The following is a 111,832-nucleotide window of genomic DNA, read 5'->3' on the forward strand; positions in this document are numbered from 1 at the left end:
TCGTTGATTACCAGCGGTTTGGCGAACGCAGAATAGCCGAACAGCCGTACTAGCAGACGGCGGCCGTCTTGTAGTGTGTTGCGCCCGTGCAGTGCGCGGCTGTTATTGACCAACAGGGCAGTATCGGCATGCAGCACGAAGGGAATTGGCAAGGCTTCGCTGACCAGCGTTTGAAGCGCCTCGAAAGCCTGCGCCGCCGCCTTGCTGGCGTACTTACTGAGGCTAAAGCGGCTAGCGTTGTAGCGCATGGCGAAGCCACCATCTGGGTCGAACTGCAGCAATGAGGTGGCAGCCCTGGCTTCAACGTCCTGCTGGGTCTGTCCGTGGTGGCGGGTTGTTAGCTCGAAAGATGCCGATGTCAGCGCCAGGGTGTGCACGCTGCTTAGCTGTTCGATGATGCCGCGTAGCGGAATGATGTGGGTGGGTTCATCGGCGGGGTTCCAGCGCGCGGTAATAATCAGCGCAGAGGGCGCCGGGGAGCTGCCCTGGCAGGCTACTACCGAACACTGATAGGGCGCGTCGGTATGCGGGTCGAGGGATACGCCTGTGTGGGCAGCCGCGCGGGGTGCTGGGCCGGTGTCCTGATGGCGCGAAGGGACGTTGGCCTGGCCAGTGAAGTTGCCGATCAGTCTGACCTGCTTGCCGTCATTGTCGCTGTCGAAGGCAAACGCTCGATAGCGCACCATCTCCAGCAACAGTTGGTTGCGCGAAGCCAGGTACAGGCAGCGGGTGCTGCGTTCCAGGGTGGATAACTCAGGGAGCCTGGACGGCAGCGGATCGCTAAAAGGGCAGGGCATCTGCGAGTACATCAACGCTGCCAACCTGCCTTGGGCAAAGCGCTTGAGTACGTTGCGCTGGTTGGGATGAAGCTGGCGTTCCAGGCGCTGTGCCCATGTGCGGGCGAGCTGGGCCACGCCAGGGGTTTGCGGTCCGCCCAGATTAGCGAGGGCTTGGCAGGCTGCGACCAAGGCCTGGGCTTGCTTGGGCTCAAAGCTTAGGTAGGCGAATTCCGAGTCCTGCATGTTGAAACATTCCTTGTTACTACTGTTGTTCGGTAATCCCACCTGTCGAGCATCAGGCAGGCTGCCTAAATACCGTCAAGGGAGAGAACTAACTATTGGGCGCTGGAAATGCTTGGCGCGGTAGTCAGCTCATTCCGCTGGGGCTATAGGGCGTTTCCTACGGTGCAAAGTGGCAAGTCCAGGGGCTTGAGTCGGCAGGGGCGATTGCGCAGTTACCGCGCTCAAGTTGGACTTCCCCTGCTGGAAACCGCAAAATGCTTTCTTTCCTTTTATCGACCTGAGCGGACCTTTAGACCCTATGCGTATGCGCCTGATGCTGTTGGGTGGTGGCAATGCCCTCGGGCAAGCGCTGATTCGTCTCGGGGCCGAGGAGGACATCGGATTCCTGGCGCCGCGCCCGCCCGAAAAAGGCTGGGATCCGGCCAGCCTGACCCTGCTGCTGGATGAACATCGCCCCGATGTGGTGATCAACCTCGCCTATTACTTCGACTGGTTCCAGGCCGAGTCGGTCAGCGAACAGCGGCTTGCCCAGCAAGAGCGCGCGGTGGAGCGCCTGGCCGAGCTGTGCCAGCACCACGAGATGATCCTCGTCCAACCCTCCAGCTATCGCGTGTTCGATGGCTCGCGGGCCACCGCCTACAGCGAAAAAGACGAGCCGGTGCCGCTGGGCACCCGTGGTCAGGCGCTGTGGCGCATCGAGCAGAGCGTGCGGGCGACCTGCCCGCAGCATGTGCTGTTGCGCTTCGGTTGGGTGCTGGACGAGAGCATCGACGGTGCCTTGGGCCGCTTCCTGACCCGCGCCGAGCAACCGCAGGAATTGCTCCTGGCGGACGATCGGCGCGGTAATCCGACCCCGGTGGACGACGCTGCACGGGTCATCCTCTCGGTGATCAAGCAGCTCGACTGCGATGCGCCGCTGTGGGGCACCTACCACTACGCTGGCAACGAAGCGACCACGCCGCTGGCGCTGGGGCAGGCTATCCTCAGTGAGGCGCAGCAGTGGCACAAGCTGGCCGTGCAGGCGCCGACCGCGCAGGCCCACGCCGCCCGCCCGGATGCCAGCGAAGAGCCGCAGAATGCGGTGCTGGCGTGCAAGAAAATCCTCCATACCTTTGGTATCAAGCCACGCGCCTGGCGCGCCGGTTTGCCGCCCCTACTGGACCGTTTCTATCGACATGGCTGATGCTCCCATCCTGATCACCGGCGGTGCCGGCTTCATCGGCTCGCACTTGTGCGATGCGTTGCTGGATAAAGGCTACGCCGTGCGCATTGTCGATGATCTTTCCACAGGCAAACGCGCCAACCTGCGCCTGGATCATCCCAAGCTTGAACTGCTTGAAGGCGATGTGGCCGACGCTGCACTGGTTGCCCGCGCGGCCAGCGGTTGCCGTGCAGTGGTGCACTTGGCGGCAGTGGCTTCGGTGCAGGCCTCGGTCGACGACCCGGTGAAAACCCATCAAAGCAACTTCATCGGCACGCTGAACGTTTGCGAAGCGATGCGTCTGAATGGCGTGCGCCGGGTGCTGTTCGCCTCCAGCGCGGCGGTGTATGGCAACAATGGCGAAGGGCAGTCGATTGTCGAGGATACGCCCAAGGCGCCGCTGACGCCCTACGCTGTGGATAAGTTGGCCAGCGAGCAGTACCTGGACTTCTACCGTCGCCAGCATGGCCTGGAGCCGGTGGTGTTTCGCTTCTTCAATATCTTCGGGCCACGCCAGGATCCATCCTCGCCTTACTCGGGGGTGATCAGCATCTTCAGTGAGCGTGCCACTCAAGGTAAGCCGATTACCGTGTTCGGCGATGGCGAGCAGACTCGCGATTTTCTCTATGTCGGCGATCTGGTCCAGGTGATGGTCCAGGCGCTGGAGCAGGAGCAGGTCGAGGAGGGCGCGGTGAACATCGGCCTGAACCAGGCGACTTCGCTGAACCAGTTGTTGGCGGCGCTCAAGCAGGTGGTGGGCAGCTTGCCTGAAGTCAGTTACGGCGCGGCGCGTTCGGGTGATATCCGCCATTCGCGGGCGGATAACCAGCGGTTGTTGGCGCGGTTCGCGTTTCCTGAGCCGACGCCAATCGTTGTCGGGTTGGCGCGGTTGTTGGGTAAAGGCTGAGATTTCAGGGCCGCCGAGCGGCCCCAAAACCTAATGCCGCACCGTACGCCTCAGACAATCCTCAGGCGCAAGTGCCCGCCCATCCTTAGCCCGCACCTGTAACACCTCTACCGGCTGCCCCTGAGCGCTGTCCAACAATTGCGATCGCACTTCCCCCGCCTCGAACAGAAACCGCTCCCCCCACTGGCGCATTCCAACCACGATCGGAAACACAGAGCGGCCTTTCTCGGTCAGTACGTATTCCTTGTAGGCACTGCCATCCGAGGCCGGTTGCAACTGCAGCAATCCACTCTCCAGCAACAGTTTCAACCGTGAGGCGAGGATGTTCTTCGCCAGACCCAGGTTTTTCTGAAACTCACTGAAGCGCCGCAGGCCGTCGAAAGCATCGCGCAGAATCATCAGCGCCCACCGATCACCAATCACCTCCAGGGCACGGGCTACCGGGCATTGCTTATTTTGTGGGTCGAGCATGAGCCAAGCCTTCTCATCAGTTCTGGTTGCAGATTAAAACCAGGTTTGCTAGAAAGCTAGCATGTGGTTTCATTTTGAAACCAGATTGGCAAGGTATTGCACATGTCTTCGATCCAGTCTGCGGCCGTCGGCCCAATCCCGCTGAGCCGCTCCCTGACGCTATTGCTCGCCGCGACCTGCGCCTTGGCTGTGGCCTCGGTGTATTTCTCCCAACCATTGCTGGAGTCGATGGCTGCCAGCCTAGGCGTAGCGACAGCCCGGATCGGACTGGTGGTGGGGGCCACCCAGGCCGGTTATGCGCTGGGGCTGCTGCTGGTGGTTCCGCTGGGCGATCTGTTCGGTCGCAAGCGCTTGATTCTTTCGCAGTTGCTGCTCTCGGCGTTGGCCCTGCTGGCTGTTGGCATGGCGATGGACTGGGCGCTGCTGCTGGTGGCCATGAGCATGCTCGGCCTGATGGCGGTGCTGGTGCAGGTGGTCGTGGCCCATGCCGCGACCTTGGCCACCTCCGCCGAGCAGGGACGGGCCGTGGGTACGGTCACCAGTGGCGTGGTGCTGGGGATTTTGCTAGCGCGGCTGGTTGCAGGCGTGACGGCCGATCTGGCCGGTTGGCGCAGCGTATATTTCACCGCTGCCGGGTTGACTGTGCTGATGGCCTGCCTGCTCTGGCAAACGCTGCCCAGCGCCAAGCCGGTGACAACGCCAGTGAGTTACGTGCAGTTGTTGGGTTCGGTGCTGCGCATGTATCGACACGACCGCCTGTTACGTCAGCGCGGTACGTTCGCGCTGTTGATATTTTCCGCATTCAGCGTGTTGTGGAGTGCCATGGTATTGCCGCTCAGTGCGGCACCACTGGCGTTGACCCATACCCAGATCGGTCTGTTCGGCCTGGCCGGAATTGCCGGGGCACTGGCCGCATCGGGCGCTGGACGTTTGGCCGACCAAGGCCACGGTCAGCACACCACGGGGCTGGCCCTGGCGCTGTTGACGCTGTCGTGGATCCCCATTGGATTGCTCGAACACTCGTTGCTGGCGCTGGTGTTGGGCGTGCTGCTGCTGGATTTCGCCGTGCAGGCGGTGCATGTCACTAACCAGACGCTGCTGTTGGCCGGGCGGGGAGAGATGGCCAGCCGTTTGATCGGCGCATACATGTGCTGCTACTCGGTAGGCAGTGGCCTGGGCGCTGTGGCGGCAAGTTGGGTGTATGCCCGCTGGGGTTGGCTTGCGGTGTGTGGGCTGGGGGCGGGGTTCAGTGCACTGGCTTGGGGTTATTGGCTGTATCTGCGCCTACGTGGGGAGTAGAACGACACATGGCGGCCGCAGCCGCCATGTGAGGGCGATGGATCAGAACTTGTAGCCCAGACCCACCATGTAGACCCATGGGTCTACATCCACGTCGACCTTGGTCTTGCTGTAGCCCAGTGCGGTTGGGCCATCGACGGTGGCCTTGGTGTCGATATCGACGTACCAGACCGAGGCGTTGACCAGCAGGTTGTCGGTGATCATGTAGTCCATGCCCAACTGGCCGGCCAGGCCCACCGAGTCTTGCAGCTTGAGGTTGCTGAAGCCCTGCTGTTTACGTTCGCTGCTCAGGTCTTCATCGAAGAACATGGTGTAGTTGATGCCCACGCCCACGTACGGCTGGAACTTCGAGCTTGGCTCCATCGGGAAGTACTGCAGCGACAGGGTCGGTGGCAGTTGCTTGATGTCCGCCAGCTTGCCGTCCAGGCCCCCGCCCAGGCCCTTGACGCCAACAGTGTGCTGGAACGGGGTGGCCGCCAGCAGCTCCAGGCCGATGTGATCGGTGAGCATGTAGGCGAAGGTCAGGCCCAATTGGGTATCGCTGTCCAGAGTAGCCTTGGTGCCCGAGACCTTGTTGCCGTCGAACTTCAGGTCGCCGCTGTTTTCGTTGGGGGCGGTGGTGATGGCGCCGGCACGCAGGATGAAATCGCCCGCCTGGTGGGCGTGGGCAACAGGGGCTACGAGCGCCAGGGCAACGAGCGAGGCGCCGAGCAAGGACTTGTTCATGGAAGCTCCCAAAGGACGTTATTAAATGAGTAGTCCAATGGTACGGAGGCGTCTAAACCTAATGTTTGACCCAGCTCAAAGAACTGGCTTCACGAATCGCTAGCAGTTCTCATTTCAGCTCATAAGCGTAGATTTTCTCGGCTTCCATCTGATAACCCGCGTCGGCCAGCTCGCTGCTGCTGGCTTTGACCTGCAGGCGCCCTTCGATCCAATAGGGCTGATAGAGGTCTTCGACGCGTACGCCCATCTCGCTGAAAATGTGCACGATCTGGTTCGACGGGGGGGGCGGTACGTGGATGCAGGCGCCGTAGTAGGGCACTAGCAGAAACTCGGTGGTGCGGCCCTCTTCGCTGACCTCCAGTGGCACGATGTAGCCGGGCAGTTTGACTTGCTGCTTGTCGAGTGCCTTGACCACTGGCGCGGCGGGGGCTTGTTGGCGCGCAGCGGGGGAGGCTTCGGCAGCCAGCGCGTCGCCGATCTGCGACAGGTCGTGCAGTGGCGTGAGCTGGGGCGGGATGACCGGGGCGCCTTCCGGGATCAGCGCCGGCCAGTCCAGCTCGCGCGGCTCCGCGGCCCAGGCTAGCGGCGTCAGCGCGATCACCACCAGCAGCAACAGGATTTGCTGTGTGGCTGCCCGCCTGTGCGCGGGTTTGTCGAGCTGTCGAACCGCAGCGAACAGGTGTGTAAGGTTCTGGATCATTCCCACTACTCACAGATGAATCGACAAACCATCGGCCAGCGACTGCCGATAGGCACGCCAGGCCGGCACACTGCCCATCAGCAATGCCGCCCCAAGGATGATAGCCAGCAGCGTCCACTCATGTGCACTGGGCCAGGCCAGTGGCAGGTACAAACCATAGTTGGCCTGCACATAGCCCTGGGCCAGGGCGATCCCGGCATACAGTAGCCCCAGCCCGGCCACGATCCCGGCCACCGCCAGGGCCAAGGCTTCGAGCACCAGCAGGCCAGCGATATGCCAAGGCCGGGCGCCGACCGAACGCAAGATGGCCATCTCCCGCCGCCGTTCGTTGAGGCTGGTGAGAATGGCAGTGAGCATGCCGATCAACCCAGTCAGCACGACAAACAGCGACACCACGAACAAGGCCTGCTCGGCCGTGCCCATCAGACTCCACAACTCCTGCAAGGCCACGCCTGGCAGGATCGCCAGCAACGGCTCATTGCGGAACTCGTTGATCTCGCGCTGCAAACTGAAGGTGGCGATCTTGTTGTTCAGGCCCAGCATGAACGCGGTAATGGCAGCAGGCTGCAGGTCCATGGTCCGCGCTTGTTCGGCGCTGATCCTGCCGGCACCACGTGCGGGCACGCCGTTGTGCCAGTCGATATGAATGGCCTCCATCCCGCCGAGGCTGATGTGCAAGGTGCGGTCCACTGGCGTGCCAGTGCGCTTGAGCACGCCGACCACCGTGAACGGCTTGTCATCGTGCTTGACCAGGCTGATCGCCGCCACGCCGTGGGCCAGCACCAGTTTGTCGCCAAGCCCGTAGTGCAGCGCCTGCGCCACTTCGGCGCCGAGCACCACCTCGAAGGGATCATTTCCGAACGCCCGGCCCTGGCTCAGTTCCAGGTGCTGGCGCCGAGCGTATTGGTAATGGCTGAAGTAGTCGCCCGTGGTGCCCATTACCCGGTAGCCGCGATGGGAGTCGCCCAGGGAGATCGGGATGGCCCACTTCACCCGTGGATCCTTGGCGTAATGCTGGTAGCTGTCCCACCGGATGTTGTTGGTGGCATTACCGATGCGAAACACCGAGTACAGCAGCAAGTTGACCGACCCAGAGCGGGCGCCGACGATCAGGTCGGTGCCGCTGATGGTGCTGGCGAAACTGGCGCGGGCCTCGGTGCGCACGCGCTCGACGGCCAGCAGCAGGCACACCGACAGGGCAATCGCGAAAGCGGTCAGAAAGGCGGTGAAACGCCGGTTGGCCAGGCTGGCCAGGGCAAGGCGAAGCAGGTACATCAGGCCTCCCGGGGCTTGGCGGCGCGATTGAGTTCGGCCAGGGACAGGTGACGGTCGAACAGCGGTGCCAGGCTTTGGTCATGGCTGACGAACAGCAGGCTGGAGCCGGCCGCCCGGCATTCGTCGAACAGCAACCGGATGAACGCCTCGCGGGTATCGGCGTCCAGCGCCGAGGTCGGCTCGTCGGCGATCACCAGTTCAGGCTGGCCGATCAGCGCGCGCGCCGCCGCCACCCGTTGTTGCTGCCCGATCGAGAGGGTGTCGGCACGTCGGGCGAGCAAGGCCGGATCGTCCAGCCCCAGGTGCGCGAGCAACACTGCGGCGGCCTGGTCGACGCTGCCGTGGCGCTGGCTGGCGCGTTCGGCGCGACTGCGTGAGAAGCGACAAGGCAACTCGACGTTCTCGCGCACCGAGAGGAAAGGCAGCAGGTTGAACTGCTGGAAAATGTAGCCGGTGTGATCGACCCGGAAGCGGTCGCGGGCGCCTTGGCTCAGTTCACCGAGGGCCTGGCCAAGCAGGCGAATGCTGCCTTGGCCGGGCAGGTTCACCCCGCCCAGCAAACCGAGCAGGGTGGTCTTGCCGCTGCCGCTGGGGCCTTTGAGGAACAGCGCCTCACCGCGCTCCAGGCGAAACTGGGCAATCTCCAGCAGTGGCGGCTGGCCCGGCCAGGCGAACAGCAGATCTTGCAGGTCGATCAGCGGCTGACTCATTTAGAAGGCGACCACCGCCTTGCTCGGCGTGGCCTCCACACCTTTCTGACCATTGGGGCCGATCAGTTGCAGATTGATCTTCTGCGTCGCCGGGAAGGCTTTGAACAGCGGGGTCAGGTCGAGACTGCTGAGCTTGTCTGGGGTGGCGCAGGTCAATTGGTAGTGGGCATGGATATCGCTGTGCGGGTGCTCGTGGGCGTCGTCATCGGCTGCAGGCTGGTCGCCGAACAGCGGACTTTCCAGCTCCTGCGCCTCTTCGCTGCAACCGGCGGCCTTGGCCAGGCCGAACAGCTTCAATGGCTGTTCGAGCTGCTGGCGCACGGCGGCGACTTTGGCCTTGTCAGCGTCGCTGCTGGCCGCGTGCTCAAAGCCCACCAGGTTCATCGCCGGGCTGTCCAGTTCCAGTTCCAGGGTGCTGCCGTCGAGTACCGCATTGAGCTTGGCCACACCATGTTCATGAGTGCCGAGGCTGCCGTGGGCATGGTCGTGATCATGGTCATGGTCGTCGTGGGCATGGGCCAGGGCCAGGGGCAGCAAGGCAAAGGGCAGGGCGAGGAGCAGGCGGCGCATGGACGACTCCGGGAGCGTGCAGGAAGGATTTGGTAATGTTATAACAACTTTTCTTGGCCGCGCCAGCCGCTTGGCGAAGGTTTCATGTCATGGGAGCATGGACGCCATTGATCCTGTTGGAAGGAAGGCGTCGTGAGAATACGCGGAACGATTGGTGACTGGCCGGTGGATCTGAGCATCGAGCTGGAACCGGCGGAGTGGGCGCAGTTGGGGCGTCAGCTGGAGGTGCCGGCGGTAGAGCCGGTGGTGTCTACGACGAGTGCAGCACCACGCCAGGACGATGGCCAGTGGGCGGCGGCGCGTGAGGTGCTGCGCGCGGCTGGACAGATGACTGGGCCAGAGCTGCTGGAACGCTTGGAAGGGTTGGCGGGCAGCACCGCGGCGGGGAAGCGCCTGCTGGTGCGTTTGCGCCATAGCAGTGAAGTGAAGGTGGAAAGCGGGGCGGATGCGCCGGTTTATCACTGGCTCGGATGAAAAGCATCGCGGGGCAAGCCCGCTCCCACGTGAGCTTAGGCTCTGTACGAAAAGCCTGAGACTTCTCATACAGGCCCTAGTGGCGAGCCACGTGGGAGCGGGCTTGCCCCGCGATGAGCGTTGGCGCTGTTAGAAGAGCGCCGCCGCCAACTTGCGACGGTAGACGCTGACCAGCGGGTGATCGCTGCCGAGCAACTCGAACACCTGCAACATCGCCTTTTTCGGCAAGCCGTTCTCATAGCCGCGATTACGCTGGAACAACTTCAGCAAGCCATCGAGCGCCGCTTCGTACTGCTGACGCGCCAGTTGCTGAATACACAGTTGATACGCCGCTTCATCGTCCTGCGGATTCTGCGCCAGGCGGCTCTTGAGCTCGGCCGCCTCCGGCAGGCTGGCAGCCTGGCGGAGGAAGGTCAGCTGCGCCTTGGCGCCGGCCAGTGCCGCCTTGTGCTCATCGGTCTTGACCGCATCGAGCACCACTTGCGCCTCACCCAACTCACCCCTCTCGGCCAGGCAGCGCGCATACAGAATCAGCGCTTCGGCATTGCTGTTGTCTTCACCCAGCAGGGTCTTGAGGGCGGTTTCGGCATCGGCGAAGCGGCTCTCGGCGAACAGCGCCTTGGCTTCTTCGAGCGGCGAAGCAGTGGGCGCCGCCGGCATCTGAACATGCGGTTCGAGCAGGGCGCGGATGGCCGACTCGGGTTGGGCACCGGCAAAACCGTCGACCGGCTGGCCGTCCTTGAACAGCACCACGGTCGGCAGGCTGCGGATGCCGAACTGGGCAACCACCTGCTGTTCCACATCGCAGTTGATCTTGGCCAGCAGCAGTTCGCCCTGGTAACCCTCGGCGATCTTCGCCAGCAGTGGCATCAGCGCCTTGCACGGCGCGCACCACTCGGCCCAGAAGTCCACCAGCACGGGCTTGTGGAAGGAGTTTTCGATGACCAGTTGCTGGAAGTTGGCGTCGGTGGCGTCGAAAATATACGGCAGGGCGTTGCTATCGGGGGCTTGGCTCATCGCGACTCTCGCAAATCTCTGGATGGCACCACTATAAAGGCTCGCGGCTGGCGTGGTACAGGCTGACCCGGCGGAATTCGTGTGGTTCGGCCAGGTCCGGCAGGGTCAGTGCTTCAAGCACCCCCAATGGCTGGTACAGCGGGTGGCTGAAGTCGCGCACCCGCGAGTCAGCGACCAGCGCCTGGCGGCCCCGACTAAGAAACGCATCGAGCAGTGGCAGGTTGGCGCGATCGTAGAGCACGTCGGCCACCAGGATCAGGTCAAAGCGATCGGCTTCGGCAAAAAAGTCGCTGCTGTAACCCAGTTCGACCTCATTGAGCGCCGCGTTCGCCTGGCAGGCTTGTAGCGCCAGTGGATCGAGGTCGCACGCCACTACTTCCAACGCCCCCGCCCGCGCCGCGGCGATCCCGGCGATGCCGGAGCCGGCGCCGAAATCCAGCACGCGCTTGCCACGCACCCACTCCGGGCGCTCGGCCAGGTAGCGCGCCATGGCCAGGCCGCTGGCCCAGCAGAAGCTCCAGTACGGCGGGTCTTCGAGGATGCGCTGGGTTTCTTCGCTGCTGAAGGCGCGGTCCATGTTCTGCGCATCGATCAGCCACAGCTTCAAGGCGCACTGCGGCAGCTCGCTGGCGACCAGCCGCGCTTCACCGATCAGGCCGCTCAGGGCCTGTTGCAGGTGCAACGGCGCCATCTATGGCGCCTTCTCGAAGCGCAGTGGGCCAGTGGCTTGGCTCGCGGCTTGAACAATGCGCTGCGGTGGCAGGTGCATGATCAGCTGGCCGGAGCGGCTGGCGCGGCCACGCAACTCGACCCTGGCCCCGGCTGGGAATGCCTCGGGATTGAAGCGCAGCTGATAGGGCAGGGCCTGGCCGGTACCGATCAGGTTGCTGCTGGCCAGCAGGCGCTGCGGCCGGTCGCGTTCATCGATCACCAGCAGCGCCAGTTCGACTTCGGCGCCTGCCGGCACCTCCAGCAAGGTGCCGCTGATTTCGCGCTGGTAGGCCGGTAGCGGCCCCAGTGCCGGCGCCTTTTTCGCGACCTTGGGAGCGGGCGCTGCAGCGGGCTGCTCGCCTTTGGGTTTATCGCTGCTGCAGGCCGTCATCAGGCCAGCGAGACAGAGCACGACGAGCGCTCGATAGTGCATGGGGGAGTCCTTCACGGGCAGAATTGATTGGATGGTAACCCCTTTGGCTTGTCTTGCCAGTCGGATGCGCTACCATGGCCCTCCCTTTTTTTGTTGCCTGCCACCATGCACTGTCCCTTTTGCGGTGCCAACGACACCAAGGTCATCGACTCGCGCCTGGTCGCCGAGGGCGAACAGGTGCGTCGCCGGCGCGAGTGCGTCGCCTGCGGCGAGCGCTTCACAACCTTCGAAACCGCCGAGCTGGTGCTGCCGCGGCTGATCAAGCAAGACGGCACACGCCAACCGTTCGATGAAGACAAACTGCGGGCCGGCATGCAGCGCGCGCTGGAAAAGCGCCCGGTCAGCGTCGAGCGGCTGGAAGCGGCGCTGGCCCACATCAAGCACAAATTGCGCGCCACTGGCGAGCGCGAGGTCAAGTCGCTGGTGGTGGGTGAACTGGTCATGGCCGCGCTGCGCGAGCTCGACGAAGTCGCCTACATCCGCTTCGCCTCGGTCTACCGGCGCTTCCAGGACCTCGACGAATTCCGCGAAGAAATCGACCGCCTGGCCCGCGAGCCGGCTAAAGAGTAAGCATGCCCAGCCAGACCGCGATTCTCGACGCCCACTACATGGCCCAAGCCCTGCAACTGGCCCGCAAGGGCCAGTACAGCACCCATCCCAATCCGCGGGTGGGTTGCGTGATCGTTCGCGACGGCGAAGTAGTAGGCCAGGGCTGGCACGTGCGCGCCGGTGAGCCACACGCCGAAGTGCACGCACTGCGCCAGGCTGGCGAGCGCGCCAAAGGCGCCTGCGCCTACGTGACCCTGGAGCCGTGCAGTCACCATGGGCGTACGCCGCCGTGCGCCGAGGCACTGGTCAAGGCCGGCGTTGCCCGGGTAGTCGCAGCCATGCAAGACCCCAATCCGCAAGTGGCCGGCCAAGGCCTGCGGCGCTTGGCCGAGGCGGGTATCGAAGTCGCCAGTGGCGTGCTGGAAAGCGAAGCGCGCGCGCTCAACCCCGGTTTCCTCAAGCGTATGGAACACGGTCTGCCGTTCGTCCGGGCCAAGCTGGCGATGAGCCTGGACGGGCGCACCGCGATGGCCAGTGGCGAAAGCCAGTGGATTACCGGCCCTGCCGCGCGCGCCGCCGTGCAACGCCTGCGCGCCCGCTCCAGCGTGGTGTTGACCAGCGCCGAAAGTGTGTTGGCCGACAACGCGCGGATGACCGTGCGTGGCGAACAGTTGGGCCTGGATGCAGAAACCACGGCGCTGGCCCTGTCCCGCCCACCGCTGCGCGTGTTGATCGACGGCCGCCTGCGTTTGCCGCTGACGGCGCCGTTTTTCCAGGCAGGCCCGGCGCTGGTAGTGACTGCTGCGGCGGCTGATGCGCGTTACGCCCAAGCCGGTCACGAGCTGCTGTGCCTGCCCGGCGCCGAAGGCCGGGTCGATCTACCTGGCCTGCTCAGGGTCTTGGCAGCGCGTGGCGTCAATGAAATTCTCCTGGAGGCTGGCGCCGGCTTGGTGGGCGCCTTCGCCCAGCTAGGTCTGATCGACGAGTTCCAGTTGTTCGTCGCCGGCACCTTCCTCGGCTCCCAGGCCCGGCCGCTGCTGGACTGGCCGCTGGCGCAGATGAACCAGGCGCCGCGGCTGAAAATCACTGAAATGCGCGCCGTCGGTGATGACTGGCGGGTCACGGCCATCCCCTTGCCGGCCACCGGCGTATAATGCCTGGCTAGCCCAGCGCAGCCCTATTTGCGAGGACAACCGCATGTTCACCGGCATCATCGAATCCATCGGCACCATCCGTAGCCTGACCCCCAAGGGCGGTGACGTGCGCGTCTACGTCCAGACCGGCAAGCTTGACCTGGGCGACGTCAAGCTCGGCGACAGCATTGCCGTCAACGGCGTCTGCCTGACGGCCGTCGACCTGCCAGGCGACGGTTTCTGGGCCGACGTCAGCCGCGAAACCCTCGAGTGCACCGCCTTCGACGACTTGAAGAGCGGCAGCCCGGTCAACCTGGAAAAAGCCCTGACCCCGACCACCCGCCTGGGCGGTCACTTGGTCAGCGGCCACGTCGACGGCGTTGGCGAAATCATCTCGCGCAGCGATAACGCCCGCGCCATCCAGTTCCGCGTGCGTGCGCCCAAAGAACTGGCCAAGTACATCGCCCACAAGGGCTCGATCACCGTCGACGGCACCAGCCTGACGGTCAACGTGGTCGATGGCGCCGAGTTCGAGCTGACCATCGTTCCGCACACCCTGTCCGAAACCATCATGGCCGACTACCGCCCAGGTCGTCGGGTGAACCTTGAGGTCGACCTGCTGGCCCGTTACCTGGAGCGTCTGCTGCTGGGCGACAAGGCTGCCGAACCGAGCAAGGGCAGTAGCATCACCGAAAGCTTCCTGGCCGCCAACGGCTACCTGAAATCCTGATTGAGAAGGGGGTGCCGAGTGGCGCTCAACAGCATTGAAGAGCTGGTGGAAGACATCCGCCAAGGCAAGATGGTCATCCTCATGGATGACGAAGACCGCGAGAACGAAGGCGACATCATCATGGCCGCCGAGTGCTGCCAGCCTGAGCACATCAACTTCATGGCCAAGCACGCCCGTGGCCTGATCTGCATGCCGATGAGCCGCGAGCGCTGCGAAACCCTCAAGCTGCCGCTGATGGCGCCGCGCAATGGTTCGGGCTTTGGCACCAAGTTCACCGTGTCGATCGAAGCCGCCGAAGGCGTCACCACCGGCATCTCCGCGGCCGACCGCGCGCGTACCGTGCAGGCGGCCGCCGCCAAGGACGCCAAGGCCGAAGACATCGTCAGCCCCGGCCACATCTTCCCGCTGATGGCCCAGCCTGGCGGTACCCTGGCCCGCGCAGGCCACACCGAGGCCGCTTGCGACCTGGCGCGCATGGCTGGCTTCGAGCCGAGCGGGGTGATCTGCGAGGTGATGAACGACGACGGCACCATGTCGCGTCGCGCCGAGTTGGAAGTGTTCGCCGCCGAACATGGCCTGAAGATCGGCACCATCGCCGACCTGATCCACTACCGGATGATCCACGAACGTACCGTTCAGCGGGTTTCCGAGCAGCCGCTGGATAGCGAACTAGGCCAGTTCAACCTGGTCACCTACCGCGACTCGGTCGAAGGCGACGTGCACATGGCACTGACCCTGGGCAAGATCTGCGCCGAAGAGCCGACCCTGGTGCGGGTGCACAACATGGACCCGCTGCGCGACCTGCTGATGGTCAAGCAGCCAGGCCGCTGGAGCCTGCGTGCGGCGATGAGCGCGGTGGCCGAGGCCGGCAGCGGCGTAGTCCTGTTGCTGGGCCACCCACTCGATGGCGACGTGCTGCTGGCGCATATCCGCGAAAGCGCCGGCGAAACCCAGGTCAAGACGCCGAGCACCTACAGCACGGTCGGTGCTGGGTCGCAGATCCTGCGTGACCTGGGCGTGCGCAAGATGCGCCTGATGAGCTCGCCGATGAAGTTCAACGCGATATCCGGATTTGATCTGGAAGTTGTAGAATACGTGCCCTCTGAGTGACACAGGCGCGCTAGTTGCCCTGGCGCTCGTGTCCAAACCCTCCTGCAGGCCGTCTACGGCGGCCTCGCTCTTTAAAATGAGAACACCGGAATGACCCTGAAGACCATCGAAGGTACCTTCATCGCCCCCAAAGGTCGCTATGCTTTGGTGGTTGGCCGCTTCAACAGCTTCGTCGTCGAAAGCCTGGTAAGCGGTGCCGTCGATGCCTTGGTACGCCATGGCGTCAGCGAAAGCGACATCACCATCATCCGTGCTCCTGGCGCCTTCGAAATCCCGCTGGTTGCACAGAAAGTCGCCCAACAAGGCGCTTACGACGCGATCATCGCCCTGGGCGCTGTGATTCGCGGCGGTACCCCGCACTTCGAATACGTGGCGGGCGAATGCACCAAGGGCCTGGCCCAGGTGTCCATGGAGTTCGGTGTTCCGGTGGCCTTCGGCGTGCTGACTGTCGACTCCATCGAGCAAGCCATCGAGCGTTCCGGCACCAAGGCTGGCAACAAAGGTGCTGAAGCTGCCCTGTCCGCCCTGGAAATGGTCAGCCTGCTGGCGCAGTTGGAGGCCAAGTGATTAGCGACGAAAGCGATCGTTTCAACCCGCGCGATCCAAAACCTGCGGATGCCGGCAAGCCCTCGAAGAGCGCCAAGCGCCGCGAAGCCCGCAAGCTCGCGACCCAGGCCCTCTATCAGTGGCACATGGCCCGGCACTCGCTGAACGAGGTCGAGGCGCAGTTTCGGGTCGACAACGATTTCTCCGATGTAGACGGCGCTTACTTCCGCGAGATCCTGCACGGGGTTCCGGCCAAGGTGAAGGAAATCGACGAGGCCCTGGCGCCGTGCCTGGACCTTGCCCTGGAAGAGCTCGACCCGGTTGAACTGGCGGTTCTGCGCCTGTCCACCTGGGAGTTCATCATGCGCGCCGATGTGCCGTATCGCGTGGTGATCAACGAAGGTGTGGAGCTGGCCAAAGTGTTCGGCGCCACCGACGGTCACAAGTTCGTCAACGGTGTACTGGACAAGCTCGCTCCGCGTCTGCGTGAAGCGGAAGTCAAGGCGTACAAGCGCTGATTGCGGCGCTGACCAGCCATGGGTGAGTTTGAGCTGATCCGCCATTACTTCGCTGCCGCGCCCTGTGCGCAGGGCGGCGAAGGCGTGGCGTTGGGGATCGGCGACGACTGCGCCCTGCTGGACCTGCCTGCTGCGCAGCAGCTGGCGGTGTCCACCGATACCTTGGTCGCCGGCGTGCATTTTCCTGCCGTCTGCGACCCTTCGCTGCTTGGCCAGCGGTCCTTGGCCGTGGCCGCCAGCGATCTGGCCGCGATGGGCGCCACGCCCATTGGTTTCACCCTGGCGCTGACCTTGCCCGAGGTCAGCGCGCCGTGGCTGCAGGCTTACGCCGAAGGCCTCAATCGCATGGCCCGCCACTGCGGCCTGAGCCTGATCGGCGGCGACACCACCCGTGGTCCCCTGAGCATCACCCTGACGGTGTTTGGCCGCGTTGCGCGCGGACAAGCGTTGCTGCGCAGCGGTGCCCAGGTGGGGGATCTGCTGTGTGTCGGTGGTGAACTGGGCAATGCTGCCGGTGCCTTGCCGTTGGTACTCGGTGAGCGCCAGGTCGAAGCCGACTTGGCTGGGCCCTTGCTGGCCCATTACTGGTCGCCCTCGCCACAGTTCGCCCTTGGCCAGGCCCTGCTCGGCAAGGCCACGGCGGCCCTGGACATCTCCGATGGTCTGTTGGCCGACTGCGGCCATATCGCCAAGGCCTCCCGGCGGGCGCTCGAGGTGAACCTGGCACAGGTGCCAGTGTCACCTGCTCTGCAGGGCTTTCTCGGCCCTGAAGCTGCGCGCCAAGCCGCGCTGATCGGTGGCGACGACTACGTGCTGGCCTTCACCTTGCCGCCGGCCCAGCTTTCATCCCTGCGCGCCGCTGGTGTGCCGGTCCATGTCGTCGGCCGCGTGCTCGATGGCGAGGGCGTGCGCCTGCTGGACGAACAGGGTCAGGACATCACCCCGCAGCAGCGGGGCTATCAACATTTTAGGGAGACACCGTGACCGACCACCCCAACCAGGTGCCTGCGGAGTTCGTTCCGCCTTCGGTCTGGCGCAACCCGTGGCACTTTATCGCCTTCGGCTTCGGCTCTGGCACCTTGCCCAAGGCTCCCGGTACCTGGGGCTCTCTGGTGGCGCTGCCGTTCATCCCGCTGTGGCAGATGCTGCCAGACTGGGGCTACTGGCTGCTGCTGGGCGTGACCATGCTGTTTGGCTTCTGGCTGTGCGGCAAAGTGGCAAACGACTTGCGCGTGCACGACCATGAAGGCATTGTCTGGGACGAAATGGTCGGCATGTGGATCACGCTGTGGCTGGTGCCGGAAGGCTGGCAGTGGCTGCTCGCAGGTTTCCTGATGTTCCGCTTCTTCGACATCCTCAAGCCATGGCCGATTCGCTGGATCGACCGGCACGTGCATGGCGGAGTCGGGATCATGCTCGACGATATCCTTGCCGGGGTCTTTGCCTGGCTGGGCATGCAAGTTCTGGTGTGGGCGGTGGCCTGATACTTAGGAGCGGGTGGATGGGCATAAGGACGGCGTTGCTGGCGATGTTGCTGCTGCTCACCGGCAGCGTGTGTGCCGCTAACGTGCAGGGTCAGCACCCTGCGCAGATCCACCTGGTCAGTGAAGAATGGCTCGACTACACCAATGCCGACGGCACCGGGGTGGCCTGGGACGTACTGCGCAAAGTGTTCGAGCCGGCCGGGGTCAAAGTGCTGATCCAGAGTGCGCCTTACAGTCGCGCAGTGGGCTTGGTCAAACGTGGCGAAGCGGATGCCTGGGTCGGCTCCTACAAGGAAGAGAACGACGACAACCTCTATCCGCGTTGGCATTTCGACATGGACCATATCTATGCCTTGGGCCTTGCCAGCAAGCCGGAACCTACTCCTGAGAACATTGGCCAGTACCGGTTGGCCTGGGTGCGCGGCTATGACTACGGCAGTTACCTGCCCAATGTTCGTGAATTTCGCGAGATCCAGCGGCGTGAAGGGATTCTGCCGATGCTCGAACACGAGCGGGTGGATTTCTACATCGATGCGCTGACTGAAGTCGACTACGTGCTGGGCCAGGCGGCGCAGCCTGAGCGCTTCCGGCGTACCCATATCGCTGAGTTGCCGCTGTATCTGGCATTTGCCAAGAACGGACAGGGTAAATTCTTGAGGGACTTGTTTGACCGGCGCATGGAGCAATTGGTGCGTAGCGGCGAGCTGAAAGCGATCTACGAAAAGTGGCAGCAGCCGTATCCTTTTACTGCGGACAGTCAGCCACATTAAGTTAGCTTGTTCGCGGGCAAGCCCGCTCCCACAGCTACCGCGCAGATCTCAGGCCAGCGGTGAGTCATGACTGACTCAATACAAATTATCTGACCGACTTGGCCCGATGGCTGCAGCCTTATCCTTTTACTGCGGACAGTCAGCCCCATTGAGTTGGCTTCTTCGCGGGCAAGCCCGCTCCCACAGCTACCGCGCAGATCTCAGGCCAGCGGTGAGTCATGACTGACTCAATACAAATTATCTGACCGACTTGGCCCGATGGCAGCAGCCATATGCTTTTACTGCGGACAGTCAGCCCTATTGAGTTGGCTTCTTCGCGGGCAAGCCCGCTCCCACAGCTACCGCGTAGATCTCAGGCCCGCGGTGAGTCATGACTGACTCAATACAAATTATCTGACCGACTTGGCCCGATGGCAGCAGCCATATCCTTTTACTGCGGACAGTCAGCCCCATTGAGTTGGCTTCTTCGCGGGCAAGCCCGCTCCCACAGCTACCGCGTAGATCTCAGGCCAGCGGTGAGTCATGACTGACTCAACACCCAATACTGCGACCGACTCGGCCCCGATGGCAGCAGCCATATGCTTTTACTGCGGACAGTCAGCCCTATTGAGTTGGCTTGTTCGCGGGCAAGCCCGCTCCCACAGCTACCGCGTAGATCTCAGGCCCGCAGTGAGTCATGACTGACTCAATACAAATTCTCTCACCGACTTGGCCCGATGGCTTGTTCGCGGGCAAGCCCGCTCCCAAAGCTACCGTACAGATCTCAGGCCAGCGGTGAGTCATGACTGACTCAATACAAATTCTCTGACCGACTTGGCTCCCTGTGGGAGCGGGCTTGCCCGCGAAGAGGCCAGTGCTGGCACCCTGCAATGTTCAATAAGCATCGAACTTTTCGATCTTAAGCCACGGTATTCAGCCTGAGCATATGCGCCAGCCTGCTGATACAATCGGCTCACGTGAAATTCCAAGTTACTAATCAGGAGCACAACGTGCCCGTCGTCTTTGTTGCCGCCTCGAAACTCCCGACTCCCTTCGCGACCTTCACCATGCATGGCTTTCTCGACGAAGCCACCGGCCGTGAGCACGTGGTGCTCAGCCTGGGTGATATCGCTGACGGCGAGCCGGTGCTCGGGCGCCTGCATTCCGAGTGCCTGACCGGTGATGCCTTGTTCAGCCAGCGTTGCGATTGCGGCTCGCAACTCGAAGCCGCCCTGCAAGCCATCGCCCGCGAAGGCCGTGGCGTGCTGCTGTACCTGCGCCAGGAAGGCCGGGGCATTGGCCTGTTGAACAAGATCCGCGCCTATGAGCTGCAAGATGGCGGCGCCGATACCGTCGAGGCCAACGAGCGCCTGGGCTTCGCCGCTGACCAGCGCGACTATGCCATGTGCCTGCCGATGCTCGAGCACCTGGGCGTCAAGGCGCTGCGCTTGATGACCAACAACCCGCGCAAGGTCAAGGCACTGACCAGCATGGGCATCAACGTCGCCGAGCGTGTACCGCTGCATACCGGGCACAACCCGCACAACCGCCTGTACCTGGCGACCAAGGCTGGCAAGCTCGGCCATATGATGGGCACCGAGCACCAGGGCGAGTCGCCTCAGGCGTGACCCGCAGCGAGGTGAAGCGGCGCCTGGCGCTGGCCTGGTGGCAATACCTGGCAGTCGGGCTGTTGCCGCTGCCAGTGATGGCCTGGGCCTTCGGCGGTGGTGACGGGCTGATCCCGGTGCTGGCCATGCCACTGTTCATCGCGGGAGCCGCGACCATGTTCCTCAGCCTGCCACGCTTCGGCGCCTACAAGCGGGCGTTGATTGCCACCTCCAAGGTGCTCGGCACGCCTGAAGAGCCGGCCGCCTGGATCGAGCTGGCGCGGGTGCGGCGCATGGCCATGCTGTTCGCCTGCATCCCCGCCTGGGTGGCCGCGCTGTCAGTCTTGGTCGGGCTGGAAGCGGTGCCGCAAATCCTCCTGGCGCTGTCCACCTTGGTGCTGCTGTACCTCTATCGCATTCCGCGTCAGCTGGGCTGATGCGCGGCTTACTTTGCCTGCTGTTGTTACTGGTCGGTGGTGCTCACGCAGCGACTGGAGCACGGGTAATCAGCCTAGCGCCGTCGATGACGGAAATCATGCTCGAGCTGCACGCCGATGACCTGCTGGTGGGCGTGCTCGACGGCGGCGAGCGGCCCGCAGGGTTGGCTGCGTTGCCTTCGGTGGGGCGTCACGGCCAGCTGGACATGGAGCGTCTGCTCAGCCTCAAACCCGACTTGCTGCTGCTCTGGCCTGGCAGTGTTGCCCCGGCCCAGCGCGATCAGCTGCGCCGCCTGGGCATCGCTACCTTCAGTGATGAGGCGAAAAACCTCGACCAACTGATCGGGCAGATCGAGGCCATCGGGGTGCGGGTGGGTCGCGCTGAGCAGGCTCGGCGTTATGCCGCGCAACTGCGTGCCCGCCTGCAAGCGCTGCGCGAGCGCTATCAACGTGAGCGGCCGCTGGCGGTGTTCTATCAGGTGTGGGACAAACCGCTGTATACCTTGGGTGGCCAGCAGATCGTCAGCGATGCGCTGACGATCTGTGGCGCGCGCAATGTCTTTGCCGACCTGACGCAGCCAGCGCCGCTGGTGAGCGTAGAATCGGTGCTGGCGCGTGATCCAGAAGTGATCCTGGCCGCTGACAAGGCGCATCTGACGCCGTGGAAGGCCTGGCCGCAACTGCGGGCCACGGCCAACCAGCAGCTGCTGGTGGTGCCAGACAAAGGCCTGGAGCGGCCCAGCGGACAGATGATCGAAGCGACCGCCAAGCTCTGCGCAGTGCTCGACGCTAGCGTGCCGGCGTCCAGGTAAGGCTCAGCAGCCAGGTGCGGCCTTCTTCGCGATAGCCATGGTTGCTGTTGTCATAGCTGTACAGCGCACGGCTGTAGCCTTTATCCAGCAGGTTATCCAGCTTCAGGTCGAGCCTGATCTGCTGGCTGGCCGTCCAACTGCCCCGCAGGCCAAGCAAGCCATAGCCACCGAGCCGATTGAGGTTCTTCTCCTCGTTGTAGCTGCTGCTGACCGCCTGCCAACTGCCACCGACACTGAACCGTTCGAACTGCCGATCGACATCCAGGCTCAGGGTGCGCCGGGCGCGGCGGGCCAGGGTGTGTCCGCTGTCACGATCACGCGGATCGATCAGCGCCAGGCCCAGTTGGGCCTGCCAGGCTTGCCACTGCTGATGCAGGGTCAACTCCACGCCGTCGATGCGCGCGCTGGCCACGTTGTAGGGTTTGGTCTGCATGTCGGGGAAGATGATCGCGTCACGCAGGTCGGTGCGGTACAGCGAGGCTTCCAGGCGGCTGCTGCTGGTCAATTGGCTGCGCCATTGCAGCTCGTAGCTCTTGGAATGCTCGGGCTTGAGCTCAGGATTGCCGTACTGAGGATCGTAGAGATCATTCAGCGTGGGGGCGCGAAAGCCCTCGCTGTAGGACAGCAGCAGGTCGTTGCGCTCGTTTACCGGCAGGGTCAGGCTGGCACTCAATGTGGTTTCGCGGCCGAACTGCTGGTTCCGGTCGTGGCGCAGGCCAAGTTCGCTTGAGAACCCTTCGCCGGCATAACGATGCTGCACAAATACCGCACGGTTCCAGCGACTGTCCTCGGTGAACTCGGTCGTGCCCTGGGCGCGGTCCTGATACCAATCGCCGCCCAGCAACAGGCTGTGGCGCTCACTCAGGCTCAGGTCGTTCTGCCAGGTGACCTGGTCACGGTAGGTGTTGTAGACGAAGCGCTCAGCGCTGAGTTTGTCGCGCTTATCGTCGCGGTTCTCGCTGTGGCCCAGTTCCAGGCGCGAGTGCCAGGCGTCATTGAGCTGCGCGTCGAAGTAGCTGCCGACGCTGCTGACACTGAAGTCAGTGTAAGGCTTCTGGGCGAAGAGCTGGCGGCTGTTGAAGTCATAGCGCCCGTAGGGGCTGTCGTACTCACTGCGGCCACGGCTGTCGAGTAGGTTCAAACCGGCCTCAAAGCGCTCGTTGAAGGTGTGGCTAAGGCTCAGGTTGAACGACTGGTTGCGATAGGCGTCATGGTCAGCGTCGCTGGCAAACGAGGGGCCGGTCGAATCGATGCCAGCGGTTTCGTCCAGGCTGGCGCCTAGACTGAAGCGGGTAGCGCCGTCACCGCCAGACAGGCCCAGACTGCGCTGCCAGGTTTGGTTGCTGCCGGCCGCCAGGCGCAGGCGCGGTTGCAGGCCAGGGCCGCTGCTGCGGCGGGTGAAGATTTGGATAACCCCGCCAATGGCGTCGCTGCCATAGACCGCCGAACGCGAACCGCGCAGCACTTCGATGCGTTCGATCTGGTCGACGTCGAGAAACTGCAGGCCGCTGTCGCCAGAGGTGGCATTGGCGATACGCACGCCGTCGACCAGTACCAGGCTCTGGGCGGCCTTGGTGCCGCGGATGAAGATCCCCGGCAGGCCGCCGCGACCGCCGGTGGGGGCGACCTGGACGCCGGGCACTCGGGTCAGCAGATCGGTGACGCTGCTCGGTTGCAGGCGGTCGATATCGCTGCGGGTGAATACGCTGTTGGCCGCGCTGGTGGTGGTGCGCGATTCAACCTGGCGGCTGGCGCTGATCAGCACGTCGGGGAGTTTCAGGGCGTCGTCGCGGGCCGGTTCGGCGGCCAGCAGGGTGGTCGGCAAGCAGAGCAGGGTGGTGAGGGTTGGGATTTTCACTGGCAGTTCCATCGCTATCGCGGGGCAAGCCCGCTCCCACGCAAGCGAGCAGATAGCGTCTGTCTGCGTGGGAGCGGGCTTGCCCCGCGATTGGGCCGCAAAAAATCAGAGGCCGAGCTTGGCCATCCGCGCGCGCACCGACGCTTCGATCCCTGCCGCATCCAGCCCGCACTCGGCCAGCATCTGCGCAGGCTTGGCGTGCTCGACATAGATGTCCGGCAGCCCCAGGTGCAGCAGCGGCTTGAGCAGCGCCTCGCGGGCGAGGAACTCGCCCACCGCAGCGCCCGCGCCGCCCATGATGGCGTTCTCTTCGATGGTCACCAGCAGTTCGTGACTGGCCGCCAGCTCGCGTACCAAGGCCTCATCCAGTGGTTTGACGAAGCGCATGTCGACCACGGTCGCGTTGATCTGCTCAGCCACTTGCAGGGCCTCGGCCAATTGCACGCCGAACACCAGCAGGGCGACTTTCTCGCCCTGGCGACGGACCACGCCTTTACCAATTTCCAGCGGCTCAAGATCGCCACTGATCGGCGCATTGGGGCCAGTGCCACGCGGATAGCGTACCGCAGCCGGGCCGTTGTACAGGTGGCCGGTGCTGAGCATCTTGCGCAGCTCGTTCTCATCGCTCGGGGTCATCACCAGCATGCCGGGGATGCAACGCAAGTACGACAGGTCGTAGCTGCCAGCATGGGTCGGGCCGTCTTCACCGACCAGGCCGGCGCGGTCGATGGCGAACAGCACATCGAGGTTCTGCACCGCCACATCGTGGATCAGCTGGTCGTAGGCACGCTGCAGAAAGGTCGAGTAGATCGCTACCACCGGCTTGGCGCCTTCACAGGCCATGCCCGCAGCCAGGGTCACAGCGTGTTGCTCGGCAATGGCCACGTCGAAGTAGCGCTCGGGGAAGCGCTCGCTGAACGCCACCAGATCCGAGCCTTCCTTCATTGCCGGGGTAATGCCCACCAGGCGATTGTCGGCGGCGGCCATGTCGCACAGCCATTGGCCGAACACGGCGGAGTATTTAGGGCCGCTGGCTTGTTTCGGCGCGACCGGTTTGTCGGCAGGTTCGAGTTTGGTAATGGCGTGGTAGCCAATTGGGTCGACTTCGGCGGGGGCGAAGCCTTTGCCCTTTTTGGTCACCACATGCAGGAATTGCGGCCCCTTGAGGTCACGCATGTTGCGCAGGGTGGCGATCAGGGTCGGCAGGTCGTGGCCGTCGATCGGGCCAATGTAGTTCCAGCCCAGCTCTTCGAACAGAGTGCCGGGAACCAGCATGCCCTTGGCGTATTCTTCGGTGCGCCGGGCGATTTCCCAGGCGCCAGGCAGGCGCGAGAGGACCTTCTTGCTGCCCTCGCGCATGCTTGCGTAGGTGCGGCTGGAGAGAATCTTGGCCAGGTAGTTGGACAACCCGCCGACGTTGCGCGAGATCGACATGTCGTTGTCGTTGAGGATCACCAGCATGTCCGCGTTGACTTCCTGGGCGTGGTTCAACGCCTCGAAGGCCATGCCCGCAGTCAGCGCGCCGTCACCGATGACCGCGATCGATTTACGCGGGCTGTTTTGCAGGCGGGCGGCAATCGCCATGCCCAGCGCGGCACTGATCGAGGTGCTGGAGTGGCCAACGCCGAAGGTGTCGTACTCACTTTCGACGCGGCGCGGGAAGGCGGCGATGCCATCCTTCTGACGCAGGCTGAGCATGCGCTGGCGGCGGCCGGTGAGGATCTTGTGCGGGTAGGCCTGGTGACCGACGTCCCACACCAGACGGTCGTCCGGGGTGTCGAAGACGTAGTGCAGGGCAACCGTCAATTCGATCACGCCGAGGCCGGCGCCGAAGTGCCCGCCAGTCTGACCAACGGTATAGAGCAACTCCTGGCGCAATTCGTCGGCCAGGTTCTCCAGGTCGGCTTCAGCCAGCCGGCGCAGGCCGGCGGGCGTATCGGCGCGGTCCAGCAACGGGGTGACCGGGCGTTCGCGGGGGATCTCTTGAAACGTCGTGGGCATCAGGCGAGTCGTTATAGGTTTGAAGACGCGGCAGTTTACCCCATTGTGTAGGAAGCTGCCCATTCACAGGGGGGGCGGTCCAAGCTCGCTGAAACAATATCGGCGGCGTGGCGAGATCTGGTCAGTGGCGCCGTTCGACGATATAGCGGGCCAGCGCGCGCAGTGGCTCGGCGTTATCGCCAAAGCCCTGCAATGCAGCCAGCGCCTGGTCGCGCAGCTCGATCGCGTAGGCCTTGGCCGCATCCAGGCCAAGCAAGGCTGGATAGGTCGGTTTGTCACGCGCGATGTCAGCGCCCTGGCGTTTGCCCAAGGTGGCGGTGTCGCTCTCGACGTCGAGGATATCGTCCTGCACCTGGAAGGCCAGGCCGATGGCCCGGGCATACACCTGCAAGGCCTCCAGTTGGGCCTGTTCGGCGCGCGCGCTGGCCAAGGCGCCGAGGCGCACGCTGGCTTCGATCAGGGCGCCGGTCTTGTGCCGGTGCATGTACTCCAGGGCTTGTTGGTCGAGCTTCAAACCCACCGAGCCGAGGTCGATGGCCTGCCCGCCGACCATGCCGGCCGGCCCGGCGGCCTTGGCCAGGGTTTGCACCATGTTCAGGCGGGTGGTAGCGGTTTGGCTGCTCAGGCGCGGGTCGAGCAGGGCGTCGAAGGCCAGGCTCTGCAGGCCGTCGCCAGCGAGGATCGCGCAGGCTTCGTCGAATTTTTTATGAGTGGTCGGCTGACCACGGCGCAGGTCGTCATCGTCCATCGCCGGCAGGTCATCGTGGACCAGCGAGTAAGCGTGGATCAATTCGACCGCACAGGCCGCGCCATTGGCGTCTTCAGCCGGCGCGCCAAAGGCTTCGCAGGCGGCATACACGAGCAGCGGACGCACGCGCTTGCCGCCATTCATCACGCTGTAGCGCATGGCTTCATAGAGCCGTTGCAGCTCTGCCGACGGCGCCTGGAACAGCTGTTCGAGAGCGGCGTCGACGCGTGCCTGGCAGATGGCCTGGTAGCTGCTGATCATTCTTGTGGCTCCGCGTCGAACGGCTGAGCGGCCAGCTCGCCGTCGCGCTCGAGCAGGATTTGCACTTTTTGCTCGGCCTGGGCCAGGGCGCCCTGGCAGTCACGGGTCAGGGCGATGCCTTGCTCGAAGGCGGCCAGCGACTCTTCCAGCGACAATTCACCGTTCTCCAGGCGCTCGACCAGCGCTTGCAGATCGGCGAGGGATTGTTCGAAATCGATGGAGGTTTTTTTGCGGGCCATGGCGACTGTCTCGGTGGCATTCAGAACGGCGCGACACTAGCAGAGCGGGGCAGGGGGAGCAAATTGCCGAGGCCTATCGTTCGTCGCATTTTGTTTCATTTGCCTGTGAATACTCGTATTGCAATTTCAGAGTCTGTCCGATTGTCGCGTTCAGACCCCTCTGCCATAATCCCGCGCGCTCTGCGCCGGGGCTTGCATGGCAGCCGCCGCCCCTCCCTCCACGTCACGTAACGGACTACGTTGTGAGCTTCCTTTCGATCGAATTTGGCTTGTGCTTCACGCTGTTCTTCCTGCTCTATTGGAGCCTGTGCTGGAGCGTGCGTTTGCAGAATGTGCTGCTGCTGAGCGCCAGTTATGCCTTGGTGGCCAGTTTCAGCCTGCACTCGCTGTACATCCTGCTCGGCTACAGCGCACTGGTGTACCTGCTTGGGCAATTGACAGCGCGCTATCCCGGGCGCTGGTTCAACCCGGTCTTGTTACTGGCCCTGGTGTTGGGCTGCTTCTATCTATTCAAGTACCAGGAGTTCTTCGTCGCAGGTGCGCAGAGCGCGCTGGCAGCGCTGGGGTTGACCGTTTCGCTGCCGGTTCTGGAGTTGCTGGTGCCGATCGGGCTGTCGTTCTATGCCTTCCATTCGGTCAGCTACCTGGTATCGATCAATCGCCGTGAGCTTGCGCCTGCACCCGTGCTGGATCTGGCGCTGTACCTGGCGTTCTTCCCCAGTCTGGTGGCGGGCCCGGTCAATCGTGCAGCGCACATGTTGCCGCAGATTCGCCCACAGGCCATGCGCCAGGTACTTGAGCCGCAGCGTGCGCTGGGGCTGATCGCCCTGGCGGTGGTGAAATTATTCTTCTTCAGCGCCTGGTTGGGCAGCGAGTGGGTCGATCCGGTGTTCGACACCCCCGGCAGCGCCAGCCCAGAGCAGGTGCTGCTGAGCGTGTATGGCTACAGCTTCCTGATCTATTTCAACTTCAGCGGCTACACCAACCTGGTCACCGGTATCGCCCTGCTATTGGGGGTGCGCTTGCCGGACAACTTCAACGCCCCCTACGCGGCGCATAACCTCAAGGAATTCTGGGCGCGTTGGCACATCAGCCTGTCGCGCTTCATCCGCGATTACGTGTACATCCCGCTGGGTGGCAACCGTCAGGGGGTGTGGCGGGGCAACCTGAACATGCTGCTGGCCATGCTGGTGTCCGGCCTGTGGCATGGGGCGAGCCTGAACTTCATCATCTGGGGTGCGCTGCATGGCGTCGGGCTGGCGATCTATAAGCTATTCGACCAGTTGCTGCCTGGCTTTGCCCGACTACCTGGGGCAGGGCTGCTGGCTCGCCTATTGACCTTCCATTACGTCGCCTTCGCCTGGATTTTCTTCCGCAGCCCAACCCTGGACAGCGCCCTGGAAATGCTCGGCGATATTGCCCAGGTCAGTGTCGCTGGGCTGAATTCGTCCAGCGGCCTGCTGATCCTGGCCAGCGTGCTGTTGGTGGCCAGTTATCCACAGTGGCTGAGCTTGCTACGCCAGGGTTTTGCCGCGAGCCAGCGGTTGCCCTGGCAGCTCTATCCGATCCCGCTGGCGTTGTTCGTGTCGCTGGTGATCTTCGCTTCGCAGTCGGGTGTGCCGGGGTTCATTTATGCCAGCTTCTAATGCCACGTCGTTGTCCCAGGTGCAGCTGAGCGCGGCCAAGGCGCTGTACGCCATCGTCGTCACCACGCTGCTGTTGTTCTGGCTGAACCAGGACTCGATCAAGCTCTATTGCCAGCAGAAGTATCACCAGAGCTGTGAGCTGCCGGTCATTGGCCAACTGCCGGCCTGGCGCCTGGGCGCGGGCTTGACCACGGCATTGGGCGAGGCGCGAGACAGCTTCCTCGACAGCCTCGAGCGCCAGACCCAGCTCGCCAAGACGCCAGAGCCGCAAGTGCTGCCGCCGCCAATGCCGGTGGTGACGGTTGATCTGCAGCGACCCCTGCTGCCGAGCAAGCCACCAGCGAGGGCCGTGCACACTGCGACGGCATCAGTAGCAACTGATGCTGTGACGCCGCCAGTCGCCGCCGCGCCGGCGCCCACACGTCCGTTGGCTCCGCCACCGCTGTTACAGCCGGACACCGTGGCGGCCTTGGCGGCCGGTGACGAGGTGTTCCTGGTCGGCGATTCCCTGATGCAGGGGGTGGCGCCGCATCTGGCCAACAGCCTGCGCAAGCGTTATCAGATCAAGACCGTCAACCTCAGTCGGCAGAGTACCGGCCTGGCCTACCCGGGCTTCTTCAACTGGCCCAAGACCGTCGCTGAGACCCTTGAGCGTGAGCCTAACATTCGCCTGATGGTGGTGTTCCTTGGCCCCAACGATCCGTGGGACATGCCCCAGGGCAAGGGCAAGCCGTTTTTGCGCTTCAAGTCGCCGGAGTGGGAAGTGGCCTATCGCGCCCGCATCGACGCGATTCTCGAGCAGGCGCGGGCGCATCAGGTCCAGGTGATCTGGGTCGGGCCGCCGAATATGAATCAACCGCGGCTGTCGTCCGCCATGGCCTATCTCAGTGGTCTGTATCAGCAACAGGCAACGCTGTTCGGCCAGCACTTCGTTTCGGCCAACCCGATCCTCGGCTATCCGGACGAGCAGTTCTCCTTTACCGTGCAGTCGCCGCAAGGCAAGCGGATCAAAGTCCGTTATGACGACGGCGTGCATTTCACCATCACCGGGCAGAAGATGATTGCGGCGCAGGTACTGTCGCTGATCACTTTCCCGGCCCTCACCGTTACAGGACATTGACCATGCGCCAATGGCATCACCTGCTGGGCCTGGCCCTGCTGATCAGCAGCGTGCCCGGCTGTAGTGCCGGTGTGAGCGTGCCGGCCCAGCCTGCGCCCGCCAAAGTTGCCACAGCGCCCACCGCTCGCCAGGACGGCAATCTCGGCGTGTTCGCCGACAAGTTGCGCAACGCCAGGCGTGCGCCAGTCTCGATCGTCCAGCTGGGTGATTCACATACCGCCGCCGACCTGTTCAGTGGCGAGTTGCGGCGTCTGCTGCAGGCACGCTATGGCGATGGGGGGATCGGCCTGGTGCCGGCGACCTCGGTGCCGGGTATCCGCAATGACCGGGTGATCATCAACAGTGAGCGACGCCAGTGGGAGTTGATCTCGGCGCGTAACCAGCAGAGCAGCCAGTTTCCTCTGGGCGGCTACCTGTCATTGCCGCTCGCAGCCCGGCCCAAGGTGACGCTACAAGCGCGCGACGCCGATGCGCAGCGTTACAAGGTGTCTGCCCTGTACCAGGCCAGCCGTAACAGCACCTTGCTTGCCAATGGCAATCAGCGGCGCATGCTGCCAGCCACCAACGGTCAGTGGCGTTTGAGCCCAGCGTTTACCAATCTTGGCCTGCCGATGCAGCTAGGCCTGGAGGGGGGCGAGGGTGTGCTGCTGGGTGGCTGGTACATCCAGGGGCAGAAGAATGCCGGGGTGACCTATTCCTCGTTGGGCATCAATGGTGCGCGTCTGGAGGTTGTGGACAAGTGGCAGCCCGGTTGGCAAGACAGCCTCAAGCTGTTGCGACCGGATCTGGTGATCCTCGCCTACGGCACCAACGAGGCGTTCGATGACAAGCTCGATCTGGCGCTGTACCAGTCTCAGCTCGATGCGACCCTGAGCAGCTTGCGCAAGCAGTTGCCGCGGGCGGCGATCTTGTTGGTCGGGCCACCGGACTCGATCAAGCAGCGCAAAGCGCGGTCATGTGCAGCCAAGCAGCCACAGCCGTTGGCTGGGGTGGTGCGGGTGCAGCGGCAGATGGCGCAGAAACACAAGGCGTTGTTCTGGGATTGGCAGGCCTACATGGGCGGGCCATGTTCGATTGCCCGGTGGCAGGCCGGGGGGCTAGCGCGAGGGGATTTGGTGCACCTGACTGGCGAGGGTTATCGCAAGAGTGCGGCGGGGTTGTATGAATTCTTGAAAGGGGCGCTTCGGTTGCGCTGAGGCGGCCAACGCCATCGCGGGGCAAGCCCGCTCCCACGCGGCTGAAACTCTGCGTGGGAGCGGGCTTGCCCCGCGATAGGGTTCTACAGCCAGTGGTGTAGGCGATGGATCAGGCGGGCACAGCCTCGCGCTCCATCATCGCCACGCGGTACTGCGCCAGCTCTTCGATGGTCAGCATTGGCATGTTGTACTGGCGGGCATACACCGCCACCTGCTCACCGCGGGCCATGGTGCCGTCGGGGTTCATCAGCTCGCACAGCACGCCGGCCGGACGCAGCCCAGCCAGGCGCGCCAGGTCCACCGTACCTTCGGTGTGACCACGGCGAGTCAGTACGCCACCATTGCGTGCACGCAGCGGGAACACGTGACCAGGGCTGACGATCTGGCGCTGTTCGGCAGTCGAGCGCAGCGCAGCTTCGATAGTGGTGATGCGGTCCTGGGCAGAAACGCCGGTGGTGATGCCTTCGGCCGCTTCGATGGTAACGGTGAAGCCGGTGCCATGGCGGGCCTGGTTGTTCTGCACCATCGGCGCCAGTTGCAGGGCGTCGACAGTGGCTTCATCCAGGCACAGGCAAACGATGCCGCTGCAATCGCGGATCATCATGGCCATGGTCTGCATCGAGATGTTTTCGGCGGCGGCAATGATATCCGCTTCGTCCTCGCGATCGTTGTCGTCGAGCAACAGCACCGGTCGGCCAGCCTGGAAAGCGGCAATGGCAGCCGCGACATTGGGGAATTGCTTTTGCAGCATGGGGGACATGAAACGCTCCTCGTGAATAATCGATGAACGTCTCGGGGCGAACATAACGCGCGCGCAGCAGCACCTTTTGGCTGCTACCAAACGCCTTCTTTCATCCGGACTATGACCGTCGGCCCTGGAATCTCACCAGATCTGCTGTCCCCCGACAGGGCCGGGGCGCTCGCGGGCTCATCTTTCGATTTACCGCCGGTGGGGACTTTCACCCCGCCCTGAAGACCGGCCAAGCATACAGCACTGTGCCACCTGGTTGGCAAGCCGCCGGCCTACGACCTTCGGCGGTATCATGGGTGAAAGCTTTTTGTGGAAACGACACCATGGACATTCTCCAAGTCGCCGGCGGCAAACCGATCAAACTGTGGACCGACGGCGTACCGGTAGAGGACGAAGCCCGCCAGCAGTTGCTCAACACCGCGCGTATGCCGTTCATCTTCAAGCACCTGGCGGTGATGCCGGACGTGCACCTGGGCAAGGGTTCGACCATCGGCAGTGTGATCCCCACAGTGGGGGCGATCATCCCTGCGGCAGTGGGCGTGGATATCGGTTGCGGCATGATCGCCGCGCGTACTTCGCTGCATGCGCGCGACCTGCCGGACAACCTGCATGGCCTGCGCAGCGCCATCGAACAGGCCGTACCTCACGGCAAGACTTTCGGCCGGCGTGATCAGGGCGCCTGGGACACTGTGCCCAACCAGGCCGAGCGCATGTGGAGTGGCCTGGCCGCGCGTTTCAAGGCCATCACCGACAAGTACCCACGGCTGGAGAAAACCAACAACCGCCATCACCTGGGCACGCTCGGCGGTGGTAATCATTTCATCGAAGTCTGCCTGGATGAAGCCGACCGGGTCTGGTTCATGCTGCACAGCGGCTCTCGCGGGGTCGGCAATGCGATCGGCAACCTGTTCATCGAGCTGGCCCAGGCCGACATGCGTCAGCACCTGGCCAACCTGCCCGACAAGGACCTGGCCTATTTCGAAGAAGGCAGCCGGCACTTTACCGATTATGTCGAGGCGGTGCAGTGGGCTCAGGATTTTGCCCGACACAACCGCGAGCTGATGATGCTGGCGGTGGTTGGCGCCACGCGCAAGATATTGGGCAAGCGCTTCGAGGCCAGCTTGGAGGCGGTCAACTGTCACCACAACTACGTGCAACGCGAACAGCATTTTGGTCGCGAAGTGCTGGTAACGCGCAAGGGCGCGGTGTCGGCGCGCCAGGGCGAGCTGGGCATCATTCCAGGCTCGATGGGTGCCAAGAGCTTTATCGTGCGTGGGCTGGGTAATGAGCAGTCGTTCTGCTCGTGCAGCCACGGTGCCGGACGAGTGATGAGTCGAACCAAGGCCAAGAGCCGCTTCACTGTCGAGGATCAGCGCCGCGCCACGGCCCATGTCGAGTGCCGCAAGGACAAGCAGGTGATCGATGAGATTCCCATGGCCTATAAGGACATCGATGCTGTCATGCTGGCCCAGCGCGAGTTGGTAGAAATCGTCCACACCTTGCGTCAGGTCGTCTGTGTGAAGGGTTAAATCAACGCTCAGTCGAGAACGTGCGGCGTCATAACTATCTACCGTTTTCGTTTTTAACAGTGTTCTAACGTGTAGATCCGCTCAATCCAGGGCGGTGCCTATAAAGAGATTGCTGTTATGACCACCCTCTACCCGTTTACTGACGCCGATGTAGATAACGCATTGGCAATACTGCGCGATGAAAAGAAACTGTTTGAGAATAAATCCAGCTCAATTAATGGCGCGCCGAGCCCGAAAATTCTCATCCTCGCCGGCGCGCAGGGTTCTGGTAAAACCTATCTGCTGGAAAATGAGTTACTGCCTACTCGTCACTACGATGCCTACGTACGCTTGTACTTGCCCGCCTTCCGTACCCTGCACCCCTTATATGAAGAGATGAAGTCGGAGAGTGTGCTTGATATCTATCAGCATACTGAGGAGTTTATCTGGAAGCTGGGTAACAAAATCTTCGAATACGCCCAGCAGCATAAACTAAATATCATCATGGAAACCGCCATGGATAACCCTGGTTTCGCTAGGGTTCCGGATGCTCTAGTGGCGCTAGGGTACCAGTTTGAGGTGCATGTTATTGCCTGCCAAAAAGAGTTCAGTCACTGGGCTTCGCTTGATCGGGTGGTAAAAAGTGTAGCCAAGGGTGAACTTGAACGGGTGGTGACCCTGACGCAAATTGAAGAGGCGCAGGTGAATGCGCGGGCAATTCTAGATGCTTTTGAAAATGCCTGTACTAAAAAGCCGGGGTCGAACATTATGATTTATGTGCGTGGTATTGAATCGGAGATGAAGAGCAGGGTGGTCTGCCACAGCATGTGTAATGATGTCGGCGAGCTCGCACCTCAGGAAGATTACTTTGGTAAAGCGTTTTTCCAACACCCGAATTTCAACTTCAATATTAGTCGAAATGCGCAATCGACCTTTCCCTGCTCCTTCATCCAATATTCCCAAGTGGTACACGCAGGGCTGCTGGGCAAGGAGCATCGGCAAACGATGGCGACAGGCTGTTGTAAAACGCTTGGCAATGCACAGGTCGCTGAAATGCCAACTGAGGTGTTTCGCGAGTTGTGCCTGTACGTCCTCAAGTACGTGAATCCTTAAGCTACGTTGATCGTGTAAGGCTTCAGGCACGGTTTGGGTTACTTGGCCATCCTCTCGATCACTCGTCGCAGGGACGCCGGCAACATTGGCCCATGCCCCAACCCGTCGAAGCGTTCGAAGCGCACCTGTAGCCCCTGCACCTTCGCCAGGTCCGCGGCCAGTTCGCGCGCCGGACGCTCGACATCACCCTTGACCGCTACGCGCGGGTTGGATGGCTCGTCACCGCCGCGCATCAGCAGCAGGTTCGGTCGGGCGTCCCCCAGGCGTTGTTGCAAACCCTGCGCCTCATCGACGATGGCGCCGTCATGCCACCACAGCGAGGGGCTGGCGGCAGCGTAGGTGCTGAATTCGCCAGGGCGGGTGAACAGTGCATGCAGTACCGCCAGGCCGCCGTAAGAGTGTCCCCACAGCGTCTGCCGACTGGCGTCGATGGGGGCCACCTCGGCCACCATCGGCCGCATGCGTTGGCTAAGCAGATCGAAGAACTGTTGCACGCCACCGCTGGGCTGTCCGCTCAGCGGATCGAGCTGCTCGCGCTGGCCTGGCAGGGCAGGGGTGTAGTCGTAGGTGCGGGCGCTGCGCTCGATGCGTTGCGCGGTTTGATAGCCCACCGCAACCAGCAGTGGCGCCTGACCCTCGGCGAGCTGATCGAGCAGGGCCGGATCGAGCGCGCCGAGGGCGGCGTTGCCATCGAGCATCCACAGCACCGGATAGCCTGTTGCAGGGGCCGGTCGCTGGGGCGTGCCGATCCATAGCTGGTAGTGGCGCTTGCCGTCGGCCGAATCCAGTGTGAGGGTGGTGAAGCGGTAGGCCAGGTCCTGACGTTGCAGCAGGCTGGTGTCCATTTTCTGCTCCGGCATGGGCCGCGCCAGAGCGCAGGCGCCGGTTAGCAAGAAGGTCAATGCCAGGGCGAAAGTGGTCAGTTTCATCAGGCGATCTCGTTATGGCTTGCAGGCAAAGCCGCCGTATCATCGGTTGGATGCGGCGGCGGCGCGCGGTCAGAAGGAGGCTGTCAGGCTGGTATACAGCGTGCGCCCCGGTTCGTTGTAGGTGGCCGCTCCGGCACCCTCGATGCCGTTGACGCCCTGGGCGTTGCCGGCGCGATAAAGGCGCTTGTCGAACAGGTTGTCCATGCCGGCGGTCACGCTCAGGTTCTTGCTGATCGCATAGGTGCCGCTGACACCGACCAGGGCATAGGGCGACAACTGATCGTTGCCGCTGCCGGTCACCCGCTCGCCGTGATAGTCGTACTTCTTCGGCGTCTGCTTGCCGTACCAGGCGACGCTCAGCTGCAGCGAAAGGTCGTCGCTGGCCTGCCAGTCGAGCATGGAATTGAGGGTGTAGGCCGGGGTTACCGAGAGGGTTTCGCCGGTGGTCTTGTTCTTCGACTGGAGCATGTAGGTGAAGTTGTTGTTCCAGGTCAGCTGCTCGGCCAGCGGAATGCTCAGGGTGCCTTCCAGGCCCTCGACCAGTGCCTTGGGAATGTTCTCCCATTGGAACAGCGCGGCGTTGGCGTTGGCACCGCTGCCGCCACTGGCGCTGCCGATCGCGCTCAGGCCAGAGTCGATCTTGTTCTTGTAATCGTTACGGAAATAGGTCAGGCCCGCGACCCAGCCATTGCGTTTGTATTCGATGCCCAGCTCCTTGTTGATGCTGGTCTCGGCCTTGAGGTCTTGATTACCCTGCAGGTAGCAGCTGGTGGTCTGGCCGTAGCAGCCCTGGCCGCGGCTGTAGAGCAGGTAGTTAGGGTTGAGCTGGTACAGGTTCGGCGCCTTGTAGGCGCGGGCGATCCCCGCTTTCAAGGTGAGGGTTTCGGTCAGCGCGTGCGATAGGTTCAGCGACGGGCTCCAGTTGTCGCCGACGATGCTGTGGTGGTCGAAGCGCAAAGCGGGAGTGAGCATGGTGCCCGGCATCAGCTCGATGTTGTCTTCGGCGAACAGCGAGAAGATCTGTGCTTGCGAAGTGGTCGAGCGGCCCGCGCTGCTCAGCCCTGCGACCGAGCCGCCCTCGCTGGTGGTTTGGGTGTTGGCACTCGGGTCGTCGAGTTTTTGCTGGCTCCATTCACTGCCCAGGGTCAGGGTCTGGTCGCGCCAGGCGTGCAACGGCAGGTTCACTTCGCCATGGGCGCTGAGGTCGCGCAGGGTTGAGGTGTAGAAGTCGGTGTTGCTGAAGATACCTTCGGTGCCACCGGCCAGGCCCTCGTTGATCCGCGTGTTGCGCGTCTTCTCGTATTGCAAATAGGCCATGGTACTGCCGAAATCCCAGTCGCCACGATGGGTGATCGAGTAGTTCTCGCGGTACAGGCGGTTGGTCTCCTTGCCGAGCATGCTTTTCACATTGGCGTTGGAGTTGGTGTTCTGCGTGTCGCCACTGTAGATGTTGCCCTGGCGGCTGAAGCCGGCCTCCAGGTCAAGGGTCTGCTCAGGGCTGAGGCGCCAGCTCAGCAGGCCGTTGAGGTCCTTGTTGCGGGTGCCTTCGCGGCCAGCGGGCAAGGTCCCGGCTTGATTGCCGGTGCGCACTGACTCATGGCCTGAGTTGATGTCCCAGTCGTCGGCGTCGGTCTTGGCCACGTTGCCGTAGAGGCGGTAGCTGAGGTTATCGGTGAGCGGGCCGTTGAGGCCGAAGGTCATGCGTTTGGTCGCGCCTTCGTCGCCGTGCTGGGGGAAGTTTTGATAGACCGTGGCGTTGCCGTGGGTTTCGGCGCCTGGTTGCTTGGTGATGATGTTGATTACCCCGCCCATTGCCCCGGAGCCATAACGGGCTGCCGCCGGGCCACGAATCACTTCGATGCGCTCGACCTGATCGGCGGGCACCCAGTTGGTGTCGCCGCGCGAGTCACGTTCGCCGCGCCAGCCATAGCGCACCGAGCTGCGGCTGCTGACGGGCTTGCCGTCGACCAGAATCAGGGTGTTTTCCGGGCCCATGCCGCGGATGTCGATCTGCCGATTATTGCCACGCTGGCCGCTGGTGGAGTTGCCGGTCAGGTTGACTCCGGGCATGGTGCGGATGATCTGCGACAGGTCGTTGGCCGGTGGACGCTTCTTGATGTCTTCAGCGGTAATTACCGATACCCCGGGCGCTTGCTTGGTTTCTTCAAGTGCGGTGGCGACCACGCTCTGGCTCTCCAGCTCGATCGGCTCAGGCTGGCTGGCAGCCTGCACGGCGCTGCTAAGCAAGCAGCTGGAGAGCAGCAAAAACGGGGCAATAGGCAGTGAGCGGGGCGACATCAGCGATCTCCAGGACATCAAGCGAAAGGCAAGAGATCAGCGATGATAATTACTCGTAATTGAGAGTAAAGCTCATTAACTTTCTAAACACTTCGCTGCCGCCGGCAGGGTGATATGCAGGCACAGGCCGGGATGGCCATTGCTTGCCCACAGGCGACCGCCTTGTAAAGCAATGGCGCGGCGGGCGATGGCCAGGCCCAGGCCAAAGCCAGCGCCACTGTCGGGCAGGCGCTGATAGGGTGTGAAGATCCGCTCCAGGTCGGCGTCCGGTACGCCGGGGCCTTGGTCGCGCAGGCGCAGGTGCCAGAAGTCGCCTTCCCGAACGCCATCGAGGCTGACGATGCCACCGGGCGGAGAGTGGCGGATGGCATTGCGCAGTAGGTTTTCAATGGCTTGTGCCAGGCTATCGAGGTGCGCTTGGACCCGGCAGTCGGTGTCCAGGGTACAGGGTAGCCGTAGTCGCGCCCATCCACTTTCGAAGCAGCTGTCTTCGCACAGCGCTTCCCACACCGACAGCACCTGCACCGGCTCGGTCGGCAGCTGTGGCTGCTCGGTGTCCATCCAGGCCAGATCGAGGGTGTCTTCGAGCAGCTTCTGCATGTCGTCCACTTCACGCCCCAGACGCTCGCGCAACTGTTCAGGCGCAAGCTCGCTGTCGTGGGCGATGCGCAGCCGCGCCAGCGGTGTGCGCAATTCGTGAGACAGGGTGCGCAGCAGCAGGCGCTGCTGGTCGAGGCTCTGGCGCAGGCGCCCGGCCATGTGTTCGAACGCCTGGGCCAGCTCGCCGAGCTCGTCGCGTCGTTGTTGCAGGGGCAGGCCGGGGCTGTCCAGATCATCGGCGCGCAGGGCGTCGGCGCGGTCGCGCAGACGATTGAGCGGCACCACCAAGTGGCGATACAGCGCCAGCCCCAGCAACAAGGCGAGCAGGGTGGGCGCTACGCCATGGGTAATCAGGTGAGTCCAGGGCGTCAGGCCGGTGGGCAACAGGCGTTCAGGCAACTGCATCACCAGGCGGCCTTCTTCTGGGTGCTCGGGGAACTCGATGCTGACGTACGGCAGCTCATCTTGCAGGCGTCGGCTCATAGGCCAGTCGAGTTTGCGCATGAAGGTCAGGTGGCTGGCCTCTTCGGTGCTCAACGGTGTAGTGCCGAGGCTTTCCAGGCGTGGGCCGATCACGCCGACCCAGGTGTCCTCGGCGGTTGCCAGCTGCTCGCGAAAAGCCTGCGCCGCGGCGGCGCCGCCAGTGCGCCAAGCTTGTTCGGCCTGCTGGGCATAACGGGCCAGATACAGTTGATCGGCTTCATCGAGGAAATAGCTGCGCCGCTCGACCGACAGGCCCCAGGTCCAGATCAGCCAGGTCAGCAGCAGGCAGAAGCCCACCTGCAACAGCGCCAGCTTCCACAGCAGCGGATGCCGACGCATCAGGCGCTGCCGGTGTCGATCAGGATGTACCCCTGACCGCGTACCGCCTGAATTTCCAAGTGTCGCGCACCGATCGCCGCCAACTTGCGGCGCAGGTTGCACACATGCACATCCAGGCCCCGGTCCAGCCGGGTATAGGCTCGGTGCAGCACTGCCTGGTAGAGGAAGGGCTTGCTCAGCGCTTCACCGGGGTGCGCGCGCAGGGTGGCGAACAGGCGATATTCGGAGCCCGTAAGCCCAGCGCTGTTGCCCTGATGGACGACATCGTGAGCGCCTTGATCGAGGGTCAACGCGCTGTCGCTTTGCGCCTCGGTTTGCCTGCGGTCGAGGGCTACGCGGCGCAGCAAGGCATCGACGCGGGCATCGAGCTCGGCCAGGCTGAAGGGCTTGGGCAGGTAGTCGTCGGCGCCGCGGGTAAAACCGCTGATGCGGTCCTGCTCGGCGCCCAGGGCAGACATCAGCATCACCGGCACAGCCTGATGTCGGCGTAATTCATCCAGCAGGCTCAGGCCATCGAGCCCAGGCAGCATGATGTCCAGCAGGACCAGGTCGAAGCCGCCCTGCTGTATTGCGCTCAAGGCCTGGGTGCCGTTCTCACAGGCCATCACGCTGAAGCCGCGGTTAAGGAAATGCCGTTCCAGGTCTTGGCGCAAACGTGGATCGTCTTCAGCGAGAAGGAGCTTGGGGGACACAAGTGGGCCTTTGATGAGAATTCCTTGCAATTACGAATCATCCCATTGCCAGCCTAGGCGCGGCAATGGCTGGTTGATGGCATTTCGTCGCGGCACCTCGGCTGCGGTGCTCAACGGCTGATCAGTAGCGAGTTACCTGCTTGGCGAACATGCAGCCCATGGGTCTGGGCCAACATGGCTACGGCCAGGTGCAGATCGTCGACAGGAAATGTGCCGGAAACCCGCAGCTCGCTGAGGGCCGGGTCGCATTCGAGGCGTTGCTTGCTGTAGCGCATCAGTTCTTGTGCCCACTCGATTAGCGGCATGTCGTCGGCCACCAGCAGGCCGCGACGCCAAGCCAGGGTGGTTTCGCTGCTCGCCTCGACTACCCCGAGGTGTCCGCGGCTGAAGCGTACTTGTTGGCCGGCGCGGATGATGTTCTCGGCCGGCGCCACGCTGGCGCCCTCAGGGCGTACCTGGACGGCGCCTTGATACACTGCGAGCAGGGTTTCATTGGCCAGTTGCCGCACGCTGAAGCGGGTGCCCAGGGCGAGCAGTTGGCCCTGTTCGGTCTGCACCAGCAACGGACGGGGATCGGCAGCGGTCACGATGTACAGCTCGCCTCGGCGCAGTTGCAGCAAGCGTTGTGCCCGATCCAAAAGCACGTCTACGGCGCTATCGCTGTTGAGGGTGATCTGCGTGCCGTCGGCGAGCAGCGCTTGCTGACGCTTGCCCACAGCGGTCTGGTAATCGCTGGCAACGCCGAGGCGCCAGGCCCACCAACTGAGCGGCGCGGCACCGATCAGCATGAGCAAACCGCAGACGACGTTGCGTCTGCCGGTGGGGCGAGTCAGGGTCTGTTTGGCCAGGCTCGGCGGTAGGCTGCCCATACGCATGAGCAGGCGCTGGGCGCGCTTCCAGGCCCGTTCGTGCTCGGCGCTGGTCAGCCGCCAGCCATCCAGTTCGAGCTGTTGGGCCGGTAGCAGTGGCGCTTCCTGCATGAGCATCAGCCAGGAGGCCGCCTGGGCGAGAATGTGCGGGGCGATGGCAGGGTCCGGGCTGCTTGGATGGGGGTTATTCATCGGGCATCTGCGTCAGACAGGTCAGGTAGGCCTCGTGGATGTACTTCTTGACCGTCGGCAGGGCGATGTTCAGGGCCACGGCGATGTCCTTTTGCTTCATCCCATCCAGCGTTGCCATCAAAAACGCCTGCTTGACCCGCGGGCGTAGCGAATCGAGCAGCGCATCGATCTCGTGCAGCGTCTCAAGGATCACGCTTTGCAGCTCGGGCGAGGGCTGCTCGGGTTCGGGCAGTAACATCAACGCCTCAAGCCAGGCGCGTTCCAGCGACTGGCGACGGCGCCAGCTCACCAGTACGCAGGTAGCAATTCGCGTCAGATAAGCGCGCGGCTGGCGAATCGGTTCGGCCCGTACGTCGTGCCGGCTGGCAAGCACGCGTAGAAAAATATCATGGGCCAGATCGTCGGCCACCCCGCGCCCCCACGAGCGCAAGCGGTACGCGAGCCAGCTACGCAACCAGGCGTGATTCTCGATGTACAGCGTCTCGACGCTGCACTGCTCAGTAGTGTGGGGCGGGGAAAAGGGCGCGTTCATCGTCGGTCGAATCGGTACAAGACTGTCGCAAATGAAAACCATTATCACTAGAATTGCCCAGATCACAAGACCGCAGCGGGAAATCCAGTGGTTGGTGGTGCACGCATATCCTTTTTTCGATCTCGTGCGACAGAGGAGGTAACAGCCCGCAGCCAGTGCTGGCGCAAACCCTACCAGCGAGATCAGCATGCTCCCCATCCGTTGTTCGTCACCTGCTTCGCGTCCTCGACTCTGCCTGTCACCGCTCACCTTTGCCCTGCGTTGCACGATGATCAGCTGCTGCGGCGCCGGTCTGCTCAACAGCAGTCTTGCCCTGGCCCAAGAGCCCCCTACAACCAACGTCGCAGCGACCCGCCTGGACGATGCCACGCGGCGGGACTACAACATTGCCCAAGGGCCATTGGGCACAGCCCTGGCTAGCTTCGCCAGCCACTCCGGACTGCTGGTGTCTTACGATCCTGAGCTGACTCGCGGGCGCACGGCACCTGCGTTGAAAGGGCGCTATACGGTCAGCGAAGGCGTGCAGCGGTTGCTCGCCAACAGTGGGCTGCAGTTGGCGCCGAGCTCGACCGGGACTTATGTGTTGATGGCACCGGGCAACGCGCCGAATGCGCCAGCCGAGTTGTCGCCGACGATGGTCGAAGCCGCCGCGCAGGGGCCGCAGGAGGACGCCTATCGCGCGCCACGCTCCTCTGTGCACCTGAACAGCGAGCAGATCGACCGCTTTGGCCGGGAGTCAGTGGGTGACTTGCTCAGCGGCGTGCCTGGCGTGCAGGTCGGCGACACTCGCAACGGCGGCGCACTGGACGTCAACATCCGCGGTATCCAAGGGCAGAGCCGGGTGGCGGTCACTGTCGATGGTTCGCAGCAGGCGCTGGATGTCTATCGTGGCTATGGCGGCACTCAGCAACGCAGCTACATCGACCCGGACTTGATCAGCAGCGTGACCGTCAACAAGGGGCCGTCGACCAAGTCTGGGGCGATCGGCGGTTCGGTGGAAATGAAGACGATCGGCGTGCAGGACATTCTGGTCGACGGCAACAAGGTGGGCGTACGCCTGAAGGGCGACCTATGGAACAACGGCGTAGCACCCGCTCATCGTAGCGCCAGTTCCAAGGATGAAAGCCTGAGCGTGGCACCCCGCGATGAGCGCGCCAGCCTGTTCGGCTCAGAGGCCGAGTCTGGCAGCGCTGCCTTTGCCTTTGGCACCGAGCGCCTGGACGTGGTCGCGGCCTATGCGCATCGCAATCAGGGCAACTATTTTTCCGGCAAGAAAGGCCAGAACCGCTACCGCATCTATGACCAGAGCGGCAGTGAACAGCCCAGCGTGGCGATGACCTACAACGCCGGTGAGGAAGTGCTCAACTCCTCAGCGAAAACCGACTCATACCTGCTCAAGGCCACCTGGCGGATCGCCGACGGTCACACCCTGGACTTGGGCTATCGCCGTTACGACGGGCGCAGCGCCGAAATCATGCCGTCTGACATCTACCGCTTCGGCACCGCCGGTATCTACCAGTATCCGCTGGGTGAGGTGAAGATCGATACCTACACCGCGCGCTATCACTACCTGCCCGCTGGCAATCCACTGGTCGATTTGACCGGCTCCCTGTGGATGACCGACGCGCAAACCAGCTCGTTGAGTTCGGCCTGGACGGCACCGGTTTCCCAGCTGTTTCGCTCCGACCGCAGCTGGACCCGCCAGGACAACCGGCGCATCGGTGGCGACCTGAACAACATCTCCCGCTTCCAGACAGCCCAGGGTGACTTCACCTTGGACCTGGGCGGCGCGTTCCAGCTTGAAGACCTGCAACCGCAAAAGAGCGTGCTGATCACCCAGCACGACATCGACGCCAACCGCACCCTGCGCGATGCTTCACGGCAAGAGTTCAGCTTCAACGGCAAGCTCGAGTATCAGCCAATCGAGCAACTGACCTTATGGGGCGGCGGGCGCTACAGCCACTACCGCACCAAGGACAACACCGTGCTCGCCAGCGCCCGGCGTGAGGAGCGTGAGGTGCGCTACATTTCGGCAAGCGGTCCCAAGGGGTGGGGCAACATGACGTGGTTCCCGGACCAGAACGGCCAATACACCGACGCCACCGATCCCCGGCTGAACAACGGCATTGTCTTTCGCAACAGTAACGAGCCGTTCAACGGCGTGCGCTTCAACGACTTCGGTGCGACCCGCGTCGAGGTCAATCCAGAGGGCATCAGCAGCGTGGTCACCGGCTACGACCATACCCCGCAGGGCAGCAGCAGTGGTGGCGGGTTCTCGCCGGCATTCGGCATCAATGTCGAGCTGCTGCCCGACACCTTCTTCTATGTCACCTACACCCAGGGCCTGCGCTTGCCGTCGCTGTTCGAAACCAGCCAGGGCACCCAGCAGGTCACCCCAGGCAAGAGCCTCAAGCCTGAGCGCTCGCAGAGCTGGGAGATTGGCGTCAGCGCCCTGCGCGACGACCTGTTGACCGAGCACGACTCGGCTGCGATCAAGCTGGCCTACTTCAATAACACCATCAAGAACTACATCACCCGCTACTACGACCCAAGCCCCGGCCTGTGGGGGCAGATGTCGTTCAGCAATACCGACAGCTTCAGCACCAGTGGCCTTGAGCTGCAATCGAACTACGACGCCGGCCGGGTGTTCGCCGATCTATCGGCCACCTACTACCTCAAGACCGAGACCTGCGACTCGGAGTTCGCCGGCAAACTGCGCGCCACCGCCGACTCGTACCAGAAGACCCATGACACGCCCAACTGCACACCAGGCAGCTTCATGGGTTCGTACACCAATACCCAGAACCCACCGAGACTCTCAGCCAGCCTGACCAGCGGCCTGCGCTTTTTCGATGAGGCACTGACCGTTGGTAGCCGGGTGACCTACAGCTCTGGCCCGACCAGTACCCTCGACAAGCCTTGGCAGACTGGCGCAACCACGCCGCAGATCGAGTACCGGTCAGTGGCGTTGTTCGATCTGTTCCTCGCGTACAAGTTGCTGGCGCACACGCAGGTGAATGTGTCGGTGCAGAACCTGACGGACCGCTATTACCTGGATCCGCTGGCACAGAGCTTCATGCCGGCGCCGGGGCGTACGGTGCGGATGGGGGTGGTGACGCGGTTCTGAATATCGGGCATTAAAAAGCCGGCTTGTGGCCGGCTTCTCGGGGACGATCTTGGCTCATTTTTGGTAAGCCGCAACCGCCTTAAACGGTATGGTCTCAAGGACCATGAAAAAGATGGCAGACGGCTGTATGAGGCGTCGCCAGGCCCTCTGGAGCGCGGCCTTGGCCGGTCTGGGGCGAAATGTGCGGGCAAGGATACTAGGGCGCGCTCGTGTTGCCCAGCAAAAAGTGGCACTGGGTGTTTCAGCCTGGTACTGGCTGGCTGAAATATGACCAATGAAACACCCGCCCAAGGATTTCCAGGCCTTGCGCATGGCGTTGGGCGGGGGTGTAGCGCTCGACGGCGTAATTGCGTCGGTCGTGGCTGTGTAAACACAGGGTGTCGTTGTTGCCGAGGCTCAGACTGTGCACTTTCAGTTGGCCGTTGTGCAGTAGGGCATAGGCTTGGCCTTCGACGACTTGAGTCATGCCCCGGTCGATGGCAACGATGGCGTTCAGGGGGATCAGCGGGGCCATGTTGGCGGCGGGCATGTTCACGCAGATAGCCTGTTCCACTGCCACGCCAAGCGCTTCGAGGGCTTGCTGGGGCAGCGGCAGGTAGCTGTGTTGGTCGGGTTGCAGACGCCTGTTGCTCACGCTGTGTAGGGCGATGTTCACCATGCGCGTATCGTCGCCCAGCAGCGGGCTGGCTTTTGCCGGGGTGGGCGTTAAGAGGCTTTGGCGCAGGATCGGGCTTGGGTGTTTAGGGCCTTCGCCGCTTAGCAGCCAGCGACGGTGCACGCAGAACAGGTCGGCGGTTTCATCGAGGCGGGCCAGAGGAATACCGCGCTTGAACCAGTTGTTGACGTGCTGGGGCGTGACGCCGCGCTGGGCAGCGAAGTCGGAAGGGGTCAGTTCGCACTCCTGAAGGAGTGACTTTAGGCGGTCACCAGAGGTAGTCATGGGGCCGAGTCTAGCGGGCAAGCGTCTGCGGGAAAATGAACCTGAGGTTTGCGTAGTGTGTAAGAAATGGCGCGTATTGAGAGACGGGTCCTAGGACTGAGTAGGACTTTTCTTGGATATTGCCCTTACCGCCGTTGAGCAGGCACAAAAAAGCCCCGCCGAAGCGGGGCTCTAGATACCCATCGGGCTTAGCCTTTGTAGGCAGCAACCGATTTGGTGATCGCGGCACGGGCGGCGTCAGCGCCTTCCCAGCCTTCGATCTTGACCCACTTGCCCTTCTCGAGATCTTTGTAGTTCGCGAAGAAGTGCTCGATCTGCTGGATCAGCAGCGCTGGCAGGTCGGTGTACTCTTTGACGTCGACGTACAGCTGCGACAGCTTGTCGTGCGGTACGGCGATGACTTTAGCGTCGCCGCCGCCGTCGTCGGTCATGTTCAGGATGCCGACTGGACGGGCGCGGATGACCGAGCCTGGAGCGACCGGGTAAGGGGTCACGACCAGCACGTCGAGCGGATCACCGTCGTCAGCCAGGGTGTTGGGGATGTAGCCGTAGTTGGCTGGGTAGAACATCGGGGTAGCCATGAAACGGTCGACGAACAGCGCGTCGCTGTCTTTGTCGATCTCGTATTTGATCGGCGCGTGGTTAGCCGGGATCTCGATGGCGACGTAGATGTCGTTCGGCAGGTCTTTGCCAGCCGGAATCTTGCTGTAGCTCATTGGGCAGTGCCCCCGTGTCTGATCGGAAAATTGGCGGCGATTATAGGCACATTCTGCTGGGCCACGCCACGCCCTGCCTGATGTGCGGACGTGCCTGGATGTGTGTCAGGAGTGATGATCGCGGTACTGCGGATGTTCGGCCTGCAGTTGGCTCAGGCGGGACAGCGGATCCTGGCGGTAGAACAGCGCCAATTGCTGGTACACCTGTGGATAAGCCTGATGCAGCAGGTCAGGGGCGCTGAAGAAATATTCGCTGGTGACGGCAAAGAATTCGCCAGGGTTTTCCGCAGCGTAGGGGTCGATGGCGGTCTCGGCGTCGGGGTTGGCGTCCAGCTGCCGGTTGAGATCGTCGTAGGCCTGTTGCATGGCCTGGGACCAGTCGCCGACGTGCATGTCGTTGTGCAGTGGCGGCAGGCCGTTGGCGTCGCCGTTGAGCATGTCGAGTTTGTGCGCCAGCTCGTGGATCACCAGGTTGTAGGCCTCCCAGCCACCCCCGCTGAGCACGCCGTCCCAGGCCAGGATCACCGGGCCTTGTTGCCAGGCTTCGCCGCTGTGTTCGCCGTCATACACGTGCTCGACACCGCTGGCGTCGCGGTGGCGCTGGGGGCTCTTGAAGTCGTCGGGGTAGAGGATGATTTCGTGAAAGCCTTGATACCAGTCCAGGTCGCCCAGGTGCAGCAGTGGCAACTGGGCCTGGGCGGCGAGCAGCAGGCGCTGCTGGTCGTCCAGCTCGACGCCGGGCAGGGTGGTCAGGTGCTTGTCATGCAGAAACAACACGCAGGCTTCGCGCAGCCAGCGGTCTTCTTCCTCGCTGATACCGTCGAGCAGTGGCAGCTGTTCACGAACAGCCTGCCACAACTGGGCATCGATCGGATAACGGGCCAGTGTACGTCGACGCCGCCAGGCGCGTAACGACCACATGGGCCGGTCAGTGCGCCTTGGCGGCGCGGCCGAAGCGGCCCCGCAGCAAACCGAGGATCATCGGCACCAGCGACAGGACGATGATGGCGACGACCATCAGCGACAGGTGCTGCTTGATGAACGGCACATTGCCGAAGAAGAAGCCCAGGGTGACCAGGCCACCGACCCACAACAGCGAGCCGGCGACGCTGAAGGCCAGAAAACGCGGGTAATGCATGTGGGCGATGCCGGCAACGAACGGCGCAAACGTGCGCAGGATGGGTAGGAAGCGCGCCAGGGTCACGGTCTTGCCGCCGTGGCGCTCGTAGAATTCGTGGGTGCGCTGCAGGTAATCGCGGCGGAAGATCTTCGAATCGGGCTTGTTGAACAAGCGTTCGCCCGCCGTTCGGCCGATCACGTAATTGGTACTGTCGCCCATGATTGCCGCCGCCATCAGCAGCCCGCAGAGCAATACTGGGTCCATTCCGCCGCCTGCGGCCACGGCGCCAGCGATGAACAGCAGCGAATCGCCAGGCAGGAAAGGCATCACCACCAGGCCGGTCTCGCAGAAGATCACGGCGAACAGAATGGCGTAGATCCAGGGGCCGTAGTTGGTGACCAGCAGATCGAGGTAGGCATCGAGATGCAGGATAAGGTCCAGCGGGTTGAAATCCATGTACAGCACCTGTGTTCTTGACCCGCGACTACGGGCGCGCAAAGACGGAGATCGGCAAGGGCGTAGGCTTGTTTACCTGCGAGTGGGTAAATTTTCACACATATAGGAGGGGCATTATACGGACAAGGGGAGATTGTGCCCGGGGAGATTGTAGCGGCGGGTTACGATGGTTTTGGCTGGTATGAGGGCTACGTGGGAACGGGGGGCCCCAATCGCGGGGCAAGCCCGCTCCCACGCTTGGCCACAACCCGCATAGCGACCTCGCGTGGGGTAGCTCAATCCTGGTTGATCGGCAAAATGTAGCTGGTGAACTCGGTATCTTGGCGAAAGCCCATGGATTCGTAGGTCTTCTTCGCCACCTCGTTATCACTGCTGGTCGACACCCGCATGCGCACGGCATTCGTTTCTTTGGCCATTTTCTTGGCCTCGCGCATCAGATGGTCGGCCACCAGCATGCGTCGGGCGTCCTCGGCCACGTAGATGTCGTTGAGAATCCATACGCGCTTGAGCGACAGCGACGAAAAGCTCGGATACAGCTGGCAGAAACCCAGCAGTTTACTGTCGTCATCATCCGGCAGCGCCAGATAGATCACCGACTCTTTGAGCCTGAGGCGCTTCTCGAGGAAGCTGCGCGAACTGTCCGGATAGGGCAGCTGCCCATAGAACTCGCGGTACTTCACGAACAACGGGTTGAGCAGGTCGAGGTGTTCCAGGGTTGCCTTGATGATGCGCATGTGCGGCCCTCAGAGTCCATTTGGGGAAACAGCGGATTGCCAGCAGCTTTCACGGGCATGCTGCCCCAATGCAGGCTAGAAGCGCAATCCACCTTCCGTGACATGATTTTTACTCTTCCCCAAGTAGGAAGTTTCCGCTTTTGCTTGAAGAGTTTTCAGTGTCGAGGCTATGGACCTCGGCTTCGTCCTTAAGATTCACCCCCGACAGCTGGCGCCGGCAGGCTTCGCGCATCAGGTACAACAGGCGGTGAGCGGCCATGCCGTAGCTCAAGCCCTCCAGGCGTACGTTGGAAATGCAGTTGCGATAGGCGTCGGTCAGGCCGATTTTGGGGCCGTAGGTGAAGTACAGGCCAAGGCTGTCTGGCGAGCTCAGGCCAGGGCGTTCGCCGATCAACATCACGGTCATGCGCGCGCCAAGCAGTTCGCCGACTTCATCGGCCACGGCAACCCGGCCTTGCTCGACCAGCACCACCGGGGCACTGCTCCAGCCGTCAGCGGCGGCCTGCTCTTCGAAACGCGCGAGCAACGGCAGGGTATGGCGGTGTACGGCCAGGGCCGACAGACCGTCGGCGACGACGATGGCCAGGTCGACGCCACCCGGATTGGCTTGGACGTACTCGCGCAGTTGCTGGACCGACTCCTGGTTCAGCCGACGACCCAGATCCGGGCGTTGCAGGTACTGGTCGCGGTCGCTGGCGGCGCTGTGCAGCAGCAGGCTGTCGCAGCCGTGCTCACTCAGTTGGCTGCGCAGGCTGGCGTGATCGAAGGCCAAGTGCACCGCATCACGGGCCTGGGCGTGAGCGAACTGAAAATCCAGCTGGGCGCCGGTGGGCAGGCTGATGCCGCTGCGGCCCAAGGCAATTCGCGCCGGGGTGAGATTGCGCAGGGCCAGCCAGGGGTTGTCGTGGGTGGGCGTGTGTCGTTCCATGGTCACCTCTAGGCCAGCTGCGCCAAGGCTTGGCGGAAAGCGGGCGGCAGGTTGTCGCCAAAGCGAATGCGGCCATCGGCCTGGGTGAAGATGCCGGTGCGCTCAAGCCACGCCTCGAATTCCGGACCGGGCTTGAGGCCCAGGGTCTGGCGCGCATACAGCGCGTCGTGGAACGAGGTGGTCTGGTAATTGAGCATGATGTCGTCGGAGCCGGGAATGCCCATGATGAAGTTGATCCCGGCCACACCCAGCAGGGTCAGCAGGGTGTCCATGTCGTCCTGGTCGGCTTCGGCGTGGTTGGTGTAGCAGATGTCGCAGCCCATCGGCACGCCCAGCAGCTTGCCGCAGAAGTGATCCTCCAGGCCGGCGCGGATGATCTGCTTGCCGTTGTACAGGTATTCCGGGCCGATGAAGCCGACCACGGTGTTGACCAGAAACGGCTTGAAATGGCGGGCCACGGCATAGGCGCGGGTTTCGCAGGTCTGCTGGTCAACGCCATGGTGAGCGTTGGCCGACAGGGCGCTGCCTTGGCCGGTTTCGAAATACATCAGGTTCTGGCCGAGGGTGCCGCGCTTGAGCGACAGGCCGGCTTCATAGCCTTCCTGCAGGACGTTGAGGTTGATGCCAAAGCCGGCGTTGGCCGCCTCGGTGCCGGCGATGGACTGAAATACCAGGTCCAGCGGCACGCCGCGGTTGATCGCCTCGATCGAGGTGGTGACGTGAGTCAACACGCAGGCTTGAGTGGGGATCTGATAGCGCTGGATGATCGCATCGAGCATTTCCAGCATGGCGCAGATCGAAGAAATACTGTCGGTGGCCGGGTTGATGCCGATCATGGCGTCACCGTTGCCATACAGCAGCCCGTCGAGGATGCTCGCGGCGATCCCGGCCGGTTCATCGGTCGGATGGTTCGGTTGCAGGCGGGTCGACAGCCGTCCGCGCAGGCCCATGGTGCCGCGGAACTGGGTCACCACGCGGATCTTCTGCGCGACCAGCACCAGATCCTGCACGCGCATGATTTTCGACACTGCCGCAGCCATTTCAGGGGTCAGGCCGGGGGCGAGAGCGCGCAGGCTGTCTTCAGTGGCGTCTTCGCCGAGCAGCCAGTCGCGCAGGCCGCCCACCGTCAGGTGGCTGACCGGGGCAAAGGCTTCGGCGTCGTGGCTGTCGATGATCAGGCGAGTGACTTCGTCTTGCTCATAGGGGATCAGCGCCTCACTCAAAAAATGCGTGAGCGGGATGTTGGCCAGGGCCATCTGCGCGGCGACCCGTTCGCCGTCGTTGCTGGCCGCGACCCCCGCCAGAAAGTCGCCCGAGCGCGCCGGGCTGGCCTTGGCCATGACTTCCTTGAGGCTGTCGAAGCGGTAGACCAGGTTGCCTACCGTGTGTACGAAACTTGCCATACAGACTCTCCAGAGCGCCGCAGGAGCGAGCTGCGGCGCGTATCGGCGATCAGTGCAGGGCCTCTTCGGCCTTTTGGATCGCGGCGAATTCCTCTTCCGGCGTCCCCGCTACCAAGTGGTGGCGGCTGTAGAAAGCAAAGTAGGCAATTAATACCCCATAGATCACTGCCGCGCCAATCACCACGCGTGGATCGACCAGGAACCCGGCAACCACGGCCAGGCACGCCAGGACCAAGGCCACGCCCGAGGTGAAGATGCCGCCCGGGGTGCGGTACGGACGCTCCATCTTGGGGCGACGAATACGCAGGGTGATGTGTGCGGCCATCATCAGCACGTACGACAAGGTTGCGCCGAACACCGCGACCAGGATCAGCAGGTCACCCTGGCCAGTCAGCGACAGGGCGAAGCCGATGATCCCCGGGATGACCAGGGCCAGCACGGGTGCTTTGCTCTTGTTGGTCTCGGACAGCTTGCGTGGCAGGTAGCCGGCGCGAGAAAGCGCAAAGATCTGCCGCGAATAGGCGTAGATGATCGAGAAGAAGCTGGCGATCAGGCCAGCAAGGCCGACCAGGTTGACGAAGCTGCCCATCCAGGTTGAGCCACCGTAAGCCTTCGACAGCGCCTCTACCAGCGGGTTGCCCGAGGCCTTGAGCGCTTCGGAACCCGCGCCGCCAGGGCCGATCACCAGAATCAGCAGGGCAAAGGCGAGCAGCACCAGCATCGCCCCGATCAAGCCGCGCGGCAGGTCGCGTTTAGGGTTCTTGGTTTCTTCGGCAGCCAATGGCACACCTTCGACCGCCAGGAAGAACCAGATCGCATAGGGGATCGCCGCCCACACGCCGATGTAGCCGAATGGCAGGAAGCTGCTGGCGCCTGCCGCGCTGGTTGGGGCGATATCGAACAGGTTGGCTGCATCGAAATGGGGCACCATGCCGATCAGGAACACCACCAGGGCAATTGCCGCCACCGCGGTGATGATGAACATCAGTTTCAGCGCTTCGCCGACACCGAAGATATGGATGCCGATGAAGATGATGTAGAACGCGAGATAAATCATCCAGCCGCCGATGCCGAACAGTGACTGGCAATAGGCGCCGATGAACACCGCGATAGCAGCCGGAGCGATGGCGTATTCGATGAGGATCGCGGTTCCGGTCAAGAAGCCGCCCCAGGGGCCGAAGGCGCTGCGGGCGAAGCCATAGCCGCCGCCTGCGGTGGGGATCATCGACGACAGTTCGGCCAGCGAGAAGCACATGCACAGGTACATGGTAGCCATCAGCAGGGTGGCGAGGAACATGCCGCCCCAGCCGCCTTGGGCCAGGCCGAAGTTCCACCCGGCGTAGTCGCCGGAGATCACGTAGGCGACCCCCAGGCCGACCAGCAGGACCCAGCCGGCGGCGCCTTTTTTCAGTTCACGTTGTTGGAAATAGTCTGAGCCGACTTTTTCGAAGTCGACGGAAGAAGTGGCCGGTGTGCTACCGGAGTGATCGCTTGGCATAGGTTCACCTGTTGTTTTTCTTGGTGGCCGGAAGGCTTCCGGCCGATGGTGATGGGTACTGCAGGAAGCGAGCCAGAGAGGTTCGTTCAGGCGATCCGGTCTGGAATGGTAAAAGTCAGTGCCGGCCTCTTCGCGGGCAAGCCCGCTCCCACAGGGACAGCACAGTTTCAAATGCAGTGGCGCCTGTGGGAGCGGGATTGCCCGCGAAGGGCGTAACGCGGTTTAGAAGAAGCCCAGCGGGTTGATGTCGTAGCTCACCAGCAGGTTCTTGGTCTGCTGATAATGATCGAGCATCATCTTGTGGGTTTCACGGCCTACGCCGGATTTCTTGTAGCCGCCAAAAGCGGCGTGCGCCGGGTACAGGTGGTAGCAGTTGGTCCACACCCGGCCCGCCTTGATCCCACGGCCCATGCGGTAGGCGCGGTTGATGTCGCGGGTCCACACGCCGGCGCCCAGGCCGAATTCGGTGTCGTTGGCAATCGCCAGCGCTTCGGCTTCGTCCTTGAAGGTGGTGACGCTGACCACCGGGCCGAAGATCTCTTCCTGGAACACGCGCATCTTGTTGTTGCCCTTGAGCAGGGTCGGCTGGATGTAATAGCCGGTGGCCAGGGCGCCTTCGAGTTTTTCCACCTTGCCGCCGGTGAGCAGCTCGGCACCTTCTTCCTGGGCGATGTCCAGGTACGAGAGGATCTTCTCGAACTGTTGCTGCGAGGCCTGGGCGCCGACCATGGTGTCGGTGTCCAGCGGGTCGCCACGCTTGATCTTCTTGACCTTGTTCAGCACCGCTTCCATGAACTGCGGGTAGATCGATTCCTGCACCAGCGCCCGCGATGGGCAGGTGCACACTTCGCCCTGGTTGAAGAACGCCAGGACCATGCCTTCAGCAGCCTTGTCGATGAAGCTCGGCTCGGCCTGCATGATGTCTTCGAAGTAGATGTTCGGCGACTTGCCGCCCAGCTCGACGGTGGACGGGATGATGTTTTCGGCTGCGCATTTCATGATGTGCGAGCCGACTGGGGTGGAGCCGGTGAAGGCGATCTTGGCGATGCGCTTGCTGGTGGCCAGGGCCTCGCCCGCTTCACGGCCATACCCCTGCACCACGTTGAGCACGCCCGGCGGCAGTAGGTCGCCGATCAACTCGACCAGCACGGTGATGCCCAGTGGGGTCTGCTCGGCCGGCTTGAGCACCACGCAGTTGCCGGCGGCCAGCGCCGGGGCGAGTTTCCAGGCGGCCATCAGGATCGGGAAGTTCCACGGAATGATCTGCCCGACCACGCCCAGCGGTTCGTGGATGTGATAGGCCACGGTGCCTTCGTTGATCTCGGCGGCGCCGCCTTCCTGGGCGCGGATGCAACCAGCGAAGTAGCGGAAATGGTCAACAGCTAGCGGGATGTCGGCGTTGAGGGTTTCACGCACCGGCTTGCCGTTGTCCCAGGTTTCGGTGATGGCCAGCAGTTCGAGGTTCTGCTCGATGCGGTCGGCAATTTTCAGCAGGACGTTGGAGCGGTCCTGCACCGAGGTGCGGCCCCAGGCGTCGGCTGCGGCGTGCGCGGCGTCCAGCGCCTTGTCGATGTCTTCGGCAGTGGAGCGGGGGAATTCGGCGATCAGCTTGCCGTTCACCGGAGATGTGTTTTCGAAGTATTGGCCTTTGACCGGAGCTACGAACTCGCCACCGATGAAGTTCCCGTAACGGCTCTTGAAGCTGACCTTGGAGCCTTGGGTACCGGGATGTGCGTAACGCATGGTGTCTCTCCTGGCTATTGTGTTTGTTGGGGAGTTGGAAAGCGTAGAGCAAAGCTTGGGCCACTGCCGGGCGCTCCTTGTGAATCAAGGAGTTACTGCGCTCCTTGCACTATCGTTGAGCCCCTGTGTACCCGCTATGGCACAGTCGCAGTGACAGTTTGTACCGCTAATGACACGCCGCATGACCTGTGGGTCAGTGCGCCATTGCAAAGCCTTGCTGGGTGGAGGATGCTGGCCCTGAGTCTCTATCTGCGGAGCACAACAACAAATGCAGAGCAATGCGTTCAGCCGCCATGCCCATCAAGTCCTGACAGTTGCCCGTGGCGAGGGCAGCGGACCTGCCAGCGACCCTTCGATCGCCCGTTCCTGGCTGCGTTGCCTGGAGGACTATCACCTCGACCCTGACCGTGGCCAGGCGCCGGTGGTGCTCGAACACGGGCGCCTGCTGGAAACCCGCGAACGCCTGCGCCAGGTGTTGCAGATTGCTGGCACCGAGATGAATAGCCTGCACCAGCAGCTATCGGGCGCGGGGCACGCGGTATTGCTGACCGACGCCCGCGGGGTGATCCTCAATTGCGTCACCGCGCCTACCGAACGGCGTATTTTCGAGCGCGCCGGGCTGTGGTTGGGCGCCGACTGGAGCGAGGCCAGCGAGGGCACCAATGGCATTGGCACCTGCCTGGTCGAGCGGCAGGCGCTGACCATCCATCAAAACGAACATTTTCGTGGCCGCCACACTGGGCTGACCTGCTCGGCGAGCCCGGTGTTCGACCCGCATGGCGAGCTGCTGGCGGTACTCGACGTGTCTTCGGCGCGGCCCGATGTCTCGCGCCAGAGCCAGTTCCATACCATGGCGCTGGTCAACCTCTCGGCGAAGATGATCGAGAGCTGTTACTTCCTGCGCCATTTCGAGCATCAGTGGCTGCTGCGTTTCCATTTGCAGGCCGAATCGGTAGGGCTGTTCAGCGAAGGCTTGCTGGCATTCGATGGCGAAGGGCGGATCAGTGCGGTCAACCAGAGTGCGTTGAATCTGCTCGGCACTATTCGTGGTGGAGTGCTGGGCAAGCCTGTGGATATGTTTTTTGCCTGCAGCCACGACGATTTGCTCAGCCGTGCCACGCCGCAGGGCAGCGCAGTCTGGCCCCTGCATACCCGCGACGGCCGCCAGGTGTTCGCCAGCCTGCGTGGCCAGGCCCGCACAGCAGCTTGGGCGGTGCCAGCGGCGATGCCGCTGCAAACGGCCGAGGCGCAGGCGCAGATCTGTCTGCTCGATCCGGCTCTTAAAGCTGATTTCAGCCGCGCCGTTCGCGTGTTCGAGCGTGACGTGCCGCTGCTGCTGCGCGGCGAGACTGGATGTGGCAAGGAGGCGTTCGCCCAGGCCGTGCACCAGGCCAGCCAGCGTCGGCACAAACCTTTTGTGGCCATCAACTGCGCTTCGCTGCCAGAGAGCCTGATCGAGAGCGAGTTGTTCGGTTATCGCGGTGGCAGTTTCACCGGTGCGCGCAAGGAAGGCATGCGCGGCAAACTGCTGCAGGCCGATGGCGGTACGTTGTTGCTCGATGAAATCGGCGATATGCCGCTGGCGTTGCAGACGCGACTGCTCAGGGTGCTGGAGGATCGCCAGGTGGTGCCGATTGGTGGTGAGGCGCAGGCGGTGGATGTGCGGATCATCAGCGCTACCCACCGCAACCTCTTGCAGCGGGTGGAGCAGGGCAGCTTCCGCGAAGACTTGTACTACCGGCTAAACGGCCTGGAAGTGGCGTTGCCGGCGGTGCGTGAGCGCAGTGACAAAGCGCCGCTGCTGGACTTTTTGTTGCGCCAGGAAGCCGAAGGGCAGCACATCGAGATCGAGCCACAGGCGCGCCAGGCGCTGCTGGCATTCGCCTGGCCGGGTAACGTGCGGCAACTGCGCAATGTGCTGCGCACGCTGGTGGCGCTGTGCGACAACCAGCGCATTACCTATGCCGACTTGCCTGTGCTGGTGCGTTCCAATACGCAGTGCGTGGGAGCGGGCTTGCCCCGCGATAGCGACATGGGTCAGTTCGATGGGGTCTGCGCCGGCGCTATCGCGGGGCACGCCCGCTCCCACGCTGAGCTACCTTCACGCGCTGATCCACCTCTACATGCCGATCTACCTCTAGAGGATGCTGAGCGCAGTGTCTTGTTGGCTGTGCTGGAACAAAACCGCTGGCACCTGACCAACGTCGCCAGCCACCTGGGCATCAGCCGCAATACCTTGTATCGAAAACTTCGCAAACACGGCATCGCCAGGGGCGGCTGAACGAAACAGCGGGTGCGATTTCGCTCGCCCTGGGCTACCCTGCCTCGACGTTTTGCGAGGTCGATCATGCACATTCATATTCTTGGTATTTGCGGCACTTTCATGGGTTCCCTGGCGGTCCTGGCCAAGGAGCTGGGCCATCGGGTCACCGGCTCCGATGCCAACGTCTATCCGCCAATGAGCACGCAGCTCCAGGCCCAGGGCATCGAGCTGACCCAGGGCTACGACCCTGCCCAGCTGGAACCGGCGCCGGATCTGGTGGTGATCGGCAATGCCATGTCGCGCGGCAACCCTGCGGTCGAATATGTCCTGAACAAGGGCCTGCCGTACGTTTCCGGCCCGCAGTGGCTGGCCGACCATGTGCTGCAGGGGCGCTGGGTGCTGGCGGTGGCCGGTACTCATGGCAAGACCACGACCAGCAGCATGCTGGCCTGGGTGCTGGAGCATGCCGGCATGAGTCCGGGCTTCCTGATCGGCGGCGTGCCGCAGAACTTCTCGGTGTCGGCGCGCCTGGGCGACACGCCGTTCTTCGTGGTCGAGGCCGATGAATACGACAGCGCCTTCTTCGACAAGCGTTCGAAGTTCGTGCACTACCACCCGCGTACTGCGATTCTCAATAACCTTGAGTTCGATCATGCGGACATCTTCCCGGATCTGGCATCTATCGAGCGGCAGTTCCATCACTTGGTGCGGACCATTCCAAGCGAAGGCCTGGTCATCCATCCGACCACTGAGCAAGCCCTGGAGCGGGTGATCGGCATGGGTTGCTGGACGCCGGTGCAAACCACGGGTGAAGGCGGCCAGTGGCAAGCGCGCCTGCTCAGTGCCGATGGCTCGCACTTCGAAGTGCTGTTCGACGGGGTTGCCCAAGGCATCGTGAAGTGGGAGATGACCGGCCAGCATAACGTCGCCAACGCCTTGGCTACCTTGGCCGCTGCGCGCCACGTCGGCGTGGTACCGGCGATGGCGATTGACGGCCTGAGCGCCTTCAAGAGCGTCAAGCGGCGGATGGAAAAGGTCGCCGAAGTACAGGGCGTGACTATCTACGATGATTTCGCCCACCACCCGACCGCCATTGCCACCACCCTCGACGGCCTGCGCAAGCGGGTGGGCGAAGCGCCAGTGATTGCAGTGATCGAGCCGCGCTCCAACTCGATGAAGTTGGGCGCTCACCGCGACGGCTTGCCGGAAAGCGTCAACGACGCCGACCAGGTCATCTGGTACGCCCCGGCCAACCTCGGCTGGGACCTGGCAGCCACTGCCGCCCAGTGCAAGGTGCCGTCCGTGGTTGCCGACAGCCTGGAAGCGATCATCGAGCGGGTCAAAGGCCAGGCACGACCGGGCACCCACGTGGTGATCATGAGTAACGGCGGCTTCGGCGGCCTGCACGGCAAACTGGCCGAGGCGTTGCAGTGATGAGCGGGCCGGAACGCATCACCCTGGCCATGACCGGCGCCTCCGGAGCGCAGTACGGCCTGCGCCTGCTCGACTGCCTGGTGCGCGAGGACCGAGAGGTGCACTTCCTCATCTCCAAGGCCGCGCAGCTGGTGATGGCCACCGAGACCGACGTGCTACTGCCAGCCAAGCCCCAGGCGATGCAGGCCTTCCTCACCGAATACACCGGCGCCGCCGATGGGCAGATCCGCGTGTACGGCAAGGAAGACTGGATGTCGCCGGTGGCCTCCGGCTCCGGAGCACCAGCGGCGATGGTGGTGGTGCCGTGCTCGACGGGGACGTTGTCGGCGATCGCTACAGGTGCCTGCAACAACCTGATCGAACGCGCTGCCGACGTCACCCTGAAAGAGCGTCGCCAGTTGATTCTGGTGCCGCGTGAGGCGCCGTTCTCCACCATTCACCTGGAGAACATGCTCAAGCTGTCGCAGATGGGCGCGGTGATCCTACCGGCGGCGCCTGGCTTCTATCACCAGCCGCAGACCATCGATGACCTGGTCGATTTCGTTGTCGCGCGGATTCTCAATCTGCTGAACATCCCGCAAGACATGCTGCCGCGTTGGGGCGAGCATCATTATGGGGTCGATGATTGAGGCGGGCGTTGCTGGGGGTGCTGGTGCTAGCCCAGCTGGGTGGTTGCGCCACGGTGCGTACGCTGGATGCCAGCAAGCCGGGGGCACCCTTGGTGTATGCCGGGACGCGGCTGGATTGGTATGTCATGAACGGCGGCTGTTGCCCGCTGGATAGGTTTGGCGCCGAGGCGCCGGCTTATCCGCGGTTGGATCTACCGGGGAGCCTGTTGCTCGATACCTTGCTGCTGCCTTTGTCAGTGTTGACGGCGCTTGGGGTGAGCTTCAACGCTACTGGTGGTCTGTGAGAGTGTTGGGGCCGCAACGCGGACCTTCGCGGCGGTTCGGCGCCCCGATAAGCCCGCTCCCACCGGGAGGGCGCCGCTCTGAAGATGGGCGCGGTCCCTGTGGGAGCGGGCTTGCCCGCGAAGGCCGCAACGCGGCCCCAGGATCTTAATCACTTCCGACCAAGCCTGCGCAGCTCATCCGATTCCACAACCCGAATGCCGTCTTCCTCCTCCAGCGCCAGCCGCCATAGCGCACGTGCCAGGGTGCATGCCTCGATCCCGCGGTATTTGCCCGGCATGAACTTGGAGAACGGCGCCGCCAAGCGCTCGCCCAGGCGCGGCTCGATCCGCTCGCCAAGCAACAGTGACGGCCGCACGATGGTCAGCTGTGGCCAGTCCTGGGCCTTGAGCGCTTCTTCCATCTCGCCCTTGACCCGGTTATAGAAGATCGACGACTTGGCATCGGCGCCAATCGCGCTGACCACCAGCAGGTGCCGCGCGCCCATCTCCCGGGCACGCTTGCTGAAGGCCACGACCATGTCCAGATCCACCGCGCGGAAGGCCGACTCCGAGCCTGCCTGCTTGAGGGTCGTGCCCAGGCAACAGAACGCGATATCGACGCGTCCGCCCAGTTGCGGGAGAAACACCGCCGGGTCACCCACTGGGTTTTCCAGGTGCGGGTGCTCGGCCAGGGGCCGGCGAGTTGGCGCCAGCACCCGGCTGATGGTCGGTTCGTTGAGCAGGCGGTCGAGCAGGTGTTCACCGGTTAGACCGGTGGCTCCGGCAAGCAGGACATGCTGAGGCGTCAAGTACATGATGTCTCTCCCTTGTTACACACAGCTTAGTGGCTGGCAGGGTTTTTTTCCTGCGCCGGGTTGGCTGTCTGAGCTTCATTGCGCAAGGCTTGCTCGGCCTGTTGCCGGCGTAGGCGCTGCCAGTGCGAGAGCACGGCGGGCGGCGCCCAAAGCTGCGGTTCCGAGGCTTCGAAGCCTTCCCTTGCTTCCCGTTCGGCAACGCTGGCGCGCGCCAGTTCAAACGCCTGTTTCAAGTCGTCGGTCTGGTTAAGCGCTTCAGCGAACAGGGCATCGCCGAAATAGGTGAAGTCGGCTTCTTCCGAGCAACCGAATGACACGCGGTCGGGGCGCGCGGCGGTCATGATCAAGGTCCGGTCGTCCTTGAGCGGGGCGATATAGCCCCCTGAATAGCAGGCGGAGATGACGATGACTTTGTCGCGATCTTTTAACGGCGCCAATGAACTGGCCAGTTCGTCGGCGGACAGGTCGGCCAGTTGCAGGCGCGGCTGGTCGAGCACCAGTTGATGGTCGTGGCTGCCATGGCTGGTCAGATAGACGAACACCAGGTCTTCCGGACCGCTGCGCTCGGCCAGGGTCTTGGCGGCGCGGGTGAGGTTCTCGCGGGTGGCCATGGGGCGGTCGGTCAGGTGATCGCGATGGTTGACCAGGGTGATCTGGCCATGGGCGCCAAAGCGTACCTTGAGCATGTTGCTGACGTAGTCGGCCTCGCGCAGGAATACGCTCTGCTGGCCATCGCCAGCGACCACCAGGCTGTAGAGCTGGATCGGCGGCTTGGAGTGCGGGACCTTGGCCAGGGCGTCTGCGAGCAGTTTGCCTTGATTGAGCAGGGCCAGGTCCAGCGGGTCGGGCAACAGCTTGCCTTTTTCGTCACGCACCCGCACACCCTTGACCCAGTAGCCGCTCTCGACCCGGCCGTTGGCCTGGGTCAGCCGGCCATGGCCCTGGTAAGCGTCATCGACGAAACCGCCAAGGTATTGGCTGCCGTCAGCCAGATGCAGGTGGCCTTGGCCATTGAAGCGCCATTGGCGAAAGCCGCCCTTGTAACGGCTGCCATCGCTGCCAAGCAGTTCGCCTTCGCCATCGAGCGAGCCGTCCTTGAATTCGCCGATCCACACGTCGCCGTCGACGTTCTCGTAGCGGCCGCGGCCTTCCAGGCGGTTGTCCTTGAACTCTCCGATGTACTGCTCGCCCTCGACGCTGTCGTAGGTGCCGCTGCCTTGCAACTGGCCATCGATGAAGCGGCCGCTGAACTGATTGCCACTGGCATCGCTGCGCACCCCGGCGCCATTGGGTTTGCCCTTGGCGAACAGGCCCTGATAGCGGCTGCCATCGGCCAACTCCAGTTCACCAGCACCGTGGTACTGGTCGTCCTTGAATTGGCCGCGATAGACCTGATCGTTCTGCTTGAGGGTGCCTTCGCCATCGCGCCGGCCGTGCTTGAAGGTGCCGGCGTAGTGGCTGCCGGGGGTGGTCAGGTCGCCCAGGCCATCGAACAGGCCGCCAGCGAACTGCCCGCGGTAGACCTCCCCATTGCTGCCGTGCCATTCACCTTGGCCATGCCATTGGCCATTGTTGAAGGTCCCGGCGTACCAGCTGCCGTTGGGGTAGTCGATGCGGCCTTCACCCTGCAGCAGGCCGTTGACCACTTCACCGCGATAGCGGCCACCATCGGGCAGGCGCGCGTCCGGCGGCGACAGCGGTTCGCCTTCGCCACAAGCGGCGAGCAACAAGGTCAGGGCAAGGGGCAGCAGAGGACGCATGGCGGATTCCGGGCGATAGATCTACCGAGTATGCCGCAGAATGTGTTGGCACAGACAGCGCTGGCGCGCCAGGGAATGCGTGGGGCTGACGCAGCCTGCGATGGGCTGCACAGCAGCCTCCAAGGCATCCAGTCGCTAAAGCGAGGGCAATACACCCTCGTTTACAGGCTTCGTCAGCGCCTACAGATCAGTGCAAGGAAGGATCAGACGAAGCACAACGATAACGGCTCAGCGATATACGCTGGTTTCTCCTCGCCTTCGATCTCCAGGGTGGCGGTAGCCTTGAGCAGCCACTGCCCCGGCTTCTTCTCGGTGGCATCGGTTAGCTCGACTTTGAGCCGAACCTGGCTATCGACCTTCACCGGCTGGATGAAGCGCACGCTGTCCAGGCCATAGTTGACCACCATCTTCAGCCCTTCAGGCAGGACCAGGATGTCTTCCATCAACTTGGGGATCAACGACAGGGTGAGGAAACCATGGGCGATGGTGGCGCCGAAGGGGGTCTTGCTGGCTTTTTCAGGGTCGACATGGATGAACTGGAAGTCGCCGGTAGCTTCGGCGAACAGGTTGATGCGCTGCTGATCGATTTTCAGCCATTCGGAACGTCCCAGTTCCTTTCCAACGTACTGCGAAAGCTCTGCAACAGGTACATAGGGCATCGTGACTCTCCGGATTGTCATTGCTGTTCGGGTGGTACGAAAGTCCAAGATCAGCACGTCGCGCGGTTGCGGTCAAGTTGCCATGTTTTCGGCGAATATCGGCTTATTGGTGCAACCAACGCGTGCTTATAATGGCCGCCATGCCCGAAGGAGATGCTTATGCTGTTGCGTGGTTTGACCTGGCTGGTGTTGTTCCAACTGCTGGGTACGGCAATCAACCATCTGTTTGTGCCCATTCTGCCTGGGCCGATCATTGGCCTGCTGCTGTTGCTGGTGTTCCTGATGATTCGCGGCGAGGTCGGCAAGCCGCTGAACGAGGCCGCTTCCAGTCTGCTGCGCTACTTGCCGCTGTTGCTGGTACCGCCGGCGGTAGGGGTGATGGTGTATGCCAGTGACATTGCCGCAGACTTTTGGGCCATCGTCGGTGCGCTGGTGCTGTCGTGCCTGGCCACCCTGGTGTTCGTCGGCGTGTTGATGCAAAAGCTCATCCATCGCCAAGGCAAACGCGAGGAGCAACCATGACCTTCGACTGGCAGGGCGCGCTCAACGCGGTGATCCATCATCCATTGTTTGGCATCGGCATCACCTTGGGGGCCTACCAGATCGTGCTGGCAGGCTATGAGAAAACCCGCTGGATCTTCCTGCAGCCGGTGCTGGTGTCGATGCTGCTGGTGATCGGCGTGTTGGTCTCCTGTGGTATCGACTATGCCGAGTACCGCAAAAGCACCGAGATCATGAATATCCTCCTCGGTCCGGCCACGGTGGCCTTGGCGGTGCCGCTCTACCTGAACCTGCGGCGCATTCGCCAGCTGTTCTGGCCGACATTTACTACGCTGGTAATCGGAGGCCTGTTCGCCACCCTGGCGTGCCTGTTGCTGGGTTGGTGGTTCGGTGCCGAGCACATGATCCTGATGACCATGGCGCCAAAGTCGGTGACCTCGCCGATTGCCATGCTGGTGGCCGAACAAATCGGTGGCGTGGCCGCGCTGGCGGCGGTGTTCGTGTTGATTACCGGGGTGATCGGGGCGATTTTCGGTCCGGCGCTGCTGACCCGCTTTGGCGTACTCAGCCCAGAGGCGCGGGGCATGTCGCTGGGCGTGACCGCGCACGCGGTTGGCACTTCGGTGGCCTTGCAGGAAAGTGACGAATGCGGCGCCTTCGCCGCGTTGGCGATGAGCCTGATGGGTGTGGCCACGGCGGTGTTCCTGCCGTTGGCGGTTAGCCTGGTGGCCTGAGGATTTGTGATGACGCTACCGCTGTTTCCGCTCAATACCGTGCTGTTTCCCGGTTGCATGCTCGACTTGCAGATCTTCGAGGCGCGCTACCTGGACATGATCGGCCGCTGCATGAAACAAGGCAGCGGTTTTGGCGTGGTATGCATCCTGGAGGGCGAGCAGGTTGGCAAGGCGCCGCCGGTGGTGGCTTCGATTGGCTGTGAGGCGCTGATTCGCGACTTCACCCAGCAGGACAACGGCTTGCTGGGGATCCGCGTCGAGGGCGTGCGGCGCTTCGAGGTGATCCAGACCGAGGTGCAGAAGGACCAATTGCTGCTGGGCGAGGTGCACTGGCTAGCGGACGGTACGGACAGCGAATTGACCGAGCATGAGGATGATTTGCTCGCGCTGCTGCTGGCCCTGGGTGAGCACCCGATGGTCGAGGCACTGGATATGCCTCGGCCGGTCGACGGCCAGCTGTCGTTGGCCAATCAGCTGGCGTACCTGCTGCCGTTCATGGAAGAGGACAAGTTGGATTTGCTGACGATCGATTCGCCGCAGGAGCGTTTGGCGGCAATTCAGAACCTGCTCGAGCGGATTCAGGGCGAGTTGTTTGCCTGATAGGTCGTTTACCTGTACGGCTCCTTTCACATCCTTGGCGTGGGAGCGGGCTTGCCCCGCGATGAGGCTGGCCCTGACTCACTCAATACTGATAACGCAGCAAAGCCTGCGGCAGCGCATGCAAGGCAAAGAACGCCAACAACGCCACGCACGCCGGCAACACCAGCCACCAAACCCGCTGGCCCAAGGCGTTCAGCGGCTGGCGATACTGCACCAGGGTCAGGCTCACAGCGCACACACAGCACGCCAGCAGTGCACCGGCGAGAATGTCGGTCGGCCAATGCGCGCCCAGGTACACCCGCGACAGCGCAATCGACAGCGCCGGCAGACAGCCAAGCAGCACCCAGGTCAGCCGCATCCGCGGCGGTTGGCCACGTCCGGCTAAAATGGCCATCACCAAGAAGAACGCAAACGATGCCGAACTATGTCCGCTGGGCATGCTGTAGCTGGTCAGCGGGTCGGTCAGCACTTCAGGTCGTGCCCGCGCAAATAACCACTTCAACGTGCCATTAGCCAGCGCAGTACCCATCAACGCACTACCGGCAAACAGCGCATGACGCCATTGCCGTGCCAACAGCAGTAAACCGGTCAGCAGCGCGCCAAGGAACAGCTGGGTACGGAAGTCGCCCAGACGGGTAACCAGCACCACCACACCATCCACGGCCTGGCTGCGATGCTCCTGTACCAGGGTCATTACGCCCTGGTCGAACTCGTGCAGATAAGGCCAGCCGATGAACAACCCGGCCAGCGCCAGGAAGCTCAGGGCGGCGATCAAGCGGGTGCCATGGCGCTGGTCGCGGATGCTGCTATTGAGGCTTAGGCCGATCAGTACCGCCAGTGTCCCGGCGATCAGCCCGGCATCGAGCCAGAAGCCTTCGGGCAAGGGCAGGCGCATGGCCGCGCCCGTGGCCCAGCCGGGCAGCAGGTAGGCCACCGACCAACCGGCGCCAGCCACCATGCTGACGGCGATAAAGCGCGGCAGGGGCATGTCGAACATGCCCGCGACCATCGGTAGCATTGGCCGTAGTGGGCCAATGAAGCGCCCGACCAGCAAGCTGGCGATTCCGTAGCGCTGGAAGTAGGTCTCGGCGCTGCCGATCCATTCCGGGTGATGGCGGATCAGTGGTAGGCGGCGGATGTTCTGGTGGAAGTACTTGCCGATGCTGTAGGACAGCGCATCGCCGAGCAGCCCGCCGGCAAAGCCCAGCAGCAGGGTTTCACCGAGGGTGAAGGCGCCACTACCGGCGAGCACCGCGACCGCAAACAGCAGCACTGTGCCCGGTACGATGATGCCGGCGATGGCCAGGCATTCGATGCATGCCACCAGAAAGATTGCCAGGCCAAGCCACTGCGGGTTGGCGCTGAGCCAGCCGGTCAGGCTGTCGAGCCATTGGCCCATGAGTCAGCTTCCTTGTTCCAGAATGAAGTAGTCCCGGCCTTCGACTTGGCCCCGACGCAGCGGGTTCCGTGTGCAAAAGCGGGCAAATTGAGCATCGACGAAACGGTACGGCAGGTGTTCGTCGCGCCCGTGCGGGATGCCCAGGCGCGTGCATTGGATGATCTGCGGCACACTGATTGCGCAGTCTTCGACATAGAGGCGATCCGGGTCGAAGCGCTTGGCGTCCCAGTGCGGCACTTTCAGGCCAAGCGCGCGGCAGAGCAAGGTCTGCCCGGCGCATAGGCGCTCGTCTGGGCGGATGTTGCCGTTGGCGTCAGGATTGTTCAGCTGCATCTGCGCCAGGCTGTTGGCATCGGAAAGGGCGTCCAGCCACGGGTAGGCGGACTTGATCAACACGGCGTTGCCGGGGCCATGGGCGCTGAAATTGAGCGAATCCCCGCCACGGGCGTAATACATGTAGATGTGCCCGCCATCGAGAAACAGCGCCTTGCGTTTTTCGGTGAAGCCGAGCGAGGCGTGGCTGCCTTTGTCGCTCAGGTAGTAGGCCTCGGTCTCGATGATCCGCGCGGCCAGCCAGAGATTGCCGTGGCGATGGCGAATGACCTTGCCCAGCAAAGCCTTGGCCAAGGTCTGGGCATCACGGTCGAAAAAGCTGTCGGGCAGGGCACGTGCCGGGCAGGGGGCTGGGTCGGGCATGCTGATCGTTCGTGGTTGAGTGGCGCGGATCATAGCAATTAATCGCTTAATCGAGGCTGAACTGAGCGACTGCGTGGTATCAGTGATCACCTCATCGCGGGGCAAGCCCGCTCCCACGCAGACTTTGAGAAATCCCCGTGGGAGCGGGCTTGTCCCGCGATAGCGTCGGTTCGGACAAGGAAATTTCTGATAAGGCCCGTTACATCTTTCCTACCCATTACCCTCGCCATCTTCTACCATCCGCCACCCGCCGCTGGGCGTATAGGGGCGTGCCAGTTATAATCAGCCGATTTCCCCTTTCGCCAAGACACCGAGCCCATGACTGAGTCCGTTCTTGACTACATGACCCGCCTGGGTCGCGCCGCCCGCGAGGCCTCTCGCGTGATCGCCCGCGCCAGCACCGCGCAGAAGAACCGCGCCCTGCAGGCCGCCGCCGACGCGCTGGACGCTGCCCGCAGCGAGCTGACCGCAGCCAATGAACAGGACCTGGCCGCTGGCCGTGCCAATGGCCTTGAGCCAGCTTTGCTCGACCGCCTGGCCCTGACCCCGGCGCGCATCGACGGCATGATCACTGGCCTGCGCCAGGTTGCCAGCTTGCCGGACCCAGTCGGCGCCATCCGTGACATGAGCTACCGCCCGTCGGGGATCCAGGTGGGCAAAATGCGCGTACCGCTTGGGGTGATCGGCATCATCTATGAGTCGCGCCCGAACGTGACCATCGACGCCGCCAGCCTGTGCCTCAAGTCAGGCAACGCCACCATCCTACGTGGCGGCTCCGAGGCGATTCATTCCAACCGCGCCATCGCCACCTGCATCCAGCGTGGCCTGGCTGCCGCCGGCCTGCCGGCAGCGGTCGTGCAAGTGGTCGAGACCACCGATCGCGAGGCCGTCGGCGCGCTGATCAGCATGCCGGAGTTCGTCGATGTCATCGTCCCGCGCGGCGGCCGTGGTCTGATCGAGCGCATCAGCCGTGATGCCCGCGTGCCGGTGATCAAGCACCTCGACGGCATCTGCCACGTCTACATCGATCAGCACGCTGATCTGGACAAGGGCTGGCGCGTGGCCTTCAACGCCAAGACCTACCGCTACGGCATCTGTGGCGCGATGGAGACGTTGCTGGTCGATCAAAGCGTGGCCAGCGACTTCCTGCCGGAAATGGCCCGCCGCTTCCAGGACAAGGGCGTCGAGCTGCGCGGCTGTGAGCGTACCCAGGCGATCATCGAGGCCAAGCCTGCCAGTGAAGACGACTGGCACACCGAATACCTCGACGCGATCCTGTCGATTCGTGTGGTCGACGGCCTGGACCAGGCGATCGAGCACATCAACCATTACGGCTCGCACCACACCGATTCGATCATCACCGAACACCAGGGCCAGGCCCGGCGCTTCATGGCTGAGGTCGACTCGGCGTCGGTGATGCTCAATACCCCGACCTGCTTTGCCGACGGCTTCGAATATGGCCTGGGCGCAGAAATCGGCATTTCCACCGACAAGCTGCACGCCCGCGGCCCGGTCGGCCTGGAAGGCCTGACCTGCGAGAAATACGTAGTGATCGGCGATGGTCAACTGCGCGGCCAGGAGTCCTGCTGAGTTGAGCACCGCCCAGCCAGTGCGGCGCGTCGGCATTCTCGGCGGTACCTTCGACCCGGTGCATATCGGCCACTTGCGCAGCGCGCTGGAAGTGGCCGAGTTCATGGGCCTGGACGAGCTGCGCCTGCTGCCCAATGCTCGGCCGCCACACCGCGACACGCCCCAGGTGTCGGCGCAGGATCGCCTGGCCATGGTGCAAAGCGCGGTTAGCGGGGTCGAATGCCTGACCGTTGACGCCCGGGAGCTGGCACGCGACAAGCCGTCGTACACCATCGACACCCTGGAATCGATCCGGGCAGAGCTGGCTGACGACGACCAATTGTTCCTGGTGCTGGGTTGGGATGCATTTTGCGGCCTGCCTGGCTGGCATCGCTGGGAAGAGTTGCTGCAACACTGTCACATCCTGGTGCTGCAACGCCCGGATGCCGATATCGAACCCCCTGACGAGCTGCGCAACCTTCTGGCGGCGCGCTCGGAGAGCGATCCCGCCGCCATGTCTGGCCCGGCGGGGCATATTTCGTTCGTCTGGCAGACGCCGCTCGCGGTGTCTGCCACGCAAATCCGACAGCTGCTGGCCAGCGGCAAGTCGGTGCGGTTCCTGGTGCCGGACGCAGTACTGGCCTATATCGAGGCGCACGATCTGTATCGTGCGTCCAACTGACGGCGCCATTGGGCGCCTCATTCAATGAGTTGAACGAGTTTTATATGACCAAGCAAAACATCATCAAGGCCGAAGAACTGGTCGAGCTGGCCAAGGCCGCACTGGAAGACGTCAAGGCCCAGGACATCCAGGTCATCGACGTACGCGAGAAGCACAGCCTGACCGACTACATGATCATCGCCACCGGTACCTCCAACCGCCAGATCAACGCGATGCTGGAAAAGGTTCGCGAACTGGTCAAGGCCAAGGGCGTGCAGCCGCTGGGCGAAGAAGGCAAGGGCGAGAGCGACTGGGTCCTGCTCGACCTCAACGACGTCATCGTGCACATGATGACCGCCGCAGCGCGTCAGTTCTACGACCTGGAGCGCCTGTGGATGGGGGCCGAGCAGAGCCGTGCCGCCGATGGCAAGCACCACAGCTCGGAAACCGGTGCCAACGAGTTCTTCGACAAGCTCACCAAGTAATAAGGAAGCGCCGTGCGTCTGCGATTGATCGCGGTCGGCTCGCGTATGCCCAAGTGGGTCGAGGAAGGCTGGCATGAATATGCCAAGCGCCTCCCTTCGGAGCTGTCGCTGGAGCTGGTGGAAATACCGCTGAACACCCGGGGCAAGAATGCCGACGTCGCTCGCCTGATTCGTCAGGAGGGCGAGGCCATGCTCGCCAAGGTGCAGCCTGGCGAGCGTATCGTCACCCTCGAGGTGCACGGCAAGCCCTGGAGCACCGAGCAGTTGGCGGTCGAACTGGATCGCTGGCGCCTGGATTCGCGCACGGTGAATTTGATGGTGGGTGGGCCGGAGGGCCTGGCGCCGGAGGTGTGCGCGCGTAGCGAACAGCGCTGGTCGCTGTCGCCGCTGACCCTGCCGCATCCGTTGGTAAGGATACTGATCGGCGAACAGATCTACCGCGCCTGGACCGTGTTGTCCGGGCATCCCTACCACAAATGAGCCTGTAAGCCCGCCCGATGTCGCAGCCGATTCGCCTCAAAGACCACGAGAAAGACGCCCGCCTGGTGCGCAACCGCGTCGTGGTCGGCGCTGTGGCGATCATGTTGCTGGTGTGTGTGCTGATCGCGCGGCTGTATTACCTGCAGATCATTCAGTACGACTACCACTCCACCTTGTCGGAGAACAATCGGGTCCATGTACAGCCGATTCCGCCGACTCGTGGGCTGATTTTCGACCGAAATGGGGTGATCATCGCCGACAACCGACCCAGCTTCAGCTTGACCATGACCCGCGAGCGGGCCGGTAACTCCGGCAAATGGCAGGAAGTGCTGGACGTGATCGTCGAGGTGCTGGAGCTGACTCCGGATGACCGTGCCCTGTTCGAGAAGCGCATGAAGCAGGGGCGCCGACCGTTCGAGCCGGTGCCGATCCTGTTCGAGCTCAGTGAAGAGCAGATCGCCCGGGTGGCGGTGAACCAGTTCCGCTTGCCGGGGGTTGAGGTGGCGGCGCAGCTGGTGCGCCATTACCCGCAAGGTGCGCATTTCGCCCATTCGGTCGGCTATGTCGGGCGGATCAACGAGAAAGAGCTGAAAAGCCTCGATCCGGTCAATTACAGCGGCACCCACCACATCGGCAAGACTGGCATCGAGCGCTTCTATGAAGACGCCTTGCACGGTCAGGTCGGTTACGAGGAAGTCGAGACCAACGCGCGCGGTCGTGTCTTGCGGGTGCTCAAGCGTACCGACCCGATTCCTGGCAAGGACATCGTCCTGAGTCTGGACATCAAGCTGCAGGAAGCGGCCGAGCTTGCCCTGGGCGGGCGGCGCGGCGCGGTGGTGGCATTGGATCCGCGTTCGGGTGAAGTCCTGGCGATGGTCAGCCAGCCGAGCTTCGACCCCAACCTGTTCGTCACCGGTATCGGCTTCAAGGCCTATGCCGAGCTGCGCGACTCGATCGACCGGCCGCTGTTCAACCGTGTCCTGCGCGGCTTGTATCCGCCGGGCTCGACCATTAAGCCTGCGGTGGCGATCGCCGGGCTGGACAGTGGCGTGGTCACCGCCAGCAGCCGGGTCTTCGACCCGGGCTACTACCAGTTGCCCAACTATGACCACAAATACCGTAACTGGAACCGCAGTGGTGATGGCTGGGTCGATCTGGACCTGGCGATCATGCGTTCCAACGACACCTACTTCTACGACTTGGCGCACAAGATGGGCATTGATCGCCTGTCCACTTACATGAACAAGTTCGGCCTCGGCCAGAAAGTCTCGCTGGACATGTTCGAGGAGTCTTCCGGCTTGATGCCGACCCGTGAGTGGAAGCGCGCTACCCGCCGCCAGGCCTGGTTCCCGGGTGAGACGCTGATCCTGGGTATCGGCCAGGGCTACATGCAGACCACGCCCTTGCAAATGGCCCAGGCCACGGCGCTGATCGCCAGCAAAGGCAAATGGTTCCGGCCGCACCTGGCCAAGACCATCGAAGGCCAGCCGCCGGTGGACGAAAACCCGATCGATGACATCATCCTGCGCGACAAGGCCGACTGGACCCGAGTCACCCACGGGATGGAGCAGGTCATGCACAACGCCCGCGGTACTGCCCGTGCCGCCGCCGCTGGCGCCCAGTACCGGATTGCCGGCAAGAGTGGTACCGCCCAGGTGGTGGCGATCAAGCAGGGCGAGAAGTACGACCGCAACAAAGTCCAGGAGCGCCATCGTGACCACGCCTTGTTCGTCGGCTTTGCCCCGGCAGAAGACCCCAAGATCGTGGTCTCGGTGATGATCGAGAACGGCGAAGCCGGTGGCCGTGTGGCCGCCCCCGTGATGCGTCAGGTGATGGATGCCTGGTTGCTCGATGAGAGCGGCCGGCTGAAAACCGAGTTCGCGCCGCCCACCGTCGCCCAGGAAGCGCCGCAATGATGAACAACTTTGATCGCATGCTCTCCAGCGAAGACGTGATGCGTCGGCGCGCCAGCTTCCTGCAGCGCATCCATGTCGACGGCCCGCTGCTGATCATCCTGCTGACCCTCGCCGCTGGCAGCCTGTTCGTGCTCTATTCGGCCAGCGGCAAGAACTGGGACTTGCTGATGAAGCAGGCCACCTCGTTCGGCATTGGCCTGGTGTCGATGTTCATCATCGCCCAGCTCGAACCACGCTTCATGGCCCGTTGGGTGCCGTTGGCATACCTGACCGGGGTGTGTCTGCTGGTGGTGGTCGACGTCATGGGCCACAACGCCATGGGCGCGACCCGCTGGATCAACATCCCGGGGGTGATCCGCTTCCAGCCTTCGGAATTCATGAAGATCATCATGCCGGCAACCTTGGCCTGGTATCTGGCCAAGCGCACCTTGCCGCCGGATCTCAAGCACGTGGCGATCAGTCTGGTGCTGATCGGCGTGCCGTTCATTCTGATCGTCCGCCAGCCTGACCTGGGTACCGCGCTGCTGATCCTCGCCTCGGGCGCGTTCGTGCTGTTCATGGGTGGCCTGCGCTGGCGCTGGATCATCAGCGTGCTGGCCGCCGCTGTGCCGGTGGCAGTGGCGATGTGGTTCTTCGTCATGCACGATTACCAGAAGCAGCGGGTATTGACCTTCCTCGACCCGGAAAGCGACCCGTTGGGCACCGGCTGGAACATCATTCAGTCCAAAGCCGCGATCGGCTCGGGCGGGGTGTTTGGCAAAGGTTGGTTGCTCGGTACCCAGTCGCACCTGGATTTTCTTCCTGAAAGCCACACCGACTTCATCATCGCCGTGCTCGGCGAGGAGTTCGGTCTGGTCGGGATCTGCCTGCTGTTGATCGTCTACCTGCTGCTGATCGGCCGCGGACTGGTGATCACGGCCCAGGCCCAGACCCTGTTCGGCAAGCTGCTGGCGGGTAGCCTGACGATGACCTTCTTTGTATACGTGTTCGTCAATATCGGTATGGTTAGCGGTTTGTTACCCGTAGTGGGGGTGCCGCTGCCCTTCATTAGTTATGGCGGAACTTCGTTGGTGACGCTGCTGTCAGCGTTTGGCGTTCTGATGTCGATCCACACACACCGCAAATGGATCGCGCAGGTTTGAATAAGGTGACCAATTTCATGCAAGCAGTGCGTACCTGGGCTGCCCGTTGTCTGCCGTGGATCGGCGCAATCGGTCTGTTCGGCGCTGTCCAGCAAGCCAATGCCGGCGACTATGACGGCTCGCCACAGGTGGCCGAGTTCGTTGGCGAAATGACCCGCGACTACGGTTTTGCCGGCGAACAACTGATGGGCGTGTTCCGCGAGGTGCAGCGCAAGCAGTCGATCCTCGATGCGATTTCGCGTCCGGCCGAGCGGGTCAAACCGTGGAAAGAATACCGGCCGATGTTCATTACCGACGCGCGCATTGCCCGCGGGGTCGACTTCTGGCGGCAGCACGAGGCCACTTTGGCCCGCGCCGAGCAGGAATATGGGGTACCGGCCCAGGTGATCGTGTCGATCATCGGCGTGGAGACCTTCTTTGGTCGCAACACCGGTAACTACCGGGTGATCGACGCCTTGTCGACCTTGGGCTTCGATTATCCGCCACGGGCCGAATTCTTCCGCAAGGAGCTGCGCGAGTTCCTCCTGCTGGCCCGGGAGGAGCAGCTCGATCCGCTGATGCTCAAGGGCTCCTACGCCGGCGCCATGGGCTTGCCGCAGTTCATGCCGAGCAGTTTTCGCAACTATGCCGTGGACTTCGACGGTGACGGCCACATCAATATCTGGAACAACCCCGATGACGCCATCGGCAGCGTGGCCAGCTACTTCAAGCGCCACGGCTGGGTTGCGGGCGAGGGCGTGGTCAGCCGCGCCCAGGTACGTGGCGAACGGGCCGATGAAGGCCTGACCACGGGTATCGAGCCGGTCAAGACGGTCGGGGAGTTGAAAGCCCTGGGTTGGTCGAGCCATGATGCGCTGCGCGATGATCTGCCGGTGACCGCCTTCAAGCTCGAGGGTGAAAACGGTCCGGAATATTGGATGGGCTTGAAGAACTTCTATGCGATCACGCGGTACAACCGCAGTGTGATGTACGCCATGGCGGTGCATCAGCTCTCGGAACAGCTGGTTCTTGCACGGGGCGTCAAGTAATGCGCGTATTTTCTCTGAATTCCTTCAAGCTGCTGACCTGCATCGCCGTTGGCGTGGTCCTGGCCAGCTGCTCGTCCAGCCGTCCGCCCCAGCAAAGTGGCGGCAACGTGGTTCGTTCGCAACCTGGCCTGGATATCAACCGCGCTCACAAAGACGGCGCACCGTGGTGGGATGTGGATGTCAACAAGATCCCTGACGCCACGCCAACCGTGCACACCGGCAATTACAAGGCCAACCCGTACACGGTGCTGGGCAAGACCTACTACCCGATCCAGGACTCGCGTAACTACCGCGCCGAGGGCACTGCCTCCTGGTACGGCACCAAGTTCCATGGCCAAAACACCGCCAATGGCGAGGTCTATGACCTCTACGGCATGAGCGCAGCGCACAAGACCCTGCCGCTGCCGGCCTACGTGCGGGTGACCAACCTGGACAACCACCGTAGCGTTATCCTGCGGGTCAATGACCGTGGCCCGTTCTATTCGGACCGCATCATCGACCTGTCCTACGCGGCGGCGAAAAAACTTGGGTACGCCGAAACCGGCACCGCGCGGGTGCGCGTCGAGGGGATCGACCCGCAGCAGTGGTGGGCGCAGCGTGGTCAACAGGCGCCGTTGGTGCTCAAGGAGCCGCAAGTGGCCCAGACCCAAGCGCTGCCGGCCAGTACTGGCAAGGTCGAGCAATGGACTCCGCCAGCGCAGCAGCATGCTGCGGCAGTCGTGCCGGTGCAGATCGCAAGCAACAGCGCGCCAAGCGCCAATGGCGGCATGTACCTCCAGGTGGGCGCATTCGCCAACCCGGACGCAGCTGAACTGCTGCGCTCCAAACTCAGCACCATGGTCAGCGCCCCGGTGTTCATCAGCTCGATCGTACGTAACCAGCAGACCCTGCACCGCGTACGCCTGGGGCCGATGAGCAGCCAGGGCGAAGTCCAGCAGACCCAGGACAGTGTGCGCATGGCCAATCTTGGTCAGGCCAAGCTGGTGACCGACTAGGGAACTCCTGCGCCAGACGGTGGACTGAAGGGGCACGACGCACTGATTTGCGTCACCCCTTCGTGGGCAAGCCCGCTCCCACAAGGGCAGCGATGACCCTGTGGGAGCGGGCTTGCCCGGGAAGAAGTCGACGCCGACCTGTCTGTTTTGTCATGAATTGCCAGACGCGCCCATGTACAATGGCCGTTTTTTCCCGCAAGGCCACTGGCCTCGGGTCTGGGCTGCAGCGCAGCTCGCATAACTAGACTGACTAGCCGTTGGGCCTTGCCCACGAAACATCAGACCATTAGCGATTTTCGAGAGACGGATGAACATCACCAACCTTGCCAAACGACTTTGCCTGCCCGTACTGCTGATGATCACGCCTGCTGCCTTCGCAGCGGAGCAGATGATGCCATCGCCACCGCAGTTGGCCGCTAAGTCCTACGTACTCATGGACGCGTCCAGCGGCAACGTGCTGGTCGAAAACAACGGTGACGAGCGCCTGCCGCCAGCCAGCTTGACCAAGCTGATGACTGCCTACATCGCCACCCTCGACATCCGTCGTGGCCAGATCGGCGAAAACGACCCGGTCACCGTCAGCGAAAACGCCTGGCGTACCGGTGGTTCGCGCATGTTCATCAAGGTCGGCACCCAGGTCAGCGTCAGCGACCTGCTGCACGGCATCATCATCCAGTCGGGTAACGACGCGTCGGTGGCCCTGGCCGAGCACATCGCCGGTAGCGAAGATGCCTTCGCCGACATGATGAACAAGACCGCTACCGATCTGGGCATGAGCAACAGCCACTTCATGAACCCGACCGGCCTGCCGAACCCGGAGCACTACTCCTCGGCCCACGACATGGCCCTGCTGGCCCGTGCGATCATCAACGAAGACCCGGCTCACTACGCGATCTACTCGCAGAAAGAGTTCTTCTGGAACAACATCAAGCAGCCTAACCGCAACCTGCTGCTGTGGCGTGACAAGACCGTCGATGGCCTGAAAACCGGCCACACCGACGAAGCCGGCTACTGCATGGTCGCCTCGGCGGTACGTGACGGCCAGCGCCTGATCGCCGTGGTGTTCGGCACCAACAGTGAGCAATCGCGTGCTGCCGAAACCCAGAAATTGCTGACCTACGGCTTCCGCTTCTTCGAAACCCAGACCTTCTACCAGAAGGGCACCGAGCTGACTCAGGCTCCGGTCTGGAAGGGCGCCACCAACCAAGTCAAGGCGGGCCTGGCCAACGACCTGACCATGACTATGCCTAAAGGCCAATTGAAGCGCCTTCAGGCTTCGATGACCATGAACCCACAACTGACCGCGCCAATCGCCAAAGGTGACGTGATCGGTAAAGTGGAAGTCAAACTGGACGAAAAAGTGGTCCACAGCGCTGACCTCATCGCCCTCGACGGCGTCGAGGAAGGTGGTTTCTTCCGCCGTATGTGGGATAGCATTCGTCTATTCTTCTACGGGTTGTTCAACTGATAACGTGACCTGCCACGCTCCCGCTCACTCCAGCGGGAGCGTCGTTGTTGCCACGGCTTACGAGGCCGTTTCCGCCATGAGCGAACCTGACGTCAAGTCGCACAAGATTGAATTCCCCTGCGCCGATTATCCGATCAAGGTGATTGGCGACACCGTAGTCAATTTCAAGGACACGGTAATCGAAATCCTCAAGAAGCACGCCAAAGTCGACATGGCCACTCTGGCCGAGCGTCAGAGCAAGGAAGGCAAGTACACCACGGTGCAACTGCACATCGTTGCCGAGAGCGAGGACCAGCTGCACGACATCAACAGCGCCCTGCGCGCTACCGGCATCGTGAAAATGGTGCTCTGATGCCCACTTGTCTCGGTTTTCGCGAGCTTGGCCTGCAGCCCTATGAACCGGTGCTGGAGGCTATGCGTCGTTTTACCGAGCAGCGTGGAGCGCACAGCCAGGACGAAATCTGGCTGGTCGAACACCCCGCGGTCTTCACCCAGGGCCAGGCCGGCAAGGCCGAGCACCTGCTGGTGCCGGGCGACATCCCGGTGGTGCAGACCGATCGCGGCGGCCAGGTGACCTACCATGGCCCCGGGCAGCTGGTGGCCTACCTGTTGCTCGACGTGCGCCGGCTGGGTTTTGGCGTGCGTGAGCTGGTCAGCCGGATCGAGCACAGCCTGATCGATCTGCTCGCCAGCTACGAGGTCGACGCCGCCGCTAAACCCGATGCGCCGGGTGTATATGTCGACGGGGCGAAGATCGCCTCGCTCGGCCTGCGAATCCGCAATGGTCGTTCGTTCCACGGCCTTGCCCTGAACGTGGACATGGACTTAGCGCCATTTCGCCGAATCAACCCCTGCGGGTATGCGGGGCTGGCCATGACCCAGCTACGTGATCTGGCAGGTCCGATCGAACTCACCGAGGTCAGGACAAGGCTGCGCGGACAGCTGGTCAAGCACCTCGACTATGCTGAGCAGACGACCCTCACGGGCGGAATCGACTGAATATGACAATTGTGCAAGAAGCCGTGCCGAACCTGATCCCATCCCAGGATGTCACCCCGCGCCCTGCGCCGAAGAAGGTGGAAGCTGGGGTGAAACTGCGTGGCGCCGACAAGGTGGCGCGTATCCCGGTCAAGATCATCCCCACCGAAGAGCTGCCGAAGAAGCCAGACTGGATCCGCGTGCGCATCCCGGTTTCTCCCGAGGTAGATCGCATCAAGCAACTGCTGCGCAAGCACAAGCTGCACAGCGTCTGCGAAGAGGCCTCCTGCCCGAACCTGGGCGAGTGCTTCTCCGGTGGTACTGCGACCTTCATGATCATGGGCGACATCTGCACCCGTCGCTGCCCGTTCTGCGACGTTGGCCACGGCCGACCGAAGCCACTGGATGTGGATGAGCCGCACAACCTGGCCGTGGCTATCGCCGACCTGCGCCTGAAGTACGTGGTGATCACCTCGGTTGACCGTGACGACCTGCGTGATGGCGGTGCCCAGCACTTTGCCGATTGCATTCGCGAAATCCGCAAGCTGTCGCCAGGTGTGCAGTTGGAAACCCTGGTGCCGGACTACCGTGGACGCATGGACGTGGCGCTGGCGATCACCGCCCAAGAGCCGCCAGATGTGTTCAACCATAACCTTGAGACCGTGCCGCGCCTGTACAAGGCCGCCCGTCCAGGTTCGGACTACGACTGGTCGCTGGACCTGCTGGAGAAGTTCAAGCAGCTGGTGCCGCATGTCCCGACCAAGTCCGGCTTGATGCTGGGCCTGGGCGAGACCGACGAGGAAGTCATCGAAGTGATGCATCGCATGCGTGAGCACAACATCGACATGCTCACCCTCGGTCAGTACCTGCAGCCTTCGCGCAGCCACTTGCCGGTGCAGCGTTTCGTCCATCCAGACACCTTCGCCTGGTTCGCCGAGGAAGGCTACAAGATGGGCTTCAAGAACGTCGCATCCGGGCCACTGGTGCGTTCGTCCTACCATGCTGACCAGCAGGCGCACGAAGCCAAGATCAAGCTCTGAACCTGGCTTGAGTCAAACATGCCGATGCGCGCCGAGAGGCGCCATCGGCATTTTTATTGGGGGATCGTTACCCGTTGGGCAAGGCTGATGCTTTCGCTCATCGTGGCTAGCCGATCCCTACAAGGAGTTGCTCGATGAACTGTGTTGAACGCGGGGTTGCCCCATTGTCCCAGGCGTTGCCGACCAATGCCTGCTTCGCCATCATTGCCCCCGCAGGCCCAGCGCGACTGGATCAGGCCAAGGCTGGTCAATGGTTTACCGACCGCGGCTACCAGTGCCGCATCTACCCCGGTGTCAGCCAGGCCCAAGGCTACCTTGCCGGCTCCGATCAGCAGCGTTTGCAGGATCTGCATGATGCCTTCAGCGACCCGCAGATCGACGCCATCCTGTGCATGCGTGGTGGTTACGGCAGCATGCGCCTGCTCGATCAGATCGACTTCGAGCTGATCGCGCGCCATCCCAAGCCGTTGATCGGCTATAGCGATATCACCGCCCTGCACACGGCGATCAACCAGCGTGCAGGATTGCTCACCTTCCACGGCGGCATGCTCAATGCCGATCTGCTGGGTGAGAAGCTGGAGCCGACGGTCAGTTCGTTACTGGAGCAGTTGCGCGGGCGCCTGGGGCAGGGCGCGGCGATTGCCCACCCGCACAACTACCCATTGACCAGCGTGCTGCCAGGCGCTGCCAGCGGGCGTCTGGTGGGCGGTAACCTGTCGTTGCTAGGGGCAACGTTGGGGACCTTGGCTGAGATCGATACGCGCGACAGCATCTTGTTCATCGAGGATGTCAACGAGCCTTTGTACCGGATCGACAGGCTGCTGACCCAATTACGCCTGGCTGGCAAGCTGGAGGGGATGCGTGGGGTGCTGGTGGGGGATTTTGCCGGGGTTACGGTTTCGGCCATGACGCCGCTGCTGGAGGATATCTTCGCGCCGTTGGCGGTGCCGGTGCTGGCCGGATGGCGCAGTGGCCATTGCGATCCGAATATTTGCTTGCCGCTGGGTGCGCGGGTGCACTTGGACAGCGAAAAGCACAGCCTGAGCTTGGAGCAGGCGTTATTCCGGTTGTAAGGCTATCGCGGGGCAAGCCCGCTCCCACGTGACGTCCACTGACGTCTACAACGTGGGAGCGGGCTTGCCCCGCGACAGCTCGCTAGCGGCTACGCAGGCTGTCGAGCAACTTATGCGTCGGGTAGCCATCCGCCGGCATCCCTTGCGCTTGCTGCGCATTACGAATCGCCTTGCGGGTATTGGCACCAATGATGCCATCGGCGTTGCCCGCCTCATGCCCGCTGGCATTGAGCAGGTTCTGCAACTCGATGCGCTCGCTGCGGCTCAATGGCAGGTCTTCTTTCGGCCAGCTGCCAGCAATGAAGCCCCAGCCGGAGAAGCGGTCACCCAGCAGGCTTACCGCCAGTGCATAGGAAGATGAATTGTTGTACTTGAGAATCGCGCGGAAGTTGTCCAACACCAGGAAGGCAGGGCCTTTGGCGCCGGCAGGCAGCAGCAGCGCGGCTGATAGCTGGTTGCTAGCGGCAGGCAGTTGCGTGCCACTGGGCAGTTTCACGCCCAGTTGCAGCCATTCGCTGACCGTCTTGCGCTGGGCGCCGTCGGCGATCCAGTAATCGAAGTTGGCCGGCACTTGGACTTCGAAGCCCCACGGTTGACCACGCTTCCAACCTGAGCTTTGCAGGTAATGGGCGGTGGATGCCAGGGCATCGGCGGTGCTGTTCCAGATATCGCGACGGCCATCACCGTCGAAGTCCACCGCGTGGGTGTTGTAGGTAGTCGGGATGAACTGGGTCTGACCCATCGCCCCGGCCCACGACCCACGCATTGCCTCCGGCTGGATGTCGCCGTTTTGCAGGATCTGCAGCGCTGCAATCAGCTGGTCCTGGGCGAACTGCGGGCGCCGGCCTTCATAGGCCAGGGTCGCCAGCGAGCGGATCACCGACTTGCTACCCTGGAACTGGCCGAAGTTACTCTCCATGCCCCACACCGATACCAGCACCTGGCGGTCTACGCCGTAGCGCTGTTCGATGCGCGACAGCAGCTCGGCATTTTGCTCAAGCAGCTTCTTACCATTGCGCACGCGCAGTGGCGACAGCGCGCCATCGAGGTATTCCCACACAGGGCGGGTGAACTCGGGCTGGCTGCGGTCGGCCTTGATCACGTCCATATCGGGTGTGACGCCGCTGAAGGCGCGGTCGAACAAACTTGCGCTGATGCCGGCCTGCAGTGCTTGCTGACGGAAGCCCGCCTGCCATTGGGCGAAGGTCTGCAGGGGCTGGATTTCAGTACTGACGTCAGGTGTGCTGCCGGGCAGGTTGACCACCGGAGCGGGCTGGGCAGGGGCCAGCGGCAGGGCGTCGGCAGCGGTGGGTTTCTCCGCGCAGGCGACGAGCAGGATGAGGCTGGAGGCCGCGATCAGCTGGCGGGGTTGCCAGCGTGGGAACAGACTGAAGAGCATGCACAGATCCAGGAATTACAGGTCAGGTGCCGACCATACCATGCCTGCGCTTTTGATGCTTTCATGCGGCCAAAAAGTAACAAGCCTCCCAATCTCTCGATTGGAAGGCTTCGCGGCGGTAGCTGCCTTTGCCCTTGCCTGGTTGTTCCTGTCGGCTGCGGAACAGTGGCTGGGCGATGATGGATTTGGCCTTGTTCGGGCCGTGTTTTTTCGGCTTTTTGCTCATCTTGAAGGTCCAGCGTGGTGAGTGACGGGCGCACTGTAGGTCGCTTGGAACGGGTGGGCCAATTGATTGTTTATATGATCAGTGAATGGCTCCGCTACGCGGCCCTTCGCGGCGGTTCGGCGCGCCGACAAGCCCGCTCCCACAGGGATTGCGGCGGCGGTCCTTGTGGGAGCGGGCTTGCCCGCGAAGGGCCGCTACGCGGCCCCAAAATCTCAAGCCTACTGAGAAGGCAAGCTCAACCGCTGCCCAGCCATCAACAGCGACAACCGCGCCAGGCTGGTCCAGGGCGAGCCCTCGGCCTGGCCCTTGATCTGCGCATCGATGCGCTGGGCATCCTGCAGTAACTGCGCCCAGCGTTGCGCCGAGAGCCGTTGCAGGGCCTTGCTGACCAGGGGCCGGCGCTTGTCCCACACCGGTGGCCGGGCCTGGCTGAATGCCTTGTCCAACGGCACGCCCTGGCTGAATTGCTGGGCAATACCCGCCAGCAAGCGCAGCTCACGAGCCAGCGCCCAGAGAATCACCGGCGGCTCTACCCCTTCGCCGCGCAACCCCTCGAGCATACGCAGCGCATGCGCCGCCTCACCCTTGAGGATCGCATCGACCAGGCCGAACACATCAAACCTGGCGCTGTCGGCCACCGCCGCCTGCACGGTTTCCACCGTGATCTGGTTGCCGTCGGCCAGCAGCTTGAGCTTTTCGATCTCTTGCGCAGCGGCCAGCAGGTTGCCTTCGACCCGAGCGGCGATCAGCTCCACCGCATCGCGCTGCGCCGACAAGCCTGCCTGGGACAAGCGCTGGTTGATCCATTGCGGCAACTGCTGGGCGTCCACCGGCCAGATCTGGATGAACTGGCAGTGCGCACCTTCGACCAGCGCCTTGCCCCACTTGGTCTTCTGCGCGCTGCCATCGAGCTTGGGCAGGCTGATCAGCAGCAGGGTGTCTTCAGCAGGGTTGGCGCAGTACTCCATCAAGGCCGCCGCGCCTTTGTCGCCGGGCTTGCCCGAGGGCAGGCGCAGTTCCAGCAGGCGGCGCTGGGCAAACAGTGACAGGCTGGCACCGGCCAGCAGCAGGCTACCCCAGTCGAAGTTGGCGTCGGCACTGAACACCTGGCGTTCGTCGAAGCCTTGCTGGCGAGCAGCCGAGCGAATGGCATCGGCGGCTTCCTGGCATAGCAGCGGGTCGTCGCCGCTGACCACATAGACCGGGGCCAAGGCACCTTGCAGGTGTTTGTTGAGTTGGGCGGGGGCGAGCTTCATGAGCACAAGGCGGGGCACCCGGGGGTGCCCCGTACGGGCTTAAGTGCCCGGGATTTCCAGAGGGGACTGTTGCGGTGTTTCATCGCGATAACGCTGGGCGGCAGCGGCGGCTTCGGCTTCGGCCTTGGCACGCTCGTCGGCTTCCTGCTGCAGCTGATCAAGCTGGGCCGGGGTCAGCATCTGCAGGCGCACGACCATGCCTTGCACCAGGTCGCGACGCAGTTCTTCGCGGGTCTGGATGCCTTCCTGGTCGGAGCCGGTGATGTTGTCGCCGTCATGCACGTAGATCTTGCGCACTTCCAGCTTGTCGCTGAGCAGCGGCACGTTGTTCAGGCCAAGAATGCTGTAGTCGAGCACGGTAGTCAGCTCGTACTCGGCAGAACGGTTGCCGCCGCTGTAGGTGGCGGCGCGCTGAGTTTCTTTCTCATCGGTCAGCACCAGGCGGTAAGGAGCGCCGGTGTGCACGTCGACGCCGCTACGTTGCAGCACCTGGCGCAGTTGAGTGACGGTTTCGCCGTAGGCGTTGCGGGCACTGACGTCCAGCTCTTTGATCGCCAGTTCACTGGTGCCGGTGCCGCGCAGCTGGAAACCACAGGCGCTGAGCATGACAGCCAGGCCCATTACCAGCAGATTGCGTTTGATCATGTTGAAGCTCCCTTGTGGGCCTGTTCCGCCCGCCCGCAGTGGCTGCGGGCGGGCGTTGCCATCAGTTGGCGACGATGTTGACCAGCTTGCCCGGAACCACGATGACCTTGCGGATTGTCAGGCCGTCGGTGAAGCGCAGGACGTTTTCGTTGTTGCGGGCGGCTGCCTCGACTTCCTCGCGGCTGGCGGCGGCAGGCATTTCCACCTGACCACGCAGCTTGCCGTTGACCTGGACCACCAGCGTCACGGTGTCTTGCACCAGGGCGGCTTCGTCGACGCTCGGCCAGGCGGCATCGATCACCGACTGGCTGTGGCCCAGCGCCTTCCACAGTTCGTGGCTGATGTGCGGGGTAATCGGCGCCAGCAGCAGAGTGACCGCTTCCAGGCCTTCCTGGAGCAGGGCACGGTCCTGCGCGGTGGCTTGTGGAGCCTTCTCCAGCACGTTCATCACGGTCATCACCTGGGCGATGGCGGTGTTGAACTTGTGGTATTGGCCGACATCGGTGCTGGCCTGCTTGATGGCTGCATGGATCGAGCGGCGAATGACTTTTTGCGCGTCATCCAGGGCGGCGATGTCGAGCTGGCCCGGCAGGCCTTGGCTGACGTGCGCCTGGGCCAAGCGCCAAACGCGACGCAGGAAGCGGCTGGCACCTTCGACACCGGAGTCGGACCACTCCAGGCTCATGTCGGGCGGCGAGGCGAACATCATGAACAGACGGCAGGTGTCGGCGCCGTAGGCATCGATCATCGACTGCGGGTCGACGCCGTTGTTCTTCGACTTGGACATCTTCTCGGTGCCGCCGATTTCTACCGGCAGGCCGTCGGTCTTCAGACGCGCGCCAATGATCTTGGCCTTGGCATCACGCTCGATTTCCACGTCGGCCGGGTTGAACCAATCCTTGCCGCCGTTGCTGGCAACGCGGTAGTAGGTCTCGGCGACCACCATGCCCTGGGTCAGCAGGTTCTTGAACGGCTCATTCGAGGTGACCAGGCCTTCGTCGCGCATCAGCTTGTGGAAGAAGCGCGCATACAGCAGGTGCAGGATGGCATGTTCGATGCCGCCGATGTACTGGTCGACCGGCAGCCAGTGGTTGGCCGCTTTCGGATCGACCAGGCCCTGGTCGTAGTTCGGCGAGGCGTAGCGGGCGAAGTACCAGGACGACTCGACGAAGGTGTCCATGGTGTCGGTTTCGCGCTTGGCCGCAGTGCCGCATTTGGGGCAGGTGCACTCGTAGAACTCGGGCATGCGCGCCAGCGGCGAACCGGCGCCGTCCGGTACCACGTTCTCCGGCAGGGTCACCGGCAGTTGGTCTTCCGGCACCGGTACGTCGCCGCAGGACGGGCAGTGGATGATCGGGATCGGGCAGCCCCAGTAGCGCTGGCGGCTGATACCCCAGTCGCGCAGGCGGAACTGAGTGCGCGATTTGCCCAGCTCTTTGCGGATCAGCGCGGCTTCGATGGCGTCGAAGGCGCCCTGGAAGTCCAGGCCGTCGAACTCGCCGGAGTTGATCAGCTGGCCATGCTCGCCGTAGGCGGCTTGCCACTCGCTGGACACTTCGTCACCGGCGCTGGTACGGACCACGGCCTTGACCGGCAGGTTGTACTTGTGGGCGAACTCGAAATCACGCTCATCGTGGGCAGGTACGGCCATGACCGCGCCGTCGCCGTAGTGCATCAGCACGTAGTTGGCGACCCACACGGGCAACTTCTCGCCCGTCAGCGGGTGCTCGACGAACAGGGAAGTGGGCATGCCCTTCTTCTCCTGGGTGGCCATGTCGGCCTCGGCGACACTGCCGCTCTTGCATTCGTCGATGAACGCCTGCAACGCCGGGTTGGCCTGGGCGGCCTGGGTGGCCAGCGGGTGCTCGGCGGCGACTGCGACGTAGGTGGCGCCCATCAGGGTATCGGGACGGGTAGTGAAGACCTTCAGCGTGCCCTCATGACCGATGCTGGCCTGGTCATAGGGGAACTGCACTTCCATGCCGCGCGACTTGCCGATCCAGTTGCGCTGCATGGTCTTGACCTGCTCAGGCCAGCCCGGCAGCTCGTCGAGGCTTTCCAGCAGCTCGTCGGCGTAGTCGGTGATGCGGAAGTAGTACATCGGGATTTCGCGCTTTTCGATCAGCGCGCCGGAACGCCAGCCGCGGCCGTCGATGACCTGTTCGTTGGCCAGTACGGTCTGATCGGCAGGGTCCCAGTTGACGGTGCCGTTCTTGCGGTAGATGACGCCTTTTTCGAACAGGCGGGTGAACAGCCACTGCTCCCAACGGTAGTAGTCGGGCTTGCAGGTGGTGACTTCACGCGACCAGTCGATGGCCAGGCCCAGGCTCTTGAGCTGGGTCTTCATGTAGTCGATGTTTTCGTAGGTCCACTTGGCCGGGGCGACGTTGTTTTTCATCGCCGCGTTTTCCGCAGGCATACCAAACGCGTCCCAGCCCATTGGCTGCAGGACATTTTTGCCGAGCATGCGCTGGTAACGGGCGATCACGTCGCCAATGGTGTAGTTGCGCACGTGGCCCATGTGTAGCTTGCCGCTCGGGTACGGGAACATCGATAGGCAATAGTAGGTGTCTTTGCCTGGCTGTTCGGTCACAGCGAACGATCGTTGCTCGTCCCAGGATTTCTGGGCGGCGGCTTCTACTTCACGGGGCGTGTATTGTTCGTGCATGGCTACTTTTGGCTGAGAGAGAAGAGACCTTGTTCCCGGCAGCGGAACCTCGCTGCGTCCGGCACTCCGGTGTCGGTAAGAGTGAACGCCGTAGCATACATGAGCGCTGCGCGTCGTGGGAAACCCTATTGCGCCGAGCGGCCTTGCGGGCCGTTGGTCGCTGCAAGCGGCTGCTTTTTGCAGTGACGCTAAGCTCAGGTGTGGGGGGAGATATCTTTATCTTCAATGAGGTGAACGGATGGGAGAATCGCAGCTACCCGCAAGCAAACCGGAGCTTTACGAACGCTTGATCGACCGTTTGGGACTGGCGCTGGAAGTGGCCAGGACCTCGGTGAGATTACGCGACGAAATGCCAGCAGAACTGGAGTTGCGCGGCCTCAGCCATGCAGAGTTCGAAGTGATCAAGGCCTACCTGGAATCCCTCCCGGAAAGCCGTTTTGCCAGTGCCGCTGCCCACCAGCAGCCGGAGCCGTCGTCAGCAAAGATCGTCTGGCTCAAGGACAAGAAACGCCCCGCCACCACGGCGAGATCCAGGACGCTGCCATTCCGATAGTCGTTCAGGATTCCAGGCGCAGAGGGTCACGCGCCGGTTCTTTTTCCAACACATACCACATGATCGGCGCCGGATGCGTACTTGTTGCCCGGCGCCGATCCTCTTAGGCTGCACGCCTTCACAGGAGGTGTGCGTCGTGCCGATTCGTTACTTCATCAAACAATGGTTGTTGCCCCCGGGGTTACTGTTCCTGTTGCTGCTGGCTGCCTGGTGGCTGCGCAAGCGGCGGCCGCGCTTGGCGTTGGCCTGTTTCGTTCTGGGCCTGGGCGGGTTGTGGTTGATGAGCTTGCCGTGGGTGGTGGAGCACACTGCGCGGCAGTTGGAAACCGAACAGGCGTTGGGCCTTGAGCAGTGGTCCGGGCTGGCCGCGCGCGCCGATGCGATCGTGGTGCTCGGGGCGGGACGTGAGCGCGGTGATCCGGCTTGGGGTGGTCAGGACCAGCCCACCGGCACAGCGTTGGAGCGTATGCGTTACGCCGCACAACTGGCCAAGGCTTCGGGCCTACCGGTGCTGATCAGTGGCGGGCTGCATTATGGTACGCCGCCGAGTGAGGCGCAGTTGATGGCCGATCGGCTGCGCGATGACTTTGGCGTGCTGGTCAAGTGGAAGGAAGAAGGCAGCCGCACTACCTGGGAAAACGCCCAAATGAGCGCGCAAGTGTTGCAGCCGCTGGGTATTCGCCGGGTAGTGGTAGTGACCCAGGCCTGGCACATGCAGCGTTCGCGCTGGAGCTTCGAGCGGGCGGGGTTTGAGGTGGTGCCGGCGCCAGTGGGGTTCCTGGGCCAGGATCATGCGCGGCCGTTTGCCGGGCTGTTGCCTGATAGCCGGGCGGTTTGGCAGAGCGGGCAGTTGCTCAATGAGGCGGTAGGGTTGGTTGGGTATCGATTGTTCTACTGAGCGTAGGCGGTGGCGAAGCTATCGCGAGGTAAGCCTGCTCCCACGCCGTTGTAAGGACGATTGGCGTGGGAGCAGGCTTGCCCCGCGATAGGGGCGGTTTTGGCCCTGCCGTCAAACGGTCTTGGCAATGCGCCCGGCCAGTAGTGCCCACCCCATCAGCACTGCGCAGAGAATCGCCAACGGCCAAGAGCGCCATTGCAGATAAGGCGTGAGCTGCTGCATCGGCACCACTTCGCCATACAGGATCGCCTGCTGGAACTGAGGGATCTGCGCGGTGATCTTGCCAAACGGGTCGATCAGCGCGGTGACGCCGTTGTTGGTCGCGCGGATCATCCAGCGGCCAGCCTCCAGCGCGCGCATCTGCGCCATCTGCAGGTGCTGCAATGGGCCGATCGAGGTGCCGAACCAGGTGTCGTTGCTGATGGTCAGCAGCAGGTCGCTGCGGGCGGCCAGGCTGGCGGCGAATTCGGGATAGACCACTTCGTAGCAGATGTACGGGGCGATCTGGTAACCCTTGGCTTGCAACAGCGCCTGGTCTTCGGGGCCGCGGGCGAAGTCCGACATCGGCAGGTTGAAGAACTCGATCGCCCCCCGCAGCATGTCTTGCAGCGGCACGTACTCGCCAAACGGCACCAGTTTCTGTTTCAGGTAAGTGCCGTCGCCTTCGCCGGCCACGGTGATGCCGTTGTAGTAGCGGCGCTGCTTGTGGACGATTTCCCGCACTGGCACACCGGTAATCAGCGCCGAATGCCGCTCGGCGGCGAACCCACCCATCATGTCGATGTAGCCCTGGGCCTGGTCCTTGAGCACCGGTACCGCGGTTTCCGGCCAGATCAACAAGTCGACCGGTTTGGAGGTGAAGCTCATGTCGCGGTACAGCGCCAGCTGGGCATTGATGTGGGCGGGGTCCCATTTCAGGTCCTGCTCGACATTGCCTTGCACAGCCGCGACCGTCAGCGGCTCGCCCGCCGGCCGGGTCCAGGCGTGGTTTTTCAGGGCAATGCCGAGAATCCATGGGCCGACCAGCAACAGCACGCCTATGGCCAGGAACGACCGCCGTGCGCGCAGGCGGTGCAGATTGCACAGCAGCGCTGCCGTCAAGGCCAGGGCAAACGAGATCAACCATACGCCGCCCAGCGGGGCCAGGCCGGCCAATGGCCCGTCCAACTGGCTGTAGCCGGAGTACAGCCAGGGGAAACCGGTCAGGAACCAGCCACGGAAAGCCTCCTGCAGCAGCCACAGGGCAGCGAAGCACAAGGCATCGGCCAGCGGCGCCTCGTTACGGCGCAGCCAGCGCGCCCAGAGCCAGGCGGGCAGGGCGAAGAACCAGGCAATGGCGGCAAAAAACGCCACCAACAGCACTATTGCCAGCAGCGGCGAGGCGCCGCCGTAGGTGTTCATGCTGACGTAGATCCAGCTGGTGCCGGCGCCATACAGGCCGAAGCCGTAGCACCAGCCACGGGCCATGGCCTGGCGTGGGCTCAGCTCGCGCAGGCCGGCGTAGAACAGGCCCAAGGCGAGCAAGGCCAGTGGCCAGAAGTCAAACGGCGACAGGGCCAGCAGGGTAGACGCGCCGGCCGCCATGGCCAGCAGGTTACCGGGCCAGCCGGGGCGGGTGATCCAGCGCATGGTTTTCCTTAACGGGTAATCGGGGTCAGGCGCAGCAAGTGAACACGCCGGCTGTCGGCGTTGAGAATGCGGAAGCGGTAGGCGCCGATCTCAGTGGTTTCGTTGCGTTTGGGCAAGTGGCCGAAGGCACTCATGACCAAGCCGCCGACGGTGTCGAACTCATCGTCAGAGAACTCGCTGTCGAAGAACTCGTTGAAGTTCTCGATCGGCGTCAGCGCCTTGACCAGGAAATCGCCGCTGGGCAGTGGCTTGATGTAGCTGTCTTCCTCGACATCGTGTTCGTCCTCGATGTCGCCGACGATCTGCTCAAGCACGTCTTCGATGGTTACCAGGCCTGCCACACCGCCGTATTCGTCGATGACCACGGCCATGTGGTTGTGGTTGGCGCGAAACTCGCGCAGCAGCACGTTCAGGCGCTTGGATTCCGGCACGAAAGTGGCCGGACGCAGCAGGTCCTTGATGTTGAAGCTGTCGCCGTTCTCCTTGAGGATCAGCGGCAGCAGGTCCTTGGCCAGCAGGATCCCGAGCACATCATCGTGGCTTTCGCCAATCACCGGGTAGCGCGAGTGGGCGGCGTCGATCACCGACGGCAGAAACTCACGAGGCGACTGGCTGGCCTTGATGCTGATCATCTGCGAGCGCGGCACCATGATGTCGCGCACCTGCAGGTCAGCGACCTGGATGGCACCTTCGACAATGGTCAGCGCTTCGCTGTCGAGCAGCTTGTTCTGATGGGCTTCGCGCAGCAGCTCGAGGAGCTCCTGGCGGTTTTTCGGCTCATGGGCAAAAGCCTGGGTCAGTTTACCCAGCCAGGACTTTTGCCCGTTGCTCGATCGGTCTTCGCTCATGGCGGTTACTCGTGTTCCTTGCAGATATCGTGGTGAGGGAGTTCGTCGTCGGCGTAGGGGTCCGGGTGACCCAGTTCGGCCAGCAATGTTCGTTCCAGTGCTTCCATTTCCTCGGCTTCGTCATCTTCGATGTGATCGTAGCCGAGCAGGTGCAGGCAGCCGTGAATGACCAGGTGCGCCCAATGCGCTTCAAGCGCCTTGCCCTGTTCGGCCGCTTCGCGCTCGACCACTGGCACGCAGATCACCAGGTCGCCCAGCAGCGGAATGTCGAGCAGCTCGTCCGGCACGTCGGCAGGGAAGGAAAGCACATTGGTCGCGTAGTCTTTGTGACGATAGGTGTGATTGAGCTCACGACCTTCGGCTTCATCGACCAGACGGATGGTCATTTCCGAGTCGGCGCTGCGCTGGCGCAGGGCCAACTCGCACCAGCGGCGGAAGGCGGCGTCATCAGGGGCGGCGGCATCCGTGGCCCGTTGCAGGTCGAGTTCAAGCATCGCGGGCAGGTGCCTCGGCCTGGGCCTGGCGGCCTTCGAAACGGTCATAGGCCTCGACGATGCGTTGCACCAGCGGGTGGCGCACGACGTCTTTAGGCTGGAAATGGGTAAAGCTGATGCCCGGCACGTCCTTGAGCACCTCGATCACGTGCGCCAGCCCCGACTTGGTGCCGCGCGGCAGGTCGACCTGGGTGATGTCGCCGGTGATCACCGCGGTCGAGCCGAAGCCGATGCGGGTGAGGAACATCTTCATCTGCTCGAGCGTGGTGTTCTGGCTCTCGTCGAGGATGATGAAGCTGTTGTTCAGGGTGCGTCCGCGCATGTAGGCCAGCGGGGCGATCTCGATCACCTGACGCTCGATCAGCTTGGCGACATGTTCGAAGCCGAGCATCTCGTAGAGGGCGTCGTACAGCGGGCGCAGGTAGGGGTCGATCTTCTGCGCCAGGTCGCCAGGCAGGAAACCGAGCTTTTCGCCCGCCTCGACCGCCGGGCGCACCAACAGGATGCGCCGCACTTGTTCGCGCTCCAGCGCGTCGACGGCGCAGGCAACGGCAAGGTAGGTCTTGCCAGTGCCGGCCGGGCCGATGCCGAAGTTGATGTCGTTGGCCAGGATCTCTTTGACGTAGCGCTGCTGGTTGAGGCCGCGCGGACGAATGTTGCCCTTGCGCGTGCGCAGCGAGACGCTGACTTCATTGACCGCCGGGTTGTCGATGTGCTCGACCGCCGACTCTTGTAGATAAAGGTGGACCGTTTCCGGCGACAGCTCGGTGGCCTTGGTCTCGCGATAGAGACGGCGCAGCAGCTGTTCGGCGGCGGAGGTGGCCTTGGGCTCGCCAAGCAGTTCGAACTGGTTACCGCGGTTGCGGATCTCGATGGCCAGGCGTTGCTCGATCAGGCGCAGGTGCTCGTCGAACTGGCCGCACAAGTTGGCGAAACGGTGGGCCTCGAAAGGTTCGAGGATGAAGCGATGAGGTTGTATGGGTGCGTTCAAGGTCGTTTTTGGCCGCTCGACGGCAATAGAGGTGAACCCAAGAATAACCCTTGATTGACAGTGGCGAAAGCACTGAAACGATCAAGGGTCGTTGCTAGCCAGGGTGCCTGAGTGCAGCTTGGCGGCGCAAGGCTGCTGGGGCACTGCGCGGCTGCCGTGGTCTGCTATGATGCGGCCCATTTTCAACCGTATGTGTCCCCACGCCGATCATGAGCAAACCTGAACCTGCCATCTATAAAGTCATCTTCCTCAACCAGGGGCAGGTGTTCGAAATGTACGCCAAGCAGATCTTCCAGAGCGATCTGTGGGGTTTTCTGGAGATCGAGGAGTTCGTCTTCGGTGAGCGCACCCAGGTGGTGGTAGACCCCAGCGAAGAGAAACTCAAGGCGCAGTTCGAGGGGGTGATCCGCAGCTTCGTGCCGATGCATTCGATCGTGCGAATCGATGAGGTCGAGCGGCTGGGTACGGCGAAGATCAGCGAAGCGAAGAACACCGGCAATGTCATGCCGTTCCCGATGCCGATGCCGGAGAAATAACGCTTAAGGCAGGGGGGAGAAGGGGCTGCGCCCTTCGGCGTTCTGCAGTTCGAGCAGGTATTTGCGGAAGATCTGCCCCAGCACCTGGGTAGCATGCTCGAGTTCGTCGCGGGGCATCTGCTCGGTGACTTCGTCGGCCATGTCCAGCGCGTCTTCGGCGCCGTTGACCGCAGCCATCTTCAGCAGAATATAGGCCTGTACGTTGTTGGCCTTGACCCCTTCACCATGGAAGAACATCGAGCCGAGGCGGTACTGGGCTTGTGCGTGGCCTTGCAGCGAAGCTTTCTGGAACCAGTTGAGCGCTTTGTTCAGATCACGCGGGGCTTGATCGCCGCTGCCGGTGTAGTAGAACTCACCCAGCTCGTACTGCGCCTGGGCATCCCCAGTCTCGGCGGTTTGCTCGCAGGCCTTGACGGCGGTTTGCAGGTCTTCGGGTTGAGCGCTCAGGGTGCAACGCCCCGTCGCTGGAATCAGCAACGAGTTACCGCCCTCCGCCAGGGCCAGCAGGGGCTGAAGAAGCAACAGGCAGCCCAGGGTAAGGGCGCGGCCGGCGCGGTTCATGGGGATCGACTTACCTCTGCAAAGCTGCGTCCGATGTCTCTGGTGGCACATTATGGGATAAGCAGCGCCAACCTTACAAAGTTTTACTCGAATTTCTGCACAGGTGGGGATTTGCTCGCGTGTGCTCTGGCGGTGTGATGCAGATCACACTAGCCCTCATCGCGGTGCAAGCCCGCTGCCACGAGGCAATGTGACGCGTCGTGGCAGCGGGCTTGCCCCGCGATGAGGCCGGCATGAGCGCCGATTACTTCAGCTTGGCAAACGCCCGCTCAGCCGCATCGAGGGTGATCTTCAGCTCGGTCTCGCCATGCACGATCGAGGTGAAGCCTGCCTCGTAGGCGCTCGGCGCCAGGTAAACACCGCCTTCGAGCATCAGGTGGAAGAAGCGCTTGAAGCGTTCCACATCGCTGGCCATTACGTCGTCGAAGGTGACGATGTCATCGGCGCCGGTGAAGTACAGGCCAAACATCGCACCCGCTTGAGTGGTGACGAACGGCACGCCAGCAGCATCGGCGCGCTGTTGCAGGCCGTCCAGCAGCTTGCTGGTGAAGGCGCTCAGCTCATCATGGAAGCCTGGGCGACTGATCAGCTTCAAGGTGGTCAGGCCGGCAGCCATGGCCAGCGGGTTGCCCGACAGGGTACCGGCCTGGTAGACCGGGCCCAGCGGCGCGATGCATTCCATGATCGCGCGCTTGCCGCCAAAGCAACCCACCGGCATGCCGCCGCCAACGATCTTGCCGAACGTCGACAGGTCAGGGGTAATGCCGTAGTGGCCTTGGGCGCCGCCGAGCGAGACGCGGAAACCGGTCATCACTTCGTCGAAGATCAGCACCACGCCATGCTTGTCGCACTGCTCGCGCAGGCCTTCGAGGAAGCCCGGCGCCGGGGGCACGCAGTTCATGTTGCCGGCAACCGGCTCGACGATGATGCAGGCGACGGTCTGACCGACGTCGGCCAGGGTCTTCTCGACCGCGGCAATGTCGTTGAACGGCAGGGTCAGGGTGTGTTTGGCGAAGTCTGCCGGCACCCCGGCCGAGCTTGGCACGCCCTGGGTCAGCAGGCCGGAACCGGCCTTGACCAGCAGGCTGTCGGAGTGGCCGTGATAGCAGCCTTCGAATTTGATGATGGCGTCGCGACCGGTGTAGCCACGGGCCAGGCGGATCGCGCTCATGGTCGCTTCGGTGCCGGAGCTGACCATGCGCACCATTTCCATCGATGGCACCAGCGAGCAGACCAGGTCGGCCATCTCGGTTTCCATGGCGGTCGGGGCGCCATAGGACAGGCCGTGCTCCAGCTGCTTGCGCACCGAGGCCAACACCTCTGGATGGCTGTGGCCGAGGATCATCGGCCCCCAGGAGCCAACGTAGTCGACGTAGCGCTTGTCATCTTCATCGATGACATAGGCACCTTCTGCGTGCTTGAAGAACAGCGGGGTGCCGCCAACGCTCTTGAACGCACGCACGGGCGAGTTGACGCCACCGGGGATGTGCTTCTGGGCTTGGGCGAACAGGGTTTCGGAACGGGACATGGAAATCTCTCTTGAATCAGGAAGCGAACAGGGCGTTGAAGGCGCGGGCGCGGCGGGTCACTTCCCGGGCGTCGTCGGCACCAAACAGGCCATGGATCACCGCCAGCAGGTCGGCGCCGTGGGCGACCAGCGGGGCGGCGTTGTCGAGGGTGATGCCACCGATTACCGCGATCGGCAGTTTCACCTGGGCGCGGGCCTGCGCCAGCAGCTCGAGGCTGGCGGCCGGCGCGCCGGGCTTGGTCACGGAATTGAAGAAGCGGCCGAAGGCCACATAACTGGCACCTTCAGCGGCGGCCTGCGCGGCCAGGTCGAGTTGGGCGTGGCAGGTCGAGCCAATGATCGCATTGCGCCCAAGCAATGCGCGGGCGGGGGTCAGCGGCCCATCGGTTTGCCCCAGGTGCACGCCAACGCCAAGACGCGCGGCAAGCTCGGCGTCGTCATTGATGATCAGCTCCGTGCCGTAGCGCTCGCAGAGCGCTTTGAGCGCCTCGGCCTCACGCAGGCGCTGGGCCTGGTCGCTGCTCTTGTCGCGGTACTGCAGCAGGCGGACACCGCCTTCGAGCGCCGCTTCGACATGGGACAAAAACCGGCCGGCGAGCAGCTGGCTGTCGGTGATCGCGTACAGACCGCGTAGCTTCATTTCATGCCTCGTGTGCGTGAATCAGGAACAGAAGTCCAAGGGCAGTCGGCGTGGCACGAACTGGCCGCGGCCAAGTTGCTCGGCGTCGCGCAAGGTCCGCCAGGTGTAGTCCAGAGCGCTGCGTACGGCACTCTCGAGCTGCTCGCCAAGGGCCAGGCGACCGGCCAGGGCGCTGGCCAGGGTGCAACCGGAGCCATGGTAGCTGCCTGGCAGGCGCTGGCATTTCCAGGTATGGCTCTGGCCGTCGCGGCTGTACAGGCGGTTGTGGATTTGCTCTTCATCGCCGTGACCGCCGGTAATCAGCAGGTGTCTACAGAACGGCAGGAGTTTTTCCGCGCATTGGTCGGCAGTGCCTTCGGGCAGTTCGGCGAGGATGCGCGCTTCGGGCAGGTTCGGCGTGGCGATGGTCGCCAGCGGCAACAGTCGCTCGCGCACGGCATAGCCGACTTCGTCCTTGCCCAGGCGGCCGCCACCACCGGCGCGCAGCACCGGGTCGCAGACCAGCGGCAAGTGCGGGTGCGCGGCGAGCAGCTCGGCGACGGTGTCGACCATCTCGATCGAGCCGAGCATGCCCAGCTTGACCGCAGCGACCGTGGAGTCGGCGAGAACGGCGTTGGCCTGAGCCAATACCCACTCGCGGTCGAGCACGCGGAAGTCGGAAACGTTGACGGTATCCTGGACGGTCAGGGCTGTCACGGCGGGCGCGGCGTGACAGCCTTGAGCGATCAGGGCTTCGATATCTGCCTGCAGGCCGGCGCCGCCACTGGGGTCGTGGCCGGAGAGACAGAGGACAACGGGGCGGGAGCTGTAGGTATTCATGGTCGGCGAGCTTACCACCAAACCTATTTGCGCGAAGCGCCCGGCATTTGGATTTTGTTGATCAAGTGGTCAGGATTTGTTTTTGTTCTGGCTTGAAAGTATTGATTTAGAGCCATTCTGGTAAATTTACCAGTGGCTGATGGCCACCCCGGGAAGCTATGCTAGAGTGCACGGATAACTCGATAAACAGGCTCTGCCGCATACCGTCGTCTCAAAGGGAAGGGAGGCCGCCGCGACGCGATTGGACAGACCATGCTGGGGCTGTAATGCGCTATTTGCTGATTGTGCTTCTGGGCTACTGGCCCGTGCTCGCCGGAGCGGTCGATTTCGACGACGCTACCCGGCGTCTGCCTTTGGGCAAGGTCATGCAGGTCTTCGAAGACCGCGCAGGCACCGCCAGCATTGCCGAGGTCAGTTCGCCGGCCTGGGCCAGTCGGTTTCACCAGCACCAGGATGATGTGCTCAACGCCGGTTATTCGACCTCGGTGTTCTGGCTGCGCATCGACTTGCGCTACAACGCGCCGAGCACGCAAAGTAGCCGCCCGTGGTTGCTGGAGCTGGCTTATCCGCCCCTCGATCACCTGGAACTGTATTTGCCTGATGGCCAGGGCGGTTATCGCCTGGCGCAGCGCACTGGCGATGCCTTGCCCTACGCGACCCGGCAGATCCTGCAAAATAACTACCTGTTCGAACTGTCCATGCAGCCGGGGCAGGCGACCACGGCTTATCTGCGCCTGCACAGCCAAGGCTCGATCCAGGCGCCGCTGACATTGTGGTCGGTCAATGCCTATATGGAGGACCAGCCAACCCGGCTGTATGTGCTGGGCATGATCTACGGCGTGCTGCTGGTGATGTTGGTGTACAACCTGTTCATCTACATCAGCGTGCGCGATGTCAGCTATCTGTATTACATCCTCTATATCGCTTCGTTCGGCATGTACCAGGTGTCGGTCAACGGTGCCGGGGTCGCGTATTTCTGGCCTGACAACCCGTGGTGGGCCAATGCGTCGACGCCGCTGTTCATTGGCGCCGCTGGGTTGTTCGGCTGTCAGTTCGCCCGCCACTTCCTGCGCCTGGGCAGGCTCAGCCGAGGGTTCGATCGTCTGCTGCAGGTATTGATGGTCGGTGGCGCAGTGGTCATGGTGCTGGCCGTGACCTTGCGCTACGGAGTGGCGCTGCGCATGGCCACGGTGCTGGCGCTGTTGTTCACGGTGAGCATCTTCACCGCTGGGCTGTACGCCTGGTGGAGCGGTTTGCGCGTGGCGCGCTGGTTCATCATTGCCTGGACGGCGTTTCTGCTCGGCGGGCTGGTCAACACGCTGATGGTGCTCGGCTACCTGCCCAACGTATTTATCACCATGTATGCCAGCCAGTTGGGTTCGGCGCTGGAAGTGGCGCTGTTGTCGCTGGCCCTGGCCGACCGCATCAACAGCTTGCGTGAGCAGCAAGCACAGACCCTGCGCGAAACTGGCCGTACGCTTGAGCAGTTGAACCAGCAATTGGCCAGGAGTAACCGCCTCAAGGACGAATTCCTGGCCACGGTCACCCACGAGTTGCGTACGCCGATGAATGGTGTAATCGGCTCGCTGGAACTGATGCATACCCTGCCGATGAACGCCGAGCATGCCCAGTACCATCGCACCGCCGCAGGTTCGGCGCAGGACATGATGGCCATGGTCGACGACATCCTCATCCTCACTGAGCTGCAAGCGGGGCGCTTGCGTGCGCAGAACGTACCCTTCAGCCTGCGTCGTCAGCTCCAGGACTTGCGTGCCGGATTTGCCGGGCAAGCCTTGGGCAAGGGCCTGTACCTGAGCTTGGATATTCCGGCTGACCTACCTGATGAGTTGCTTGGCGATGCGCAGAAACTGATGCGCTGCCTGGCTTGCCTGGTGGATAACGGCTTGAAGTTCACCCATCAAGGTGGGGTGATGATCCAGGTCCGCGGACGCCGGGTAGGGCCTGATAGCCTGGCGGTGTCGTTCATCGTCAGTGACAGCGGGATCGGCTTCGATGATCTGGACCAGGCGATTCTTTATCAGCGCTTCTTCCAGGTGGATGGCTCGATGACCCGGCGTTATGGCGGGTTGGGGATTGGCCTGTCGATCTGCCGGCAATTGGGCGAGTTGATCGACGGCAGGTTGTCGCATGAGTCGACGCGGGGGTTGGGCAGTCGGTTTGAGTTGAGTCTGAATTTGGCGGTGGCGCAGGTGCAATTGCCTTCTGGGCGGGCGGCACGGCTTTAGGTTGTTGGGGGCGCTGCGCGTCCCATAGCGGGCAAGCCAGCTCCTACATAGGCATTTTTGTCACTTTGACTGAAGGCCAAGCGGTGCTTCACTGGGACTCTCAGGCCCACCCGGATCCAGGAGCCCCCGATGACCCTGCACCAGTACGCCGAAACCCACGAAGTGACCAACCAGCCGCCTTCTCTGGATGGCGCCAACCTCTACCGCCTCGATCTACCCTTGCAGCAATGGTCGCGGCATTTCGGTGCCGGCTGGGCCGAGTCACGGATCGATGCCTACGGCGCCCTGGCGGGCGGCCCGCTGATGGCCGCAGGCTTTCTGGCCAACGCGCACAAACCCGAATTCAGCAGCCACGACCGCTACGGCCATCGTATCGACCTGGTCGAGTTTCACCCCGCCTATCACGAGCTGATGCGCACCGCGGTCGAGCATGGACTGCCGTCGCTGCCCTGGGCCGAGCCTCGCCCTGGCGCTCACGTGGCCCGCGCTTCGATGACCTACCTGCACAGCCAGGCCGAAGCCGGTACCGGTTGCCCGCTGACCATGACCTTCGCCGCCGTGCCGGCGCTGCGCCTGCAGCCGGAGTTGGCCCAGTACTGGCTGCCCAAGGTGCTGGCGCGTGAATACGATCCGCGCAATGTCGGCGACCGGCACAAGGCTGGGGTCACCCTGGGCATGGCCATGACCGAGAAGCAGGGCGGCACCGATGTCCGGGCCAATACCACTCGGGCGTATCCGGTGGGGGCGCCTGGGCCGGGCCAGGCCTACGAACTGGTCGGGCACAAATGGTTCTGCTCGGCGCCGATGTGCGACGCCTTCCTCACCCTGGCCCAGACCGACAAGGGCCTGAGCTGCTTCCTGCTGCCACGCCACCGGCCGGATGACAACCGCAACCAGTTCTATATCCAGCGCTTGAAGAACAAGCTGGGCAACTGCTCCAACGCCTCCAGCGAAGTCGAGTTCCGCGGTGCCTTGGCCTGGATGATCGGCGAAGAAGGCCGCGGCGTGCCGACCATCATCGAGATGGTGGCGATGACTCGCTTCGACTGCATGGTCGGCTCCAGCGCCCTGATGCGCCAGGCGCTGACCCAAGCGGCGCATCACTGCGCCTACCGCAAGGTGGGCGGGCGGGTGCTGAGCGAGCAGCCCTTGATGCAGAACGTGCTCGCCGATCTGGCCCTGGAGAGCGAAGCGGCGTTGGCCCTGAGCCTGCGCATGGGCCAGGCGTTGGATCAGTTGGACGATCCACAGCAAGCGCACTTCGCCCGGCTGGTGACGGCGGTGGGCAAGTACTGGATCTGCAAGCGGGCGCCAGCGATGATCAATGAAGCCGCCGAATGCATGGGCGGCGCAGGCTATGTCGAAGACAGCATCCTGCCGCGCCTGTACCGCGAGGCGCCGGTCAACTCCACGTGGGAAGGCTCTGGCAACGTGCAATGCCTGGATGTGTTGCGGGCGCTGTCCAAGGAGCCTGGGGTGCTCGATGCACTGTTCGTCGAACTGGGCGATGGCCACGGTGATCCGCGCTTGGCGGCGCATATCGGCAATCTCAAGGGCGCGTTTGCCGATACCGACGATATCCAGTACCGGGCGCGCCAGCTGACCGAGGATATAGCCATCGCGTTGCAGGCCAAATTGCTGCTGGAGGCTGGCAATAGCGTTGTCAGTGATGCGTTTATCGGTAGCCGGTTGGGTGGCGGAGGGCGGGTGTATGGCGCGCTGCCGCGTGGGGTAGATGTCCAGGCGTTGGTGACGCGGGCCACGCCAGTGTGGTCGGCCTGAGTCGCCTGCATCGCGGGGCAAGCCCGTTCCCACTAAATTCGCAGGCAATAGAGGGTGCGTGGGAGCGGGCCTGCCCCGCGATGAGGGCCGAACAGACTTGCGGGGATGTAATTGCCCGCGAAGGCAGGCAAGATGGAAGCTATGCATGTCATAAGACAGGAAGCCCAGCGTGAGCCAAGCGTTTGTAGTCGTTGATACCCCCGAACAGGCCGTCGACCGTCTGGCGGCTTTGCATGAACAGGCCACCGGGGCCCTCAGCCAGGCCCTCAAACGTTACCTGAAAGATCGCACCGAACCGGATGCCGAAGAGCGCAATCTCTACCGCTATCCCGCGCTGCGCCTGACCTACTATAGCCATGGCGAAGTCGCCGCGACCACCCGCGCCTATGCCAAGGTCCAGGTAGCCGGTACCTACAGCGTCACTATCACCCAGCCAGCAGCGTTTCGCGGTTATCTGCTCGAGCAACTGCGCCCGCTGATGCACGACTACACCGTGACGGTGGAAGTCGGTGTCAGCGAGCAGAACATCCCGTACCCGTACGTGGTCGAGCAGGGTGACGAACTGGCCGGCACCGGCATTACCGCCGCCGAACTTGCGCGGGTGTTCCCCAGCACCGACCTGTCGGCCGCCACCGACAACATCGCCGATGGCCTGTGGGACTGGGGCAACGCCGAAACGCTGCCGCTGGCCCTGTTCGATGCCGCCCGCGTGGACTTCTCCCTGCGTCGCCTGGTGCACTACACCGGTAGCGACTGGCGCCACGTGCAGCCGTGGATCCTGCTGACCAACTACCATCGCTATGTCGACCAGTTCATCGGCCATGGCCTTGAGCAACTGCGCGAAGATCCACGCTTCGTGCGCATGGTCCTGCCCGGCAACGTGATCATCGAAAAGGGCATGGATGACGGCGAGACCCAGGCGCTGGTCGCCAGCGTGGTGTGGCACCGCTACCAGATGCCGGCCTACCACTTGATTGCCGCCGATGGCGATGGCGTCACCTTGGTCAACATCGGCGTCGGTCCATCCAACGCCAAGAACATCACCGACCACCTGGCCGTACTGCGCCCGCACTGCTGGCTGATGATCGGTCACTGTGGCGGCCTGCGCCAGTCGCAGACCATCGGCGACTACGTGTTGGCCCACGCCTACATGCGTCGCGACGGCATTCTCGACCGGGTAGTGCCGCCGAACATCCCCATTCCGGCCCTGGCCGAAGTGCAACTTGCGCTGCAGGAAGCTGCTGCGCAAGTCACTGGCGAGCGTGGCGACGAGCTGAAAAAGCGCCTGCGCACCGGCACCGTGTTGACCTACGACGACCGCAACTGGGAGCTGCGCTGGGCCCAGGAGCGGCCGCTGATCAACCTGTCGCGGGCGGTGGCGGTGGACATGGAAAGTGGCACCATTGCCGCCCAGGGTTATCGCCTGCGCGTGCCGTACGGCACCTTGCTGTGTGTGTCCGATAAGCCGCTGCACAGTGAAATCAAGTTGCCAGGCTCGGCCAACGCCTTCTACAACCGGGCGGTCAGCCAGCACCTGAAGATCGGCATTGCCGCGCTGGATCTGCTGCGCACCGAGCTCAATTCGCTGCACTCGCGTAAACTGCGCAGCTTCGATGAGCCGCCGTTCCGCTGAGGATCCATGCCCCTGCCACCCCGTTCCAAGCCGCGCCGCCCCCAGGCGCGGCCTGCTGCCGGCCCGCGTCGCCAAGCCAAGGCGCCGCCGGCCGAGCCGCGCCTGATCCTGTTCAACAAGCCATTTGACGTGCTGACCCAGTTCAGCGACGGCGAAGGGCGCGCGACGCTCAAGGATTTCATCGATATCCCCGGCATCTATCCGGCCGGCCGGCTGGATCGCGACAGTGAAGGGCTATTGCTGCTGACCAATGACGGCCGCTTGCAGGCGCGCATTGCCGACCCCAAGCACAAGCTGGCCAAGACCTACTGGGTGCAAGTGGAGGGCGAGCCGACTGAGCAGCAGCTCAAGCAGCTGCGCGAGGGTGTTGAACTCAATGACGGCGTGACCCTGCCTGCCGAGGCTCGGCAGTTGCCTGAGCCGCAGCTGTGGCCGCGTAATCCGCCGGTGCGGTTTCGCAAGAGCGTGCCAACCAGCTGGTTGGAGCTGGTGATTCGTGAGGGGCGTAACCGGCAAGTCAGGCGCATGACGGCGGCGGTTGGCTTGCCGACCTTGCGCCTGGTGCGAGTGCGAATTGGCGAGTGGACTCTGGACGGGTTGGACCAGGGCTGCTGGCGTGAGGTTGCGGCGAAGCTGTAGGTCTTGGGTAGTGCTGGCGCTATCACGGGGGGGCAGTCTGCCCCTCAGACGCCTTCGATCATCCCCACCACGATGGTCTTGATGATAAACGCCAGCACTCCGAGCCCCAGCACGAAGAACAGGATCAGCGTACCGAAGCGCCCTGCCTTGGACTTCTTCGCCAGGTCCCAGACGATGAAGCCCATGAAGCCGATCAGGAGGGTGACCAGGATGATCATCATCCACTCTTCGAATTTTGCAGGATCCATCGGTGCTCTCCGGACAGGCTGAAGCGGCGGATTATACGCCCGGCTTCAAGGGCTGTTAACGCAAGTGGGTCAATGGCAGCTCAGTGCTGGCCAGCACCTGATTGAGCACGAAGCTCGAGCGCACGCTGGTGACGCCTTCAATACGGGTCAGGCTGCCGAGTAGTAATTTCTGGTAGTGGTCCATGTCCGGTACCACCACTTTGAGCTGGTAGTCGGCGTCCATCCCGGTAACCAGGCTGCACTCGAGCACCTGCGGCAGGCTGCGCACGGCAGTCTCGAAGGTTTCGAAACGCTCGGGGGTGTGTCGGTCCATGCCGATCAGCACGTAGGCGGTCAGGCTCAAGCCAAGCTTCTTGCGGTCCAGCAGCGCCACCTGGCGCGAGATGTAGCCGTCGTCTTCGAGCTGCTTGACTCGACGCGAGCACGGCGAGGGCGACAGGCCGATGCGTTCGGCCAGTTCCTGGTTGGAGATGCGCGCATCGCGCTGCAATTCGGCAAGGATGCTCAGGTCGTAGCGGTCGAGTTTGCTCATGGAAGGGGCCTTTTCTATGTGGATTGCGGCGAATTATCAATCCAGGGTTAAAAATTGCGCAAGTGCTATTTATCTGAGCAATCTTCGCAATCCTCTGCTGGTGCCTTGCCGGTATCTTTATCACCAGAATCACTGCCCGGACATCAGTCCACGGCGACCGGCCCAGGAGGCTGCTCGCGGCCCGCCATCCAACAGGATCCGCCGGCCCCCGGGCTACACACGGTTTACCAGACCGAGTGAGGTGAGCCGGCGCCACAAGCGCCGAGCACGGACGACAATTCGCAAAGGGAGGCCATTGGCCTCCCTTTTTTCATGTCTGGATTTTCATCTGCCTGCCAGGAGGTCGCGGTAGACTGCCAGCAGGTTCATTGCCGTATTCGAGAGGGACAACATGAGGTCGCGCATCTGGCAGTTGGCAGGTGTTGGTTTGCTGGGGATGGGCGTCAGCCTGGGGGTGCTGGCCCAGGGGCCGGGCGATGGGCATGGCGGGCACGGACCGCAGGATCCGAACTCCGGCGGCGCTGGCAGCTCGCCGCTGAACTCGCGAGACGAAGCGCGCCAGACCCAGCCTGCGCGCCAGGGTTATTACCAGGACATCCCGCGGCGCAATGGCGATGACCGCTACTGGCAGGCCGGTGGGCCGGGGCAGCGCCCAGGCGATAACTGGCCGGGGCGGCCTGATGGGCATGGCAATGGCTGGGGGCCGGGGCCGCAGTATCGGCCTGGGCATGCGATCGAGCGCTTCCCGGATCGCTACTGGAAGGTGCCGTACCGCGGGCAGGATTACTTCTACTCAGGCGGCTACTGGTACCGGCCGCATGGCGCTGGCTATGTGGTGGTGCGTCCGCCCTATGGCGTGCGGGTCACCTACCTGCCGTCGTATGCCCAGGAGGTCTGGCTCAGTGGCGCGTTGTTCTTCCTGGTGGCCGACACCTACTACCGGTACCAGGCTGACAGCCGCGAGTATGTGGTGGTCAACCCGCCTGCCAGTGGGCCGGTGCAAGCGCCGCCGGCGGGCAATGGCTACGATGTGATCGCTTATCCCAGCTATGGGCAGACGCCACAGCAGCAGGACCAGGATCGCTACCAGTGCCATCGCTGGGCGGTGGAGCAATCCGGGTTCGATCCGGCGCAAGCCAGCTATGCACCGGCGGCCAATGTCGCCGATACCTATCGGCGGGCGCTGGGGGCCTGCTTGAGTGGGCGCGGCTACAGCATCAACTGAGTGCGCTATCGCGGCAAGCCCGCTCCCACGCTGTTCTGAACTGCGCCCCAGATAATGGATGGGTCCAACATCTGGGGCGCGGCTCATTCATGCGAAATCGATGGTGTGGGAGCGGGCTTGCCCCGCGATAGCGAATCACACAGGATCAGCATGCACCATCACATCGGCCTGTGGATAACGCTCGCGGATCACCGCTGATGCCTGCACACACAGCTCATGGGCATCATGCAGCGCCAACTCGCCAGGCAACTCCAGGTGCAGCTGCACGAACCAGTAACTGCCAGATACCCGCGTGCGCAAATCATGCGCACCGCGCACGCCGGGAATCGCGCAGACCAACTCCAGCATCCGCTCCCCCACGTCTGCCGGCAGCTCCTTGTCCATCAGAATCGCAGTACTTTCCCGAGCGATCTGAATCGCGCTCCAGAGAATGTACAACGCGATCCCCAGTCCAAACAGCGCATCCAACTGTGGCCAGCCAAAGCCTGCCAGCAGCAGCGCCAAGAGAATGCTGCCGTTGAGCAGCAGATCGGAGCGGTAGTGCAGTGAGTCGGCGCGCACCGCAGTGGAGCCGGTGGCACGGATGACCTTGCGCTGAAACGCCAAAAGCGCCAGGGTCAGGACCAGCGACAACACCATCACCGCAATACCCGCAGCAGTATCCCCCAGCGGCTGCGGTGTGCGCAGGCGCTCCACCGCCTGCACGCCGATCAGCACCGCACTGACGCCAATGAACAGCGCCTGGGCCATGCCCGCGAGCGCCTCGGCCTTGCCGTGGCCAAAGCGATGATCATCATCAGCCGGGCGCAGCGCGTAGTGCACCGCCAGCAGGTTGAGCAATGACGCCACCGCATCGAGCGCCGAGTCGGTCAGCCCCGCCAGCAGGCTGACCGAGCCACTCAGCCACCAGCCCACGGCCTTGCTCAACACCAGGATACTGGCCACTGCCAGCGAGGCGCGGGTGGCCAGGCGCAGCAGGCGTTGCTGTTCTGCGGTTGGGGTCATGCGGGCGGCAAAGTCCTTGTGCGAATCAGGCGGCCGGTATCAGGCCGTAGGCAGCCAGTTGCTCGACGCTGCCGCGATGCTGGATCAGCCGCGGGTCGTTCAGCGGCAGGCGCTGGCCCAGTTCGCTTTCGAGGATAGCCTGCAGCTTGGCGTTGTCGACCTTGCCATCGGCATCGATCGCCGGCTTGAGCTTGGCCGGATCGACCTGCGCGGTAGTGCCGCCTGGGTAGTAGATGGCGCCGGTCGCGAAGTCGATGCCAAAGGCGATCAGCCCAGGGATCACGTAGAACAGGATGCCGATGGCGTCGAGGGCGGCGACCACCGGGTCGATCTTGCCTTCGATCTGGCCGCGGCGGTCTGGGTAGAACAGCGTGCCGCAGGCCGTCAGCTGGGTCAGCAGGGTGGCGACCAGAACGCCACCGATGACACGGGATGGAATGCGCATGTAAATCTCCGATGGAAAGTCGCAACGATCGCGGCGAACGGCCGCTATCGACCATTATGACCATGATAGGTCCTGGCCGGTTCGCCGTTATACTCGGCGGCTCGTTCGAGGACCACCATGATTTCATTACCAATCGATGCCGTATTGCCCGCGCTGCGCCAAGCGCTCAGTAGCCGCCACGAAGCCGTGCTGGAGGCGCCGCCCGGCGCTGGCAAGACTACCCGCGTGCCGCTGGCGCTGCTCGATGAGCCGTGGCTGGCGGGGCAGCGTATCGTCATGCTCGAGCCGCGCCGGCTGGCGGCACGGGCGGCAGCCGAGCGGCTGGCCAGCGAGTTGGGGGAGAAAGTCGGCGAAACGGTTGGCTACCGGATTCGGCTGGACAGCAAGGTCGGCCCCACTACGCGGATCGAAGTGGTCACCGAAGGCATCCTTACCCGCCGCCTGCAAGCGGATCCGGCCTTGGAAGGCGTTGGCCTGCTGATCTTCGATGAGTTCCATGAGCGTTCGCTGGATGCTGACCTGGCGCTGGCGCTGAGCCTCAATGGCCGCGAGCTGTTGCGTGACGATCCGCCGCTGAAGATCTTGCTGATGTCGGCGACCCTGGAAGGCGAGCGCCTGTCACGGCTGCTTGATCAGGCTCCGGTGGTCAGCAGCGAAGGACGCATGCACCCGGTGGATATTCAATGGGGGCGGCCGTTTCAGCCCGGTGAGTTCGTCGAACCACGGGTGGTCGACTGCGTACTGCAGGGGTTGGCCGAGCAATCCGGCAGCCTGTTGGTGTTCTTGCCCGGGCAGGCCGAGATCCGCCGCGTGCATCAATCTCTTCAGGACGCGCTAGGCGAGCGGCCAGACATCCTGCTGTGCCCGCTGCATGGCGAACTTGACCTCAATGCACAACGGGCTGCCATCGAGCCTGCGCCTGCCGGCCTGCGCAAAGTGGTGCTGGCGACCAATATCGCCGAGACCAGCCTGACCATCGACGGCGTGCGGGTGGTGATCGACGCAGGCCTGGCGCGGGTGCCGCGCTTTGATCCGGGCAGCGGCATGACCCGCTTGGACACCCAGCGCATCTCCCGCGCCAGCGCCACCCAGCGCGCCGGACGGGCTGGGCGGCTTGAGCCTGGCGTGTGCTACCGCTCGTGGTCCGAGGCCCAGCATGAGCAGTTGGCCGCGCACGGCAGCGCCGAGATCCTCCAGGCAGACCTGGCAGGCCTGGCCCTGCAACTGGCGCGCTGGGGTGTGACGCCCGAGCAACTGCGCTGGCTCGATCAACCACCGAGCGCCGCCTACGCCCAATCGCAAGACCTGCTGGCGCGCCTTGGTGCGTTCAAGCCCGGCAGCCGCGACAGCCTGAGCGAGCATGGCCAGGCGATGGCTGAGTTGCCGGCCCATCCGCGCATCGCCCATCTGTTGTTGCGCGGCCAACACCTTGGTCTGGCTGATATGGCCTGCAATGTTGCCGCATTGCTCGGCGAGCGCGATATCCAGCGCGGCGGCGGCGCCGACCTGCAGACTCGACTAGCGCTGCTCAGTGGCGAAAGCAGGCTGTCACGAGGCGGCCAGGGTGGGGTACAACGCGCTCGTCAGCTAGCCCGCCAATACCGTGGCCTGCTGCGTGGCAAACCGGTCGCCGCTGTGGCTGACCCCGAGCATCCGCGCTGGCTGGGCGCCTTGCTGGCGCTGGCATATCCGGACCGGGTCGCCCAACAACGGCGCGAAGGCGGCGCCGAGTATCGCCTGGCCAACGGCCGCGCCGCGCTGTTTGCCGAAGTCGATGGGTTGATGAAGTGCCCATGGTTGGTGATTGCCGATCTGGGCAGCCGCCAGGGCCAGCGCGAAGAGCGGATCTACCTGGCGGCCGAGTTCGATCCTGGCTTGTTCGAAGAGGTGCTCGCCGAGCAGGTCGAAACCCTCAATCTGCTCGACTGGGATGAGCGCGAACAGGTGTTGCGCGCCGAGCGTCAGCGCAAGGTCGGCGAGCTGGTGCTCAGCCGTGAAGCCTTGCCTGGCCTGAGCGACGAGGCTCGGGCGCGGGCCTTGCTCGGCTTGGTTCGGCGCAAGACCTTGGCGCTGTTGCCATGGACGCCAGCGCTCCGCCAGTGGCAGGCCCGCGTTGCCTTGCTGCGCCAGTTGGATTTGCAGAAGAGCGCGGAGAGTGAATGGCCGGATCTGTCTGACGAGGCGCTGCTCGCGAGTCTGGAGGACTGGTTGCAGCCTTATTTGGGCAAGGTCTCGCGACTGAGCCACTTCGCCCAGCTGGACCTGTCCTCGATCCTGCGCAACCTGCTGCCCTGGCCGCTGCCGCAGCGCTTGGACGAATGGGCGCCAGAGCACCTCAATGTGCCATCGGGCTCCAACATCCGCCTGGACTACAGCGAAACCCCACCGATTCTGGCCGTGCGCCTGCAAGAGCTGTTCGGCCTGGCCGACACGCCGCGCATCGCCCAAGGCCGCCAACAGGTCAAGTTGCACCTGCTGTCGCCAGCGCGGCGGCCGGTGCAGGTGACGCAGGATCTGGCCAACTTTTGGCGCACCACCTACGCCGAAGTGAAGAAAGACCTCAAGGGTCGCTACCCCAAACATTACTGGCCGGATGATCCCTTGGTCGCGGAAGCGACGGCACGCGCCAAGCCCCGCGGCCGATGAGGGGCAGTCGCGGGGGCCTTTGTTGTAATCAGTGTGAGCGCACGATCATGAACTCATGCGGTACGCCTTCGCCGATGGTCAGGTGAGCAGTGGTTAGCCCGGAGACTGACTCGATTTTCACCTGGTGACCCTGATGATCACGGATCAGGCAGCGCAGCTCACCCTTGGACCATTCCAACGGCTGCAGCTTCCAGTAATCCAACTCGTCTGTCCGGTCGTACAGCCCCAGGTAGCCGTTGTCGCTGATACCCAGCTTGCGGCGGCTATTGGATGCCAGGGCCACTCTGAAATGCAGGCGATTCTCGCCTCTTGAGTGGAATCGAAAGAGAAACAGCGAAGGGCCTGCGCTGCCGCCGACCTTGAGCCAGCCATCGTCGACATGGATATCGACGCCAAAGCTCAGGTCGTGATGGGTCTTGAAGGGGTGGACTGGGTAGCGTTTGCCGTCCTCTAGCAAATAGATGCCGCCGATAAAAGACTGACCATCGGCCCAGTGGTTGATAGGTTGCGGTTCGTTCATAGCCTGCGTCCCTGTGGATGAATGTCGGCACGGTAGGCGAGGGACGTGCAGGGCGGCAGGCTGAACGATTTCTCCGGCGAGCTGCTTTTCCTGGGCAGCGCTGATTGACTTAGCGCGCTTTGGGCAAGACCAACTGGGCGGTGACCGGCAGATGATCGGAGATCTGCAAGGTGTCTTCGTGCAGCACGCGCGCCTCCATTCGCTGCAAGCGCGGACTGTGCAGCAGGTAGTCGAGCGTGCGGTCAGGGCCGCTCACGGCCGGGTCATTGGGGAAGTGGGTGAGCCAGGCGTCGCGCTCGGCGCCGCTGGCTTCGGCATTACTGGGGATCATCGGGTACTTGTCCCACAGCAGGTGCAAGTCGCTGTCGGCCGGGTAGTTACCGCGCTGGGCCGGTGGCAGGCGACGGTACTGGCCCAGCGGCAACAGGTTGAAGGCGCCGCCAATCAGCCAAGGAGTGCCCTGTGTTTCCAGGCGATCGAGCACTTTGCTGACGTGCGCCACTTGCCGTCGTTGCAGGTCGCTGCCTGGCCGGTAGGGCGACAACCGCGTATTGAGCACCGCCAGACGGCCGCCATCGGCCAGCGGCAGATAGCTGACTAGCAGGGCCGGTTGCGGCTCCAGCAGGCGGGCCAGGGCGTTACTGGCGGTATTGGGCAATTGCAGGCGCTCGGCCTTGGCGATCGGGTACCGGCTGAGGGTTGCCAGGGTACGGCCGACGCTGCCGGCGATGTGCCGGTCGGGGACGAAACCGGCTTTCCATTCATCGGTCTGCACCGCGCAGGGGTACAGGTCGGCCAGACGCTCGCGCAGCAGGGCCAATTGATCCTGGTAGTCGCTGGCCTTGGCGTCCTTGTCCAACTCCTGCAACAGGACGATATCGGGCTGTTCGGCGCGGATCACGCGCGCCACTTCATCGAGGTTGAACGCCAGGTCTTCACGGGTGGGGCGGGTGTCGCTGCCGCGGCCTTGGTCGTACCAGAACACATAGCGCTTGCCGGCCAGGTACTGGACGTTCCAGCTCATCACGCTCAAGGTCTGCCCGGGCTGCAGCGGCTGGCCAGGGCCTTGGCAGGCGACTGCCACCGATTCGCGGGGGGAGGGCTGCCAGCTCAGGTGCTCAGCGAGCAGCCAGAGCAAGGCCAGCATCAGCAGCAGGAACAGCAGGACGTTGCGCAGTAGTCGGGTCATCGGCTCGGCTTGTCGGTGCGGATCGCACCAGCATAACCGAGCCGTTCGTCGCCAGGCCAGCTCAGGCGCCGGCGTCGGCTTCCAACAACATGAAGATGCGGAACAGCACCACGCTGCTGAACAGCTGCAACAGGCCGCTGAGGCTGTCCATGGCCAGTTGCACGCCTGGTTGTGGCTGCGGGAAGGCCATCATCAGCAGACCGTCGAGCAGCCACACCGGCGCCAGCGAGGCGAACACGCAGACCAGGATGCGCATGAAGTGCCCGGTGGTCATCCGTGCGCTCTCGCGCATCGACTGCACCACGGGCAAGCCGCGCAGCACCAGCAGGTATTCGGCGAACACCAGGTTGATCATGATCCAGATGCCGGGAAACACGAACAGCGCCAGGCCCGCCATGATCAGCAGGGTACTGATCATGATCAACAAGGCCAGCTGCGGCCACAACTGCAGGGCACGGGCGAACAGGTTGCGCTTGAGGATGTCCTGGCCCTGGGTGCGGGTGTCGAGGTAGAGGATCAGCGCTGCGCTGTACAGCGGATACAGCAGCAGGCTGACCAGCATGCCGTAGGCCGGCGACGCCTGTTCGCCGAGCTGGCGGTACAGCAGCTGGGTGAGCAGGGCCTCGAGCACGATCAACGGCAGGCAGAGCTGGATGATGCTCGCCAGGTGACGGCGGAAAAAGTACAGGGAGTCGCGCAGAACGCTCAGCGGATTCATCAGTCAACATCGCTTGGCTGTAAAAGCAGGGGCGTAACTTTAGCCCACTCAAGGCCTGGCTGAAAAAAGTTTCACGCGTCCGCTGATTGAATCCCGCGCCTGCGCCCCCCATCTTTGATGCTGTCCGATGTCCCGCTTGCCCGCACGAGGTAGCCCATGAACACTGAAGAACAAACCCTGATCGACGGCCTGTTTGGCCGCATCAAGCAAGCCGAAGACCCCAGCCAGCCGCGCGATGCCCAGGCCCAGGCGTGCATCGAGGAACATGTGCGCCAGCAGCCGGCGGCGCCTTACTACATGGCCCAGGCGATTCTCGTCCAAGAGGCAGCGATCAAGCGCCTCGATGAGCAGAACAAGCAGCTGGAAAACGAACTCAAGCAGGCCCGCGCTCAGCTCGAGGCCAGCCGGGGTGGTAGCAATGGCGGCGGCTTCCTGTCGAGCATCTTCGGTGCCGGTAGCCGCGCACCTGCTCCGCAACCGCAACGCACTGTCGCACCAGGTGCCAGCGCTGGTGGCTGGCGCGAGCCGTCGGCACCGGGTTACGCACAAGCGCAGCCACAGCAGGCGTCGGCCTTCAACGCCGCGCCCGCACGCAGTGGTGCCAGCAGTTTTCTGGGCGGCGCCATGCAGACCGCTGCCGGGGTCGCGGGTGGGGTCTTGCTGGCACAGGGCATCAGCAGCCTGTTCAACCATCATTCGCAACCTGAGGAAGTAGTCGAAGTGATCAAGGAAGAGCCAGCCCCGGCCAGCGATTCGGGCGGCTGGAATGACCAGGCCGGCCAGCAGCAGGTGGCCGACAACGGCGGCTATGCTGGCGATCAGGGCTTCATGGACAGCGACTACGGCAACGACGACGGCGGCTTCTTCGCTGACGACGACACCTTCGTCTGAGGCCTCTGGCATACTGCTGAGCATGCGGGGTTGCACGCCAACCCCTTTCTCGCAGGATTACCCAAGGGTTGTGTGGTGAAAAAGATCGCGCTGTTCGCCGATGTGCAGAACCTCTACTACACCGTCCGCCAGGCCCATGGCTGCCATTTCAACTACACCGCACTGTGGGCCGAGGTCAGCCGCCAGGGGCAGATCGTCGAGGCGGTGGCCTATGCCATCGACCGCGGCGACAGCAAGCAGCAGCAATTCCAGCAGATCTTGCGCAACCTGGGCTTCGAGGTGCGCTTGAAACCCTACATCCAGCGCAGCGATGGCTCGGCCAAGGGCGACTGGGATGTGGGTATTACCCTGGATGTGATCGAGGCGGCGAGCCGGGTCGATCAGGTGGTGCTGGCCTCGGGTGATGGCGACTTCGACTTGCTGCTGGAGCGAGCGATCCAGCGGTATGGGGTCGAGGCCGTGGTGTATGGCGTGCCCGGGCTGACGGCGTTGTCGCTGATTCGCGCGGCCACTGAGTATGTGCCGATCGAAGGCTCGCTGCTGCTGCGTCATTGACTGAGCACGCTATCGCGGGGCAAGCCCGCTCCCACGCAGAGCCAACTTGGCGTGGGAGCGGGCTTGCCCCGCGATAGCGTCAGGCTAGACACCACAAAACTCAGCTCTTTTTGCCATTGCCAGCGAGTTGCTGCAATGGCACTCGCCGCTCCACCGCACTTGAAAGAACGATCGAGGTCTTGCTGAAGCCCAGCTGCGACACTCGATTGATCAGCGCCTCCAACTCACTCATCGACCCCACTGCCGCCTGCATGATCACGCACGGATCGCCCGTGACCCGATGACACTCAGTGAGCTCGGGAATTCGCGCCAGCTCATCGTAAGCCTGCTGGTTGCCATGGCTGGCCAGGCGCAGCTCGATCACGCACTGGATCGGCAGGCCGATCTTTTCCAGGTCCACCTTGGCCGTATAGCCGGTGATCACCCCGCAGGCCTCAAGCTTGGCCACCCGCTCGGCCACCGCAGGTGGTGAAAGGTTCACCTGTCGCGCCAGCTGCGCGTAAGTGGCCCGGCCGTTTTCCAACAGGGCGGCGAGGAGCATGCGGTCGTACTTGTCCATGACGGGTTTCGCTCGTTTCAGGCAATCAACGGCAAAGACGGCAAATAACCATTCATTGCAAAGTGTGTGGGTGATTTAAACGTGTTTTGTAACTTAAGTTTGCGCAAGGCCCTTTCTAAACTAAGTCACCCGTAAACGGATTTCGAGTGTTTTCCCCATGTCTGCCTCCCGTCGTGTTCCCTGGTTGCTCATCGGTGCCTTTCTTGCCCTGTATCTGGTCTGGGGCTCGACCTACCTGTTCATCCGCATTGGCGTCGAATCCTGGCCGCCGATGATGATGGCGGGGATTCGCTTCGTGATCGCCGGCAGCCTGTTGTATGGCTTTTTGCGCTGGCGCGGGGTGCCGGCCCCAACCTGGCCGCAATGGCGCGCGGCCGGGCCGATTGGCTTTTTGCTGCTCAGCTGTGGCAACGGCGGGGTGACCCTGGCCGAGCATGCGGGCGTCGCCTCCGGGGTGGCAGCGTTGGCGGTGGCCACGGTGCCGCTGTTTACCCTGGTGTTCGGTCTGTTGTTTGGCCATCGCAACTCGCGCCTGGAATGGGCGGGCATCTGCCTCGGATTGGCCGGCATCGCCATGCTCAACCTGGGCTCCAACCTGCAAGCCAGCCCGATGGGCGCGGCGCTGATCCTGTTTGCCGCCGCTGCCTGGGCGTTTGGCTCGGTATGGAGCAAGAACCTGCCGCTGCCCCAAGGGCCGATGGCCAGTGCAGCCGAGATGTTGGTTGGGGGCGCGGCGCTGCTGATTGGCAGTGCGGTCAGTGGCGAACGCTTGACCCAGATGCCAACCGCCGCTGGCTGGGGCGCATTGGCGTACCTGGTGTTGTTCGGCTCGATCCTGGCCTTTAGCGCCTATATGTACTTGCTCAAGAACGTACGCCCGGCGGCGGCCACCAGCTATGCCTACGTCAACCCGGCCGTGGCTGTGCTGCTCGGGATCGCCTTCGCCGGTGAAACCATTGGCGCCGAAGAATGCGTGGCGATGGCGGTGATCATCGGCGCGGTGGTGCTGATCGGCCTGCCGCAGTGGCGCAAGGCGCCCGAGCAGCCAGCGCCGCTGAAGGGCGAAATGTGCAAATAGGCGCGCGTCTGTGGGGCGGCGGGTGCGGCCCTATCGCGACACGAGGGTACTGGCGCAGGTAAACTGCCGCCTTCGCTGAACCCCCTGACGGTATTGCCATGAATTTCGCCAAACTCGGCCTGATCGAACCTTTGCTGCGCACCCTGCAGCAGCTGGACTACACCACCCCAACCCCGGTCCAGGCCCAGGCCATCCCCGCCGTACTGGCCGGCCGCGACCTGATGGCCGCGGCCCAGACCGGCACCGGCAAGACTGCAGGCTTTGCCTTGCCAGTCTTGCAGCGCCTGGCGTTGGAAGGTGAGAAGGTCGCCAGCAACTCGATCCGCGCGCTGGTGCTGGTGCCGACCCGCGAGCTGGCCGAGCAGGTGCATGCCAATATCCAGGAATACGCCGAGAACCTGCCGGTTTCCA

Annotated in this window: 111 protein-coding genes and 1 riboswitch (2 of these 112 running past the window's edge); of the genes, 55 read left to right on the forward strand and 56 right to left on the reverse strand. The window is 63.1% G+C overall.

All coding sequences use genetic code 11. The features are described from left to right. Positions 1 to 1,022, reverse strand: partial view of a hypothetical protein gene (locus tag OIU19_RS20775; RefSeq protein ID WP_264236575.1) — the 5' portion only. It extends 25 nt beyond the left edge of the window; the window shows 1,022 of its 1,047 coding nt (coding positions 1-1,022); its start codon is at positions 1,020 to 1,022; the stop codon falls past the left edge of the window. Positions 1,023 to 1,320: 298 nt separating this feature from the next. Between OIU19_RS20775 and OIU19_RS20780 the strand changes: the two genes are divergently transcribed. Then, complete coding sequence (locus OIU19_RS20780; RefSeq protein WP_186557331.1) at positions 1,321 to 2,205, forward strand: sugar nucleotide-binding protein; 885 nt, start codon at positions 1,321 to 1,323, stop codon at positions 2,203 to 2,205. Then, positions 2,198 to 3,130, forward strand: a complete 933-nt coding sequence (locus tag OIU19_RS20785) for an NAD-dependent epimerase/dehydratase family protein (protein ID WP_264236576.1) — start codon at positions 2,198 to 2,200, stop codon at positions 3,128 to 3,130. Before OIU19_RS20780 ends, OIU19_RS20785 begins: the two co-directional genes overlap by 8 nt. Positions 3,131 to 3,160: 30 nt before the next feature. On the opposite strand, the gene OIU19_RS20790 is transcribed toward OIU19_RS20785, so the two are convergent. After that, positions 3,161 to 3,601 carry a helix-turn-helix domain-containing protein gene (locus tag OIU19_RS20790; RefSeq protein WP_264236577.1) on the reverse strand — a complete coding sequence of 147 codons (441 nt, stop codon included), beginning with the start codon at positions 3,599 to 3,601 and terminating at the stop codon, positions 3,161 to 3,163. Between the two features lie 102 nt (positions 3,602 to 3,703). Between OIU19_RS20790 and OIU19_RS20795 the strand changes: the two genes are divergently transcribed. Beyond that, the gene (locus OIU19_RS20795; protein WP_264236578.1) at positions 3,704 to 4,900 is read left to right on the forward strand and encodes an MFS transporter; all 1,197 of its coding nucleotides are present in this window, start codon (positions 3,704 to 3,706) and stop codon (positions 4,898 to 4,900) included. Between the two features lie 42 nt (positions 4,901 to 4,942). On the opposite strand, the gene OIU19_RS20800 is transcribed toward OIU19_RS20795, so the two are convergent. The 5 genes from OIU19_RS20800 to OIU19_RS20820 form a co-directional block, all read right to left on the reverse strand. Then, complete coding sequence (locus OIU19_RS20800; protein ID WP_186557335.1) at positions 4,943 to 5,626, reverse strand: OmpW family protein; 684 nt, start codon at positions 5,624 to 5,626, stop codon at positions 4,943 to 4,945. Between the two features lie 109 nt (positions 5,627 to 5,735). Then, complete coding sequence (locus tag OIU19_RS20805; protein ID WP_264236579.1) at positions 5,736 to 6,326, reverse strand: DUF3299 domain-containing protein; 591 nt, start codon at positions 6,324 to 6,326, stop codon at positions 5,736 to 5,738. Between the two features lie 9 nt (positions 6,327 to 6,335). Next, positions 6,336 to 7,601 (reverse strand): ABC transporter permease, encoded by a 1,266-nt coding sequence (locus OIU19_RS20810; RefSeq protein WP_264236580.1) that lies wholly within the window; start codon positions 7,599 to 7,601, stop codon positions 6,336 to 6,338. Then, a complete protein-coding gene (locus tag OIU19_RS20815; protein ID WP_264236581.1) occupies positions 7,601 to 8,311 on the reverse strand; it encodes an ATP-binding cassette domain-containing protein in 711 nt (236 codons plus the stop codon). Before OIU19_RS20815 ends, OIU19_RS20810 begins: the two co-directional genes overlap by 1 nt. Further along, entirely contained in the window at positions 8,312 to 8,881 is a 570-nt protein-coding gene (locus OIU19_RS20820) for a DUF2796 domain-containing protein (RefSeq protein WP_264236582.1), read from the reverse strand. Positions 8,882 to 9,013: 132 nt separating this feature from the next. Between OIU19_RS20820 and OIU19_RS20825 the strand changes: the two genes are divergently transcribed. Then, entirely contained in the window at positions 9,014 to 9,355 is a 342-nt protein-coding gene (locus OIU19_RS20825) for a hypothetical protein (protein ID WP_264236583.1), read from the forward strand. Between the two features lie 129 nt (positions 9,356 to 9,484). On the opposite strand, the gene trxA is transcribed toward OIU19_RS20825, so the two are convergent. From trxA to OIU19_RS20840, 3 genes are read right to left on the reverse strand one after another with little or no spacing between them, the layout of a single operon-like run. Beyond that, entirely contained in the window at positions 9,485 to 10,372 is an 888-nt protein-coding gene (gene trxA / locus OIU19_RS20830; RefSeq protein WP_264236584.1) for a thioredoxin, read from the reverse strand. Positions 10,373 to 10,403: 31 nt separating this feature from the next. Then, positions 10,404 to 11,063, reverse strand: coding sequence for a methyltransferase (locus OIU19_RS20835; protein WP_264236586.1), 660 nt, complete (start codon positions 11,061 to 11,063; stop codon positions 10,404 to 10,406). Continuing rightward, positions 11,064 to 11,516, reverse strand: a complete 453-nt coding sequence (locus OIU19_RS20840; RefSeq protein ID WP_264236587.1) for a YbaY family lipoprotein — start codon at positions 11,514 to 11,516, stop codon at positions 11,064 to 11,066. It lies immediately after the preceding gene. A gap of 105 nt (positions 11,517 to 11,621) precedes the next feature. On the opposite strand from OIU19_RS20840, the gene nrdR reads away from it, so the two are divergent. The 12 genes from nrdR (at position 11,622) to OIU19_RS20900 (ending at position 21,191) form a co-directional block, all read left to right on the forward strand. Continuing rightward, the gene (gene nrdR, locus OIU19_RS20845) at positions 11,622 to 12,086 is read left to right on the forward strand and encodes a transcriptional regulator NrdR (RefSeq protein WP_186556619.1); all 465 of its coding nucleotides are present in this window, start codon (positions 11,622 to 11,624) and stop codon (positions 12,084 to 12,086) included. A 2-nt stretch (positions 12,087 to 12,088) separates the two neighbouring features. Then, positions 12,089 to 13,219 (forward strand): bifunctional diaminohydroxyphosphoribosylaminopyrimidine deaminase/5-amino-6-(5-phosphoribosylamino)uracil reductase RibD, encoded by a 1,131-nt coding sequence (gene ribD, locus OIU19_RS20850; RefSeq protein ID WP_264236588.1) that lies wholly within the window; start codon positions 12,089 to 12,091, stop codon positions 13,217 to 13,219. A 43-nt stretch (positions 13,220 to 13,262) separates the two neighbouring features. Next, positions 13,263 to 13,928, forward strand: a complete 666-nt coding sequence (locus OIU19_RS20855) for a riboflavin synthase (RefSeq protein ID WP_264236589.1) — start codon at positions 13,263 to 13,265, stop codon at positions 13,926 to 13,928. Positions 13,929 to 13,946: 18 nt separating this feature from the next. Further along, the gene (gene ribBA, locus OIU19_RS20860; RefSeq protein WP_186556622.1) at positions 13,947 to 15,038 is read left to right on the forward strand and encodes a bifunctional 3,4-dihydroxy-2-butanone-4-phosphate synthase/GTP cyclohydrolase II; all 1,092 of its coding nucleotides are present in this window, start codon (positions 13,947 to 13,949) and stop codon (positions 15,036 to 15,038) included. 90 nt (positions 15,039 to 15,128) lie between these two features. After that, a complete protein-coding gene (ribE, locus tag OIU19_RS20865) occupies positions 15,129 to 15,605 on the forward strand; it encodes a 6,7-dimethyl-8-ribityllumazine synthase (RefSeq protein ID WP_003255395.1) in 477 nt (158 codons plus the stop codon). After that, complete coding sequence (gene nusB / locus OIU19_RS20870) at positions 15,602 to 16,102, forward strand: transcription antitermination factor NusB (protein ID WP_186556623.1); 501 nt, start codon at positions 15,602 to 15,604, stop codon at positions 16,100 to 16,102. Before ribE ends, nusB begins: the two co-directional genes overlap by 4 nt. An 18-nt stretch (positions 16,103 to 16,120) precedes the next feature. Beyond that, entirely contained in the window at positions 16,121 to 17,086 is a 966-nt protein-coding gene (thiL, locus tag OIU19_RS20875; RefSeq protein ID WP_264236590.1) for a thiamine-phosphate kinase, read from the forward strand. After that, on the forward strand, positions 17,083 to 17,586 hold the full coding sequence (locus OIU19_RS20880; protein WP_186556625.1) for a phosphatidylglycerophosphatase A: 504 nt from the start codon (positions 17,083 to 17,085) through the stop codon (positions 17,584 to 17,586). Before thiL ends, OIU19_RS20880 begins: the two co-directional genes overlap by 4 nt. 17 nt (positions 17,587 to 17,603) lie before the next feature. Next, a complete protein-coding gene (locus tag OIU19_RS20885; RefSeq protein WP_264236591.1) occupies positions 17,604 to 18,356 on the forward strand; it encodes an ABC transporter substrate-binding protein in 753 nt (250 codons plus the stop codon). Between the two features lie 989 nt (positions 18,357 to 19,345). Then, the gene (gene ribA, locus OIU19_RS20890; RefSeq protein WP_264236592.1) at positions 19,346 to 19,963 is read left to right on the forward strand and encodes a GTP cyclohydrolase II; all 618 of its coding nucleotides are present in this window, start codon (positions 19,346 to 19,348) and stop codon (positions 19,961 to 19,963) included. After that, complete coding sequence (locus tag OIU19_RS20895) at positions 19,960 to 20,379, forward strand: MFS transporter (RefSeq protein ID WP_264236593.1); 420 nt, start codon at positions 19,960 to 19,962, stop codon at positions 20,377 to 20,379. The genes ribA and OIU19_RS20895 overlap by 4 nt, the downstream gene beginning before the upstream one ends. Further along, positions 20,379 to 21,191: a cobalamin-binding protein gene (locus tag OIU19_RS20900; protein WP_264236594.1), complete on the forward strand. Its 813-nt coding sequence runs from the start codon at positions 20,379 to 20,381 to the stop codon at positions 21,189 to 21,191. Before OIU19_RS20895 ends, OIU19_RS20900 begins: the two co-directional genes overlap by 1 nt. Here OIU19_RS20900 and OIU19_RS20905 read toward each other — a convergent pair. From OIU19_RS20905 to OIU19_RS20920, 4 genes are all read right to left on the reverse strand, one after another. Continuing rightward, entirely contained in the window at positions 21,169 to 23,061 is a 1,893-nt protein-coding gene (locus tag OIU19_RS20905) for a TonB-dependent receptor domain-containing protein (RefSeq protein WP_264236595.1), read from the reverse strand. The two genes, OIU19_RS20900 and OIU19_RS20905, sit on opposite strands and share 23 nt — an antisense overlap. A gap of 93 nt (positions 23,062 to 23,154) precedes the next feature. Then, complete coding sequence (gene dxs, locus OIU19_RS20910; RefSeq protein WP_264236596.1) at positions 23,155 to 25,050, reverse strand: 1-deoxy-D-xylulose-5-phosphate synthase; 1,896 nt, start codon at positions 25,048 to 25,050, stop codon at positions 23,155 to 23,157. 121 nt (positions 25,051 to 25,171) lie between these two features. Next, positions 25,172 to 26,059, reverse strand: a complete 888-nt coding sequence (ispA, locus tag OIU19_RS20915) for a (2E,6E)-farnesyl diphosphate synthase (RefSeq protein ID WP_264236597.1) — start codon at positions 26,057 to 26,059, stop codon at positions 25,172 to 25,174. Then, the gene (locus OIU19_RS20920; RefSeq protein WP_186556633.1) at positions 26,056 to 26,298 is read right to left on the reverse strand and encodes an exodeoxyribonuclease VII small subunit; all 243 of its coding nucleotides are present in this window, start codon (positions 26,296 to 26,298) and stop codon (positions 26,056 to 26,058) included. The genes ispA and OIU19_RS20920 overlap by 4 nt, the downstream gene beginning before the upstream one ends. 242 nt (positions 26,299 to 26,540) lie before the next feature. Between OIU19_RS20920 and OIU19_RS20925 the strand changes: the two genes are divergently transcribed. From OIU19_RS20925 to OIU19_RS20935, 3 genes are read left to right on the forward strand one after another with little or no spacing between them, the layout of a single operon-like run. Further along, on the forward strand, positions 26,541 to 27,944 hold the full coding sequence (locus OIU19_RS20925; RefSeq protein WP_264236599.1) for an MBOAT family protein: 1,404 nt from the start codon (positions 26,541 to 26,543) through the stop codon (positions 27,942 to 27,944). Then, a complete protein-coding gene (locus OIU19_RS20930; protein WP_264236600.1) occupies positions 27,931 to 29,064 on the forward strand; it encodes an SGNH family hydrolase in 1,134 nt (377 codons plus the stop codon). Before OIU19_RS20925 ends, OIU19_RS20930 begins: the two co-directional genes overlap by 14 nt. Positions 29,065 to 29,066: 2 nt before the next feature. Then, positions 29,067 to 30,260, forward strand: coding sequence for an SGNH/GDSL hydrolase family protein (locus OIU19_RS20935; protein WP_264236602.1), 1,194 nt, complete (start codon positions 29,067 to 29,069; stop codon positions 30,258 to 30,260). 109 nt (positions 30,261 to 30,369) lie between these two features. Here the strand turns inward: OIU19_RS20935 and ribB are convergent, their stop codons facing one another. Then, on the reverse strand, positions 30,370 to 31,020 hold the full coding sequence (ribB, locus tag OIU19_RS20940; RefSeq protein WP_264236603.1) for a 3,4-dihydroxy-2-butanone-4-phosphate synthase: 651 nt from the start codon (positions 31,018 to 31,020) through the stop codon (positions 30,370 to 30,372). A gap of 79 nt (positions 31,021 to 31,099) precedes the next feature. Then, a riboswitch (FMN riboswitch) is annotated at positions 31,100 to 31,241 on the reverse strand. A 93-nt stretch (positions 31,242 to 31,334) separates the two neighbouring features. Here ribB and OIU19_RS20945 point away from each other — a divergent pair. Both OIU19_RS20945 and OIU19_RS20950 read left to right on the forward strand, forming a co-directional pair. Further along, on the forward strand, positions 31,335 to 32,540 hold the full coding sequence (locus OIU19_RS20945; protein ID WP_264236604.1) for an RtcB family protein: 1,206 nt from the start codon (positions 31,335 to 31,337) through the stop codon (positions 32,538 to 32,540). Positions 32,541 to 32,657: 117 nt separating this feature from the next. Beyond that, complete coding sequence (locus OIU19_RS20950; protein WP_264236605.1) at positions 32,658 to 33,632, forward strand: zeta toxin family protein; 975 nt, start codon at positions 32,658 to 32,660, stop codon at positions 33,630 to 33,632. Between the two features lie 38 nt (positions 33,633 to 33,670). Here OIU19_RS20950 and OIU19_RS20955 read toward each other — a convergent pair whose 3' ends face one another. The 6 genes from OIU19_RS20955 to OIU19_RS20980 all read right to left on the reverse strand — a co-directional run bounded on the left by OIU19_RS20955 (position 33,671) and on the right by OIU19_RS20980 (position 40,566). Continuing rightward, positions 33,671 to 34,561 carry an alpha/beta hydrolase gene (locus OIU19_RS20955; RefSeq protein WP_264236606.1) on the reverse strand — a complete coding sequence of 297 codons (891 nt, stop codon included), beginning with the start codon at positions 34,559 to 34,561 and terminating at the stop codon, positions 33,671 to 33,673. 69 nt (positions 34,562 to 34,630) lie between these two features. Continuing rightward, positions 34,631 to 36,859, reverse strand: coding sequence for a TonB-dependent siderophore receptor (locus OIU19_RS20960; protein ID WP_264236607.1), 2,229 nt, complete (start codon positions 36,857 to 36,859; stop codon positions 34,631 to 34,633). Positions 36,860 to 36,934: 75 nt separating this feature from the next. Further along, on the reverse strand, positions 36,935 to 38,281 hold the full coding sequence (locus OIU19_RS20965; RefSeq protein ID WP_264236608.1) for a sensor histidine kinase: 1,347 nt from the start codon (positions 38,279 to 38,281) through the stop codon (positions 36,935 to 36,937). Next, the gene (locus OIU19_RS20970; protein WP_319004543.1) at positions 38,281 to 38,973 is read right to left on the reverse strand and encodes a response regulator transcription factor; all 693 of its coding nucleotides are present in this window, start codon (positions 38,971 to 38,973) and stop codon (positions 38,281 to 38,283) included. The genes OIU19_RS20965 and OIU19_RS20970 overlap by 1 nt, the downstream gene beginning before the upstream one ends. 110 nt (positions 38,974 to 39,083) lie before the next feature. Continuing rightward, a complete protein-coding gene (locus OIU19_RS20975; RefSeq protein ID WP_264236611.1) occupies positions 39,084 to 40,034 on the reverse strand; it encodes a FecR domain-containing protein in 951 nt (316 codons plus the stop codon). Then, positions 40,027 to 40,566 (reverse strand): sigma-70 family RNA polymerase sigma factor, encoded by a 540-nt coding sequence (locus OIU19_RS20980; RefSeq protein ID WP_264236670.1) that lies wholly within the window; start codon positions 40,564 to 40,566, stop codon positions 40,027 to 40,029. Before OIU19_RS20980 ends, OIU19_RS20975 begins: the two co-directional genes overlap by 8 nt. A gap of 187 nt (positions 40,567 to 40,753) precedes the next feature. Between OIU19_RS20980 and OIU19_RS20985 the strand changes: the two genes are divergently transcribed. Continuing rightward, on the forward strand, positions 40,754 to 43,693 hold the full coding sequence (locus OIU19_RS20985) for a TonB-dependent receptor (protein WP_264236612.1): 2,940 nt from the start codon (positions 40,754 to 40,756) through the stop codon (positions 43,691 to 43,693). A gap of 241 nt (positions 43,694 to 43,934) precedes the next feature. Here OIU19_RS20985 and OIU19_RS20990 read toward each other — a convergent pair whose 3' ends face one another. The 9 genes from OIU19_RS20990 to OIU19_RS21030 all read right to left on the reverse strand — a co-directional run bounded on the left by OIU19_RS20990 (position 43,935) and on the right by OIU19_RS21030 (position 53,231). Continuing rightward, on the reverse strand, positions 43,935 to 44,633 hold the full coding sequence (locus tag OIU19_RS20990; RefSeq protein ID WP_264236613.1) for a S24 family peptidase: 699 nt from the start codon (positions 44,631 to 44,633) through the stop codon (positions 43,935 to 43,937). Positions 44,634 to 44,821: 188 nt separating this feature from the next. Beyond that, positions 44,822 to 45,349: an inorganic diphosphatase gene (gene ppa, locus OIU19_RS20995; RefSeq protein WP_203648181.1), complete on the reverse strand. Its 528-nt coding sequence runs from the start codon at positions 45,347 to 45,349 to the stop codon at positions 44,822 to 44,824. Positions 45,350 to 45,454: 105 nt separating this feature from the next. Continuing rightward, positions 45,455 to 46,270, reverse strand: coding sequence for a zinc-dependent peptidase (locus tag OIU19_RS21000; protein ID WP_264236615.1), 816 nt, complete (start codon positions 46,268 to 46,270; stop codon positions 45,455 to 45,457). A gap of 7 nt (positions 46,271 to 46,277) precedes the next feature. Then, positions 46,278 to 46,925 carry a DedA family protein gene (locus tag OIU19_RS21005; RefSeq protein ID WP_264236617.1) on the reverse strand — a complete coding sequence of 216 codons (648 nt, stop codon included), beginning with the start codon at positions 46,923 to 46,925 and terminating at the stop codon, positions 46,278 to 46,280. A 275-nt stretch (positions 46,926 to 47,200) separates the two neighbouring features. Beyond that, the gene (locus OIU19_RS21010) at positions 47,201 to 47,659 is read right to left on the reverse strand and encodes a GNAT family N-acetyltransferase (protein ID WP_264236618.1); all 459 of its coding nucleotides are present in this window, start codon (positions 47,657 to 47,659) and stop codon (positions 47,201 to 47,203) included. Between the two features lie 109 nt (positions 47,660 to 47,768). Beyond that, positions 47,769 to 48,587, reverse strand: a complete 819-nt coding sequence (gene eutC / locus OIU19_RS21015; protein WP_264236619.1) for an ethanolamine ammonia-lyase subunit EutC — start codon at positions 48,585 to 48,587, stop codon at positions 47,769 to 47,771. A gap of 8 nt (positions 48,588 to 48,595) precedes the next feature. Then, on the reverse strand, positions 48,596 to 49,990 hold the full coding sequence (locus tag OIU19_RS21020) for an ethanolamine ammonia-lyase subunit EutB (RefSeq protein ID WP_264236620.1): 1,395 nt from the start codon (positions 49,988 to 49,990) through the stop codon (positions 48,596 to 48,598). Between the two features lie 49 nt (positions 49,991 to 50,039). Next, on the reverse strand, positions 50,040 to 51,488 hold the full coding sequence (gene eat / locus OIU19_RS21025) for an ethanolamine permease (RefSeq protein ID WP_264236621.1): 1,449 nt from the start codon (positions 51,486 to 51,488) through the stop codon (positions 50,040 to 50,042). 222 nt (positions 51,489 to 51,710) lie between these two features. After that, entirely contained in the window at positions 51,711 to 53,231 is a 1,521-nt protein-coding gene (locus tag OIU19_RS21030; RefSeq protein WP_264236622.1) for an aldehyde dehydrogenase family protein, read from the reverse strand. 268 nt (positions 53,232 to 53,499) lie between these two features. Between OIU19_RS21030 and OIU19_RS21035 the strand changes: the two genes are divergently transcribed. From OIU19_RS21035 to OIU19_RS21050, 4 genes are all read left to right on the forward strand, one after another. Beyond that, positions 53,500 to 55,512 carry a sigma-54-dependent Fis family transcriptional regulator gene (locus OIU19_RS21035; protein WP_264236623.1) on the forward strand — a complete coding sequence of 671 codons (2,013 nt, stop codon included), beginning with the start codon at positions 53,500 to 53,502 and terminating at the stop codon, positions 55,510 to 55,512. A gap of 66 nt (positions 55,513 to 55,578) precedes the next feature. Continuing rightward, positions 55,579 to 56,928: a UDP-N-acetylmuramate:L-alanyl-gamma-D-glutamyl-meso-diaminopimelate ligase gene (mpl, locus tag OIU19_RS21040; RefSeq protein ID WP_264236624.1), complete on the forward strand. Its 1,350-nt coding sequence runs from the start codon at positions 55,579 to 55,581 to the stop codon at positions 56,926 to 56,928. Beyond that, entirely contained in the window at positions 56,928 to 57,557 is a 630-nt protein-coding gene (ubiX, locus tag OIU19_RS21045) for a flavin prenyltransferase UbiX (protein ID WP_186556651.1), read from the forward strand. The genes mpl and ubiX overlap by 1 nt, the downstream gene beginning before the upstream one ends. Further along, entirely contained in the window at positions 57,554 to 57,841 is a 288-nt protein-coding gene (locus tag OIU19_RS21050) for a YceK/YidQ family lipoprotein (RefSeq protein WP_264236625.1), read from the forward strand. Before ubiX ends, OIU19_RS21050 begins: the two co-directional genes overlap by 4 nt. Before the next feature lie 149 nt (positions 57,842 to 57,990). Here the strand turns inward: OIU19_RS21050 and OIU19_RS21055 are convergent, their stop codons facing one another. The 3 genes from OIU19_RS21055 to OIU19_RS21065 form a co-directional block, all read right to left on the reverse strand. Beyond that, positions 57,991 to 58,635, reverse strand: a complete 645-nt coding sequence (locus tag OIU19_RS21055; RefSeq protein ID WP_186556653.1) for an oxidoreductase — start codon at positions 58,633 to 58,635, stop codon at positions 57,991 to 57,993. A gap of 26 nt (positions 58,636 to 58,661) precedes the next feature. Further along, a complete protein-coding gene (locus OIU19_RS21060; RefSeq protein WP_264236627.1) occupies positions 58,662 to 60,395 on the reverse strand; it encodes a C13 family peptidase in 1,734 nt (577 codons plus the stop codon). Between the two features lie 203 nt (positions 60,396 to 60,598). Next, positions 60,599 to 61,054: a MaoC family dehydratase gene (locus OIU19_RS21065; RefSeq protein WP_186556655.1), complete on the reverse strand. Its 456-nt coding sequence runs from the start codon at positions 61,052 to 61,054 to the stop codon at positions 60,599 to 60,601. A gap of 159 nt (positions 61,055 to 61,213) precedes the next feature. On the opposite strand from OIU19_RS21065, the gene OIU19_RS21070 reads away from it, so the two are divergent. Genes OIU19_RS21070 through OIU19_RS21080 form a run of 3 tightly spaced genes read left to right on the forward strand, consistent with a single transcriptional unit; the run spans position 61,214 to position 62,889 of the window. Continuing rightward, positions 61,214 to 61,576 (forward strand): CidA/LrgA family protein, encoded by a 363-nt coding sequence (locus OIU19_RS21070; protein WP_264236629.1) that lies wholly within the window; start codon positions 61,214 to 61,216, stop codon positions 61,574 to 61,576. Next, entirely contained in the window at positions 61,573 to 62,289 is a 717-nt protein-coding gene (locus OIU19_RS21075) for an LrgB family protein (protein WP_264236630.1), read from the forward strand. Before OIU19_RS21070 ends, OIU19_RS21075 begins: the two co-directional genes overlap by 4 nt. Before the next feature lie 9 nt (positions 62,290 to 62,298). Further along, positions 62,299 to 62,889 (forward strand): LON peptidase substrate-binding domain-containing protein, encoded by a 591-nt coding sequence (locus tag OIU19_RS21080; protein WP_186556658.1) that lies wholly within the window; start codon positions 62,299 to 62,301, stop codon positions 62,887 to 62,889. 82 nt (positions 62,890 to 62,971) lie between these two features. Here the strand turns inward: OIU19_RS21080 and OIU19_RS21085 are convergent, their stop codons facing one another. Beyond that, complete coding sequence (locus OIU19_RS21085) at positions 62,972 to 64,288, reverse strand: bifunctional DedA family/phosphatase PAP2 family protein (protein WP_264236631.1); 1,317 nt, start codon at positions 64,286 to 64,288, stop codon at positions 62,972 to 62,974. A gap of 3 nt (positions 64,289 to 64,291) precedes the next feature. After that, positions 64,292 to 64,984, reverse strand: a complete 693-nt coding sequence (locus OIU19_RS21090; protein WP_264236632.1) for a DNA-3-methyladenine glycosylase — start codon at positions 64,982 to 64,984, stop codon at positions 64,292 to 64,294. Between the two features lie 318 nt (positions 64,985 to 65,302). Between OIU19_RS21090 and OIU19_RS21095 the strand changes: the two genes are divergently transcribed. From OIU19_RS21095 to OIU19_RS21155, 13 genes are all read left to right on the forward strand, one after another. Next, complete coding sequence (locus OIU19_RS21095; protein WP_264236633.1) at positions 65,303 to 66,574, forward strand: glutamate-5-semialdehyde dehydrogenase; 1,272 nt, start codon at positions 65,303 to 65,305, stop codon at positions 66,572 to 66,574. Continuing rightward, positions 66,543 to 67,235 carry a nicotinate-nucleotide adenylyltransferase gene (gene nadD / locus OIU19_RS21100; RefSeq protein ID WP_264236634.1) on the forward strand — a complete coding sequence of 231 codons (693 nt, stop codon included), beginning with the start codon at positions 66,543 to 66,545 and terminating at the stop codon, positions 67,233 to 67,235. Before OIU19_RS21095 ends, nadD begins: the two co-directional genes overlap by 32 nt. A 44-nt stretch (positions 67,236 to 67,279) precedes the next feature. Then, positions 67,280 to 67,699 carry a ribosome silencing factor gene (gene rsfS / locus OIU19_RS21105; RefSeq protein WP_186556663.1) on the forward strand — a complete coding sequence of 140 codons (420 nt, stop codon included), beginning with the start codon at positions 67,280 to 67,282 and terminating at the stop codon, positions 67,697 to 67,699. Positions 67,700 to 67,711: 12 nt separating this feature from the next. Further along, a complete protein-coding gene (rlmH, locus tag OIU19_RS21110; protein ID WP_009397919.1) occupies positions 67,712 to 68,179 on the forward strand; it encodes a 23S rRNA (pseudouridine(1915)-N(3))-methyltransferase RlmH in 468 nt (155 codons plus the stop codon). Positions 68,180 to 68,196: 17 nt separating this feature from the next. Next, complete coding sequence (gene mrdA / locus OIU19_RS21115; protein ID WP_264236635.1) at positions 68,197 to 70,095, forward strand: penicillin-binding protein 2; 1,899 nt, start codon at positions 68,197 to 68,199, stop codon at positions 70,093 to 70,095. A 38-nt stretch (positions 70,096 to 70,133) separates the two neighbouring features. Then, on the forward strand, positions 70,134 to 71,237 hold the full coding sequence (rodA, locus tag OIU19_RS21120; protein WP_264236671.1) for a rod shape-determining protein RodA: 1,104 nt from the start codon (positions 70,134 to 70,136) through the stop codon (positions 71,235 to 71,237). 17 nt (positions 71,238 to 71,254) lie between these two features. Continuing rightward, the gene (gene mltB / locus OIU19_RS21125; protein WP_186556665.1) at positions 71,255 to 72,265 is read left to right on the forward strand and encodes a lytic murein transglycosylase B; all 1,011 of its coding nucleotides are present in this window, start codon (positions 71,255 to 71,257) and stop codon (positions 72,263 to 72,265) included. Then, a complete protein-coding gene (locus tag OIU19_RS21130) occupies positions 72,265 to 73,260 on the forward strand; it encodes a septal ring lytic transglycosylase RlpA family protein (RefSeq protein WP_264236636.1) in 996 nt (331 codons plus the stop codon). Before mltB ends, OIU19_RS21130 begins: the two co-directional genes overlap by 1 nt. Positions 73,261 to 73,567: 307 nt before the next feature. Then, a complete protein-coding gene (locus tag OIU19_RS21135) occupies positions 73,568 to 74,728 on the forward strand; it encodes a D-alanyl-D-alanine carboxypeptidase family protein (protein WP_264236637.1) in 1,161 nt (386 codons plus the stop codon). Between the two features lie 76 nt (positions 74,729 to 74,804). Continuing rightward, positions 74,805 to 75,080: a DUF493 domain-containing protein gene (locus tag OIU19_RS21140; RefSeq protein ID WP_186556668.1), complete on the forward strand. Its 276-nt coding sequence runs from the start codon at positions 74,805 to 74,807 to the stop codon at positions 75,078 to 75,080. Further along, the gene (gene lipB, locus OIU19_RS21145; protein WP_264236638.1) at positions 75,080 to 75,727 is read left to right on the forward strand and encodes a lipoyl(octanoyl) transferase LipB; all 648 of its coding nucleotides are present in this window, start codon (positions 75,080 to 75,082) and stop codon (positions 75,725 to 75,727) included. Before OIU19_RS21140 ends, lipB begins: the two co-directional genes overlap by 1 nt. Before the next feature lie 2 nt (positions 75,728 to 75,729). Next, positions 75,730 to 76,746 carry a lipoyl synthase gene (lipA, locus tag OIU19_RS21150; RefSeq protein ID WP_225915626.1) on the forward strand — a complete coding sequence of 339 codons (1,017 nt, stop codon included), beginning with the start codon at positions 75,730 to 75,732 and terminating at the stop codon, positions 76,744 to 76,746. Between the two features lie 134 nt (positions 76,747 to 76,880). Further along, positions 76,881 to 77,819: an LD-carboxypeptidase gene (locus tag OIU19_RS21155; RefSeq protein ID WP_264236639.1), complete on the forward strand. Its 939-nt coding sequence runs from the start codon at positions 76,881 to 76,883 to the stop codon at positions 77,817 to 77,819. Between the two features lie 82 nt (positions 77,820 to 77,901). Here OIU19_RS21155 and OIU19_RS21160 read toward each other — a convergent pair whose 3' ends face one another. The 5 genes from OIU19_RS21160 to leuS form a co-directional block, all read right to left on the reverse strand. Further along, positions 77,902 to 79,218, reverse strand: a complete 1,317-nt coding sequence (locus OIU19_RS21160) for a lytic murein transglycosylase (protein WP_264236640.1) — start codon at positions 79,216 to 79,218, stop codon at positions 77,902 to 77,904. 61 nt (positions 79,219 to 79,279) lie between these two features. After that, positions 79,280 to 79,444, reverse strand: coding sequence for an alternative ribosome rescue factor ArfA (gene arfA, locus OIU19_RS21165; protein WP_186556672.1), 165 nt, complete (start codon positions 79,442 to 79,444; stop codon positions 79,280 to 79,282). 218 nt (positions 79,445 to 79,662) lie between these two features. Next, positions 79,663 to 80,700 carry a DNA polymerase III subunit delta gene (holA, locus tag OIU19_RS21170; protein ID WP_264236642.1) on the reverse strand — a complete coding sequence of 346 codons (1,038 nt, stop codon included), beginning with the start codon at positions 80,698 to 80,700 and terminating at the stop codon, positions 79,663 to 79,665. A gap of 39 nt (positions 80,701 to 80,739) precedes the next feature. Next, positions 80,740 to 81,345, reverse strand: a complete 606-nt coding sequence (gene lptE, locus OIU19_RS21175; RefSeq protein WP_186556674.1) for an LPS assembly lipoprotein LptE — start codon at positions 81,343 to 81,345, stop codon at positions 80,740 to 80,742. Between the two features lie 61 nt (positions 81,346 to 81,406). Beyond that, positions 81,407 to 84,013: a leucine--tRNA ligase gene (leuS, locus tag OIU19_RS21180; RefSeq protein WP_264236643.1), complete on the reverse strand. Its 2,607-nt coding sequence runs from the start codon at positions 84,011 to 84,013 to the stop codon at positions 81,407 to 81,409. Positions 84,014 to 84,251: 238 nt separating this feature from the next. Here leuS and OIU19_RS21185 point away from each other — a divergent pair, with 238 nt between their 5' ends. Both OIU19_RS21185 and OIU19_RS21190 read left to right on the forward strand, forming a co-directional pair. After that, positions 84,252 to 84,566 carry a hypothetical protein gene (locus OIU19_RS21185; RefSeq protein WP_186556676.1) on the forward strand — a complete coding sequence of 105 codons (315 nt, stop codon included), beginning with the start codon at positions 84,252 to 84,254 and terminating at the stop codon, positions 84,564 to 84,566. Positions 84,567 to 84,702: 136 nt separating this feature from the next. Continuing rightward, positions 84,703 to 85,464, forward strand: a complete 762-nt coding sequence (locus tag OIU19_RS21190; RefSeq protein ID WP_264236644.1) for a YdcF family protein — start codon at positions 84,703 to 84,705, stop codon at positions 85,462 to 85,464. A 111-nt stretch (positions 85,465 to 85,575) separates the two neighbouring features. Here the strand turns inward: OIU19_RS21190 and lnt are convergent, their stop codons facing one another. Genes lnt through OIU19_RS21210 form a run of 4 tightly spaced genes read right to left on the reverse strand, consistent with a single transcriptional unit; the run spans position 85,576 to position 89,426 of the window. After that, on the reverse strand, positions 85,576 to 87,093 hold the full coding sequence (lnt, locus tag OIU19_RS21195) for an apolipoprotein N-acyltransferase (protein ID WP_264236645.1): 1,518 nt from the start codon (positions 87,091 to 87,093) through the stop codon (positions 85,576 to 85,578). 8 nt (positions 87,094 to 87,101) lie between these two features. Next, positions 87,102 to 87,941, reverse strand: coding sequence for an HlyC/CorC family transporter (locus OIU19_RS21200; protein WP_186556679.1), 840 nt, complete (start codon positions 87,939 to 87,941; stop codon positions 87,102 to 87,104). A gap of 5 nt (positions 87,942 to 87,946) precedes the next feature. Beyond that, a complete protein-coding gene (ybeY, locus tag OIU19_RS21205) occupies positions 87,947 to 88,435 on the reverse strand; it encodes an rRNA maturation RNase YbeY (protein ID WP_186556680.1) in 489 nt (162 codons plus the stop codon). Beyond that, positions 88,428 to 89,426, reverse strand: a complete 999-nt coding sequence (locus OIU19_RS21210; protein WP_186556681.1) for a PhoH family protein — start codon at positions 89,424 to 89,426, stop codon at positions 88,428 to 88,430. The genes ybeY and OIU19_RS21210 overlap by 8 nt, the downstream gene beginning before the upstream one ends. Positions 89,427 to 89,635: 209 nt before the next feature. On the opposite strand from OIU19_RS21210, the gene OIU19_RS21215 reads away from it, so the two are divergent. Continuing rightward, a complete protein-coding gene (locus OIU19_RS21215) occupies positions 89,636 to 89,962 on the forward strand; it encodes a DUF1820 family protein (protein WP_186556682.1) in 327 nt (108 codons plus the stop codon). A gap of 3 nt (positions 89,963 to 89,965) precedes the next feature. Here the strand turns inward: OIU19_RS21215 and OIU19_RS21220 are convergent, their stop codons facing one another. The 4 genes from OIU19_RS21220 to OIU19_RS21235 form a co-directional block, all read right to left on the reverse strand. After that, entirely contained in the window at positions 89,966 to 90,523 is a 558-nt protein-coding gene (locus tag OIU19_RS21220; RefSeq protein WP_264236647.1) for a tetratricopeptide repeat protein, read from the reverse strand. Between the two features lie 244 nt (positions 90,524 to 90,767). Next, the gene (hemL, locus tag OIU19_RS21225; protein WP_264236648.1) at positions 90,768 to 92,051 is read right to left on the reverse strand and encodes a glutamate-1-semialdehyde 2,1-aminomutase; all 1,284 of its coding nucleotides are present in this window, start codon (positions 92,049 to 92,051) and stop codon (positions 90,768 to 90,770) included. A 16-nt stretch (positions 92,052 to 92,067) separates the two neighbouring features. Beyond that, complete coding sequence (thiE, locus tag OIU19_RS21230; RefSeq protein WP_264236649.1) at positions 92,068 to 92,691, reverse strand: thiamine phosphate synthase; 624 nt, start codon at positions 92,689 to 92,691, stop codon at positions 92,068 to 92,070. A 21-nt stretch (positions 92,692 to 92,712) separates the two neighbouring features. Then, complete coding sequence (locus OIU19_RS21235; RefSeq protein WP_264236650.1) at positions 92,713 to 93,510, reverse strand: hydroxymethylpyrimidine/phosphomethylpyrimidine kinase; 798 nt, start codon at positions 93,508 to 93,510, stop codon at positions 92,713 to 92,715. Positions 93,511 to 93,776: 266 nt separating this feature from the next. Here OIU19_RS21235 and OIU19_RS21240 point away from each other — a divergent pair, with 266 nt between their 5' ends. From OIU19_RS21240 to OIU19_RS21255, 4 genes are all read left to right on the forward strand, one after another. Beyond that, complete coding sequence (locus OIU19_RS21240) at positions 93,777 to 95,756, forward strand: hybrid sensor histidine kinase/response regulator (protein WP_264236651.1); 1,980 nt, start codon at positions 93,777 to 93,779, stop codon at positions 95,754 to 95,756. 129 nt (positions 95,757 to 95,885) lie between these two features. After that, entirely contained in the window at positions 95,886 to 97,538 is a 1,653-nt protein-coding gene (locus tag OIU19_RS21245) for an acyl-CoA dehydrogenase family protein (protein ID WP_264236653.1), read from the forward strand. 169 nt (positions 97,539 to 97,707) lie between these two features. Then, on the forward strand, positions 97,708 to 99,171 hold the full coding sequence (gene amn, locus OIU19_RS21250; RefSeq protein ID WP_264236654.1) for an AMP nucleosidase: 1,464 nt from the start codon (positions 97,708 to 97,710) through the stop codon (positions 99,169 to 99,171). A 6-nt stretch (positions 99,172 to 99,177) separates the two neighbouring features. Then, positions 99,178 to 99,810, forward strand: coding sequence for a pseudouridine synthase (locus OIU19_RS21255; RefSeq protein ID WP_264236655.1), 633 nt, complete (start codon positions 99,178 to 99,180; stop codon positions 99,808 to 99,810). Positions 99,811 to 99,854: 44 nt separating this feature from the next. Here OIU19_RS21255 and OIU19_RS21260 read toward each other — a convergent pair whose 3' ends face one another. Both OIU19_RS21260 and OIU19_RS21265 read right to left on the reverse strand, forming a co-directional pair. Then, the gene (locus OIU19_RS21260) at positions 99,855 to 100,058 is read right to left on the reverse strand and encodes a DUF2788 domain-containing protein (protein WP_264236656.1); all 204 of its coding nucleotides are present in this window, start codon (positions 100,056 to 100,058) and stop codon (positions 99,855 to 99,857) included. 55 nt (positions 100,059 to 100,113) lie between these two features. Beyond that, positions 100,114 to 100,590, reverse strand: coding sequence for an Lrp/AsnC family transcriptional regulator (locus OIU19_RS21265; protein ID WP_186556691.1), 477 nt, complete (start codon positions 100,588 to 100,590; stop codon positions 100,114 to 100,116). 391 nt (positions 100,591 to 100,981) lie between these two features. On the opposite strand from OIU19_RS21265, the gene OIU19_RS21270 reads away from it, so the two are divergent. Further along, entirely contained in the window at positions 100,982 to 101,815 is an 834-nt protein-coding gene (locus tag OIU19_RS21270; RefSeq protein ID WP_264236657.1) for a DUF6515 family protein, read from the forward strand. A gap of 135 nt (positions 101,816 to 101,950) precedes the next feature. On the opposite strand, the gene OIU19_RS21275 is transcribed toward OIU19_RS21270, so the two are convergent. Together OIU19_RS21275 and OIU19_RS21280 are read right to left on the reverse strand one after the other, a co-directional pair. Continuing rightward, positions 101,951 to 102,820, reverse strand: a complete 870-nt coding sequence (locus tag OIU19_RS21275) for a cation diffusion facilitator family transporter (protein ID WP_264236658.1) — start codon at positions 102,818 to 102,820, stop codon at positions 101,951 to 101,953. Positions 102,821 to 102,845: 25 nt separating this feature from the next. Then, on the reverse strand, positions 102,846 to 103,265 hold the full coding sequence (locus OIU19_RS21280; protein ID WP_264236659.1) for a polyribonucleotide nucleotidyltransferase: 420 nt from the start codon (positions 103,263 to 103,265) through the stop codon (positions 102,846 to 102,848). Between the two features lie 117 nt (positions 103,266 to 103,382). On the opposite strand from OIU19_RS21280, the gene hrpB reads away from it, so the two are divergent. Next, positions 103,383 to 105,911: an ATP-dependent helicase HrpB gene (hrpB, locus tag OIU19_RS21285; RefSeq protein ID WP_264236660.1), complete on the forward strand. Its 2,529-nt coding sequence runs from the start codon at positions 103,383 to 103,385 to the stop codon at positions 105,909 to 105,911. Positions 105,912 to 105,939: 28 nt separating this feature from the next. On the opposite strand, the gene OIU19_RS21290 is transcribed toward hrpB, so the two are convergent. The 3 genes from OIU19_RS21290 to OIU19_RS21300 form a co-directional block, all read right to left on the reverse strand. Further along, positions 105,940 to 106,431, reverse strand: a complete 492-nt coding sequence (locus OIU19_RS21290) for a hypothetical protein (protein ID WP_264236661.1) — start codon at positions 106,429 to 106,431, stop codon at positions 105,940 to 105,942. A gap of 109 nt (positions 106,432 to 106,540) precedes the next feature. Then, positions 106,541 to 107,620, reverse strand: coding sequence for an endonuclease/exonuclease/phosphatase family protein (locus OIU19_RS21295; protein WP_264236662.1), 1,080 nt, complete (start codon positions 107,618 to 107,620; stop codon positions 106,541 to 106,543). Positions 107,621 to 107,681: 61 nt separating this feature from the next. Beyond that, positions 107,682 to 108,338: a YciC family protein gene (locus OIU19_RS21300; protein WP_264236664.1), complete on the reverse strand. Its 657-nt coding sequence runs from the start codon at positions 108,336 to 108,338 to the stop codon at positions 107,682 to 107,684. A 156-nt stretch (positions 108,339 to 108,494) separates the two neighbouring features. Here OIU19_RS21300 and OIU19_RS21305 point away from each other — a divergent pair, with 156 nt between their 5' ends. Together OIU19_RS21305 and OIU19_RS21310 are read left to right on the forward strand one after the other, a co-directional pair. After that, complete coding sequence (locus OIU19_RS21305; RefSeq protein WP_264236665.1) at positions 108,495 to 109,229, forward strand: DUF2076 domain-containing protein; 735 nt, start codon at positions 108,495 to 108,497, stop codon at positions 109,227 to 109,229. Between the two features lie 75 nt (positions 109,230 to 109,304). Continuing rightward, positions 109,305 to 109,784, forward strand: coding sequence for an NYN domain-containing protein (locus OIU19_RS21310; RefSeq protein WP_264236666.1), 480 nt, complete (start codon positions 109,305 to 109,307; stop codon positions 109,782 to 109,784). Positions 109,785 to 109,884: 100 nt separating this feature from the next. On the opposite strand, the gene OIU19_RS21315 is transcribed toward OIU19_RS21310, so the two are convergent. Then, on the reverse strand, positions 109,885 to 110,343 hold the full coding sequence (locus tag OIU19_RS21315) for an Lrp/AsnC family transcriptional regulator (protein ID WP_264236667.1): 459 nt from the start codon (positions 110,341 to 110,343) through the stop codon (positions 109,885 to 109,887). A 157-nt stretch (positions 110,344 to 110,500) separates the two neighbouring features. On the opposite strand from OIU19_RS21315, the gene yedA reads away from it, so the two are divergent. Both yedA and OIU19_RS21325 read left to right on the forward strand, forming a co-directional pair. Next, complete coding sequence (gene yedA / locus OIU19_RS21320) at positions 110,501 to 111,421, forward strand: drug/metabolite exporter YedA (RefSeq protein ID WP_264236668.1); 921 nt, start codon at positions 110,501 to 110,503, stop codon at positions 111,419 to 111,421. A 98-nt stretch (positions 111,422 to 111,519) separates the two neighbouring features. Continuing rightward, a protein-coding gene (locus OIU19_RS21325; RefSeq protein ID WP_186556703.1) for a DEAD/DEAH box helicase crosses the window boundary here: on the forward strand, positions 111,520 to 111,832 show its 5' end (the start). It continues 1,019 nt past the right edge of the window; only the first 313 of its 1,332 coding nucleotides appear in the window; the start codon lies at positions 111,520 to 111,522; the stop codon falls past the right edge of the window.

This window comes from Pseudomonas sp. BT-42-2 (assembly GCF_025847435.2).
In the GTDB taxonomy this organism is placed as follows: Bacteria; Pseudomonadota; Gammaproteobacteria; order Pseudomonadales; family Pseudomonadaceae; genus Aquipseudomonas; species Aquipseudomonas urmiensis.

Coding starts and splice junctions, on each gene's coding strand:
- OIU19_RS21085 (WP_264236631.1), bottom strand. CDS start 64,288: ATGGGCCAATGGCTCGACAGCCTGACCGGCTGGCTCAGCGCCAACCCG.
- OIU19_RS21290 (WP_264236661.1), bottom strand. CDS start 106,431: ATGAACGAACCGCAACCTATCAACCACTGGGCCGATGGTCAGTCTTTT.
- arfA (WP_186556672.1), bottom strand. CDS start 79,444: ATGAGCAAAAAGCCGAAAAAACACGGCCCGAACAAGGCCAAATCCATC.
- OIU19_RS20785 (WP_264236576.1), top strand. CDS start 2,198: ATGGCTGATGCTCCCATCCTGATCACCGGCGGTGCCGGCTTCATCGGC.
- OIU19_RS20950 (WP_264236605.1), top strand. CDS start 32,658: ATGACCACCCTCTACCCGTTTACTGACGCCGATGTAGATAACGCATTG.
- OIU19_RS20840 (WP_264236587.1), bottom strand. CDS start 11,516: ATGCACTATCGAGCGCTCGTCGTGCTCTGTCTCGCTGGCCTGATGACG.
- OIU19_RS21240 (WP_264236651.1), top strand. CDS start 93,777: ATGCGCTATTTGCTGATTGTGCTTCTGGGCTACTGGCCCGTGCTCGCC.
- OIU19_RS21260 (WP_264236656.1), bottom strand. CDS start 100,058: ATGGATCCTGCAAAATTCGAAGAGTGGATGATGATCATCCTGGTCACC.
- rodA (WP_264236671.1), top strand. CDS start 70,134: ATGCGTCGGCGCGCCAGCTTCCTGCAGCGCATCCATGTCGACGGCCCG.
- mpl (WP_264236624.1), top strand. CDS start 55,579: ATGCACATTCATATTCTTGGTATTTGCGGCACTTTCATGGGTTCCCTG.
- OIU19_RS20930 (WP_264236600.1), top strand. CDS start 27,931: ATGCCAGCTTCTAATGCCACGTCGTTGTCCCAGGTGCAGCTGAGCGCG.
- OIU19_RS20900 (WP_264236594.1), top strand. CDS start 20,379: ATGCGCGGCTTACTTTGCCTGCTGTTGTTACTGGTCGGTGGTGCTCAC.
- OIU19_RS20800 (WP_186557335.1), bottom strand. CDS start 5,626: ATGAACAAGTCCTTGCTCGGCGCCTCGCTCGTTGCCCTGGCGCTCGTA.
- lipB (WP_264236638.1), top strand. CDS start 75,080: ATGCCCACTTGTCTCGGTTTTCGCGAGCTTGGCCTGCAGCCCTATGAA.
- OIU19_RS21270 (WP_264236657.1), top strand. CDS start 100,982: ATGAGGTCGCGCATCTGGCAGTTGGCAGGTGTTGGTTTGCTGGGGATG.
- OIU19_RS21020 (WP_264236620.1), bottom strand. CDS start 49,990: ATGGCAAGTTTCGTACACACGGTAGGCAACCTGGTCTACCGCTTCGAC.
- OIU19_RS20905 (WP_264236595.1), bottom strand. CDS start 23,061: ATGGAACTGCCAGTGAAAATCCCAACCCTCACCACCCTGCTCTGCTTG.
- OIU19_RS21185 (WP_186556676.1), top strand. CDS start 84,252: ATGGGAGAATCGCAGCTACCCGCAAGCAAACCGGAGCTTTACGAACGC.
- mltB (WP_186556665.1), top strand. CDS start 71,255: ATGCAAGCAGTGCGTACCTGGGCTGCCCGTTGTCTGCCGTGGATCGGC.
- eutC (WP_264236619.1), bottom strand. CDS start 48,587: ATGGAACGACACACGCCCACCCACGACAACCCCTGGCTGGCCCTGCGC.
- OIU19_RS21095 (WP_264236633.1), top strand. CDS start 65,303: ATGACTGAGTCCGTTCTTGACTACATGACCCGCCTGGGTCGCGCCGCC.
- nrdR (WP_186556619.1), top strand. CDS start 11,622: ATGCACTGTCCCTTTTGCGGTGCCAACGACACCAAGGTCATCGACTCG.
- rsfS (WP_186556663.1), top strand. CDS start 67,280: ATGACCAAGCAAAACATCATCAAGGCCGAAGAACTGGTCGAGCTGGCC.
- thiE (WP_264236649.1), bottom strand. CDS start 92,691: ATGAAGCTACGCGGTCTGTACGCGATCACCGACAGCCAGCTGCTCGCC.
- OIU19_RS21275 (WP_264236658.1), bottom strand. CDS start 102,820: ATGACCCCAACCGCAGAACAGCAACGCCTGCTGCGCCTGGCCACCCGC.
- OIU19_RS21255 (WP_264236655.1), top strand. CDS start 99,178: ATGCCCCTGCCACCCCGTTCCAAGCCGCGCCGCCCCCAGGCGCGGCCT.
- OIU19_RS21140 (WP_186556668.1), top strand. CDS start 74,805: ATGAGCGAACCTGACGTCAAGTCGCACAAGATTGAATTCCCCTGCGCC.
- lnt (WP_264236645.1), bottom strand. CDS start 87,093: ATGCGCTGGATCACCCGCCCCGGCTGGCCCGGTAACCTGCTGGCCATG.
- OIU19_RS21010 (WP_264236618.1), bottom strand. CDS start 47,659: ATGCGCATCATCAAGGCAACCCTGGAACACCTCGACCTGCTCAACCCG.
- lipA (WP_225915626.1), top strand. CDS start 75,730: ATGACAATTGTGCAAGAAGCCGTGCCGAACCTGATCCCATCCCAGGAT.
- OIU19_RS21265 (WP_186556691.1), bottom strand. CDS start 100,590: ATGAGCAAACTCGACCGCTACGACCTGAGCATCCTTGCCGAATTGCAG.
- ribE (WP_003255395.1), top strand. CDS start 15,129: ATGACCCTGAAGACCATCGAAGGTACCTTCATCGCCCCCAAAGGTCGC.
- OIU19_RS20835 (WP_264236586.1), bottom strand. CDS start 11,063: ATGGCGCCGTTGCACCTGCAACAGGCCCTGAGCGGCCTGATCGGTGAA.
- OIU19_RS21295 (WP_264236662.1), bottom strand. CDS start 107,620: ATGACCCGACTACTGCGCAACGTCCTGCTGTTCCTGCTGCTGATGCTG.
- OIU19_RS20795 (WP_264236578.1), top strand. CDS start 3,704: ATGTCTTCGATCCAGTCTGCGGCCGTCGGCCCAATCCCGCTGAGCCGC.
- OIU19_RS21080 (WP_186556658.1), top strand. CDS start 62,299: ATGACGCTACCGCTGTTTCCGCTCAATACCGTGCTGTTTCCCGGTTGC.
- OIU19_RS21315 (WP_264236667.1), bottom strand. CDS start 110,343: ATGGACAAGTACGACCGCATGCTCCTCGCCGCCCTGTTGGAAAACGGC.
- yedA (WP_264236668.1), top strand. CDS start 110,501: ATGTCTGCCTCCCGTCGTGTTCCCTGGTTGCTCATCGGTGCCTTTCTT.
- OIU19_RS21200 (WP_186556679.1), bottom strand. CDS start 87,941: ATGAGCGAAGACCGATCGAGCAACGGGCAAAAGTCCTGGCTGGGTAAA.
- OIU19_RS20980 (WP_264236670.1), bottom strand. CDS start 40,566: ATGAACGCGCCCTTTTCCCCGCCCCACACTACTGAGCAGTGCAGCGTC.
- mrdA (WP_264236635.1), top strand. CDS start 68,197: ATGTCGCAGCCGATTCGCCTCAAAGACCACGAGAAAGACGCCCGCCTG.
- OIU19_RS21005 (WP_264236617.1), bottom strand. CDS start 46,925: ATGGATTTCAACCCGCTGGACCTTATCCTGCATCTCGATGCCTACCTC.
- OIU19_RS20885 (WP_264236591.1), top strand. CDS start 17,604: ATGGGCATAAGGACGGCGTTGCTGGCGATGTTGCTGCTGCTCACCGGC.
- OIU19_RS20985 (WP_264236612.1), top strand. CDS start 40,754: ATGCTCCCCATCCGTTGTTCGTCACCTGCTTCGCGTCCTCGACTCTGC.
- ispA (WP_264236597.1), bottom strand. CDS start 26,059: ATGATCAGCAGCTACCAGGCCATCTGCCAGGCACGCGTCGACGCCGCT.
- OIU19_RS21155 (WP_264236639.1), top strand. CDS start 76,881: ATGAACTGTGTTGAACGCGGGGTTGCCCCATTGTCCCAGGCGTTGCCG.
- hrpB (WP_264236660.1), top strand. CDS start 103,383: ATGATTTCATTACCAATCGATGCCGTATTGCCCGCGCTGCGCCAAGCG.
- thiL (WP_264236590.1), top strand. CDS start 16,121: ATGGGTGAGTTTGAGCTGATCCGCCATTACTTCGCTGCCGCGCCCTGT.
- OIU19_RS21160 (WP_264236640.1), bottom strand. CDS start 79,218: ATGCTCTTCAGTCTGTTCCCACGCTGGCAACCCCGCCAGCTGATCGCG.
- OIU19_RS21075 (WP_264236630.1), top strand. CDS start 61,573: ATGACCTTCGACTGGCAGGGCGCGCTCAACGCGGTGATCCATCATCCA.
- OIU19_RS21065 (WP_186556655.1), bottom strand. CDS start 61,054: ATGCCCTATGTACCTGTTGCAGAGCTTTCGCAGTACGTTGGAAAGGAA.
- OIU19_RS21070 (WP_264236629.1), top strand. CDS start 61,214: ATGCTGTTGCGTGGTTTGACCTGGCTGGTGTTGTTCCAACTGCTGGGT.
- ribD (WP_264236588.1), top strand. CDS start 12,089: ATGCCCAGCCAGACCGCGATTCTCGACGCCCACTACATGGCCCAAGCC.
- OIU19_RS20935 (WP_264236602.1), top strand. CDS start 29,067: ATGCGCCAATGGCATCACCTGCTGGGCCTGGCCCTGCTGATCAGCAGC.
- OIU19_RS21300 (WP_264236664.1), bottom strand. CDS start 108,338: ATGAATCCGCTGAGCGTTCTGCGCGACTCCCTGTACTTTTTCCGCCGT.
- OIU19_RS20920 (WP_186556633.1), bottom strand. CDS start 26,298: ATGGCCCGCAAAAAAACCTCCATCGATTTCGAACAATCCCTCGCCGAT.
- lptE (WP_186556674.1), bottom strand. CDS start 81,345: ATGATCAAACGCAATCTGCTGGTAATGGGCCTGGCTGTCATGCTCAGC.
- OIU19_RS20790 (WP_264236577.1), bottom strand. CDS start 3,601: ATGCTCGACCCACAAAATAAGCAATGCCCGGTAGCCCGTGCCCTGGAG.
- ribB (WP_264236603.1), bottom strand. CDS start 31,020: ATGTCCCCCATGCTGCAAAAGCAATTCCCCAATGTCGCGGCTGCCATT.
- OIU19_RS21130 (WP_264236636.1), top strand. CDS start 72,265: ATGCGCGTATTTTCTCTGAATTCCTTCAAGCTGCTGACCTGCATCGCC.
- nadD (WP_264236634.1), top strand. CDS start 66,543: ATGGTCAACTGCGCGGCCAGGAGTCCTGCTGAGTTGAGCACCGCCCAG.
- OIU19_RS20805 (WP_264236579.1), bottom strand. CDS start 6,326: ATGATCCAGAACCTTACACACCTGTTCGCTGCGGTTCGACAGCTCGAC.
- dxs (WP_264236596.1), bottom strand. CDS start 25,050: ATGCCCACGACGTTTCAAGAGATCCCCCGCGAACGCCCGGTCACCCCG.
- OIU19_RS20975 (WP_264236611.1), bottom strand. CDS start 40,034: ATGAATAACCCCCATCCAAGCAGCCCGGACCCTGCCATCGCCCCGCAC.
- OIU19_RS21000 (WP_264236615.1), bottom strand. CDS start 46,270: ATGTGGTCGTTACGCGCCTGGCGGCGTCGACGTACACTGGCCCGTTAT.
- OIU19_RS20960 (WP_264236607.1), bottom strand. CDS start 36,859: ATGTCGCCCCGCTCACTGCCTATTGCCCCGTTTTTGCTGCTCTCCAGC.
- OIU19_RS21220 (WP_264236647.1), bottom strand. CDS start 90,523: ATGAACCGCGCCGGCCGCGCCCTTACCCTGGGCTGCCTGTTGCTTCTT.
- OIU19_RS21235 (WP_264236650.1), bottom strand. CDS start 93,510: ATGAATACCTACAGCTCCCGCCCCGTTGTCCTCTGTCTCTCCGGCCAC.
- ppa (WP_203648181.1), bottom strand. CDS start 45,349: ATGAGCTACAGCAAGATTCCGGCTGGCAAAGACCTGCCGAACGACATC.
- OIU19_RS20820 (WP_264236582.1), bottom strand. CDS start 8,881: ATGCGCCGCCTGCTCCTCGCCCTGCCCTTTGCCTTGCTGCCCCTGGCC.
- OIU19_RS20955 (WP_264236606.1), bottom strand. CDS start 34,561: ATGAAACTGACCACTTTCGCCCTGGCATTGACCTTCTTGCTAACCGGC.
- OIU19_RS21245 (WP_264236653.1), top strand. CDS start 95,886: ATGACCCTGCACCAGTACGCCGAAACCCACGAAGTGACCAACCAGCCG.
- OIU19_RS20815 (WP_264236581.1), bottom strand. CDS start 8,311: ATGAGTCAGCCGCTGATCGACCTGCAAGATCTGCTGTTCGCCTGGCCG.
- OIU19_RS21135 (WP_264236637.1), top strand. CDS start 73,568: ATGAACATCACCAACCTTGCCAAACGACTTTGCCTGCCCGTACTGCTG.
- ubiX (WP_186556651.1), top strand. CDS start 56,928: ATGAGCGGGCCGGAACGCATCACCCTGGCCATGACCGGCGCCTCCGGA.
- OIU19_RS20990 (WP_264236613.1), bottom strand. CDS start 44,633: ATGACTACCTCTGGTGACCGCCTAAAGTCACTCCTTCAGGAGTGCGAA.
- eat (WP_264236621.1), bottom strand. CDS start 51,488: ATGCCAAGCGATCACTCCGGTAGCACACCGGCCACTTCTTCCGTCGAC.
- OIU19_RS20965 (WP_264236608.1), bottom strand. CDS start 38,281: ATGCGTCGGCATCCGCTGCTGTGGAAGCTGGCGCTGTTGCAGGTGGGC.
- OIU19_RS20945 (WP_264236604.1), top strand. CDS start 31,335: ATGGACATTCTCCAAGTCGCCGGCGGCAAACCGATCAAACTGTGGACC.
- OIU19_RS21090 (WP_264236632.1), bottom strand. CDS start 64,984: ATGCCCGACCCAGCCCCCTGCCCGGCACGTGCCCTGCCCGACAGCTTT.
- holA (WP_264236642.1), bottom strand. CDS start 80,700: ATGAAGCTCGCCCCCGCCCAACTCAACAAACACCTGCAAGGTGCCTTG.
- OIU19_RS21060 (WP_264236627.1), bottom strand. CDS start 60,395: ATGCGTCCTCTGCTGCCCCTTGCCCTGACCTTGTTGCTCGCCGCTTGT.
- OIU19_RS20780 (WP_186557331.1), top strand. CDS start 1,321: ATGCGTATGCGCCTGATGCTGTTGGGTGGTGGCAATGCCCTCGGGCAA.
- trxA (WP_264236584.1), bottom strand. CDS start 10,372: ATGAGCCAAGCCCCCGATAGCAACGCCCTGCCGTATATTTTCGACGCC.
- ybeY (WP_186556680.1), bottom strand. CDS start 88,435: ATGCTTGAACTCGACCTGCAACGGGCCACGGATGCCGCCGCCCCTGAT.
- OIU19_RS21305 (WP_264236665.1), top strand. CDS start 108,495: ATGAACACTGAAGAACAAACCCTGATCGACGGCCTGTTTGGCCGCATC.
- OIU19_RS20855 (WP_264236589.1), top strand. CDS start 13,263: ATGTTCACCGGCATCATCGAATCCATCGGCACCATCCGTAGCCTGACC.
- OIU19_RS20810 (WP_264236580.1), bottom strand. CDS start 7,601: ATGTACCTGCTTCGCCTTGCCCTGGCCAGCCTGGCCAACCGGCGTTTC.
- OIU19_RS21280 (WP_264236659.1), bottom strand. CDS start 103,265: ATGCGCATTCCATCCCGTGTCATCGGTGGCGTTCTGGTCGCCACCCTG.
- OIU19_RS21030 (WP_264236622.1), bottom strand. CDS start 53,231: ATGCGTTACGCACATCCCGGTACCCAAGGCTCCAAGGTCAGCTTCAAG.
- hemL (WP_264236648.1), bottom strand. CDS start 92,051: ATGTCCCGTTCCGAAACCCTGTTCGCCCAAGCCCAGAAGCACATCCCC.
- OIU19_RS21035 (WP_264236623.1), top strand. CDS start 53,500: ATGCAGAGCAATGCGTTCAGCCGCCATGCCCATCAAGTCCTGACAGTT.
- OIU19_RS21055 (WP_186556653.1), bottom strand. CDS start 58,635: ATGTACTTGACGCCTCAGCATGTCCTGCTTGCCGGAGCCACCGGTCTA.
- leuS (WP_264236643.1), bottom strand. CDS start 84,013: ATGCACGAACAATACACGCCCCGTGAAGTAGAAGCCGCCGCCCAGAAA.
- OIU19_RS21215 (WP_186556682.1), top strand. CDS start 89,636: ATGAGCAAACCTGAACCTGCCATCTATAAAGTCATCTTCCTCAACCAG.